This is a genomic window from Pseudomonas sp. (assembly GCF_030150285.1).
GTDB lineage: Bacteria > Pseudomonadota > Gammaproteobacteria > Pseudomonadales > Pseudomonadaceae > Aquipseudomonas.
The window spans coordinates 57,672-164,308 of record NZ_JASLGE010000043.1; the positions used below are offsets into that span (position 1 = coordinate 57,672).

The window sequence follows — 106,637 nt, forward strand, 5'->3', positions numbered from 1 at the left end:
AGAGGGCTTAAATACCGATATTGCCCAGTGTTTGTACAATATTGCGCAGCGTTCCGGCCAGGGCCGGGTGCTCCAGTTCAAAACGCTCAACGGCCAAATTGACGTTATCTGACAGGCTTTGGTCTTGAGTGGCGGTCTCGAGCTGAATCTTGGCTTCAATCTGCTGAGCGAGGTCATTCAGTTGGGCGCGCTCTTCGGCAGAGAGTGGCGGGTTCCTTTCGATGTGCTCGCGCAGAGAGTTGAGTTGTTCTTGCAGTTCGCGGGCGGACATAGCATGTATCCTTTATTGATAGGCTCTGGTTTGACCGTTGTGTTGAGCAAACGGTCTGTACGTTACGTGCAGATTAATCCACTCGCGGCTTGTATGCATGTTCTCTGTTAAACGCCGGGCTCTTCTGTGTGTCGCTGAGGGTTAAAAAAAACGGGCTTTCGACGCGTCTGCGCGGGGCTGTCGATGGTTATGCGGCGCGGTTGTGCGCTCAGGGCGTTTGTTTGGGCGCTATCTATGGTCCAATTGCCGTTATACTCACGCCCGGACTTGGCGCGTAGCGCCCACGTGTTAAGTATCTTCTAGGAGTTTTACTATGCGCTTGACTGAACGTCTCGCTCAATTATGTGTGTGTGTCGGTGTGGCAATGGTCCCGTTCGCTGCCAATGCCGCCACTGAAGATGATCCATGGGAAGGTTTTAACCGTGTGGTCTTCAAGTTCAACGACACCCTTGACACCTACGCGCTGAAGCCCTTGGCTCAGGGTTACCAGTACGTCACGCCGCAGTTTCTGGAAGATGGCATCCACAACATGTACCGAAATTTCGGTGACGTGCGCAACCTGGCCAACAACATCTTGCAGGCCAAACCCGAGGCTGCCGGTGTGGACACCGCCCGTTTGCTGATGAACACCATTATCGGCGTGGGTGGTTTCTTTGATGTGGGCACCAAAATGGGCTTGCAGCGCAGCAGCGAAGACTTCGGCCAGACCTTGGGTCGTTGGGGCGTTTCGAGTGGTCCCTATGTCGTGCTTCCGCTGCTGGGCCCCAGCACCGTACGTGACACGGTCGGCCTTTATCCGGATTCTTTCACCGAACCCTACCGTTACATCAATGATGTGTCATGGCGTAACAGCGTGACCGGCCTGGAAATCATCGATAAACGCGCCAGTTTACTGTCCGCTGAAAAGTTGATTACCGGTGACAAGTATATTTTCATTCGAAATGCGTACTTGCAAAGCCGTGAGTTCAAAGTCAAGGACGGCCAGGTCGAAGACGATTTTTAAAGCGTGCGACGTGACCGCATAAACGGCCTTCGGGCCGTTTTTATTGGGTACAAGGCGGGAAATACGGGAATCGGGTCGTGGCTAACCTCTCTTTTAGTTGCTGCGCGCATTGTTCTTATAACCCGCGGGCATTTAACGCAATGACCCTTTAAAACCGCCATCGACCTGAGCTTGAAACCCCCCGCGGATGGGAGTACCGTCTGCGCCTTACACGGGCACCTTTATACAAATGACCCCAATGGTCGGTTTGAATCAGGGATGTTCACAAGCCAATTCAGTCGTTGGGTCCGAGCTGTTCGGATTCAAACGCCAACCCCATTCTGGCGCCGTTTGCCCTCATGCAAAAAACCAGTGCCACGCTGCTGATCATTGACGACGACGAAGTAGTACGCGCCAGTCTGGCGGCCTACTTGGAAGACAGCGGTTTCAGCGTCCTGCAAGCCGGTAACGGCGTGCAGGGTCTTCAGGTCTTCGAGCAAGCGCAGCCAGACTTAGTGATCTGCGACCTGCGTATGCCACACATGAGTGGCCTGGAGTTGATCCGCGAGCTTTCACTGCGATCGCCGCAAACGCCCGTGATCGTGATTTCCGGTGCTGGCGTGATGAGCGACGTGGTTGAGGCGCTGCGTCTGGGGGCTGCCGACTACCTGATCAAACCGTTGGAAGACCTCGCGGTTCTTGAACATTCTGTTCATCGCGGGTTGGACCGTTCAAGGCTGTTGCTTGAAAACCAGCGCTATCGTGACACGTTGGAGTCGACCAACCGTGAGCTGGAGGCCAGCCTGCACTTGCTGCAGGAAGACCAGAATGCGGGCCGGCAGGTTCAAATGAACATGCTTCCGGTCAGCCCCTGGTCCATTGCTGACTTTGACTTTGCCCACCAGATTATTCCGTCCTTGTACCTGTCCGGTGATTTTGTGGACTACTTCAGGGTCGACGAGCGGCGCGTTGCGTTCTACCTCGCCGATGTTTCCGGCCATGGTGCTTCGTCAGCGTTTGTCACGGTGCTGCTCAAGTTCATGACCACGCGCTTGCTGTTTGAGTCCAAGCGTAATGGCACCCTGCCAGAGTTCAAACCGTCCGAAGTGCTTGGTCACATCAACCGGGGCCTGATCAACTGCAAGCTCGGCAAGCATGTGACCATGGTGGGCGGTGTGATCGATGAGGAAACCGGCCTGCTGACCTACAGCATTGGTGGCCATTTACCGCTGCCGGTGTTGTATACGCCCGATAGCGTGGGCTACCTGGAAGGGCGCGGGTTGCCCGTTGGTTTGTTCAACGAAGCCACGTATGAGGACCATGTTCTGAAATTGCCGGAGACTTTCAGTTTGACGCTCATGTCTGATGGCGTTTTGGACCTTTTGACTGAACAGACACTCAAAGAGAAAGAAGCTGCCTTACCGCAACGGGTAAAAGCAGCAGGTGGCAGCCTGGATGGTCTGCGTCAGGTTTTTGGATTGGCTACGCTCGGGGAGATGCCGGATGATATCGCCCTGTTGGTGTTGAGCAGGAATCTTAAATGAGTACCGGTAGAATTCAGTTCGCCGAACAGGATGGCACGTTCATTCTGAAGTTTGTGGGTGAAGTGCGTCTGACGTTATGTTCGGCCCTGGATGCGACAATCGAAAGGATCTTCACGGCGCTGAATTTCACCGCCATCGTGATCGACCTGACCGAAACCCGCAGTATTGACAGCACCACGCTGGGTTTGCTGGCCAAATTGTCGATTCTGTCGCGGCAAAAAGTCGGCCTGTTGCCGACGGTTGTCACAACCCATGAAGACATCACCCGCCTGCTGCAATCGATGGGTTTTGACCAGGTCTTCAACATCATCGGCAAGCCCATTCCTCGCCCTGAATGCCTGACCGACCTGCCGTCTCAGGACCTCTCTGAAGAGGTGGTGCGGGTCAAGGTGCTGGAGGCGCACAAAATTCTGATGGGGCTTAATGACTCCAATCGTGAAGCGTTCCATGACCTGGTGAATGCGCTAGAGCGCCATTGACCGGCACCTGCGTGAAAAAGGGGCCGTCCTGTGAAGGAACGGCCCCTTGTCATCAATGCGCCGCTTAACGGCCTTCCAGCAACGCGCCCGCCTGGTCCAGCAGCGCCAAGGGATCCTTGGCTTTGTGAATATCCACTGACAGCAACTGGCGGAAGCGCCTGGCACCGGGAAACCCCTGGCCCAGGCCCAAGATATGCCGCGTGATGTGATGCATGGCCCCACCCGCCGCGATATGCGCTGCGATATAAGGCCGTAATTGGGCCAACGCTTGCGCCCGCGAGATCACCGGCTCATTGCTACCAAACAGCTGCTGATCGACCTGCGCCAGCAGGTACGGGTTGTGGTAAGCCTCGCGACCCAGCATGACCCCGTCAAAGCACTGCAAATGTGCCTGGCACGCCTCCAGTGTTTTAATCCCGCCATTGAGAATAATCTCCAACGCTGGAAAGTCTGCTTTCAACTGAGCGGCAACGTCATAGCGCAGCGGCGGAATATCGCGGTTTTCCTTGGGTGACAGTCCCTCAAGAATGGCAATGCGGGCATGCACGGTAAAACTTTCGCAACCGGCATCACGCACCGTGCCGACAAAATCGCACAGCTCTTCATAGCTATCGCGGCCATTGATGCCAATACGGTGCTTCACCGTGACTGGAATAGACACCGCATCACGCATCGCCTTCACACAATCGGCCACCAGCGCCGGATGCGCCATCAGACAGGCACCGATCATATTATTCTGCACCCGATCACTGGGGCAGCCGACATTAAGATTTACCTCGTCATACCCTGCGGCTTGCGCCATTCGCGCACAGGCTGCCAGATCCGCCGGCACACTCCCGCCCAACTGCAACGCCAACGGATGCTCAGCCTCATCGTGTTGCAGAAAACGTTGCGCGTCACCGTTCAACAGAGCGCCCGTCGTCACCATCTCGGTGTAGAGCAAGGCATGCCGGGACAACAGGCGCAGAAAAAAACGGCAATGACGATCAGTCCAATCCATCATGGGTGCAACAGAAAACCTCCTAACTACCGGATCTACTGGATGGGCTAGGTTTTCTGTGGGTTCTGTGTGCATTTGGGTAACTCTCATTCACTACCGTTTACCACCTTTTTTGCTTATTTTTGATATGGTGTTGCTGAAAATCAGCAAAATCATTCAGGCGTTCAGCAAAAAATGGGCTCTATAACCGTTCGCAAGCGCAAGGACGGGTCTGTCGCTTACAACGCGCAGGTCCGGATCATGCAAAAAGGCGTCACAGTTTATCAGGAAAGCCAGACGTTCGACCGTAAGGCGTCTGCGCTCGCCTGGGTCAAGCGTGTTGAGACAGAAATGGCTGCTCCTGGCGCAATAACCAAAGCCAATCGTTCAGGCGTCACGGTCAAGGAAATGATTGACCGGTACCTTCTTGAATACGAGAAGCTGAGGCCTCTGGGCAAGACAAAGCGAGCAACGCTGAAAGCGATCGGCGAAACGTGGCTTGGCAAACTAGAGGACAAAGAGATAACCAGCCAAAAGCTGGTTGAGTACGCGAACGGTCGAATGAAGGACGATGGAATTCAGGCTCAGACTGTCGGCAATGACCTGGCTCACTTTGGGGCTGTCCTTTCAGTCGCGCGCCCCGCGTGGGGGTATGACATTGACCCGATGGCCATGCCGGACGCTCGCAAAGTTTTGCGCAAGATGGGGGCGGTCACTCGTAGCAAGGAAAGGAACCGTCGACCTACATTGGAAGAGCTAGACAAGCTGTTTGAGTATTTCAGCGAAATGCGCGACAGGCGCAAGCAAGAGATAGACATGGTGCGCGTGACAGCGTTTGCTCTTTTCTCTACGCGCCGCCAGGAAGAGATAACCCGCATCAAATGGGCCGACATTGATGAGGTCCGCAAGATGGTCCTTATTACGGATATGAAAAACCCTGGCCAGAAGTACGGAAACAACATTTGGTGCCTTGTACCTGATGAGGCTTGGCAAATCATGAAATCAATGCCCAAGGTCGCAGAAGATGTTTTTCCGTACAACTCGCGCTCAGTATCCGCAGCATTCACACGCGCTTGCCGCTTTCTTGAAATCGAAGACCTGCACTTTCACGACCTACGTCATGATGGTGTTAGTCGTCTATTTGAAGTGGGTTGGGATATCCCTAAAGTGGCCTCTGTATCTGGGCACCGGGATTGGAACTCAATGCGTCGATACACGCATTTAAAAGGGGATGGCGACCCGTACAAAGACTGGCCTTGGCTGGAGAGGATAATCACGGGCCCCATTATCGACGCCCAGAAGCGAATCAAGAGACGCGACGAAAGCTAGAGCCTCGCATTAGCTTGTCGTGCTCTGTGCGAGCGCGAGAATGTTGTGCATCTATATAGGCCGCCAGGTCTTTGAGGTGAACGCCTCGCGCTGACTTTTGGCTGCGCTCCATCGGAACGAGCGGCAGGTCGATTTGGCCGGCCGCCACTTTCATCTTCATTTTTTCAGGCGTCAGATGACTGAAGTAGTCGGCACACACCCGCTCAAGCGGGATGATAGCTTGGCCGCCGTACTGTGCCAGTAGCAGAAATTCAGTATTCATTGATATGTCTCCATGCCGCCGCGCTGGGCGGCAGAGGGTGGATTGCGGATTGGGAGGGCTATGCTGATCGGCTACGGCTTTCTTTCTCGCGCTCGATATCGATCTGCGCATACAGCGCGTCGACCTTTTCACTTTTCTTTTGGAGGCCTTGCGATCGCTTGATGTGGGCCGACATTGCCGCGTCGTACGGCTCAATCAGTTCCAAAAGTCGCAGTTTCTCTTTGGCGTCGGTCGACTCGTTGAATCTGACGGCTAAACGGTCGCGCTCCTTGAAGTCGTATCCGTCGAGCGCTCTATTCTCCTTTTCCATTGCTTCGAGGACGTCCGCTGACTGCCTTTCCCAGCGCAGATACAACAGCTCGCTTCGCTTTGGCATTGAGAAGAAATGTCGCTGCCTGATCCAGGCCACCAACTCTTCCTTGGTCATTTCATCGAAGATGTCTTTTTTCACGGCTTGTTTGCTCATGCACGCGCACCTCGCCCGCCGGTTACCGGCAGGCTGATTGAGTTGTAAAGTTTGGGTTTACAGCTGATTAATTGAGATCCGCGGGAATGCTTACGAGACTGCCGAGTTGCACGGCGATGATGGCGCGCAGGACTGCGTCCTCCCGCGTTTCACCGGGCATTCGCTCGCACGGGTCACGATCCTCGCGCGCATTGGCCAGCCACTTGTAACTCCACCCAGGCTCGACCCAGACGTTGTACTTGGCGATCAGCCTGTCGACCGTGGCTGGGTCGATCTGGCGGGCGAAGGGGAGTTGCATCTGGCCGGGCAAAGGCGGGGGAGTACCTTCGATTGAGTCAATGGCCCATAGCAGGGCGGCCCCGGCCAGGTCTTCGGTCTTTACTTTGGTCGTTTTGGTCATGGCGCTACCGCTTCATGAACGTTATCCAGTGTGTTTTCTCGCGCTTACCGGACTTGTGACCGAAGAGAGGGGCCTGATCGGTGAGAGTCAATATCTCGCTGACCTTCACCTGGGTTTCATTCCATTTGAAGATCAGCACGCCATCGGTGACCAACACGCGAAAGCACTCGGCAAAACCTTTGCTCAAGTCGTCCCGTCAGTCATTCGTTAGGACTCCGTACTTGGCCCGCAGCCAGCTATCACGACCGGCGCGGGTCAAGTGGGGTGGATCGAACACCACCAACTTGAAAGCGCCGTCCTCGAAAGGCAGGTTGCGGAAATCCATGATGACATTGGGCTCAACGTTCAAAACCCGGCCATCACAGAGCACATGTTGCTCATCGCGAATGTCGCCGAACAAGGTGCGCTGGTCGCCCTTATCGAACCAGAACATGCGGCTGCCGCAGCAGGGGTCGAGGATTTTGGCTGCGGCGGTCATGGCGTCACCCGCTTGAAGCTAACGCACCATACCCAGGGGTTGGCGTCCCAGTCGCCGCCGACAGAGCTCCACAGCCCTGCAAATGACTCGATCGGGCTGTCTGAGTAATACTTGCCGTCTTCGACGTGATACCCGCCGTCCGAATGCTTTTTGATGCCCTCGGCCAGAGCCTGCTCTTCGGTGATGTCCTGCAACCGTTCGACGCGCACGTCGGTGACCTCCAGCAGGATGCGGCTGGCCCAGCGGGGCATGTGGATACTGGGTCGCCAACGGATCAGTTCTTCTTCACCCTCAAAATCAGGAATGCCGTCGGCACGGTAGTGGATTTCACAATCTGCGCGCTCGCCCTCCGGCACGCTGGATTCGCGGTAATCATTGATGAAGCAAGTCTCGCGCACCCACAGCCGGTCGCCGGGCTTGCCGTAGGGGCAGCAGCCGTTGACGAAATGCTTGGTCACAGGCTTGCCGCAAAGGTCCTGCCCGTAGTTGGAGCTGCCTACGCAGAAATTGCCGCTGGCATCGATATGCGGCTGAACCTTGATTGCTCGCCGCGTAACTGTCTTCCGGCCTTCCAGGATGGCGCGAACCATGTCGCCGTTAAACAGAGCGGGGCGCTCTTTGGTGTTGCTCATGATGCCACCTCTCCAGCAGATAATAATGCGATTGAGAGTTCGGCGGCCAAGCCAGTGGGCCACCAGTAACGCGCTCGCTGGTAATCTGGGTATGACTCTTCGCAAAGCACCAATCCCTTGCGCTGTAACGCCTTAAAGGCGCTCAGTACAGCGCTGGGGTTAATGTTCAGGCGACCTCCAACTTGATAGGTGAGCCCGCCTAAGCCGAAGACGCATGCCTGATCGCCTCTTGCGAGCTTCTCGCAATCATTCTGATGTAGGTAGGGAGTTACGCCCCGGTAGCGGTATGCGTTTTCACGACCGATCTTGCGTAGCTCGTCGAGGATGTTTTGCTGCTTGTCCGTAAGTTTCATGGTGTCACCACTCGTCGAGCCCACCAGCAGACCGGGCCGTCGTCAGCGTCGTGAATGGCCAAGCAGAACCAGCCTTCGCCATCAGGCAGATCCGGCTCCCAGTAGCTACAGTCCGGGTCGCCGGCTTCAAAATAACGATCAGCAACTGCTTGGTCCGCGTATTCGATGCTGACCATGGCCACTTCTAGCGCCTGCTCGGCAACCCAGGTTTTCACCTTGTCTCCGTCGCCCTCGTCGAAGTCGGGCATATCGGGGTGAGCGAACATGCCGTATTCGTCGCGCACGACAGGGGCCGGCTGGATCAATTTGATTTCTTCAGGCATGACTCATCCTTGGCCGCTATAGCGGCTGGCTTTGAATTGGGAGAGGGCGGGGTTATTGCGGGGTGTTGAGTTGCTTCAGATGTGCGAGCGCGGTGAATGCGCCCCAGGCGTCTTCGCGGCTTTGGAACTGCATGTTGATTCGGTACTTGCCGCCGCCCGACTCAAGAGTATTGAACCCTTTGGCGAAGGCTTTTGCGGCCTCAATGGCTACCGGCGCGGGCTGCTCGGCGTAGAGCGGTACGGCGTAATAGCGATAGTCTGACCCGATGGCCTCAATCGCTTTCTTTTCCTCGGTAAAGCGCTGCAAGGTATCGCTGCCTGTGTACATTATTTTCCACGCCACCGCCTCACCCCGTGGCTTTGTCTCTGCGCTGGTGTAGAGGTCGGCGTCGATACGCTCCCACAACTCAATCGCATCGGTGCCGTGGAAGCTGTTTTTCTTTACCCATCCTGACGCCTCACGCAACAACGCATCCCGCTCGGCCAGTTGGGCGCGCAGGTCAATAGCGTTCTGCGCGTAGGCTGCTTTGTCGGCATTGGCGCTTGCAAGGTCTGCTCGCAACCGCTCAACCTCGCCAGCATCTGCGTGGGCGTAGAGTTCGGTTCCGACCGGCAGCCATTCACTGAGAGTGTCTCCGCAACCTTCAGGGCAGCTGTGATGCGTTGTAGTTGCATCACACACAAACGCCACCGGCCCAACCTCGCCTTGGGGCTGGGCGGCGAACAGGGGGCCAAGTCTGCGCACGGCTTCTGCGTATGCGTTCCAGCCTTGGTTGTAGCTGCGATGATTGGAAAGCGACGGGCCGTTGCCGTCCTTCAACTCAGGCAGCTTCACCGGTACACCGTCAATCGTTTGTTTGTTGGTCATGGATAGCACTCTCGGCAGCGCATAATTGTTGGATGTTTCGGGTAGCGATCCCTTGAATTCGGCCTTGGTCGGCTCTTCTGCCCGAAGAGCGTGTGCCCGCATTTCAGCGTGTAGGCCCATGGATAATTGAGGCGAAAGTTTTGGGTGATGCTGACAACCGTTGTCATTCGGTACTTGCTCACGACCCTTCCTCCGGCTTGAGCAATTCAGCCACGCACTTGTCGCGGTCAGCTTTGTCGCTGCAGCCGTTTGGACAGTTCTGTCCGTCTGTGTAGCCCCACTCATAGGCTTCGCCCAGCTTCTGCTCTGCGTCGGTCAGGCGCTGTTGAAGGGCGTCACGCTCTTGGCGAAACTTTCGGCGCGTGTATTTCACGCCATCCAGCTCTTCCCGCAAAGCAGCCTCGCGCCGCTCAGCCTCATTTGCACGTAGGGTCTCGGAAGCCTCGCGGGCCAGTGCGGCGTCGCAGTCTTCAGCAAGAACTACGGTCGGCTGGAATACAGCCTTCGTCTCGCCTTCGATGCCAGGGATAAAGCCTTTCAGCTTCCAGCGCCTTACTTCACTCATGACTTCTCCCGTGCGCGCCGCTCAGCCGCTTCGGCCTGGCGCTTCTTGCTGCATTTAGTGTGATCGCCGTGGGCGCGTGATCTGTTGCATTGGTCGCACACGGTTTGAAGATCCAGCGGGCGCATGGGCGCGCCGCGTAACCGGACGGTTCGGCGTAGGGCGGTCATGCTGCCTCCTGCTGGATATCCGGCTTTCGGATTAGTCCAAGGCGGACGCCTTCATCGCGAACAATCAATATGTCGCCGCCATAGCCCCAAGGGTTCTCGAAGCCGTTATCCATGGTTGGCTGGAAATATCCGTAGCGCATCGTCTTCCCGCTGAGCACGAACGCACCGATAGAACCGGCCAGGCTCTTGAGGGTGCCGCCGTGTGAGAAACCATCCCAGCGACCTTCTTTTACAACGTTGATGCGAGCACCGGTGTAGTCGTCAAACAGCCAGACGATGTTGCGGCGAGCGTTGAGGGTTAGGTACGCATCGTGCCCCGCGCCCGTGTTACGAAAAAAGCGACGGCCGCAATTAGCAATAACCCTGATGAATTCGTTCGCAGCGATGATCCGGTCGAGGCGCAGTTGTCCGATTGTTTTGTTTTCTGTAGGCATGGGGAGTCCTTGCCGGGCCATGCCCGGGCGGTAGTGAGATCGTGGAAAAAACCCAAGAGGAAATGGATCCGGCGGCGGTGGCTCAATGTCTCAAACCAAACAGAGGCATTACCAAATGAAGCGATTTATTACAGACCTGATGTACCAAGTCCTGATTGACCTATTGAGCCGGTTGCTGATTCGTCTTCCCGAGTGGATCGAGGCGGTGCCGCTGTCTTGATTTATGCTGCTTTCACCTGACGTTCAGTCACCCGCCACGGATCGTTGGCTCTGGCCAGCGCTGCCATTGGCGGCGGGCTGACGCTGTTGCCGCACATATGCACCTGCTGGGTTTTGGTGAAGGGCTTCCCGTCTGCGCCGTGGCTGATGATGTAGTCAGCCGGGAAGCCTTGAGCTTTGTACAGCTCAGCCGGTTGAAGCATCCGCAGGCAGATATCGACGATCACATACGGCGTGCCTTTGATGGTCACGGTGACCAGTGCCAGGCGATCGCTGGTGGTGATGGTTGCGGCAGGCGCTGCGATATCGCCCGCGTCACTGGTGCCGTAGTAGCTGATCAGGAATGCAGCGACCCGCAGCGCGCCGGCTTCAATCTCTGGCGAAAGCTGCAGTTCAACCAGCGAGCTTTTGCCGCCACCGCCCGCCGTGATGGTTGGCGCTGGTTCGTCCACGGGCTGCCCAACACTGGCACCAAACTGGCGCTCGAGGAATGCCGTCATTAAGCCGTGGTGTGTTCCGCCAGCGCTGATAGTGTGCAGCGGGTCGTTCAGGTCCCGGGCATCGCAGTTGCCACGCAAGTGCACCAGGTTGGCGGTGACCAGCTGCTGCTGGCTGCCGGTGTTGGTGACAGTGGTCATGGGATCTTCGATACTTTTGGCGGCGGTCGTGTTGAAGCCGCCATTCATCTGAGCCATGAACACAGTGGAAACCCCCATTGCATGCGCTGCACCGGCTGGACGCTTGTAGTTGCCTCCGCTGGTGATGGTAGGCAAGGGCTCATCCAGTGCTTTGCCTTCGTCTGCAAACCTGAATTTGACCAGGTGCGCCGCAGCTATTGAGTGCCCACCACTTGCAGTGATCGTTGCCAGCGGATCCCCAGCGAATCTGCTCCCGTCGCCCCAGCGTTGAGCGCCGCCCGGCTTGCCTTCGCCGTGAGCAGCGGCAACCATTATCGGACTGATCAGCGTTAATTCCCCGCGGTTGGCGCAAGTGATTGTCGGGAGCGGAGCGCCTGGGTCATTTACTCGGTCGCTGCCATGATGCGTAGCCGGCGCAAAGACCGGGCTGGTCATTGCAAACGACCCGCCGCGCGGCCATGAGGTGATGGTTCGCAGCGGCTCGTCGGCTGACTGCACGGTTTCCCCGGACCAGTTAGCGATCGGCACAATGAATGGGGCGGTGTTGTTTATGACGAACTTCATCATGCCCTTGGCGATTCGGCGCAGCGTTGCTTCAGCCAGCGACTTTGGGCGGTCGAAAATGCTTTTGCTCGGCTCCGTCCAGTCGATGCACTCGGCGGCGGTGCGCCACTTCTGCTGACCCTTACCGGGATTCTTGGCGTGAGTTGGCTCAGGCCACACGATCGGCTGGCCATCGCAGCGGGCAATCATAAACAGACGTTCCCGGCTGGTCGGTGCCCCGAAGTCGCAAGCCTTGATCACCTTCCATTCCACGACGTAACCCATGCCTTCCAGCAGGGCTACGAATCTGCGCCAAGTGCTGCCGCGTCGTTTGGGGTCGGGTACCAGAAATTGGTTGTCGACCGGAACCCGTTCGCCGGGATCGGCCACCCGATTGACCGTCTTGCCCTTGCTGGTTGGGTGCGGAACCTGGTCCAGCGTCATCACACGGCCAGTGGCCTTGTCACGCTTGGCGACCAGACGGCCCCATTGCAGGATCTGCTTCACGTTTTCCAGACTAATCACCCGAGGCCGCTTCATGCCCGCCCACTTGAGGCCGATCCATGACAGGTTGCGGATCTCACGCTTGCGCGGCTGGCCACCGGCTGCCTGGCTGTGATGCGTGCAGTCCGGCGACATATGGAACCAACCCACAGCCCGGCCAGCGCATTCAGTGTCAGGATCACCCTCGAACACGTCGGTGGTGAAGTGCTTTGCGTGCGGGTGGTTGATCGTGTGCATGCTGATGGCAGCGGGGCTGTGGTTTTTGGCGACTGAAACCGCACGACCAAGGCCCATTTCCAGCCCGGTACCCGCGCCGCCACCGCCGCAGAAGAAATCCACGACAATCTCATCGTCTTGCGGGTTAAAGCCAAGGCCGTATTGGGTTTTGAAATCGAAGGGGTATTTTTTCTGGTGTGCGGACATAAGTAGACCTCGCCGGACGACGTGATTTTTGATGGGGGGGTTTGTGTAAGCGAAGGAGGATGCTAGGCAGATTGGGGGCGGGTATCGGGCTGCCATTCACAGAATCCAACCCGTTGCGCTTTCGTCTTTGGGTTGATGATTGGCTTGTTGTCTGCATTAGTCATTACGCGCTTTGCTCTGATGCGCAGGTCTCGGCATTGGATGGTCTTTCGAGCCAGCTCAATAAACTGTTCGGCGTATTGCGGAGCATCGAATAGCGGCGAGAGCTGTCGGACCGCAGCCCCCCCCCATAATCACATCGGCCTTCTTCTCGACCAGTTCCAACCATTCAGTGAGCGGTATTGGCTCCACACCACCTGGAGCTTTCACGTTCTTGCGGGTGCCTTTGGTGCGCTTCTTGGCCTCGGCCAGCGCAACGTCGCGGGTCATTCCAAACACTGCAAATGTGCTCATTGCATCACCCCGTTAGGTGGAAGCCCGCTTGAGCTGGTCAGTGAGCTGCGTTGGTAGCCCGCGCACCGTCAGCGTTCCGGCTTCCTGGTCGAACTCAATCTTGGAACCCAGCAGGTGCGCCTCAAAGCTGATCGAAAGCCCCTCAGCGCGCCCAGTGAATCGGCGGAACTGGTTCAGCGTGCGCTTATCCGCTGGAATCTCCGGCGACAGGCCGTAGTCCTTGTTGCGGATGAAGTCATAGAAGGCTTTTGGGCGGTCTTCGTCGATCAGTTCAGACAGTTCGTCGAGGGTGATTGGTTCGCCGAGCTTGGCCTGGGCCATTGAGTAGCTGACCAGCGTGCTTGTCTTCTCGCGGGCGCTGTCTTCGTGCAAATCCTCTGCCGCCACAAAGTCGCTGAATGCCTTGAGCAGCGTTCGTGTTTCGCCCGGGCCGTCTACGCCTTCCTGGCAGCCGGCGAAGTCGCGGAAGTACTCCGAGGACTTCTTGCCGGTTTTACCTTTGATGTAGGACACGTACTGCCGTGAGCTTGGGTTGTTGCGCCATTCCGAGATGTTGATCCGGGCAGCCAGGGTGATGCTGCCGAAGTCCACATGCTTGGAGGTCGTGACGGTCAGGTCTTCGTTAACCGTGATGCTCTCACTGTGCTGGAGCAGGGCGATAATCAGGTAATCGGTCATGCCTTGCTGGTAGTGGGCGAACAAGACGTGGCCACCAACAGAGAGGTTGGATTCCTCCATCAGCTTTGTCAGGTGCTCGACGGCAGTGCGGCTGAATTCGATGAAATCGCCACCCTCGACATAGGCCCGCAGCCAACCACTGAATGGGTAGGCACCTGATTCAGCGTGAAACAAGCCCCAGGCCTTGCCAGTCTTGGCGTTGTAGGCTTCGTTGAAGTCGTTCATCAGGTTTTCAGTGGCCTGCGATTCAACCAGTTCCGCGCTGCTGACGTGCAGAACAGCAGGGGAGCCGTCGGGCTTCTTGTCGATCTGGTGGATGATGCTGTGGCGAATAGGCATGGGTTTACCTCGGGTAAGCGCCGCCCTCCGTGACCGGATTGGGCATGGTGGCAATTTGGTTTTGCATGGTGTTTGATACGCGACTTACTTCGTTGTGCTGGTGTAAATATGAAAGAAGATTTGATCGTTCCAGCTATCGTTACTTTGTCCGTGAGCCTGATTGCTGGGATAGTTTCGCTAGTCGTTTCAATCCTGGCGAAGGATCAGAAGACTTCTGAGTTCAGGCAGGCGTGGATTGATGGACTTCGAAATGATGTGTCGCAACTCGTTGCGCACTTAGGTCTAATCAAGACCATGGCAAAAAATGTAAGGGAGAAGCCACCGTCAGAAATCGATGATTACTTGATCACCAGGCAAGAGCAGTTCCTGGAGATGGGGATGCTAGTATCTCGAATTCGATTGCGTCTTAACCCAGACGAACATGTGAATCTGCTGGGCAGCCTTAGGAGTCTAGAAAAAGTCCCTGCAGATGAAGTGGATGCACGCTCAGAGCGAATAGCGATATATGCTCAGGAGATTCTCAAAGATGAGTGGGAGCGCGTGAAGCTTGGTGAGCCGTCATTCGTTTGGCTAAAGCGGATATCAACGGCGGGGGTTTGCTTTGTTCTGGCAATTGGGCTTGGGGCCGGTGCAGCTGAACTCGCCAAAAACTTCAAGGCTTTTGGGTTTTGATGCCACTTCATCAGGTCAGCCAATACCTGTCGGGTGCCAACCGTGGCATGCATGTGCAACTCGTCTTCTCCGCTGCTTTCTCTGACCGTTCCTGTACTGATTTGGCCATGGCCTACCTATTCAATTCCACTGGCTGGCAGGTCCAGCCAGGTTTGGCGTTTGCGTTGTTGGATGCGGGCTATGCGGCGCATGAGTCGACCTTTACCTGATTCCATGCGCCGATCGAGGCAAGCAACGCGGAAAGATGAGCTTCAGAGATAGGCACAACACCAGGTACAGCGAGCCAGCCGATGCCAACCAGATGGTTTGGATTGCAGTCGCTTTTCACCTCGTTGTAGAGGTGCTCAATGACATCCGAGAGTTTGTCGACGAAGTGAATGCCGACCGGTCTAGCATCGATCGCCTTGATGTATTGCGCCCCATCCTGACGAACACAGATTCCAGCGATGTGGATCGTCCAGCGATGCGGGATATCGCAGAGTGCGTCGGCAACTTTCTTCGACAAGATCTGCTTTCCGCTTTTCCAGTGGACCATGATCTGTAGGCCGCTGGGGTCGATGTTGATGACTGAGGCGTGATTCGTGCCGAGCAGAGCGCGCATGCTCCGCTCGAGCTGGACTTTCCTGTTGCAGGGTTTTCGCTTGCTCATAATGCGTCCGCCATTTTGCGAAGCGTGCGGCGCTCGGACAGCGTTGGCGACTTGCGGCGGCGCTTCAGGATGGTGTCTGGATCGATTTTGTTTGAGCGGGGTGATGGGAGAGGGTTGCGCGGCGGGCTTTTGAGTTGGGCGATTTGCCCGCCCGCCGCAAGGTAGTGGGCTACCTGGTCTGATAATGCCTCGGCGCTCTGCCGCTGCTGTTCAACCAGATTGAGGTGGTTGCTGATCATGACTCACCGTTAGCGTGTTAGCGCTTTGCGCACAAATGGATCGAGGTCTGCTTGATTGAGCAGCCAGCGCTTGTAGTCGCTCGGCAGATCAGCAATTGCCATGCCCTTGTGTTTGCCAAAGCCAATGTGTGTTGGGATTCGAGCGTCCTCAGACAGCAACCAAAGCTCTTCCCATCCAGCAACTGGGCGGCCCAGTCTTTCCGATAGAGCCTCAACAATCTTCATCAGCAGGCGATGGCAGTTTTTGACGTCATCGAGTGCGGCATGTGCGTTGCGGAGCAGGGTGGGTGCCTCACTTCGGTAGTGCAGGTAAATCATGGCCGATTGGGTATGCGAGTCCGCAGAAGGCCAGAGCTTACGGCTCAGAGCTTGGGTGCAGATGCGCTTAATGTCAGGCTGGCCAATAACGTTCCAGTCGTAGTCGACGTTATGCCCGATCAGAAAAGCAGTATCTGTCGGAAGAGCGAAGGTGTCGTGAGACGGGCAGTCAACAAGCTCTTCGTCCAGAATGTGGCTTGTAGCCAAAGCTCCCAGTTCAATTGGTTTGGACGGTTTGTAGCGAGCCAAGAACTGGTCGATGATGGACAGCCCAGCCATTGAATCAAGTTTCAGCCATGCAGCCTCAACCAACTGGGGATCATTTAAGCCTGTAGTTTCGCTATCGAAGATATATGCGGTCATGCTGATTGCCTTTGTGATGAAAGTACGTTTTTGCGTTTGTCTTTGGCGACTACAACCTGTTGGATGAGGTCGTCGAATCCGAATGCGACTGCTTTTGCTGCACTGAAGGCGGATTGAAGAGAGGCAATATCTTTGGATGCCGCGATATCAGCCAGAGCATCTACCAGTAATTCTTTGGCTCGTTCCTCAGGGCTAACTCCTGAGTTCAGCCATCCAAGTAAGCGTCGCCCAGTCTCTTCAGTTATCAGTTCCGGCTCTTCAAAGAGTTTTGTCCGATCTTTGCTTGCCATTGCGGCGTGCCCGTCATGAGTCAGGTCCAGCACAACAGTAAATTCATAATCTGTGCCGTCGCGCTGTTCAGATTTCATCCCAAGCTTGAGGATCTTTTTACCTTCGCCTTGCACCGTTTCCGTTTTGCTACGCATGGTGCAGATGATATGGAGGGAACTGGTGAGGATTTTGTCCGTCAGCCGACGATGCCGCGGCGTCGTTTCGTTCCAGGCTGCCCAGGTGTTGCCCTTGAACTTCTGATGAGCAAGCTTTTCGTTTGCCTCAAGACAGCCGCCTGACCCTGTCCACTCATGCGAGTAACTATCGATAATGAGCACGCTGTAACCGGCCTGCTCGGCGGCGGTGATGGCATCAATGTAGCGTTCTGGCGAATAGGGCGCGTGTAGCTCCATTGCATCGAAGTCAGTCAGGTCTGCATAGAGCGAGGCGCTGCCGTTTTCGGTGTCAATAACCGCGATACGCCCGCCAAGGCCTGTGGCCAGAAGAAGGGCAGAGTAGGTTTTGCCTGATCCAGATGGCCCAGCAAGTGCCAGCCGTAGCTTGGCCTGCTTGCGTTCGGCTTTCTTGAACATTTGAGGTTCCTCAGCTTGGTTGGTTATCCCACTGCCGCTGGATGCGGCGGGCTTCGTCTTCGTATTCTTTGCGTGCCTCGCCGGCGAAACGATCTGGAGAGAACTCGCCGATCGTTGCCCAGTCGACCTGGGCGGCCATTGCCGGGCTCATACAGCTCTCCTGATACTCAAACCCATCAACTGTGCTGATTCAGCCATTGTCTGCGGCTGAATCACTCCGAGATTGCTGGCTACCCGCTTGAGCACTACCAGGTCGTCCAGCGTTATGGATTTGTCGATGTAGTCAGCCAGCGTGACCAGCTTCGACTTGCTTTCGGTTAGGGCTAGACCTAGGTGAACAAGACCGAGAGGGCGCACGTCGCGACCCACGGCCGCGCTTACCGCATTGAGCAACTGCTCCAGCTTTTTTTTGGCGTGGCTTGATTCGACTTGCGCGCGTTTTCGGTGATCGACTTCCGTTGCAAGCTGGGCTTCCAGCGCCAGTACCAGCTCGGCTGAACCGGCCAGACGGCTGATTCGCTCCCGCTCGGCTTGCTGTTTGGCAGCCATCAACTCCTGGCGCTCAACCTCAGCGGTTGGGGCGGCGTATGCGCTGAGTCGCATCTCTGCGACGGAAAGGGAAGATTCATTTTCTTGAGGCATAGATCCTCCGACGCGGCGTGTAGCGCCGCGGTATGCGTTGTAAAGGGCTGCTATGCAGCAGTCGCTTGTGATGCGTTGTGATTGGCGTAGATGCTGTCAATTCGGGCGTGAAAGGCCCGATGTTCGTCTTCATCAATCACACGAAGCATGAATGCGAGCGTGATAGACGAGGTAGCGGCTGCGCTGGCGTTAGGCCTTCCTACCGCGCGAGCCAGTTCATCCAGCTCGGTATTGATCCAACTGACCGCTGTGTCGTGGTCTCGCTGTTGGAGACTCACTTGGATTGCTCCAGTTCTAGACGTTGCGCTAGGGCGCAGGCTTCGTTGTGGTTGCGACGAAAGCCCATGACCTTGCCGGTCTGGTTGTCCACCACATGGAAGAAGTCACGACCCGCAGGCTTCACGATCACCCTGAAAACGACTACCGGTTCTAACCGACCCGTCAGGCGGCAGAACTCTGCTGGTGAAAGTCGGGAGCGCTGGTGCAGGCCGTCAACGATGGTGCGGCGTACTTGAATGCTCTGGTGCATGATCGCCTCCAGGGTGGCGGGTTATTTGGCTTGCTGTTCCTGTTTCGCCTGCCTGGCCCTGATGGCGCAGTCGGCGTGCTGGGTTCGCCAGTCACCGGCGTGGCGCTCAAAGTGGCCTTGGCCAGCTTCAACCCGAAGGTTGCAGCGGTAGCAGGTGCCGGGGCGTTTGTTGCGCATGGTGGGTTACTCGGCGGGCGGGGTGGGCTTGATGATGTCTTCGCCACCAAGCGCCCAGCCTAATGACCAGCATCGATTGCAAGGCTCTTCACGCATGTTGCAGCCACACTGAGAAGCCTCTTCCTCAGTCCAGCCATGCTCTTTTTCGACTTCTTCAACTGTGCTCATGGCGACCTCCAGTGTTTGGGGTTAGGCGGAACGAGCGACGAGCATGGCGTCGGCTTCGATGTAGCGCATGCGAGCCCGGTATTCAGCCCAGAACGCAGAGTTTCCCAATGGATCAGCTGCAAAGTCGGGCATATCGCGACCAACAATCGCTACGGCGTAACAGACGCCTACTTCGTCGTGATCAATGGAGGCGTGTGCAGCGAAGTAGTCACGCAGGCTCATGCCAGACAAATCACGCTTCGTTTCGGCGACTGTCTTCGGCTCAAAAACCATGTGGTCGTAGTCAGCGACCGGGAAGGCCGGCCCTCCGTCTTTATCGCTCATGACTCTCTCCATTCGTTTGTTCGCCTGCATTACGTCAACACTCATTCCTCCCGCTGGTTGCCGATGGGCGCAGGGGTGAGTGTTGACGTAATAGAAGTGGGGAGGGGGCAGGCGTCCGGCGCTTCCCGGAATGCGTCGAGTCTGGCCAGCTATGCCCTCGGACTCGCCTGCGGTACATCGCCTTTGCTTTGGTTGGGTCTACCAGTTACCTGGCTGATGCGCGGTCACATCGTCGACCCTGCTTTCCGCTGCCTGTCAGGGTGATGGGCGCAGCCTTCAGGCTTGCTACGCCACGCAGGTGGATCGTTGATCTACTTCATGGCCGTATCTCCTGTTGTTCGCTCACTGGGGAGGCAGTGGCCACCTGTTGAATGGGTGATGCAGATGCCCGGTGCTGATCTCCGGGTTTCGATTGTCCTGACCTTGTTCAGAGCCTGAGCCGTGATCGCCACGCTCCTGTCCGGCTGAAAGCAATGCCGGTATGGGTGCCAGTCAGTTATTGCCCATCAGCCTGGGCCTGCATCTGCATCGGGGTGAGAACTGCATGACGTTTGTCAGCCTTTGCTATCGCGCTGGCTGGCGGTACTCAGTTCTCACTCCGATACAGCCTGCACTCAGGCGCATCAGTGAAAAGCCCGTCACGCGGCGAAAAGGTCTTGTTGAAGTGGCTGCGGGTAACAGCGTTGGAGCCCTGCACGAATGGCAGACTCAAGAAGATCGGCGTCCCGTTCCAGCTCAGGAACGCCACCAGCAACAGTAGCCACAGCACTGCGAAGCTCGGCCACCTCACGTTGAAGCGCTGGGATCACAAGTGCACGCATATTCCCAATAGTGCGAAGGTCAAGGTTGCATTCCCGGCAAAGCCGGATGTAATCGAGTATGTAAATTGGCATCTTGAGGCTCCGGAGCCCGCTCAGCGAACAAGCCTCAATCAGGCCGCGCCTTTCACTGCCGCTGATTGAATACGCTGGAGGTTGCGCAGGTAGTAAAGGCCGGCCTCAATTTCAGGCTCTGTTAGATCGCGGCCCAGTTCGCTGCGGCGGATACCGATCGAGAAAATCACGTTGCCGTGGGAAGGGCCCATCCCGTAGCTGCACTCAATGAGTTGGCCGTGCCAGTGGGCGTATTGCTTGGTTCCGAAGTACGCCTTCTTTAGGCCGGTTGCGCCGGTTGCCAAGTCGTCGATTGCTTTCTGAAGCGCGAGACCGCGGTCATCGCCGGCCTTGTCGTAGCTGCCGCGAACTTCAATCACTGACTCGGCCAGTTTCAGTACTTCAATATCAATGCCGTCAGCGGATGCGGCGATCAGTCTTTTAGTTTCGGTCAATTCAGTTTTCAAGCTGCCCAGGGTCTGTTTGTGGCGGGCCATTTCGGCCTCAATCAGCGCATTCAAGCTGATGCGCTCCCTTTCCAAACCTGCAATTTGCATGTTCCGCACCTCTGTCTGGTTGTCATCCCAAAACCCGCTCAGCGAACGGGCTTCAGTGATGCTTTCCAATCAAGCAGCGTTATCAGTCACACGCTCTGCCTGAATGCGCTGGTAGATCTCTTCCCGGTGCACCGCGACAGTTTCCGGGGCGACAACGCCAAGCTTCACTTGCTGGCCGCTAACGCTCAGCACCTGCACGCTGATGTCGTCGTTGATGCGGATGATTTCGCCTACGCGGCGGGTGAGTATCAACATGGTCCTTCTCCTTGTTGGGTGGTTTCCCGTCAGGCCCTCTTGAGAAGGCCTGCCAGTGAAACGTCATTCAGGAACCCTGATTGGCTGTTGGTCGATGATCGTTATCGAGCCTCGGTCTGTGACTGCTATCCGAGCCGTCAGGCCAGGGTTGAAATCTGCGAGGCGAGGGTGCGCTTTGAAGTCGACGACTTTCCCCGATCGATCGCCAAGCCCGAGATAAATCACGTCGCCTATCTCTATTTCACTTCCGCGCTTTGTTGGCATTTGCACTTCTCCCGGCTGTTTTCCCAATGCAGCCTGTCGCCAAGCTGCATCAGTGAAAAATTCGGTAAATCCTTATCTCCAGCCGCGGGCCTTTCGGCTTGTTCTCCCGCTGGATAACTGTTCTTGGCGATTTACGCTGCACGCCCGGGTCAGTTGCCAACCCTCTGAACTGTTTAGGCCGGTTCATCGCTGCCTTTGAAGCTGGGCCGGTAGTTATCCGGCAGGAGGTGTCGCTAAAGAGCGGTGGGCTCTCGCCCCGTCGCGGCGTGTTGTTGCTGCGACGGACTTAAATATGTACTAAAGGTTCACAATAATCAAGAACCAAAAGTACATATTTTTTCGCTGGTACAAAAAAAGCCCGCTCGGGGCGGGCTTCGATCTGAATCGTGTGTTTTGGCTGGGTCAACCCTTGTAGGAGAGCTCGCCAAAAATGGAATGGTTAACCCGGATATGCTTTAGCGTCTCGACAGCCTCTGCCTTTTCTTCGTAGGGTCCGATAACCACTACCGCTCCATCGGGATTGTCGCAGGGCAACCCTTCGTCGCTGACAATTTTATGGGTTGCATCGAATTCCATGCCTGGCCGGCAAGGGATGCGGATCGTCCAGCCAGTAGCTGGAATAGCACGAACTGTAGGCTCAACATCTGCGCCGCAATGCTTGCACTTAACCGCTGCAAGCTTGATGGTCTCAGCGCAGAGAGGGCAGGGGCGCGTGTCTTTAGCAGCGGTTACTGAGGCGGGTGAGGCTGTCGCTCTGCCGCCAAAAATCAGCATCAACAGGCCGGCCAACGCAATCATCCCGCCCACAATCGCATGCAATTGGCGGTCGGCCATGAGTCCGAGATTGTTCACCTTTCCCAGGCCAGTTGAGACTGACACGTCCATGCTCAGCGCAAACACGAGCCAGCAGATGCCAGCTATCAGGATAAACGTACCGAAGCGTTTCATTGGATCCCTCCCTAAATTAGGGCTGAACTTTACCATTCATGGCGTACAGCCACCATTAGCGGGGAGGGGGCTAGGCGGGAGAGGCAAGGGCTTCAGTTTCGGTCCAGAGCATTTAGCCTTGCTAGGCCCTGCTTGATATAGCCAGCGTTCTCACCGATGGTCTCAAGTGAGCCGCGTACATTTTCATCCGTTTGTGTACCGCCTTGGTCTGCGACCCAAAGAGATAGCTCCATGATGGCTGCTTCAAGGGCAAGTTGGTTCTCGTAGATCCGTTCAAGGATATCTGGGAGGGAGTAGGGCGTAGGCATTGGGCTGACTCCAGAGGCAATGCTTACAGCGTAGCAGGAGGCCAGATACAAGAAGCCCGGCGCTGGGCCGGGCTTATATCAAGACTTGTAGAGCCAGTCTCTTTGCTCCGCCATAGTTCTGAGTAATTTTGATTTGCGCTTGATATCGTTTTTTTCATTGCCATCAAAATCAATTATGGCGTGCTCTATGAACGGCTCTGGATCTGGAAGCGCTTGCAGCTCTAGCGATCCGCATTCTGCCACGGTTACAGATACTACGCCCACAGACCTCAGTCCGAGCGACTCAACGAAGTGACAGTGTGCGCTTGGAGGGTCAATTTGGTCTCCGTCATAGCAAGAGAGTTTTTTGTCATCTTTTGGCGTCGGGCTAAAGGCCTGAGAAGTTATCTTTCCGTCTTGAATGAAGCTTGGATTTATTTGGCGCAGAAGATGCGTGCTTCCCTTCATTAAATCTCTCCCTTTGCGGCCTTGGAAATAATTTCAACGAGACGCTGCACGTTGGCCTGGTCATCCAAGGAAAGTACTTCAGATAGCTCTTGCAGGGTTTCAGTATTGAGCCCGTGAAGGTCGCCTGTACGATCAAAAAAATCTATTTCGAGACTGATATCCTGATTGCCTGTTCTCCATTCAAGCTGAACGCCGCCATCTTCAGTTGGATAAATGTAAGGTGTTGGCAGTGCCGCCGGGTAGCTCTCAGCAAAGAAGCTTTCTAACCAATCGAACTCGGCGGTGCTAGGCACAAGCCCACGACCTTCCAGCCAACCGACCTTTAAAAGTCTTAGCTCGTCTATTCTGGCTAGTGGGTCATTGGTTTCGATAATGGCCGCATCCTCAATAACATCAAAGGAGTGTAGCCTTTCATAGCGATCAAATCGACCAACTCCGGACACTGAAACCTTGACGCCTGCGCGGTATCCGCGGGTAGCCTCGAGTATGGTGTCCAAGTGAATGGCATCAACTTTTGCGGGGATTTTTCTTCCGCCAGGCATCTGAAGTTCAAAACTCATTTTGCTTTGGTCAAGCTCTGAAACTAAGCCTCGGACAGTTATTTCGTCCGTAAGCACCTCGTTTTGAGATGCAAGCAGCAAGCGCCTCCTTGTTAGTTTGGTCAGGCGTGCCGGGCGCTCTAGCCCTGGAAAGAATTCAAGTACTTCTCCTTCCCTGAGCCCTCTGCCAAATCTGTCAAAATAGCCAAGTAAGTTTGTTGGAAGATACTTAGTAATCGATTCGTTATGTTCAGCGGCATCTATTGCGTTACCTATAGCTTGGACTGCTTGAAAAAAATAGTCCTCGTTGGCTGCAGGGAACAGCCCTGCTGAAGGGTCAATGTACTCAATCGCTATCGCTGGCTTAGCGCTTCCTTCATTTACCCCAGACAGTGCAATTGACAAAGGGTCTGTGAAACCTTTAGGCGCTCTAATACGACCGTTGCTTTCAACGAACTTCCATTTGGCAACGGCTATCACGAACTCTTCAAGGACCGCTATGTCCTTGAGAATCTCCAATGGGATTGTATGATCTTCAAACCTTGCACCAAGGAGTCGAGGTTCCATTAATGGCTTTTTCATGAGTCGTCCTTGCCTCCCATTGATTGTTTTGGCTAATATAATTTTTAACCGTATGCAGCAACACCTACTCCGCTTTTCTTCGCATAATCCTTCCCGCCTTCACCTCATCCGCATAACCCGCCCAGCTCACTCCCGCTTCCAAACCGAAGCATCCCGCAGCACCATAGGAACCAAAGACCGATCGCAGGCATCCGCAGCGGCCAGCAACTGCTGAGCTTCCGCATGGTTACTGCCTTGACTCATCTGCCAGGCTTTCACGCGCATTCGCTGTGCATGGTCATGCAGCTTTGTGGCTGCTCTCGCAACGGCTTCGTCGGATGATGGCTTTTGCACGGTAGGGCTCCTACAAATTCTCAGTGAAGAGTCACAACCCGACGGCTTTCGCCAATCCGGATTCTGTCCAGCGCTCTGTTCAAAGCATCCAGTGCATCAAGCAGGGCTTTCGCCTCCGCTTCTCTACCATCACCCCACAGGCGTTCAGCCATTTTGTTGAGTGCCTGAATGGACCGCTCTATATCAGCAGCGGTTGCAGGTTTTTCAGCTTGCTTCTTCGGTGTTGTCAAAACTTCAGCCCAGCTCGAAGGTAAAGTTTATCTGGCGAAGAGGTTCCCCCGGGTAGTCGGCGGGCCAGGTCACAAGTCCCCGCCGCGCCAAATAACCCGGCCTAACAAACGGTGTTCGTTGATTTCTTCTTCGGACAACTCTTTATCTGGGTATCGCGTCTTGTCCGGGTTGTCGCTACAGACGACCCAATCCCCGTATTCGGTCTGTATCAGGCGCTTGACGATATCTCCATCCACGGTACCCATAACGAAGATCTGGCCGTCGACAGGCTCTATGCACGACTCATCCACCAGCAATACGTCGCGATCACTGATCGTTGGCAACATGCTTTCGCCGTGGGCATAGATAACCTTGAGATTTTTTGCCTTAGCGCCTTTTGCGCGCAGCCATTCAGTTTTGAATGCCAGGGTATTGCGCAGGGCGAAGTGCTGGTTTTCGTAGCCCGAGCCAGCAGCGGCGCGCGCATCGTATTGGTCGATGAGTGTGTATTTTTCCTCAACATCTTCTACTGGCCCCTTGAGGGCTGCCAGCGTCTGGGGTTGAGATTCGCATTCAGACTTCAGGGATTGCGGGTGCTCGATGACAGCGTTGTCAGGGCCGGGGCCAGAGCCGTGCTGCAACCACTCAACCTTTACGCCGAGAGCGGTTGCCAGTGCCAGCATCTTGGCCGCGCCAGGAATCGACTCTCCATTCAGCCATTTGCTAGCGGCTTTTGGGGTGACCTTGGCTATTTCTGCAAGACGAGCGCCAGCACCCCACTGGGGTATCTCTTTTGCCGCAAGGGCTTTTTTTAGGCGCGCCACAAAAGCTGCCCTTAAATCTTCTATTTGAACCATAGGTTCAATATGGCATGAGCTTGCATGTACTTTCAGTTCCGACTTAATATGTACCGACAGTTCATATTTGAGGCCGGAGGGCCAAGCGATGAGCGCTCTCAAGAAATCAATCACCGAGGTGGGAGGGGTCGCAAAGGCTTCTGCAATCTGCGGTGTAAGCCAGCGAGCTATCTACAAGTGGCTCGCCGCCGAGTCCTTGCCTCGTACCGAGTACTCGGGAGAAACCCGTTACGCCCATTCGTTAGCAGATGCTTCCGGCGGTCAGTTTACAGCTGAGTGGCTGCTTTCAGAGGCGGTTCCGGGGCAGGCGTTAAAGCTTGCCGGTTAATTGGTGATCGGTCCGCCACTTCATTAAGCAAATGATCGCCTCCGCACCTGCGGGGTGCCACGTAAAGAATTTCGAGGTGTTACATGCAGGAGTTGATGAAGGCGATCTATGACGTGGTGGACGACCACGGGGCAGGGCGCATCGCTGAAGGTGCTGACTTCACAAGTCGCACGCTGGTTTCGCAGAAGGCCAACCCTCACTACGAAACTCACCGCATGAACGTGGAAGAGCTGCACCGGATCATGAAGTTCACCCAGGACTTCAGACCGCTGAAGGCGTGGGCTGAGGCGTTTGGCTTTGATCTGGTGCCGAAGGACAAGCCCGAAGGCATAGACCTCAATACTGCGCTTCTGCGGCTGCATACCGACTTGGCCGATGTGACGCGCCTGGCGTTCGACGCCCAGGCCGACGGGCATGTCTGCTCGCGCGAAAAGTCAGAACTGCTCAAAGAGGCTGAAGAGGTAATCGTCAGCCTGGAAGTTTTCAAGCAATCCGTGAAGGCGGCTTGAGTTTCAGAAAGTTCTAACCGGCAAGCAGAGAGGAAAGATCATGCTCGAAACAAATATTCGTCAAATCGCAATTCAAGCCATTGCAGCGCGTGCGTCCGGCTCTCCGGTCGAGGCTGCCGGCCAAATCTTGGCGGGGATTGCAGCTCTTGATTCGCCCGGCAAGCCATTCGTTATCTGGCCAACCAATCTTCCCCTTGCAGAGCAAATCAAGGCACTGGAATCAGAGCTTGAGCGAATCCGCCATATCACTCAGTCCATGGCGGATTACTGGGCTACGCGTGGTCTGCATCCTCAGGCGGATTCAAGCGCACTCCACGAACATCAAGATACCCAAAGTTCTGCTGAAGCTTCTGGTGTGCGAACTGTGGAAGTCGCATCTCAACCAATTCCTGATGGAGCAAAAGAAGAAGCTGCTCTTCGCTCAGAGCAAAAGCCTGATCAGGGAGCCAATGATGCTTCTCAATGAGGTAGAGCTGGGCTGGGATAAAACCCTCAAAACCCTGCCAGTGAGTGGCGTGCTTTTGCCGGTATTTCTCGCAAAAGCAGAAGAGCAAGTAGGCGGGAAATGCCTTGTAAACAGCTGCCCTGTAATCCTGATCGCCGATTGCACTTCCTTCTGGAACCGCTTTGCGAACTATCTCGTCAAGGCGATCTTGCCATTCGATCCCGTAGTTAACTCTCTCCTTTGTGTAGCTCATATGTCCGGCCTCCCGGGCCTTTTCGTGTGGAAGCAAAAAGCTATCACGGATGTGCCGGACACCCAATTCACCCGCAACACCAAATCGCGGGCACAAAAAAACCACCGGGCAAGGGTGGTTTCTCGTGCAGCACTTACAGCTAAATCCTGGAGCTGATTATGCACAGTTCAGTAAACACCGGCAATAGCCCCAACAATCCCGCGCCACGTTTTTCGCAATCTGAAAACGTGGCGCGGACTATGTCATCCCGAGAAATCGCGAAAGTCACGGGGAAGCGTCACGACAACGTAAAGCGAACCATCGAAGACTTGGCCGCAAGCGGTCTGGTTCACCCTCAATCTGAGGACGAATGGTCAAGGGATAAGCTGGGTCGCCCCCGAGCCACCCGCATCTACAACATTGGCGAGCGAGACAGCTACGTCATTGTCGCCCAGCTATCACCGGAGTTCACATCAAGACTGGTTGATCGTTGGCAGGAGCTTGAACGCGCCGTCGTTCAGCAGGCAACGCTAACCACCAATAATTCAAAGGTTGTCGGTGAACTGGCAATCCTGGAGTGCTTCGACCGCCTACTGAAGCCTGCCCCCTCCAGCAAAATGATGATGCTGGCCCAGATTGCCGCCAACAACGGACTGGATGCCAAGTTTCTCCCTGGCTACGCCATTGACGCCGCTCCTGACGCTACAGGCGGCAGTTCGATGCCTACCAAGGCCGTGACCGCGCTTCTCAAAGATCACGGCATCTGCATCAGTCCCGCAGCCTTTAACCGTGCGCTGTCCGAAGCGGGTTTTCTCGCGATGCTTCACCGCAAGAGCTCCCGACAGGAAATGGTCCCGTTCTGGTCCGTGACTGATAAAGGGATGACCTACGGAAAGAACATCACAAGCCCTCAATGCCCCCGCGAAACGCAGCCGCACTGGTACGTAGATCGCTTCCTTGAATTGGCCGACCTGATTGGCAAAGGAGTCAAGTAATGGCCCGCGCACGTAATATCAAACCCGGCCTTTTCAGCAACGAGCTTCTTGTTGAGCTGCCTGCTTTCGACCGTCTGGCCTTCATTGGTCTGTGGTGCCTGGCTGACCGGGAAGGTCGTCTTGAGGATCGCGTAAAGCGAATCAAGATCGAGTTGTTCCCGTGTGATGACTATGACGTAGAAGCTGGCTTGGCGCGCCTTGCCGCCGCCGGGTTCATTTCACGCTACCAGGTGGCCGGCTTTTCGGTTATTGAGATCACCAACTTCCAGAAACACCAGAGCCCCCACGGAACCGAAAAAGACAGCACGCTCCCTGACGCTAACGGTTACCTCACCGTTTACGCACGCAAAGGGAACGTTGTTATCGCAGGCTCTCAACGTAAGGTTCTTGTGGGTGAACAGACTTTTAACGTTAAAGAACCGTTAGAGCCCGTTAACCTACCGTTAGATAACGCCCTGATTCCTGATTGTGGATTCCTGATTCCTGATTCACCGAATCAAGATCAACACCACTCTCTCTCTGCGGGCGAAGAAAACTCGCAGCCCGAGCCTGAGCCCGAAAAAGAGCCGGAGCCTGTCTACCCAAAAGCCCCGGTCGAAATGACCCTGGACTGGATGCCTGACGCCAACCTCCTGAAAATCTACTGTGTGCACTTCGGCGTGTCGCCCGATCTGTTCACCAAGGAGGCCGTAGCCCCGTTCACTGCCCACCATGAAACCACCGGTCTGCTGCAGGTTCAGTCCAAGTGGGTATCCCTGCTGGTGAAGTGGGTCAAGGACGACAAGAACCGGGCGAGCAACGTCCGTCCATTCGTGAAACGTGCACCCCAGTCCCGTCACACCGGCTTTGCCGAGCGCGACTACACCGACGGTCTGATTCAGCGGGAGGACGGCACCTATGCGCTCTGAAAGGGTTGTTTCGATTTCCGATGGCGTGCTGCCGATCCGCACTCAGCCCGCCGAATGCGAGAAGCACGGCAAATTCGACCAAAAGGTAACGGTGATTCTGAATCGCGAACTCAAGGGCGGTTGCCCCGAGTGCCTGCGCATCGATGCTGCTGAGCGCGAAACGAGAGCTCAGGCCGCTGCCGCGTACGAATTGCGCCTGTCCCTGGCCCGCAAGCTTGGAGACGCGCTGATCCCGCTGCGCTTCCAAGGTAGCACCCTGGACAACTTCCGCGTCGAGCATGGCGAACAGAGCCACGCACTGAAGTTCTGCCGCCACTACGTCGCCGAGTTTGACCGGATGTACGAAACCGGGCGCTGCATGGTGCTGATTGGCAAGCCTGGTACTGGCAAAACCCACTTGGGCGCAGCCATCGCCAACGCGCTGCTGCACACCACCGCCCGCACAGCCGTGTACCGCACCGTCGGTGCAGTTCTGCAGGCCATCAAGGCTACATTCGACCGCAAAAGCGAGCGATCCGAGTCGGACATTCTGTCCAGCCTGGTCAATCCCGATCTGCTGGTTCTGGATGAAATCGGCGTGAGCAAAGAAAACCCGAGCGATTTCGAGCTAACCACTCTGTTCGCGATCATCAACGGTCGCTACGAGCAGAGACGCCCCACGGTTGTGATTACCAACCTGTCTGCCGGGCAGTTGCCTGCCGCAATGGGCGAGCGCTGCGTGGATCGTTTGCGTGAGGGTGGCTTGATCGTTGTTCCGTTCAACTGGGAGTCGCAGCGCGGCAAGGAAGGATTTTGATGAAGGAAGCCATTTTGATTTTTGCGATAAGCGCAGGCGTGCTTTTCACCGCCAATGGAATCGCTACGGCATCCAGATACCTGACGTTGGTTTGCGTGAAGGTTGCCGCGCAAAGCACCTCTCTCGATCGTGCGCTGGAGCAATGCAAATGACCGACAAGGTACGTGAAGAATTTGAGGCCGCTTTCGTGCAGCGCCAAGTTGATCTGTTCGGCGAAGGGTACCGGGATTCAGCTATCCACTTGCTCAAGCGCAAAGGTGATTTTGATAAGCCGCCTGCCCATTATGAGCTGCAGCGCCGTGTACAGGGCTTGTATGACTTGCACTGGGTTGAAATGACCTATTGGGCTTGGCAGGCCTCTCGCGCTGCCGTGGCGGTAGATCTTCCGCAGATCGTTGGCTATGAAGCCGGGTTCGATTCGATTCGCCACAACGAGTTTGCAAGCCAGTCCAGCGATTTTTTTGATGCGGATGAGATTTTTGCGCTCAGCCGCAGAATTGAGGTTATCGAAGCCATTGAAGCCGCGGGCCTGAAGGTGAAGCTATGACCGACAAAACCGAATTGAAGCGGCTGGCCGATGCTGCAAACGCAGTAATGGGCGACGTGCGTGTTGATGTGGCGATCGCCAGTGAGAGCGGACCAAATCAGGCTGAAATTGATGCGGTTACTTCGTTTTTTCAGGTTGCCACGCCCGCCGCAGTCCTGGCCCTGTTCGCCGAGAACGAGCGCTTTCTCAAGCTTCTTGAGCGAATGGTAGAGCAATACGTTCCGCTGACCGAGTTGGAGGGAGTTCCCGGCTGGAGTCGAGTGGTTGAGCTAGTTGAGGTCGTTGCGCAGCGCGACCAGCTCAAGACTGAAGTTGAGCGCCTCAAGACTGAGAATCAATCAGAAGTTGGTGCATGCCTGCTGAGTGTTGCTGAAAACAAGAAGCTCAAGGCCGAGAACGAGGCGCTGCACGACGATATTGAGCAGAACCAGTACGACGCCAACGCATGGCGCAATAGTGAAGAGTCAGTGTGGATCGAGGTCTTTAACAGCGAAGGCGACGATCCATTCATCAGTGCCATCACCGGCCAGATCACCATCGAGCAGTTGACTTTAATCCAGGCTGAGATCCTTGAGTATCGGGAAGACTATTTCGAGAAGGGTTCGGGACTTTACGTTTTCAAGTGCCGCCACTGCCAGGCGCATCACGACAACGTAGGCATGACTGAGCCGGCTCATTGGGAGACTGACTTTGAGTCGTACAGTCCTTTCCCGTGGGAAGAAGAGGTCGCCGCCACGACCAAGGAGCAGAGCCATGACTGACGTTATCGCAAAAACACGTCATTTCTGGTCCTCCGGCCCGAGCCGCGTCCGTGAGGTATGCCGCCTGGCGTACCTCTTTGCCACCGAGCTGGCCGTGGCTGGTGCAATTGAGATCATCGTCCGCCCGGTCAAGTCCCGGCGTACCCTGGAGCAGAACGCCAAGCTGTGGGCAATGCTGGCCGACATTTCCCGCCAGGTGGAATGGCCGGTCAACGGAGTAATGCAGATGCTCGACAGCGAGGACTGGAAAGCTCTCATGACTGCAGCCGCCTGCCAAGAGGTGCGCATGGCTTCTGGCATCAACGGCGGGGTTGTGATGCTGGGCGTCAGCACCAAGCGCATGACCGTGGCTGAGCTGGGCGACGTGATTGAGTGCATGTATGTGTTCGGTGCCGAGCGTGGTGTCTGGTGGAGCGAGCCGAAAGGGCGGATGCCTGAGCAGTGGGAGGCGGCATGAGCCTATTTGACGCCTTCACCGATGAAGACCTGCTTGAAGAGCTTGTGCGCAGGCGCAACGCAGCCAAGCGCGACTATCAGCCCGCCAAGTTCTGCGAGGACTGCATGCGCTTCCGCACCTGGGGTGGCGCGGGCGATCCACCCAAAACCTACAACCCTTGCGGCAAGAAACATCGCATGGAGTTTCACGCCCCGGCCTCCTATGGCCAACTGAATGACTTCGGTTACTACCGGGCCATCTGCACGGATCGACAGGAGTGCCAGCAATGACACTCAAGCGCACGCCGTTACGGCGTAAAAACCCGCTCAAGCCACGATCCGAACGCAAGAAGCGCTGCCCATCGTGCCGAGTTCTGTTCGTTCCTCAGCGTCAATCTCAAGCCGTTTGCGGTGAGATTGAGTGCGCCATCGCTCATGGACAGTCTGAGAAGGGGAAGGCAGCCGCTCGCAAGGCTCTGGCAGATGTTGGGCGCAAAGAAATCAAGGTCCGCAAGGAAAAGCTGAAGAGCAGGGCGGATCACCTGCGCGAGGCTCAAGCCGCGGTGAACGAATACGTGCGCCTGCGTGATGCAGACCTTCCGTGCATCAGTTGCGATTCCACTCCGAGCGATAGCGACCTCATAACCGGCAGCCGCTGGGATGCTGGGCATTATCGATCCGTCGGCTCCAGCCCGGAGTTGCGCTTTGAGCCGTTGAACATCCACCGGCAATGCGTGAAGTGCAACCGCAACCTCTCCGGCAATGCTGTTGAGTACCGCATTCGCCTGGTGCTGCGCATCGGGGCTGCGAAGCTGGCTTGGTTGGAGGGCCCGCACCCTGCGCGCAAGTACACCATCGAAGATATCAAGGCCATCAAGGCCGAGTACCGGGCAAAAACAAGAGAGCTGAAGAAGGGGATCGCAGCATGAAGCTGATCAGCGCAAGACAGGTTTGGACCGAGGCTCAGCACGAATCTAACGCCTCAATCAGCGCTGTAGCCATCGACAGGGCAGAAGCGGCACCACTGAAGACTCGCGGCCGGATCGGCAGGCGTGAGGCTCAGTTCCCGGCGCTGGGTGGCGAGAGGGGGGAAGAGGCTGCACGTTTCTCGGTGCCAGGGCAGCGAATCAGCATAAGTGAGACGCGCCGCACGTCTGCTGGTCGATCCACCGCGCGCGCCGCACACCTGGCCATGATCGGCAAGGTGCTTCGGGCGATCGATACGCTCCCGTTTCAGGTGCAGCAGTTCGGGCACTACCTGTACCACCCGGCCATGAACATGAAGCACCTGTTGAATGCTGTGCTGCTGATCACCGCCAAGGCCGCGCTGCCAGACCTCTCATCAGCAAAGCGCGTGAAGGCGCAGTACCTTGTGACCCTGGCCCTGCAATCGTACAAGGGTGAGGTAGCAGGATCGCTTGAGTGGGGGCCCGCTCGAGTTGCCGCCGAGATGATGAGCTTCTTCGGCGCTTCAGTAGACCAAAACAACTGGAACCGCGACTGGCGAGATCTGTGGGTTTCCCTGAGAAAGGTAATTGAGGAAGTGGATATTCAGGCCCAGCAACCAATATGGCAGGTTATTCAATCGGAAAAAGATCAAGAGGCGGCATAATTATATTGACTTGAATGAATAATCTAGGTACTTTTCCCATAGTGCACAAGTAACGCGAAACGCACACAGAAACCTAAACCCGGCCAAGCGTCGGGTTTTTTGTGCGCGAAAGAAAACCCACCCAGAAGGAATGCCGAATGATCATGAAGCGAATCACCGCTTACCTGGGCCTGGCGCTTGCCGCCTGCCTATCCTGTTTCTCCCTGTCGGCATTGGCCGAGCCTCTGGCTGATACTTACCGCACGGCCTACCACACGGCCTACGTCATTGCTGAGCCGCAGGGTGTCGCCTTGCAGCGCCTGGAGCTGACCCTGGCCATGTGGCGAACGGGCAGCCAGTCCGGTGACGAAAGTTTGAAGGCCAACCTGCGCGCATCCAGCAACCACTTCGTTCAGACCTCGGCCAGGCCTCTGCCCGAGAGTGACAGCCTGACGCCCTGCTGAATGCCTGGAAGCAAACGGGCCCGTACACGCTACGGGCTTTTTTGTACCTCCGAGGAAAGCCGCTACCCAAGTGGATGCTTTCCCGGATGTACCCATTTACAAGGGCTCGACATAGATCAGGCCCTTCCTGTTTTCAGCTCCACCACACCCATTGCTCCGAGCTGGGAGTGCTGCTGGGGCTGAATCAAATCAAGTCATGCCCCACGGAGTCGAGCGCATGGAGTTCTTTCACCGCTTGCTCGACAAACTCGACTGGGCAATAGCTGGGCTTCTCGGTTCTGTAGCTGCCGCATGGTGGCACCGGGATGACCTGATCAACCGCAAGGCTTGGGCGGTATTCATCTTTTCGGGTGCCGTGTGCGCTCATTACCTGACTGGCCTTGTCAGTGCGTACTTCGGTATCGATGAGCCCCGCAGCGTGGCCGGTGTTGGCTTCCTGCTGGGCACCTTCGGCGGGTCGCTAATTGCTGCGATCACCCGGGCAATCAAAGCCGCTGATCTGTGGGCGCTCATCCGCCAACGGTTCGGGGGAGGTGGTCCATGATTCTCGAACACATCAACGCCTATTCCGCAGGTGTCATTGCGGTGTGGGCCACCTGGTGCATCTTGAGCGGAAAAGTTCGCGACGGCGTGCTGGGCAAGATCATCTATGCGGTGATTGCCTTGAGTGGCTACGCGATCTTGGCTCGCAGCGAGCAAATGTTCTTCTCGCCTACGATTGCCGGGACCACGTTGTATGTCTCGCTCGCGCTGGCGGGTGCGCGGCACTGGTTCATGGTCACGTACTGGCCGCAAACCAAGGCATGGCTATGCCAGAAGCTGAACTGCGAACACTGCCTGCGCTGCGATAAGACGCCAGGGTCATTTGAGCGGCGCAAGTAATCCGCGCCACGTTTTCGAATGCGCCAAATCGTGGGGTGAAATTTGCCAACTATCGTAGCTGGTTCTGGGGTAGCTGGGAATTCAGTCGGTTGCAAAGCGCTTGGGCTTCAGCCTCGGTATCGAACTCGCCAAGGTAGTGGCCAGTTCGAGTGTCGACAACCTTGTGACATTTTGCTTGGAGCGGAAGTGGCTCTACAGGTTGGCCTGCTCGCTTACCCTGCACTACAGCTCTGACTCGTGGCCTCTGCTGAACGATGAATACAATATCCATGGCGGTTGGTAACTCTTAATGGGTGAACTGGTTAAGGGTTGAACATAGATGCTGCTGTGGTAAATGCAAAGGATGTCCCTTTGGTGAGAGCTTCAGATGCAAGAGTCCGGAGTGAGTCGCTTGCCGAGCTTTTCACAGCTTCTGATAAACCTTTGCCGAGAGTTTTGCCTCCGAGGCTTGGTGGTAGGCCCTTCAAACACTCAATTGCTTTTGCTGTAAGGCATGCCTGCATGAATACGTCATCGTCAAGCGACTGATTGCGGACAGTCGAGTATAGGTAGCCAGCATGTACCAACCAATTCACGGTTGAGGAAAAAAACTCACATCGTGAATCGGCTAAGTCGCGATAATTCTCACTATTCGGATCCCCCGGTAAAAGCTCATCCAGAAGCATCTCCACGCTGAGGTCCGTTGGGACGGGAAAGGTTTCGTAGAGCTCCGCAAAAATTTTCCCTACTACCGCGTTGAAACGATCAATGCTTTCCATGCGCTTTTCCTGAGTACATAGGTGGAAAAATGATCAGACCTATGCCGCCACCTGAGCTGGCAATGCTGCCACTCCCGCGTATATGTCCCGCAGAAGATGTATGGGTTTGGGTCACGGAAGAAATCCTATCCGACACCGGCAGCATTCACAACGAAGACCACGCCCATCTACTGGATGCAGATATCCGGATTATGTGGGCATCGTCGAGCTTCGAGAAGCAGGGTAGGACAGTACTTGGCCAGGCCGAGCAAGTAGCCTTCCGTGCCGGCGGTTGGCAGAAAGCCCGGATGGAGCAGCAGATGCGTGATTGGTTCGGCGACGTGCCGGCTTTCATCATCACCTTGGCTGCGGATTACTGCGCTCAGTGCAGCGACCTTGAGTTCTGCGCGCTCCTTGAACACGAGCTTTATCACCTGGCTCACGCGACCGACAAGTACGGTCAGCCTGCATTCACCCAAGACGGTGCACCGAAGATCAAGCTGCAGGGCCACGACGTCGAAGAGTTCGTCGGTGTCGTCCGTCGCTACGGTGCAAGCCCTGACGTTCAAGCGTTGGTGGATGCTGCAAACAGTCCTGCTGAGGTGGGGAAATTGAACATTGCGAGGGCCTGCGGAACCTGTCTGCTCAGATCGGCCTGAATTTTGACAGGCTCTAGACGGATGAGAATTTATGGCAGCCCTGAAAAATGAGGTGAAGAGCTTCATCGTTCAGGCGCTGGCGTGCTTTGACACCCCGTCTCAGGTGGTGGAGGCCGTCAAGAACGAATATGGGGTTGTGGCGAGTCGCCAGCAGGTGGAGACGCACGATCCAACCAAGGCTGCCGGGAAGGGGCTGGCAGTGAAGTGGGTAACCCTGTTCCACGACACCCGCAAGCGTTTCCGCGAAGAGACGGCAGAGATTCCGATTGCGAACCGCGCCTATCGACTGCGCACGCTTGGACGGATGGCTGTAAAAGCTGAGACGTCAAAGAACATGGCGCTGACCGCTCAACTCCTGGAGCAGGCCGCCAAAGAAGTGGGCGACCTTTACGTGAATCGCCGAGTCGAGCCGGACAGGTCTCTCGACGACGAAATCAAGCGCCTGAACATTCAAAAGCTTCAGCGCGAATTGGAAGACCCGAACAAGGGCTTACCAGAGCCCAAGCAAGTCATCATCGGGGTGGAAGATGCAAGCGACCCTGAAGCTGAACAAGCCGCAGTTTGAATTCATCAAGCACCCGAAGAAGTTTTCTGCGTTTGTGGGCGGTTACCGTAGCGGCAAGACCTTTGTGGGTTGTGTTCGCATGTGCATCAACGCGCTGGAGCACCCAGGCATCCCGCAGGGCTACTTTGCACCGACCTACCCGCAGATCACTGACATCTTCTACGACACCATGCCGGGTGTTGCTGAGGCCTTCGGGTTGTTCGCTGACGTTGTTCCCAGCAAGCGGCGTGTGTATTTGCGCGACAACCGGGGCCGCTGCCTGTCGACAATCGTCTGCAAGAGCATGGAGCACCCGCACCGGATCGTGGGCTTTAACATCGCTCACGCCCTGGTCGATGAGATCGACTGTATGTCGATCAAGAAGGCAGACAGCGCCTGGAAGAAGATCATTGCGCGGATGTCGACTGTTTGGCCTGGGCGCGACCAGAACACCATTGACGTCACAACGACGCCCGAGGGGTTTAACTGGGTTTACCGCAAGTTTGTCAGGGAGCTGGCAGAAGACCCTGAGCAGCGCCCGCTGTATGGGATTGTGCATGCCAGTACGCGGCAGAACGCCAAGAACCTGCCAAAGGACTACATCGCATCCCTGCGCAAGTCGTACCCGGCCAACCTTGTAGACGCTTACATCGATGGGCTTTTCGTCAACCTGACCTCGGGCAACGTTTACCCCAACTTCAATCGGCAGCTCAACCACACAAGCGAGACGATTCGCCCGGCTGAGGCGCTGCACATTGGCATGGACTTCAACATCAACCGGATGGCGGCCTGCGTATTCGTTTTGCGGGGCGGTCAGGCGCTGATGCTGGATGAGATCACAAAGCTTTTTGATACCCCGGCAATGGTTTCGGCAATCAAGGCCCGCTACCCCGGGCGCAACATCACGATCTATCCCGACGCCAGCGGCAAGAACCGCAAAAGCGTCAATGGGTCAGAGTCTGATCACGCGCTGCTGAGCCAGGCTGGCTTTAACGTGCAGGTGAACCCATCCAACCCGTTTGTTCGCGATCGCGTACTGGCCGTTAACGCTCAGTTCCTCAACGGGGAAGGGGAGCGCCGTCTACTGGTCAACACCGACAAGTGCCCTCATACCACGCAAGTGCTCGAGCAGCAGGCCTACAACGAGCAGGGCGATCCCGCCAAAGACGGAACGGAAGATCCAGCAGACGCCTTTGGTTACTTCGTCGTGCAGCGCTTCCCGATCACACACAACATCGCAACCGTCCAACCTTTGAGAATCTAGCCATGAGCAATGATCCATTCGCCGTATCCGACGCGGTGTCAGCGATGCGTGCCGAGTGGGCCATCACTGAGCCCTTGATGGGCGGCACGCTGGCCATGCGCAAGGCTGGCAAAGCGCTGCTGCCAAGGCATCCAGCCGAAGAAGACGATGCCTACGTCACGCGCCTGGGTGTCGCCACGCTGTTCCCGGCCTACTCCGAGACCGTGACATCGATGACGGATCGGGTGTTTGCAGAGCCCATTCAGGTGGGTGATGACGTGCCGCCCGAGCTGGAAGCGTTTGCATCGGACATCGACCGCCAAGGCAACGACCTGAGCGCCTGGGGCGTTAACTGGTTCCGGATGGGGCTCTCTTACGGGTTATCTCATGCCCTGGTCGAGTACCCCAAGGCTGAAGGTGTACGCACCAAGGCTGAAGAGGATGCAGCAGGCCTTCGCCCTTACGTTGTCATGATTCACCCCATGCAGATTCTCGGCTGGCGTGATGACGGCACCAAGCTGACGCAGGTTCGCTACCTTGAGGTGGTGACCGAGGATGATGGTGAGTTTGGTATCAAGACGATTGAACAGGTTCGCGTCCTTGAGCCGGGTACCTGGAAGATTTACCGCAAGGCCAAGGGGGGGCACGCCTTACACGATGAGGGCGTCACGAGCCTGGGTGTTATCCCGCTGGTGACGTTCTACACCAAGCGAGTGGGCCTGATGCGGGCGAAGCCTTTCATGATGGAACTGGCCCACCTCAACATCAAGCACTGGCAAAGCCAGAGCGACCAGGACAACATCCTGCATGTCGCCCGGGTGCCGATGCTGGCGATTATCGGGCCTGCCCAGAAGCATGACGAGAATGGCAGAGAGCTTCCGTTCAATTTGGTTGTGGGTTCCGGGGCGGCAACCATACTGCCCCTGAACGCCGACATGAAGTTCGTCGAGCATGGCGGTAAGGCTATCGAAGCGGGCCGCCAGTCCCTGCAAGACTTGATCGACGAAATGCGTATGGCCGGTGCCAAGTTGCTGCGCAAGGATCAGTCCGGCACGAAGACGGCCACCCAGGCGCAGGAAGATGCGAGCCAAGAGACCAGCCCGCTGATGCGAATGGCTCACCACTTCGCGGACTGTGTCGCCCAGGTGCTTCAACTCATGGCGGCGTATCGCGCCTTGCCGGAAGGTGGCCATGTCGAGATCAAAGGCAACTTCGATATCGACTACGCGCCTGAAACCAGCATTCCAAGCCTCATCAACATGGCCAATTCGGACTTGCTGAGCCATGAAACGCTGTTCTCTGAAATGCAGCGCCGGGGCGTGATCAGCGATGAGTTCGACTGGGCTGATGAAAGGGCGCGGATCGAGGAGCAGGGGCCAGCACTGGGGAAGCTCTAAATGGCAACGGTTAACGAACAGCTACAGTCGGCATCAATCGGCCATGCGGTCGACCTGCAGCACCTCAGCAACGCCAAAGTTCGCAAGATGATCTCGCTGCTGAACAGCGTTGACGGCGATCTGCGCAAACTGCTGATTGAAGCCATTCTGAGGGCTGGCACCAACACTTACACTGCGCAGCGCATGAACACCGTGCTGGCGTCGGTGCTGGAGCTGAACAAGGCGATCTACGCTTCAATCGGCGAAACCATGGTTGAAGTGGTCGGCGAGTTGGCAGCCTACGAAATCGGCTACCAGAAGGCGCTATTCACCGCGATCATTCCTCAGGAGGCGCTGGTAACGGTCTCTGTGAACACCGCCAACCTTGCTCAGGTGCGCCAGATTGCTTTGGCCCGACCCTTTCAAGGAAAGTTGCTCAGGGAGTGGATGAGCGACCTCGAGAAGGACCGCGCAGCCCGGATCAGGAACGGCATCAGAATCGGCATGACCGAAGGCCAGACGACCGAGCAGATCGTCCGGCGGGTGATGGGCGTCAAAGAGGAAGGCTACGCGGACGGCCTACTCAATCGCAGCCGCAAGGATGTTGAGGCTGTTGTCAGGACGGCTATCAGCCACACGGCGCAGGGTGCGAGGGAAGCGCACTACAAAGCCAACAATGACCTGATATCTGAAGTGGCATGGCTCAGCACCCTGGATAACAAAACCTCTGAAGAGTGCAGGTTGCGCGATCGCCTGATCTACACCAACGACACTCACCAGCCGGTGGGGCACCAGGTGCCGTGGCTCAGTGGCCCGGGCCGCATTCACTTTTGCTGTCGTAGCACGTCAACCCCGATCATCAAGGGCTGGGAAGAGCTGCGATTGTCCAAGGGGTTGCCCGAGAGCACTCGGGCAAGCATGGACGGCCAGGTGCCGAGGTCAACGTCATACGGCGAATGGCTGGAAGGGCAGAGCGCAGCAAGGCAGGACGAGATACTCGGGCCTAACCGGGCCAAGTTGTTGCGCGATGGCGGACTGAAGCCGGGCGACTTCTACAACGACAAAGGGAAGTTCCTGACGCTCAAAGAGTTGCGCGAAAGGGATGCTGCAGCGTTCGTCAAAGCTGGGCTATGATGGCCACATGACAGACAAACCGAAATTCCACGTTATCGACGGAACGCCCGCGCCTGACACCGAAAAGGAAAAGGCGATGAAGCGTCTGCGCGCTATGCCGCGCCCGCCATCAATGATCCGCTGCCACAGGTGCGGTGGGGCTGAAGTGTTTCAGACCAAAATCGGCATGATGTACAAGGACGGTAAGGCTGTCGGCGGCACCAAGCAGCTGCTGTGTGCCCTTTGCTTCATGCAGGGCGAGCGGGTTGTACTGACCTGACCCCACCAGAGACACCGAAGCCCGCCAAGCGCGGGCTTTTTCATACCCAAAATTCAGGCCTCGGCATTCGCTGGGGCTTTTTTATGCCCGCGGTTCGGATGAACGGGGCGCAGAACGGCGGATGCCGAAAATGCTGGCCGGATGGCCTAGGAGCACACCTTGAAACTGAAGTTAGACGAAAACGGTCACGTTGTTGTCCAGGATGGTAAGCCGGTTTATGTGATGGACGATGGCCGTGAGGTGCCACACGATGCCGCCGCGACCGTGGCCACCATTGGCCGCCTGAACGGAGAAGCCAAGGCGCACCGCGAAGCCAAGGAGGCTGCCGAGGACAAGCTCAAGTCCTTCGATGGGATCGAAGACGGCGCGGCAGCACTTGCGGCCCTGGCTACCGTCAAGAACATCAAAGAGGGCGACCTGATCACTGCCGGCAAGGTCCAGGAGATCAAGGACGCCGCCGCAAAGTCGGCCCGCGAATCGGTTGAGGCTGCAACCCGCACCGCCGCCGAAGAAAAGCGCGTTTTGACGGAGCAGAACGGCCAGCTGACGCAAAGCTTGAACAACTACCTCATCGGTAACAGCTTCGCGAGCTCCAAGTTCATCGCCGACAAGCTCGCTATCCCGGCCGACATTGCTCAGAAATTTTTCGGTGATCGGCTGAAGGTCGAAAACGGCAAGCTTGTGCCCATGGATGGCAACGGCAATCCCCTGTTTTCGGCTGTGCGCCACGGCGAGCACGCTGATTTCGAGGAGGCAATCGAGGTGTATGTCAGCCAGTACCCGAACAAGGACAAGATCCTGAAAAGCTCGGGCGGCACCGGTGGCGGTTCGGGCGATAGCAACAATGGCAACACCAATCACCAGAAAGGTGATTTGGGTGGCAGCCGCCAAGAGCGGGCCAGCGCCATTGCCAGCCGCTTCCCTGAGCTGAATGGCGCGGGCTAACCCCGCTAATTGATACATGGCAGGCCTCTCGGTCTGCCTTCCTGCTGGCATCTCGGATGAGATTCGGCGCAAGAGGCGGACGCCTCAACCCACTTAAACCTCGCTCATCCGAGCAAAACCCAGAAGGGATAGAACATGTCACTTTCGCAAATGCAGGTCTTCAACAAATACATCATGCCGGCGACCATTGAGACGCTGGCGCAGATGGTGGACAAATTCAACGCGGCCAGTGCTGGCTCGATCCGACTCACCACTGAAGGCTTTGATGGCGATTTCTTGCAGGAGTCTTTCTTCGCTGCCATTCACTCGGCTCAGCGTCGTGTTGATCGTTACTCCAGCAACGGCACCGTAGCTCCGACCGACCTCACCCAGTTGAAGCACTCTAGTGTGAAAGTCGCGGGCGGATTCGGTCCGATTCGCTTTGAGCCGTCGCAATTGACTTGGTTGAATAAGCCGACCGCCGAAGGTATTGAGGTTGCTTCCCGCAACTTTGCAGAGGCTCTTATGGCTGACCAGTTGAACACGGCCATCGCTGTGCTGGTTGCCGCAATCGGTAACAACGCCGCCGTGGTCAACGATGTGTCGGGCACCGCAGGTATCAGCTACGTGGCGATCAACGAAGCCCACGGCAAGTTCGGTGACCACAGCGGCAACCTGGTGGCGCAGGTCATGAACGGCGTGACCTTCCACAAGCTGATTGGTGCCAACTTGATCAACGCGAACCAACTGTTCCAGGCTCAGAGCGTGCGTGTGGTCGACATTCTCGGCAAGGCAGTGGTTGTCACTGACGCACCGGCCTTGACGGCTGCTGCGACAACCAACCCAGCAGGCCCGGCGAAGCTCAAGGTGCTGTCTCTGACCGAGGGCGCAGCCAGCGTGTTTGATGGTTCTGACCTGATCAGCAACATTCAGACCTCCAACGGCAATGAGCGCATCGTAACCACGCTGCAAGTGGACTACTCGTTCGGCGCGGGCATCAAGGGCTACACCTGGGATGAGGTCAACGGCGGCAAGTCGCCGAGTGACGCGGCGCTGGCCACCGGTACCAACTGGATCAAGAACGCCACGTCGAACAAGCACACCGCCGGCGTTCTGACTATCGGTGACGCCTCCAAGTAACCCCAGATACTGAGTCGAGCCAGGCGCTCGGCTCGGTGAGGATGATGCATGAACAGCAATATTTGGTATCTCCCAGGCCCGTTCTACCAGTACCAGGAAGATGTGAAGGCTTTGGCCGCCGAGGCTGGCCTGCGCATCATTGATGCAAACGTGACAACGTGCCGTGACGATGCGGCCGAAGACGTGCCTGACGTGACGCTCAAGCAGGCCCCAATTCAAGCCGCGCTTGTGGTTGATGACTCATTGAGCGTTGAGCTCGACTCTCTGCGCGGCGAGTTGCAGGCGCTGGGCGTGATTGTTGAATCGTTCGCAGGCCATGACCTTTGCCGTCCCGAGGGCGAGATTGGCCAGCTCGCTGAGCGCCTGTTCCAGGTGCTGGAGTTGACAGCCCAAGGCGTTCAGCTTTTGACCCAGCAGCGCGACGACGAAGCTCAGAAGGCGGTCGACTTGCAAGCGAAGGTTGACGAACTGTTGGTGAAGCTGGCCAGTGCCGACTCTGAGAAAAAGGAGCCGAAGGACGCGGCGGAAATTGCCGAGCTCAAGGCCAAGCTTGACGCTGCCCAAGTCACCTACCGCGCCAACGCCTCGAAAGAGTCGCTGCAAAAGCAGGTTGACGAGCTGCCGAAGGCGTAACACCAGGGCCACGGCCTCACTCATGCAAAGGTGACGAAATGATCCAGCTAAATGCGAAGCGAATCGGTCAGGTTGCAGTCGTCACCGGGCCGGGCTTTGAGTTCAAAAAGGTAGGCGATCGTTCCGCTTTTAAACAGAGCGGAAAGATCCCATCCATTCGTGCAGCCAGGGTTTTCTGCAAGCTGTTCACTGCATGAACATCGGGCGCATTTGCGCCCACTCATTCAAGCGGAGGCCCAATGGCAGCCTACATCACCGTGGCGAACGTAGACGCCACCCTTGGGCCGGACTGGACGACCGAGGACAAAAAGTCTCGGGCGGTGCTGATGGCAAACACCTGGCTCGATGAGCGCGTCCGGCCAAATATCAGGCCGGTTCCCGCACCCGTCATCCAGGCCGGGGCCGAAGTTGCCCGAGAGGCGGCGCAAGGGAATCTCTACGCGGCGCAAGGGCGGGAGGTCACGACAACCTCTGTCAAAGCGGGCTCTGTTGCGACAACCAAGTCGTTCACGGAAGGCTCGAAGGCAATCACCGCAGGCGAATCGTTCGCGCTTTCCCTGATCAGGCCTTGGGCCTCAAGCGGTCAAATCAAGATGGTGAGGGGCTGACATGGGGATGCGTGAAGAATTACAGGCTGACCTGGCCGAGGCCTTCGACACTGACCTGGCTGATGCAGTGCATTCGTTCACGGGCGGCGTAACGCTGCCCAGCGAACAGTGGGACCCGGTCACCGAAACCGGCGGCGAACCGGTGGTTATCAGCTACACCGGTCGCGGAATCCTCGACTCTTTCAAGGTCGAGCTGATCGATGGCGTGAACATCAAGGCCACTGACCAGAAGCTGATTGCCCTGACCAACGAAACCACCGGTATTCCGCAGGTTGGGCACAAGATCACCACCAAGAACTTGCTGACTGGCCGGCAGACAACCTATGACGTGCTGAAGCCTGATGTTGATCCGGTGGGTGCCCATTACGAGATTCACTTGCGGGAGGTCTAATGGCTAACAGCGGCTGGAGCACACCACCCACGGCATTCGTTGAGCAGATCAATCAGGAAATGGAAACCAAGGTCAGAACGATTGCCCTGGCCCTGTTGACCGAAGTAATCGAGCGCTCGCCGGTTGGCAACCCCGATCTGTGGAAGGCCAACATCGATTACCGGGCAAAAAACGTCGCGCTGGCCGATGCTTACGACGCCAACGTCGACGCTCGCAACGCCGAGAACACTGGCAAGAAAAAATTCAAAAAGCTGACCAAGGCTGAACGGACGCAGAACTACTTCGTAAAAGACCTGGCCGCTGGCAAGGGATATGTGGGCGGACGGTTTCGGGGCAGCCACATTGTCAGCATTGGCACTGAAGACTTCACCGTAACGGAAGAGATCGACCCGAGCGGGTCCGCGACCATGAGTAAAGGGCAGGCTGCACTCGCCGATATTAAGCCCTACACCCAAGTGTTCATTCAGACGAACCTTCCATACGCCGAGCGCCTGGAGAACGGACACTCCACTCAGGCCCCGAACGGCCTGTATGAATTGGCGTTTATCAGCGTATCCGAGGTTTACCGATGACCTACGAGCAGATTCGTGCGTTGTTTGTCGGCCGTATGGCGGCGTTTGCTGGCATCAAGCAGAAGCTAATCTTCTACCCGAACGCGCCATATCCTGCGGAATACACGGACGAATCTGGCATTTTCAAGCCTCCTGCAACCGGCCTGTGGTGCCGCTTCAATGTGCAGCACGGCACGGCCTTCATGGCAGGCATGGCCGACAAGCCCTACACCCGCAAGCCGGGACGGGTCAGTATCCAGTGCTTCACTCGGGCGAGAACCGGTATCAAGGCACTGACAGAGCTGGCTGACCAGCTTGAAACGCACTTCGGCTACTGGTCGTCCGGGGATCTTGAATGCATGGAAGCGTCTCAGGTCGACGCTGGCGAGTTTGAAGGCTTCTACCAGATCAACGTGAATATCCGGTTCCGCGCCGGCTGACACTTGCGCTACCGCTCCCACCACTCAAGCCCTGGCATTTGCCGGGGCTTTCTGTTTCTGGTCGCAGATAGGAGGCATCCGAAAGCGCTTTCCCTGGGGCGTTTCTGCGGCCGATTTATTCCGGGCATTGTAGGGGATGACTATGGACAAGCTGATTTTTGACGGCATCGAGTTGAAGGTTGTGGATCATGGCGGACAGCCGTGCCTGACTCTGGCTGAAGTCGCGATCGCGCTGTATGGAAAAGGGGGTGATGAAACTGCGACCCCCTTTGATTCTCGCGTCAGAGACCTGTATCGGCGTCACGCCGATGAGTTCACACCAACGATGACGGCTCTCGTCAAGATGCAAACCCGTGGCGGCGAGCAAGAGGTCCGCGTCTTCAGTCTGCGAGGCGCTCACCTGCTGGGCATGTTTGCTCGAACTGAAAGGGCCAAGCGGTTTCGGCGTCAGGTGCTGGACATCCTGGATAACGAAGTCGGAGCTGCGCGAACGCTGACAGCCGAGTTTCACCAGACTCTGCTGGAGTACAGCGGAAAGAAAGCGGTTGCCAGTCTGTGTGGGCGTGGCTTGCGCCAGTGGCAGACCCAGAAACAGCCACTGGAAGCCCGAATCGAGTCGCTCTCTGAAAAAATACAGCCGTCACTCTTGCTCAATTAGAGAGCGTTGGCACCCATCCCACCCGCCCTGTGCGGGTTTTTTATTACCTACACAAAGGTGGAAAGAATGAGCTCCGGCGCAAGAATCGTCAGTCACATCATTCCCGAAGTGACCCCAGGCATCACCCCAACAACCGGCAAGTGGCTCACGTTGCGCCTGACAGGTAACACGCTGACCCCGACCGTAAACACCGCAGCGAGTGACGAGATCACGGACTCGCGTCTCAGTCAGGGCTCGGTGGTCACCAGCGCGGAAATTAAAGGCGACCTTGCGGCCGAGCTGTCGTACGGCTCGTTCGACCAGCTGCTGGAAGCCGCCTTTTACGGGCAGTGGACCAACAACGTGCTGGCGGTTGGCGATGTTCGCCACACCTTCAGTATCGCCAAGGGCTACACCGATGTGGGCGTATATGCCTTATTCAAGGGCGCGCACGTCAGCACCTTCGCCCTTGATATCCCGTCTGACGGCAAGATCACCACGACCTTCAACATGGCGTGCCTGGACTACGACGATAGCGACACGCCAATCGTTGTCGCATCGGAAGGGCCGACCACCACGCCATTCCTGAGCAACAAGAACATCGGCACCATTCTGGTAGATGGCAAATCGCTGGAAGGCACGGCTTGTGTTTCGGCCATGACCATCAATCTGGATAACAGCCTGCAAGCCCAGAGCTGCATCGGTTCCAATCGCCTGGGTCCGGGTGCGCAGATCGCCACCGAAGCCGCGATTACCGGCACGGTCGTGCTGGCCTGGTCTAAGCACGCATGGGAAATCTGGAAGAACACTTTCACGCGCCTTCCAGTTGCCATTCAGTTTCCAATCACGGACAGCCTGGGCAACAAGTACATCTTCAACTTCCCGGCGGTAGAGGTTGACGGCGAATTGCCGAGCGCCGGCAAGCGTGAACTGGTTGAGGTGACGCTCAATTACACGGTGGCCAAGATCAGCCCGACCATCACGCGCGTTCAGTTTGTGGCCGTGGCCAGTGTGGCTGTAGCGCCTGCAACCGCATCTGTCGCAGTGGGCGCAACCCGCCAACTGACTGGTTCGGCGCTGCCCGCAACGGCTGGCCAGAACGTCACCTGGTCCAGCGCTACACCTGGTGTTGCGACCGTGAACGCGGCTGGGCTGGTGACCGGCGTGTCTGCCGGTACCGCCGTCATCACCGCGAAAAGCGTCTCCGACCCAACCAAGACCGCGACGGCAACCATCACCGTCTCGGTTTAAACAGTTCAACCCTTTGGCCTCTCCGGTGATAACGCCCGCCGGAGAGGTCTTTTTTATTGGCGTGGCGTTGAGGAATTGATATGGCTCTCAAACTTAAGAAAAAAGAAGCTCTGCGTGGCGACTCTAAATGGCTGGATTTTGATCAGGACACCAAAGTGTTGCTGTCCGGCACCAACAACACTGAATACCGAATTGCGATGGAGCGATATGCACGGCGTGTTCAGCGCAATGATGCTCAGTTTGGTGAGGGCGAAGTCGGGATTGTCGATGGCGAACTGACTGACCTGCAAAATCACACCATGCTGCTTGCTCACTTTGTCCTCAAGGACTGGAAAGGCGTCCAGGATGAAAACGGCAATGAGCTGAAGTATTCAACGGAGGCAGCCGCCCAGTTGCTGGAGTTCAACCCGGACTTCCTTCTGTTTGTGTTGCGCAAGGGCAAAGAGCTGGCCGCTGAAGGTGAGCAGGAGCTGGCCGAGACAGTGGGAAAGCCATCGACCGATTTAGATGGCAGCGAGACTGGTCAGGTAGTGAAAAGCGGAGCCTGATCTATGCCCAGCTAAAGCTTGATGTTCCCGGTGAGCCTCCGGCCGACCTGATCACCAGGTACTTGCTGAGCACCTTTCACAATGTCTGCAGGGGGCGGCGGTTCGTGGCGACAATGGCTGGAGTCGTTCCGCTGCCTTTGTCGGCCAGAGAGATTTCCGACTGGCTGGAGGCTCATCCGCCGCCGCTGCCGAGACATCACGTCGATGAAGTGATGTTCGCTCTGGATGCCATATGCCTGGCTGAAGAGGGGGAGGATTGATTAATCGCTTCGGTTGAGAGGGCGTTGACAGTGGCAATGCCCTCCTTCCGGCTTCTCGTTATGCCTTGGGTTTTAGCTTGCGCGGTTTTGGGCCGGTGTTTGGCTGAGATTCAGCCTTCTCATCCTCAAGGATACGCAGGGCGCGCACCATAGCAGCTATCAGCTTGTCCTCTTGAAGCTGAGGAAGGTCATCATGCTTAACGAGCAAGCGTTCTTTCTGTATGCCTGTGGTGAATCTCGGAGCTTCTTGTTCGTCGCCACCTTCGGACGGCTCTTCGGCCAAAGGCAAGCCAAGCTTATGGCGGACTACCTCACGCTTTGAAAATGAAGCCTCTAGGCGAGAGATGAGCTCTGCATTCACAGAGCGGCGATTCTCGTCGGCAGAAGCCTTCAGCAGCTCGTAAAGGCTGTAAGGGATGCGGAACTGCGATCTATAAATATCTTCCATGTCACTATCTTGTCACTTGTAAATATTGATTGTATAGTGACTGCGTGTCACTAAGGATGAATTTATGAGAGACCTATCAAGAACTCAGATTCGCTTTCCATGCGAGCTGATGGAATGGCTAAAGCAGCAAGCGCGTGAGCAAAATCGATCAATGAACTCGCAGCTAGTAGAAATTGTTGAACAAGCGAGAGTGAAGGCGAAAAGTGAGCGGGCATAAAAAAACCTCAGCGCCGGCCAGCGATGAGGTTTTGGGTAACGAGATCAACTTCGAGGAAGAAATCGTCATGAACGAGAATAACACAGTGGTCGATATGCGCAAATTCGTGGGTGCCCGCAACGGCGAGGTGTTCACCTCAACCCAGCAGGTCGCGGAGGCATTTGAAAAGCTTCACAATCACGTCATCGCCAAGGTAAGAGCGCTTGACTGCTCTGCTCAATTTTTAACCGACAACTTTTCGTCGGTTCAATTTGAGCATCGGGGCAACACTTATGAAGCCTTTGAAATGACCAAGGACGGCTTCATGTTCCTGGTTATGAGTTTCACTGGTAAGAAAGCCGCAGCCATCAAGGAAGGCTACATTTCTGCCTTCAACTGGATGGCTGAGCAACTTGGTCTTTCCGGCAAGGCGCTTGTAACAAAGGTGGTCGTGGAATCGCTCGGGGCGGAAGGGGCTCTCATTATCAGCAATGTTATGCGCTGCCGTGTAGCCAAGCTTCCAGAGGAGCACAAACGCAGTGCAGTGATGAAGCTGGCTTCTGCTCTGCATGCTCGCTTTGGCGTTCCGCGCATTGAGTTGATTCCTGGTGATCAGTTGGAGGTAGCCGCTAACTTCGTCGCCTCCTATGGGATTGAGGGCGAATATATCCAGGCTGAAAGGTCTGGTGACCTGAATATGTCTCTTGAAAATTGGGTTGAGCTTTGCCCCATAACAAGAGCAGCCCAGGCTTATCAGCCAGCAGGTCGAATGATCCTCAATGGAAAGCTGGTAGCGGACTCCGACACCGTGAAGCCTTTGCAGCGGTTGATAACCAAGTTAAAGCAGCAAGGGGTGGACGTATCAGCCTATGACGCTCACTACCATTTCCTGCTTGAGTATCTCCGTGAGAACCGGCGTTTCTTGGCTGACGCCAGCAAGCTGATGGAGCGGGCGTCAGAGAATCAGTTCGCTTTCCGGCTGGGGGTTGTGGCATGACTGATTTTACTGATGATGACCAGGAGTTGCGCGACATGGTGATGAGTCAAGACGGTCGCCCGATAACGACCTCACTTAAAGTTGCTCAAAAATTTGGAAAGGCCCACGGCAAGGTCCTTCGGGCAATCCGCGATCTTTCCTGTTCCAAAGAATTCAATCGGGCCAATTTTGGATCGATTGAATATCTCGACTCAAAAGGTCGGTCCCAATCCGCATACCAAATGACCAAAGACGGGTGGATGTTTTTGGTTATGGGGTTCTCTGGCGAGAAGGCGGCATCCACAAAAGAAAAGTTCATTCGCGCTTTCAATTGGATGGCCGAGGAACTGAGAAACAAAAACATGTCGTTTGAGCATCGTAGAAACAGCTTGATGCTGGAGTACCAGCAAGAAAAGGGTATGGCCAGCTTTGCAGGGAGGACGATGCGCCGCTGGCAGCTCAAGAAGGCAGGTCTTGAAGGAAAGATCCTTGCAATCCAGCACGACGGCCAGCACGCGCTTCAGTTGGTCTGATCCCTCACCAATCCAAAGAACCCCGCCCATGCGGGGCTTTGGTGCTTCCTTGGGATGATGGTAGATTGCTAGCATTTTTAATTGGAAGGAATCCTTATGCGCCAAAAAATCACAAAACTGCTTATGGCCTTTTTTGTGGCTGCCTCCTTGGCTGGCTGTGCATCTGGCCCAACACCGCAGGACATAGCGAGTGCCGACTACGGTACATCCGTGGACAAAGAGTCTGCCGACGCGCAACTGAAGTCCTATTTTGAAGGGCACCTGAAAGACCCTTATTCTGCACAGTATGAGTTTGGCATCCCGGAAAAGGGTTACATGATCAGCAGTTCCTTCGAGGGACGCCAGCTGTACGCAGGCTACATCGTGACTGCAAGAGTTAATGCAAAGAACAGCTACGGCGGCTATGTAGGCATGCAGACTTATCAGTTTCTCTTTCAGAATGGGAAGCTAGTCAGGGGCAACCTGCTTTCTCCTAGCGGCTTAGCCAATCGCCTTTTTTGATCGTAAGAATAAATAATTAAGTATTAAGACCCGCTTCGGCGGGTTTTTTTACGCCCGGAGAAAAGCATGGCTGAGCAAAAATCCCGCCTGGTGCTTGAAATTGACAGTCGTGATGCCGAGCAAAAAGCAACTGACATTAATAAGGCCCTTGAAGCTCTTGAGGCGCTCGGCCTTCCCACCCAAAGAGCGATGGCCAAGACGGCATCGGGGATTGATGGTGTTGGGAAAAGCTCGACAAAGACTACGGGAGCTATTGATGAGCTTTCGGAGTCGTCGGACAAGGTTGCGGAATCAAGCCTAAAGGTGGGAGAGACGGCCGCTGAAGCGTCGACGCGCTTGCTGGCGATGGCAAAAAGATCGCTTGAGACAAGCGATTACGTGAAGTCGCTTTCTGTCAGCACTACGCAGGCTGGTAATTCTTTCGATTATGCAGCCGAAAAGGCCGAGAGGCTTTCAGATCTAGCGCGCCGCATGCGGGCCGAATCTGACGCCAACGTAAAAACCAATACCACCCTTGCAGGCGGCTCAAGGAAGGCTGCAGTAGCTACTGATGAGCAGGCTCAGGCGCTTGAAAAACTGCTTGGGCAGATCGACCCTGTGACCCGCAAGCTGACCGAAATTGATCGGCTTGAGAAAGAGCTTGCGAAAAACAAGAAGTTTCTCGATGCCGACACATTTGCCGACTATCAATCAAAGATCGCTGCAGCGCGCAAAGCTATCGGGGGTATTGGCGACGACCTGAAGAGCTTCGGCCTGACTACAAAGGGCTCGCAGCGTGATGCTGCGCAGCTTCTCAATGCGCTGAAGTCAGGCGACTGGCAAGGTGCCGCCCGGAATTTTCAGCAGATCAGCGTTTCCTCTGGCGGAGCCTCCCAGGCCTTAAGGTCTCTCGGCGGGTCCGCACTTGGGGTTGTGAACCCGTTCACTGTTGCAGGGGCTGCGGCGGCTCTATTGGCCCTGGCTTACAAGCAGGGAAGCGATGAGGCCTCAGCATTCACATTGTCATTGGCGACGACTGGCAATACGGCGGGGACGACTACCGCGCAGTTGGCAACAATGGCGAAACAAATTTCGAATACGGGCGGGACCACGGGCAAGGCTGCATCGGTCCTTGCTCAACTGGCCGCATCGGTGCGAATTCCCATTTCGTCATTCGAGGCCCTTACTCGCGCAGCCATGGACTATGAGTCGGCGACCGGGCAGGCGGCCGAGGAAACCGCGAAGAACTTTGAAAAGATCGCCAAGGACCCGACCGCAGAGATTCTCAGGCTAAACGAGTCGATGAATTTCCTCACGGCGTCGACCTACGAGCAAATCAAAGCCTTGCAGGATCACGGGGATGCGCAGGGGGCGGCCGCCATTGCAAGTGACGCATACGAGGAAGGCTTGTCGCGAACATCAAAAATCGTGCGCGAAAACCTCGGGTATCTCGAGTCGAGCTGGAATGCCGTCGCTAGCGCAGCCAAAGGCGCCTGGGACGCAGCTCTCAACATCGGCCGCGAGAAGACCGTCGATGACAAGTTAAAGGCTTTGCGAGAGCAGCTTGACGCTATTGCAGAGGCAGAAGCCCTAAGAGACAAGCGTGACCCGCGAGGACGCCCGGCTGACCCACTTTCAAATCTGACCCCAAATGACGATTTCCGAAAGCAGGCTCTGCAGGCTCAAGAAACTCAACTCCTTATCCAGAAAGCCGAGGATGAGCGCCGCGCCTCGGCCAAGGGGTTTGCCCAGCAAATGCAGCGGCAGTCGCTGGATGATCAGTTGACGCTTGATAAGATCAGGGACGACTCAGCATCAAATCAGAAAAAACGTGACAAAAAGATTGAGGAATATCAAGCAGTTGTAGCGCGTCGCGAACTTGAGGCAAAGAAAAAGAACGACAAATCTTTGCTTATTTCTGCTGAGCAGCAGGAAAAAGATATTGCAGCCATCAAGGAGAAGTACAAAGACCCCAAGACCCCGAAGACCAAGGCTTACCGCGAGGACGCGGGTCAGAGGATGTTGGACCAGGCCCGGCAACAGTTTGCAGTCCTTCAAGAGCAATCAAAGGTAATCGCGGATCAAACGACAGGGACTGTGACTTTAGGTGCCGAAGCCAAAAAGCTCATAGCGCTTGAGACTACGCTGGCCGAGCTTAAGAAAAAGGGCACACTGACTGTCGCGCAGAAGCAAATTCTGGCAATGGGAGAGCTGAACGTTGCGCAGCAGAAGCTCAACGCTGGGCTTGAAAAGCAGAATCAGCTTTCAGCGGTACAGTTGGAAAATGCTGCGCGACTAAAGGCTTATCAGGATGGTCTTAACGCCGAGCTGAATCTGGCTCAGGAAGGCCTGAACAATAAGAACGCCGGAACCGGTCTAGGAGACAGGGCAAAAGCGCGCCTTCAGGAAGACCTGAAAATCCAGCAGGATTATCAGAAGCGCATCAATAAACTGACCAATGATTACAACAACAGCACGGATAAGTCGGTAGGCCGCAAGCAGCTCTATGATGACGAAGTGGCTTCTGCTAAAGCCGCGCTCGACAAGCGGCTCGCCATGCAAAAAGAAAGTTACGCCAAGGGGGAAGAGTTGCGGGCCAACTGGCTCGCGGGAACCTCAGATGCGTGGCAAAACTATGTCGATATGGCTTTCAACTACAACCAGCAAGCCCAGGATGCAACTTCGCAGGTTCTGGGCAATACGACATCTTCGATTTCAGATCAGATTCAGGGGCTTCTGAAGGGCACGACCAACTTGGGCAACGCCTTTTTAAGCCTAGGCGAAACGATGGGCAGCTCGATCCTTCAGGCTCTATCTGAAATCACTGCAAAGTGGGTTGTTACGCAGGCCCTGAAAATGGCCGGCATCGAGGCAGAGACAGGTGCGGTCGTCGCGTCAGAAGGAATAAAGACGACTGCAAAGGTAACAGGTGATGCTGTCGCAACAGGTTCGTCGCTGGCATCCATTGCAACCATATTGAGCGCAAACGTCGCAGCAGCGGCCACTACCGTTACGTCATGGCTTCCTGCGGCTCTCGTCGCGTCTATCGGGTCATTTGGTGCTGCAGCCGTTGTTGGGGGTGGCGCTCTTGTGGCTGCCTACGCGTTGCTCAAAGGCTTCTCCGACGGCGGCTACACCGGCCCCGGCGGCGTCAACGAAGTCGCCGGTACGGTGCACAAGGGTGAGGTCGTCTGGAGCCAAAAAGACATCAGCCGTCACGGTGGTGTCGCGATGGTGGAATCACTGCGCAAGGGCAACGTATCGCCTATCGGCGCTGCTCGAGCTGCTTCAGCCCAGCCACCTGCAGCACCTGGCGCGGCTGTGACTCCCAACATGAATGTCCAGATATTCAATAACAGCAATAGCCAGGTGAGTACCAAGCGGGATCAAAGGGGTCAGCTGCAGGTGCTTATCAACGCCGTCCGAGAGGATTTTCTGGCAGGGGTGGCTTCTGGTGATTCGGATTGGGCGCGGGGCATTGAAGGCACCTACCACGGTATGCGGAGGGAGAGATGAGCCTGATTGAACGCGTGTACGCCTCCGGCGGTGACGTGATCATCGACACGTTGGAGTTAACGTGCCCGGTCTGGACGGAACCGGTGCTGATTTGCGGCGGGTTTGAGGACCAAACCTGCGGCATTGAGGATGGGCGCACTTTGCAGTTCATCGCTGCCGGCATTGATGTGTCGCTGCCGAAGAAGAGCAACAGCGTGAGTCAGACGATTAACTTCGCCATCGATAACGTGCTGGGGGAGGCTCAGCACAAGATGGACCAGGCCAAGGCGGCGGGTGCGTCGATCATGCAAACCTACCGCCGTTATCTGGCCAGTGATCTGTCGCTGCCGGCTGAACCGCCGATTCGAATGAAGGCTTTTGGTGCCGGGGTCGAGGGCCCGACCGTACAAATCACGGCGGGTTACAGCGATCTGATCAATCGGGCATTTCCCCGCGACAGGCTGAACACGCTGAATGCGCCCTGCCTGAAGTACCTGTAATCAATCCAATGAATCGAGGTGTTTATGGTTGACGTCATCGTCAGGACTGAGGGTGGAGTGTCACTCCGATCTGTCACGGCACAACAAAACGGGTGCTCTTTGGTGCTGCTGGCAGAGCGATCAGATCTCGCCGAAAGCTCGACTGAAATGAGCCCCATTGAATTGCGGCAGGTGCTGGCGAGTGTTCTCGGTGAAGGCGCTTGCACGGCCGCTCTGGATAAAGTCCTGCTGGAAAACGCAAGGCTCCTGGAGCTGGAAGGCAGCATTCTGAAAAAAGCTGAAATGCTCCGGAATAATTTCTGGGATGCCTCTGATGATGTTGGGGCCGCCGGGGCAATCCACGGGGGGATAACAAGCCTCTGGATGGATATGGAGGCGCTTGCAGCGCAGAGAGACCAACTCCAAGAGAAGTTGGTCGCCGGATGATCGTGTTATTGAGCTCGCTTGATCTCAGTAATTCGCTGTTTGCCTAGTGGGGACAGGGCATCGGTGGCGGTGGCGCGAATTCGAAATCTTCCAGAAACCATCTCGGTAACAGTGAAGTTAATCAGCTTCTGCTTGGACAGTATCAAGGCTGCCTGGTCGTTTATTGCGCCAAGCAACTCTCCAAAATCAATCTCCTCGTTGCCGTATTTATCAAAAAGCGAGAGCGTGTTATCGAGCTGTTGCTGTGTGACAGCGTTAACCATTTCTGATCTCCCAGATCATTAGAGCGCCGAAGTTGGCGCAACCCCAGTCCTTGGGCTTGCAGGCAAAGGGCTGAGGTAGTCCTCGTGCGTAAAGGCACAAAGCTACTACGCACCCACGCTCTGGCGTTACTGAGTTTTTAGCCAGTTTCGAGATATTCCCATGCTCACCAAATACTTACTCGCGCCCTACGTGGACGGCGGGCGGGGCCCGGCTGCGTTCGATTGCTGGGGGCTCTGCATTGCTGTTCGTCATGAACTGCTGGGCCTGCCGCTGCTGCCCAGGCTGGACGGGGTAGACCGCCACAACCCCAGGGCCTGCATCAAAGCTTATCGGGCTCTCTCGGGGGGGATGGAGGTTTGCGAGCCGGAGCCAGGCGCGATTGCGGCCGTGCTGCGAGGCCGGTACTGCCCTCATGTCGGCGTTGTGATTGCCATCGGCGACCGCCTGGCCGTGCTGGAAACCAACCCCGGATCCGGGCCGCGCTGGCTGTACCTGCGCCAGTTTGAAGCCAATTACTTAAAGGTCGTTTATTACCGTGATCAGCCTATTCCCGAATAAGTTAGACGGCGCTGCCCTTGAGGTGCACAAGACTAACCGGCGTATGACACTGGACGCCTGGCTGAGAAGTATTTCGCCGAGCTACGAGCCACGCGAAGTGCCGCCGATCAGCATCACCGTCAATGGCGAGATCATCGAACCGCATCGTTGGGCGGACGTTGAGTTTGCGCCTGCCGATGAGGTTGAGGTGCGCGTAGAGCCCAAAGGCCTGGTAGTCGCTATCGCTGCGGTGATTTCTGCCGTCCTGATTGCTGTGGTGATGTCGCGCAACATGGCGGCCGTGCCAGGTATGGCGACGATGGGGCAGGGCAAGGGGCTGAACGAGGTGTCGGCCAAAGGCAACAAGGTCAAGCTCGGCGATATCATTCGTGAGATTGCAGGCTGCCAGCGGGTTTATCCCAGCTACCTGACACCCTCGGTGCGCCGCTTTGTTGACCGCCGGGCGCAGTGGGTTGAAATGCTGCTCTATGTCGGCAAGGGCAAATACCAGATCCCGCTGAACAAGGTGAAAGTGGGCGAGACGCCGCTGATCAGCCTCGGCGCAGACGCGCAGATCGCCATCTACAACCCGGGCGACGACCTGTCAGGCGAATCGGCTGCCCAGTGGTGGCACAGCGCATCAGAGGTGGGTTCCAGTGCCAACGGCTCCGCTGGCCTGAAACTGACTGTCGCCACAACCCTGACGCGGTTCGTCACGGCGTCGGTGCTGCAGTTCAACGACAAAACCATTTCGATTCCACCCGGTGCGGGCTCATTTCCGGAGGATTGGACCAGCAGCCTGATTGTCAACGTGCTCTCGCCTTATCCCTATACCGTGATTGATGGCGGTGCCGGGCGGGACATCATCACCGGCGATCTGGCGATGCTCGCGCCGTACCCGGGCATGCCAATTGATGTGGATGGCGCAAACGCCGGCAGTTACGTGGTGCACGCTTACACGCCGTACACCCCGGCCATTCCGCCGAGCGCGGGCACAGCATCCACCCTGACCGGCAGTGCAGCACCGGTGCGGTTTGACTTCGACGTCACACCGCTGACATTCACGATCAGCCTAGGCCCGACGCCGTTTACGATCACGCTGGACAGTGCCACGAACGACCTGGACGGCCTGGTGGCGACCTTCAATACCGCGAAAGACACCGCACCCTTTGTCGGCAGCGCCACTTCTGGCCGACTGCGCATCACGGAGACTGGGCCGTTTACCGGGCTGGCCCTGACGTCGTCGGGCGCTTCTGCCGTGCTTGGCTTCAACCCGGCCAGAGTGACCGGTACCGCAGCCAGCAACGGCGCGCCCGAACAGCGTGCCGAAATGACCCTGAATTACGACAGCGGCCAGCCAGTCAACGGATTGGCTGCCGGGGAGGGCCTGGCAACAATCGGGCCTCGAGGCCTGCGTTATCGAGTGGTTGCGGCCGGTGTGGGTACGCTTTCCGTGGAGCGCCTGACCGCCAGTGGCAACACCGACGCAACCTGGCCAGGCTTCAGTCAGCAGGAAACGATTCATGGCCGTATCAGCCTGGACTCTTCAAACCTTGAGGGCGGATACCGGGGCTCGTTTGCCGCGTGCCCTGAAGGCGAGCTGGTCACTGAGCTGGAGTGGGACGTCTTTTATTCAGGCGGCCTGATCGGCATCGGCAAGACGGGTTACGAGTACTCAATCTGGTCGAGCCATGTGTTCGAGTACCGGGACATGGCCAAGGCCGGTGCCTGGACCGTGCGACCCCAGACCGTTATCGGCAACTCGCTGGATGCCCAGGGTTTCACTTATCGTGAGGTTTTGCCGTATCCGATGCGCCCCGAGTGCCGTATCAGGCGGATCGCCACCGGCGGCGGCGTCAACTCGTCTGAGTGGCATGACGAAGTGATGTGGTACGGCCTGCGCGGCAAAATGATGAATGCGCCGACCCGTTACGAAGACATGACCGTCATTGCCGTGCGCGTGCGTAACGGCGATCGCCTTTCAGCTCAATCGGAAAGCCTGATCAGCCTTGAACCCACGCGAGTACTGCCGGTGCGTTCCGGCGGTAAGTGTGTCGGGGAAGCGCCCACGCGGGATATCGTGCCGTGGTTCCTGTACATCGCCAGATCGGCCGGGTACACCGATGCAGATATGGACATGGCCGAACTAGACCGCCTGAACGATGTGTATCGTGCTCGCGGCGACACCTTCGACATGACCATCGACGATGCCAACACGGCCAAAAATGCGATGAATGATGTGCTGGCCGCCGGGTTTTCCGAACTGACCATCAATCGCGGCCTGCTGACGCCAGTTCGTGACGAGCCGCGTATCCAGTTCGAGCACATGTACACGCCTCAAAACATCACCAAAGGGCTCAAGCGGCAACTGGTGTTTCCATCGAGCGACGACTTTGACGGTGTGGATGTTGAGTACTTCAGCTCGACCACCTGGGCGTGGGAAACCGTCGAATGCCGCTGGCCGGGCGATGAGGGCAACAAGGTCGAAAAGATCAAGGTGCCGGGCGTCTCCGACAAAACCCGCGCCTGGCGCATTGGCATGCGTCGACGTGGCCACCAGAAATACCGCAGTGACACGTACCGCTGGGGTACGGAGTACGACGCCCTCAACTCCAGCTACCTGAGCTACACGGCGGTTGCCGATGATACGCCGGGGTATGGCCAAAGCTCGCTTCTTGTGAGTGCAGTGGACACACCCCAAGGCATCATCCTTGAAAGCTCAGAAGAGTTTGACTGGTCTGCTGACGGGTCGCATGTCATTGCGCTTCGTCGCCTGGATGGCTCGCTGTCGGGCCCATGGCCAGCCACTTACATCGATGAAAACCGCGTCAGCGTGCAGGAACTGGACTTCGTCCCTGAGTTTGTTTGGGGGATCGAGCCGCCGCACCTGCTGTTTGGTCCGGTCCATCGGTGGACTTTCCCCACACTGGTCACTGTCGTGAGCCCGTCTGGCTCAGGCGATGTCACCGTAGAAGGCATGCCCTACGACGACCGCGTTTATCGCTACGACAACAGTGCACCCGCGTGACCCCTTCAGCGGCACAAAGAGGCAGTAAATGATTGCATACCCCGAGAATCTGCCCACGCCGCAACGCGACGGTTACGGCTTTCAGGCAGTCAGCCCGATGGCCAGTTCCGAGCTTCAAAGTGGGCGCACCCGGCAGCGGCGTAGATTCACCTCAGTGCCAACCGTCGCGACGGTTACCTGGTTGTTCAGCGCGAGTGAGGCGGCATTCTTTGAAGGCTGGTTTGAATACATCCTGCTGTCCGGGTCGCTGCCGTTTAATTGCCCGCTACGAAGCCCGCTGGGCTTTGAGAGCTACACAGCGAACTTCGTCGACATCTACAACGGCCCCTTTTTGGTTGGCGTCGATTACTGGCGGGTCGAAGCGAAACTCCGGCTGATCAAACGCCCGCTGCTGGACAAGGAATGGGTGGTAGGTGCACCGGATTACATCCTCAATGCAGACATCTTCGATAGGGCCATGAACCAGAAGTGGCCCGGACAGCCCGAATAACCCCGCATACACCTTCCGGCAACTCTCCGGAGTAACCAACACGCATGACCTGCCCACTGCCTTGATTGCAGTGCCGAAGGCGTGCCTGCGAGAAAACCACATGGCCAACAACACCGGCAACCCAATCGGCTCCACGTCTGCAAAAGACTTGAGCGATAACGCTGAGAATCTCGATCGCCTGTCACTCAGCGACGAGTACGAATACCTAGACCGTCTTGGGCGTCCGCGTAAAACACTGAAGTGGATTGAGGATGCAGCGTTGGCGATTCCTGCTATTGAGGCGGCGCAGCGTTCTGAGCAGCAGGCTGAGCGAGCGTTTTCTGCGAAGACTGAGGCTGAGTCCGCAAGGGATGCTGCTCAGCTTTCGGGCGGGGTTTATCCCGATGTTGCTACCGGATTGGCAAGCATGGCTGATGGCAAGTATTTCAGTGTTCCTTCTCCTGAGAGCAGTGAGTACCTGATTCTGTTTCAGAAGGTCTCCAATGCGGCAGTAGAGGTTAAGCGCTATCCGAGCGCCGCCGTGCTCAACATTGCCCGTCGTGGTAACTATGTACTATCCGGCCGCGCTACAAAGGTGGAAAAAATTGCAGGGACCTCTGACTACCTGGTGAGTTGGGGGCGGCTCTATATCTTCACGGGTACCGGTAAGGCACAAGCCTACGTGCAAGCCGTTACCGATTTGACGGTGCCCAATGGCAAATGTGCTTATGTCGATTTGGCTGCGGAGTTGGTGGGGGGTGAGTATGTTGTAAAGGTCTCTGAACTCCCGTTAGCGACCACTGCTAATCCGCCGGGCTCCTACATCGACGATAGCAAGATCATTCTCTTTACCTGTTTGAGCGGCATTGTGGGGGGCAAGCTTTACCCGCAATACCAAACGGTGGCCGACGGTGCTGTGGCCAGAGGGGCGTTGACCACGCCAATGCAGAACATTGTGGATCGAGCGGGCTGGCATGTAGTCGGTAAGGCCACGCAGATCCAGCGACGCGTGAGTACCCCGAGCACTTACGGGATTAGTTTCCCTGAGTTGATGATCACGGGAGGCGCGACTTTTGGTTCCAAGAAGGTCGCACCGGTTACCGATCGTGGTATCCCTGTGGGCGAAGCTATCTATGTCGATCTCGACGGGGTGCCGAACGCGAGCGGCCAGTTGGTTGCAGAGGTGACCAATGGCGGTTTCGCTGCCGGTATGGCCACTGCGGGCGCGTTTGTATCCGATCGTAAGATTTACTTGTTCATCAACGGCGCGTCGGGGCTGGCGGGCCCGTTGGCTCAGCAGCCCATTTCCACAGGCTTCATTGATGATGTGCTGAAAAACCGTACCACGCGATCTGCCTATACAGTCGTAGGTGACCTGAGCGCCTTCGCCATGAGCGGCACGTCCAGCGTACTGTCCTTCAATGACCTGCGTGTGTCGCAGGGCGCGGGTACGAGCGCGTTGGTGGTGGCGGGAATGGCGGACGTGTCGGTTCCTACCGGGCGGGCGCTGTTCGTCGACCTGAACTCGGCCCCCGTGGACGGAAAGCTAGTGGCCCAGGTCACAACGGGCGGTTATACGTCTGCATCAGGCAATCTGAGTGCTGGATCATTTATCGACGACGCAAAAATCTACCTGTTCGTCAATGACCCGTTGGGGCATGCGGGTGTGCTGGCAGGGCGAAAGCCGCTCAGCGTGGAGGTGTACCTGGGTGATGTGTGGCTCAAGCAGACTCCGTGCAACATCGTGTTTGACCCCGCGACCCGCACCCTGAGCTGGGACAATTCCCTGATCCTGCCAACGCCGGGAGGGCAAGGCCGGATCAATCTGGCCGCAGGCTCGTTCACCTTTACAGCGGATACCTTCAACGTCGCCTACCTAGACCTGGGGGTGTCCACCAGTACTGGCGACACCCCGGCCAGCGCGGTAAAAGGGGGGCGATACTATGGATCCACCAACGCCGACCGATTCCGGGGCACGCCCCGCCAGGTGCCGATGTTCTATTGGAACGGGGGCAGTGACTATGGCTCGTTAGGTGGCTTTCCAAGCGCCTCTGCGCCAGGTGCGGCGGTGGTTTCGACGCTGGCGAATGATGATGTGGTGGTGAAGGTAGGGGTCAACACGCTTAGCGCTTTCGTGAAGGGAGCTAAATCCGGCTCGAAAAAGTACTTGGAGCAAACCATCGGCTATGAAAACAAGCCGTTCGACCCAACGGGCGCAGATGCTTTTGGCAACTCGGACCTTTGGCGGCTGAAACATGGCTATGAGTGCGATTTGCTGGCGGAGGCCATTAGCTTTCCCCGGACCCGGGCGGGCCGGGCGATAGTCAGTGGTGGCGAGATGGCGGGGGCGTGGCTGGAGGAAGGAGCCCCGGATTACATCGGTGGCTACCATGGCGACGAGATCAAAACTCATGCCGCGCTGTTTCTGGACGGTGTGCAGATCCCGTTCAATACGGTTGCCACCTATGTTGGCAAGAAGCTGCAGCTTGTTCAGTATTCAAAGCTGTTCAAGTGCAATACCCAGACGGAGGTGGCCACCCACTCTAAGCGCGTGACCATTAGCCATGCCGAAGGCGGCATGCGGATCGAGCTGTCGCAGCAAGTGGTGTGGTCTCAGGCCTTGGTACTCAAGGCCGCGATGATGACCATGCTACCGATCAAACGATTGTTGGCCGACACAAGCGGGGATGTCATTACCAACACCGCCATGCGAGCGCCTTATGCCTCGACCGAGGATGTGTCCGCAACCGGGTTTGCTCAGGTGACTACCTTGGGTTCGTTGCCCGATGCCCAGCTCTGGGGGCCTACCGGTATCTCGGCCAGCGTTCAGATTTTGAAACACCCAGGCTTGCCGAGCTGCGGGTTCTACATCTCCAGTGCGGTCAACTACAACAAGTTTTACTACAGCGTGGCCGGCAGCACGGTTAGCACTATGGGAGGCACAACACATATCACGCAGCCGGGTGAGGCGTGGGATGTGGAGAGCGTTATCAGGATTACCACCACACTCTGAAGAGGCCTTCGCGCCTGGAGAAGCCTATGCCCATTACATCGCAGCAACTGCTGCAGATCCTCCCGAACGCCGGCCAAGTTGCCGGCGTTTTTGTGCCTGTCTTAAACACCGCAATGAACCGATATCAGATCGTGGGCCAGAAGCGCATGGCGGCCTTCATTGCCCAGGTTGGCCACGAGTCCGGTCACCTGACGCGCCTGGTGGAGAACCTGAACTACAGCGCTGACGGGCTGGCCAACACCTGGCCCAATCGCTACGCCGAGCCAGACGGCAAGGGCGGCTACGTCAAGGTTATGGTCAAGGGCAGGCCGCGCAACAAACCCAACGCCTTGGGCCTGAGCCTTGCGGGCAAGTCTGAACAGATCGCGAACAACGTCTACGCCGGGCGCATGGGCAACACCGCGCCGGGCGATGGCTGGAAGTATCGCGGTCGCGGCCTGATCCAGCTCACCGGCAAGACCAACTACCAGCTGTGCGGCGAAGCGCTGGGCCTGGACCTGCACGCACAGCCTGAGTTGCTGGAGAAACCGCAGCACGCCTGCATGGCCGCTGCGTGGTTCTGGGGCAGTAACGGGTTGAACTCGCTGGCCGACAAGGGCGACATTGAAACCATCACCCGGCGCATCAATGGCGGGCTGACGGGGTTGGCCGATCGCCAGACGCTGTACGCCCGGGCGCTGAAGGTGTTGGCGTGAGCCCGGCCCGTTGGCTGGGCCTTGCGCTGCTGCTGGCCATTGCGTGCATTGCCACATGGAAAGTGGACGCCTGGCGTTACGGCAAGCAACTGGCTGACGTGCGCAAGGAATTCGCCGACTACAAAACCGGCATAGCCACTGCTGCAACAAAAGCCAGCGAGGAAGCCCGCGTGCTCGAGCAGCAACGCCAACGTGACATTGAAAAGGTACGAACCGATGCTGCTGACCAGAAACAGAAAGATGATGCTCTTGTTGATTTGCAGCGCGCTGACGGTGACCGGATGCGCGAGCAAGTCGGACAATTACTTGCCGACAAAGGAATCCTCAATACCCGCCTTACCGAGCGAGGCAAGACAATCGAAGACCTTGTCGATCTGCTCGCCGAGTTGCGATCAGAAGCTGATGGATATGCGGGAGAGTTGGCGGCAGCGCTTACAGCAAGTCGTCGGGCCGGATTTGCCTGTGAGGCCAGCTATGACGCCGTAGCTGGGCGATTTTGAAGATGGGTTAGGTAATAGGAAAAGCCCCAACTGCTGTCAGTCGGGGCCTAAATCTACGTTAATCCTTGATGTAGATTTTGAATGGCTTGCCAACCGCGCGCTGGATCAGACCATTTTTCAGTCGGCGGCTCCAGCGGAGGATGAACGTGCCTCGTTCGTCGGTATAGACCATGTCTATCTCCTATTACATGTTGGCCACTACTTGCTCGGTATGGACAGACATGTTGATCGGGGCTAGCATGTACACCTGCTTAGGAATGTATCTGCTTGCTGATCACATCTGTGGAAAGTGAGTGGAGGACTTTCCTGGTAGGTTTAGGCCTACCACCTTTCTGGCTGGTTGCGGTAGGACGCGACCAGCCAGAAATTTCTAAATTTCTTTTATTACGCGCACTTCTTTTCTGCCTTCCAAACGTTGCCTCCCTCCTTAAAGAAAAACTCAGTATCTTTTTTCTCCAAGTGGTTGATTTTTTCTAGCAGCTCTCCAACGATGCTCGCCTCGTTCTGGCTTTCTAGATAGAGATTTCTCAAGACCATATCAGCCGTTTTTTGTATCGGGTTTTCGCCTGACTCCCACTTTTTAACAGCTTCTTCTGAGTACCCAATAACGCCGGCCAAGGATTTTCTGGTCAGTTTTATCTCGTTTCTCAGAAAGCGAAATTCATCGCCTGTCAAAAGGGTGTCCTTTTCCACTAACGATAAGGCTATTGCCTTGTGGAGGCCTTTGACGTTTTCGATGTGAAAAATCGGCTTGCCATCACTGGAGATGCCTTCTGTGTAGCCGTTTCCAAGCCACACGTTAGACAGACCACAAGCTACATAATGGAACTGGTCCATTTCATTTCACCTCAATTGATGCAGACAAGACCTCTAGCCAGGAGTCATCCCGGGTAAGGGCAAAATAAATACTTACAAGGCCTTCGTGGGAGTGGAAGGATATTGTGCCGCGAGCTTCGTCATCATCGATCTCCAGCCCGCTACGTTGAACCTCTCCACCAGACAAACAATCCCATATCTGCGGCATGGAAAGAACTCTTGCGCTCGCAAGGTCATTTACGTCTTGGGAATAAGCAACTTTCTCCAAGTCTTCTGCTACAGAATTTACACGCCTCGTCAAATTCTTCGGATGGTCTTCGAATTTTGCAATAATCACACTTCTGCTATGCATAAGAGCTCATCCGCTTTTTTCTAAGTATAGGTATATGATACCTGTTACACAATAGGGCTTGACGTGTTTTTATCTGACGCGGCAGATGGATTTTTCTGACATCTATGTGTGCGCGCTTTTTGGAGTCTGGCTCATTTAGTGATTCCTCCCCAGGCGCAAGAGGCCGAGGTTCCGCCCGGCAGCGGCAGGATTGCAGAAAGCTGATTCGCTCGAGTTGAAGGTGAGGGCGCTGCTTGCGGAGCGCCGTCAGCGGATCGGCTACGAGCGGGAGTTGGTTACAGCGGTTAGTGCTTGTCAGTAAGAGAATGATCGCTAAGGCGCTTGGCAGAGGTCATACATGATCTACATTAAAGCCTTGCCACCCAATTCAAGCGCTCAAGAGAGGCTCTATGGCTTGGCTTATACGGGTATCAGTGCCACAAGGAACTCGCTATCTCTTGGGTACCGCTTTCGATATCGAGCCACTTTTTTCTCCGGATCAAGGTTGTACCAAGGATCCATCCACCCACTGGGCGTCTTAAGAAGATAGTGCTCGTCTTTGTAACGAGATTTTCCTCCGATACAAACAATTGTCCCGTCGGAAAGTGGCACTTTAGAGTCCCAATCGGCAATTACTTTTACCCCTTCAGCCTGGAGAGCGAGTGCAATGTCGTGGAGCTCAAGGCCGTATGGCTTGGCATTGACTGATCGGCCTTTAATATTTTCAACGAGCTTCTTTGCCTCTTGATAGGTAATGCCTAAAAGTGAGGCTACACAGGCTGCTCCGCAGCCCCACTCATCTTCTTGTGACACCAGATCGTATTGCTTCACAAATTTGTCCTTAATTGGTGATTGGTTTTGTGGGGAGGCACTGCGCTATCTGACTGGCTAGATGATAGGTCTTTTGTTCTGATTTGCACGAACGGGTGTTTTTTCAGGTGAGGATGTTTCGGCAGGACGCCGGGGAGGGGACGATAAAGCGTGCGTGACTTTTGCGTGACTCTCTCAAGCAGCTACAGGTATCTATGGCTATTCGATTGCAGCGAGCGCCAGAGATAACAGCCGTATTCAAAGGGTTTGCCATGCTTCTGCGAGCATGGGGTGCTGGTGTGCGAGGTAGACTTGCAGCGAGGTGGTTGCCAAATCACTTTTTCTTCCGTTGATGATTGGCTCCTATTGGCAAAAAGCTGACGTTTGAGTGCGCTTAGATAATCTAGGAAATTTCAGATCGTCTTCCTATCTCAGGGGAGCCCGAGACGGGCGTGCAATTGATCGATCGCCGTCCCATGACTTTTGACGCCAAGCCACGTTATGGACACAAAAAACGAACAATTTCGCAAGCTCTATTTATAATTTATCTAGCTATGTTAATGTAGGTATCTAGCTAGATAAATATATCGAGGAGAGCCGTCATGGACAATTCGTACATTGACCCGAATACCGTCTTGAGCCCACGCGGAAGTGTACAAAACCTGGAGGTGTTGTATGACGGTGGTGCGGGGTCTTTTTCCCTTGCGAGGATGGAGTGGGATGGTCGGGACGCTCACGGCTTTCGCTGGAATGGATACACCGATAGAAAAACCGGCAAAGTAAACAAAGGGAGCCCCATCTCCACAGGCCATCCAATCTGGATGATTCTCCCGACAGAGATGGTTCAAGCAATGGACTTTGAGGCGATCATCAACCGCAAAACGCTGAACCAGAGGGTCGTAAGCGAAATCAAAGCCTTGGTCGAGACTAAGAAAACCCAAGATCCAGAAGGGTTCTCCCTGACCTATGAAGCGGATGCGAATGGCGTAGATTACAACGTCATTGAAGAGATCAAAGAGGCGCTGATGAACGACAAGATCAACATAATCAGCGTCAAAGAAAAAGGAAGCACAACACTTTTCAACGTTGCATATTCCTGAAAATTAAAGAAAGAGCGTCTGTCTGGCCGCCTGTGGTCACTGTTACTGGCCACGAAGCGGCGGAAGAAATGATCGAGACGATATGAGCTTTAATAAGCATGATAATCATGCCGCGTCGAGAAAAAGAGCACAGCTTCCTTACCCTAAGTAGCCAGTAAAAATGCCATATTACGATCCGCGGATAGTGCCGGCTCATGGCGGCCCTGCCGCAAATGTCTATCTAGTAAACGAAGCTCCAGGGCCAAGTGAAGCTGAAGCTCTGATACCGTTGTTTGGTCAGCAGGGGGCAAACCTTTACCATTCTTTGCGCAAGGCTAGGATATCTTGGGCATTAGCAGAGATGGAATTTTGTTGGCCAATTAAGTCGCTCGATAACGCGAATCTAAGCCATCTGAAGCGTAATTGCAGCAAGAGAGGCTTCTTAGACCTGCGCTCTGAACATATAAAATGCACAAATGCATTTCCTCAATGGCCAAAAACTGACGAGCATTCAACGGATTTCGTCGATCCAAATAAAGTTGATGTACTTTCCCCCAGTAATTTGAAAAGGTTGAAGGGCGAAATACCTAAACGTCATACTGTGCTGCTGGTGTGTGGTGAGTTTGCTTATTTAGCATGTTCAGGAAAAAAAATTGTCGAACCGTCCACGAGGGAGCGAACTGCCCTAACCGCCGACGAACTGAAATGCATCAACGAGAGGCTAGGCTCTAGTTTCATGTGTGGCTGGTACATGGGACACACTAGGAGATGGGGGCTTAATGTTGAAAAGACGTCTGCCGTTCTTAAGCAAGTGGCGGGTGCAGTTCATTGGGCGATTGAGCGAGCTGACTAAACACCCCCTCGAGCTGAATGTGCGCAAAAACTTTGCTGCAGGCCGCGGTCTTTCGTTACGCAGGGTACGAGCGGCAGCTGATTACTGCAGTTGGTGCGTATAGTTAGAGGTGTCTTTATTCGGCAGAACGCGGGAGGAAGGCTAAAAACCTCAGTGACTTTTCGAGTGACATCGTTACTCGTCATCCAGCAGCGGTGGGCGTTGTTGCAGCGAGCGCCGGTTGCTGGAGTCCCGTATTTACTGGCGCTGAGTAAGTCCGGCTTGAATGGGGTGCCAGGCGGTAGTTTGAGGTCGGCAGGAAATCAGGGAGGGGAAAACCAGTTGCCCGTTCTGCCTGTGATTGGACGGACTGAGTGACAGCCTCTTTGCTGAATTTGCTTAGAATCCTGATGGCTGCTGAAGTTTTGCTTAAGCAATGCGATGGTTTGATCTAACTATTTGAAATATATAGGGTTTTAAGGTTGATCGACACGATCCATCATGGGGGCCACGCTGAAGCGCCGGGACAGCTCGTGGCCAGTGTTTACGCGGGATGTAGCTGTTTTTTCTAGCATTTTGCTCTACGTGTTTAAGGCGTGTATTAGGGGTGTTTCAGGGCGTTTTTGGGGCTCGGTGGTACGATGTACCACTCAAAAACTGTCGCGTACCACTCTCGATAGGGCGACCATCAGGGCAAGAAAACTGGCAGATGGGACGGTGAGCTATACGGCTCAAATCCGCATCAAGCGCGACGGAGTGCAAGTCTACCAAGAGAGCCAGACTTTCGCCCGTAAACAGGCCACCCAAGTGTGGGCGCGTAAGCGCGAGACGCTGTTGGATGAGCCCGGCGCGATCGAACAGGCCGCCGCAAGAAATGGAGTGGGATATGCCGCGTGTGGCGAGTGTCTCCGGGCACCTGTGCGGTAAGGGCGTCCGCTATTTTTTGGGGGGGGAATGGTACGAAAAGATATTGAAAGCGCCCGTTCAACTGGGCGCTCTGAGAGGGTCGATACGGCAAACCCATAATGGTCAGCCGAAGATTTCGTCAAGGCCAAGCCAGCTAGCGATGTGTTGGCGGGGTTGTTCGGCAACGCCCAGGTAAAGGAAATGCTCAAACCGAAGCGCGGACGGCCAAAGTCGGCGACCACCAAAGAGCACGTCAATGTTCGCCTTGATTCGGACGTACTGGCTCAATTCAAGGCATCTGGTCCTGGTTGGCAAACCCGGATGAACGCAGCCTTGGCTGACTGGCTCAAAACACATACACCTGATGAACTGAAGGCCTAAGCCCGGGAAAAGGACGCACCAGTGCCTCCGATCTGCCTACGTTGTCGCACTACTGAGCCGCCCATGAGGCGGCTTTTTGTTATCCACCAGAAAGAAGGTGGACACTTTCACAACATGCTGGTAGAGATTCCCTTGCTAAGCGCCCCGTATTTAAGCCTCAATAGACATTCTCGTAAGGAAGCCCGACATAGTTTTCCGCCAGACTTTTTCTGCCGGCTTCTGATGAGACGAAGTAGTCCAATTCTGTCTGCTGTATTCGCTGACTAAAATCGTCCATGCCTGGTAATTTATGGAGCATAGACGTCATCCACCAAGAAAAACGCTCTGCTTTCCAGACGCGTTTGAGGCAGATTTGAGAGTAGCACTCGATGAGGTCTGTGCGGTCTTCTTTATAAACTTTTAGAAGAATTCGGTAGAGTGTACTAACATCACTGGCCGCTAAATTTAATCCTTTCGCGCCAGTGGGGGGAACGATATGTGCAGCATCTCCCAACAAGAACAGTCTGCCATACTGCATGGGTTCAACGACAAAGCTTCGGAGGGGCGCAATACTTTTCTCAATCGACGGGCCAGTTTGCAAGCGCGCTGCCACCTCTTCGGGCAGGCGACTTTTAAGCTCTGCCCAGAATCGCTCATCAGGCCAGTCTTCAACCTTTTCATTGGCATCCACTTGCACATAATAACGTGTCCGGCTGGGCGAGCGCATGCTGCATAGAGCGAACCCACGTTCGTGTCGGGCATAGATGAGTTCTTCATCCACTGGCGGAGTATCCGCCAGTACGCCTAGCCAGCCAAATGGATAAATGCGCTCATAAATCTTTAACTTTTCTGCGGGTATCGACTGGCGAGATATACCGTGGAACCCATCACAGCCGGCGATATAGTCACAGTCAATTCTTACCGTCTCTCCATTCTTTATAAAAGTGATATAGGGGTTGTCAGTGTCCATGTCGTGCGGCGTGACTGCATCAGCATCGTAAATAGTTATTCCGTCTGTTTGACTGCGGGCATCCATAAGGTCACGCGTAACTTCAGTTTGTCCATAGACCATGACCGTTTTCCCGCCGGTCAGTGACTTGAGATTGATGTGCTCACTACGACCATCGAACGCGATTTTAAAGCCGTCGTGAACTAACCCTTCCTTCTCCAGGCGATCGCTCACTCCCGCCTCACGCAGTAAATCCACGGTGCCTTGCTCCAACACTCCGGCGCGTATGCGGGACAGGATGTATTCGGGGTTCTTGCGTTCAATAATGATGTTATCGATGCCCGCTCGCTGGAGTAGATGACCGAGAAGAAGGCCGGATGGCCCTGAGCCGATAATTGCGACTTGAGTTTTCATTGTGATTTTCCGTCGTCAGCTCCCTGGAACCGTGTGGGGTATGGGAGTGTGATTGTTTTTATCTCCTGTATTTTCAGTGACAAAGTCGCGGATAAGAAGGTAATATCCATTCGATTACTTGGACTTTTGAATGATTTGCTGTGGCGATCCCAATGGTGAAAAAATCTGATGCCGGAGTACCGGCGTTCAAGCTGTATGGTGAGACGGCGTCCTGGCCCACCCCGGATTTAATGCATTGTGAGTCCATACCAGAGCGCAGCAAACTTCACGATTGGGAAATCAAGGCGCATCGACATGTCGATTTGATGCAGTTGCTCTATGTACAGAGAGGTCATGCCGTACTTAAAGTTGAGGAGACTATTGTCCACGTCGATCGGCCTATGCTGCAGGTAGTCCCCGCGATGAACATTCATACCTTTAAGTTTTCCCAAGACATTCAGGGGCATATCCTGACATTTGCGCAACCGTTGTTGCAGGAATTGTCCTCGGCACTTGAGGGTGCCTATCTGTATAAAAACGGCTGTTACGACGTGGGGGAGGATGCTGCGCACCTCGATATGCTGTTCAACTCAATCAGTATCGAATATCGGCAAAAACGCCCGGGCCGGCAACTGACATTGCACTCATTAATCAGTTTGCTGATGGTTTGGATTCTCCGTAAAAATTCCGAAGAAGCGCAGAGTTGCCTAAATACGACTGAGCGCAGCCTGATACATCTCCAGGGTTTTGTGTCCATGCTTGAACATCGCTACCAGGAGCATTGGTCCATCTCGCGATATGCTTCGGCGCTGGGAATAAGTGCTAACCATTTAAATGCCTTGTGTCGGCGCCTAGGCGGGCAGTCGGCCTTACAGATGATCAACGAAAGACTTTCGCTCGAAGCGAAACGGTGCCTCATATACACTGAAATGACTATAAATCAAATTTCTGACAGTCTTGGTTTTTCTGATCCCGCTTATTTCTCTCGATTTTTCAAACGCTCTTGCGGTGTTTCACCAAAAGCATTTCGCTCCGCGCGGTGAACAGATTCGTTTGATATTGATGACACGGATAGCAGACGTCATGACGCCGGCAATCCGCCCTGAAAAGAGTACGCATCAGATAGGCCAGCCCTTTCAGGTCATCAGTATTACGAAGTGCTATACAAACACTTTATGGGGCTGTTTGTTAAAAGCAAATCAGCAGAAAGCTCCACTCCATCACTTAAGCCTCCAACGGACTTTTTGCACCCGCACGCGGCAGGGTGAATAAGTTATCTTGCCGGGCTGTCAATCTGCTCGATCACGCAGGGACGTCAATGCTGAGCGTATACGTATCACAAGGTCAGCCACTTACGTGCGACCCATCGGAGCCGGTGGTGCCGTGGTGGAGCTTTACCAAAACTGTCCTGGCCGCTACCGCCTTGGCTTTGGTGCGCGATGGGCGGGTCGGTTTGGACGCTTCGGTGGGTGATCAGCCCTTCACATTGCGCCAATTGCTTCGACATGAGGCAGGGCTCGCCGATTACGGTGAGCTTGCCGATTATCACGCTGCGGTGGCTAACCATGAGGCCGCATGGTCAGCAGACGAAATGATGCAGCGTCTTGAGGGGGCCCGGCTTCGTTATGCCCCCGGCACCGGATGGCGCTATTCGAATGTGGGTTACTTGCTCATCGGCAGGCTTATTGAGCAGGTGACTGATTTGTCGCTTGCAGAGGCCGTGAATCGATACGCATTGACGCCTTTGGGCCTCGAGCATGTTCGCTTCGCCAAAACGCCCGCGGATTTGCGCGATACCCACCTTGGCAACCCATCCCATTATGACCCTGGCTGGGTTTATCACGGCTTGCTGATCGGCCCCCTCTCGCAGGCAGTGCTTTTTCTCGACCGGCTTTTCGCGGGGCATCTACTGGCTCCAGGCGTGCTCCAGGACATGCAATCAGCCAAAGCATTGGGTGGCCCGATTCCAGGCCGTCCATGGGTATCACCGGGTTACGGCCTGGGGGTGATGCGGGGCTCGATTGAAGGTGGCTTTACCCTCTGCGGCCACTCAGGTGGCGGGCCTGGTAGCGTGATTGCCGTTTACCGCCTCTGCGCCGGCGACGCATCGGCCTGTTGCGCTGTTTTTGACGCGGGTACCCGCGAGGGGGCCGTCGAATCCCTCGTTGTCGGGCGACTAACAGCCGCTTTGCACTAGTCGGATAAGGTCGCCAGAGCCGCGCAATCGACAACGGGACGAGATCATGCGCGCGGCTTGACAGCGATCTGGCCGGTGCCTAGGATGCGCATTTTTCAACCTACCTATCGGTAGGTAGGTGATTGGTTTTCCACTGGAGAATGTGTGTATGGGTCGTTTAGACACGGTGCCAGTCAAACTGGCAATTAGCCTCGGGATGATTGGTGCGCTGGGTCCGTCTGCTGTTGATATGTATCTGGCAAGCCTTCCGGAGATTGCCCGAGAGTTTTCTGCAAGTTTCACCCGTGTTCAGCTCACGCTGACCTTTTTCCTGTTGGCCATGGGCGCGGGCCAGTTGATCTTCGGGCCGATTGTGGATGCCTATGGCAGACGCCGCCCACTCTTGGCAGGGCTGGTGATCTTCACCCTGTGTTCGTTAGGGGCGGCCTGGGCACCGACCTTGCAAGCGCTTATTGCGTTCCGTTTTGTTCAAGGGTTGGGCAGTGCACTCACGCTTGTGGTGATTATGAGTATGGTGCGGGACGTCAGTCAGGGGGTTACGGCAACGAAGCTGTTCGCGTTGCTGATGACCATTGAAGGAGTCGCGCCGATTCTGGCCCCTGCCTTGGGCGGCGTGATCGATACACATTACGGCTGGCGCGCCGTCATGCTGGTGCTGGCGGGCCTTGGTCTGATCGTGACCTGCAATAGCTTTCTGAGCCTGCCCGAAACCCTCGCGCCGGCAAACCGTGAACCCCTGCGGTTTGGTTCTGCCTGGCAGAGTTACCTGGCCATTCTTCGCGACGGGAAATTCTTGCGGCCTACTCTGGCGGTAGCGGCGGTGTTTTTCTTTCTGTTTGCCTACATTGGCGGTGCCACCTTTATCTATCAGGAAACCTACGGCCTCGACGCCAGCGCCTTCGGCCTGCTGTTTGGCCTCACCGGCATTGCCGTGCTGGTCGGGGCTACGGCGGCGGGCAAGTGGGTTGAACGATTCGGCTTGGCTACCCTTTCTCGGGCCGGTGTCGCCTGCATGGCCATGGGGGCGGCCGTCACGCTGCTGGCGGTGGTGGCGTCACTGGGCTTGGTGGGCGTGGCGTCAGGTGTGGCCCTTTCTTTGTTCGGCCTGGGTATTGCTGAATCGACGCTGATGTCATTGGTGATGTCTTCGCAAAAACGCGCACTGGGCTCCACCGCCGCGTTGCTCGGTGCGATACAACTGTCGGTATCATCATCGGCCACCCCTATTTCCGCGTTGGTGTTGGCTTACGGCCCGTTTGGCTGGGCAATGTTATTGATGATCAGCGCGTTGCTGGTCTGCCTGCTGACCCACATCAGCTTGCGTGACCGCTCCGATGAAATTATTGAGACAGCAGGGCATAACTAAGTGAAAACGATGACCACACATGAGCTTTCTTCCAGTGCCGAACGCATCGCTGACATTGCGATGCGCCAATTCGCCGACAATGGGTATGACGCCGCTTCGCTGAACGATATCGCCACCGAGGCCGGTATTCGCAAGGCATCTTTATATGCGCACTTTTCCAGTAAGGACGCGCTGTACTCCGTTGTTCTCGGGCTCGCGCTGCGGGCCGAACATACGTACGTGGAGGCTGATTTTACCCGGGCCAAACGGGTCAGTGCGGTACCCGGTGAACGCTATCTGGTCAACTTGCACCCTCGCTTTGTCGAAGCGGCGTCGTTGCGTTTCCTGTTACGTGCTGCCTTTTACCCACCGGCAACCGTAAGGCCAGCCGTCACGGCAGGGTTCAATGAATACTTGAACACGTTACGCGCTCATTTTCTCAGCACCCTTGAGCAGGCTTACCCGCATAGCCTGTCGGAGGCATTGGCGCTTACGGCTGAAACGTATATGGCCTTTATCGACAGCCTTCATGTTGACCTTATTTATGGGCATCAGGACAACTACCTGCGTCGGCTCGACGCGGTGTTGCGGGTGCTCAACAACACGTACGCAACCACGATGAGGCCGCGCGTCGATGAGTGAGGTGGCCGTCGGATTCGTGATAACGGGAACACTCATCGTGTTCGGGATCATCTACCACTGCGTTGATTGGCGAAGCCGTCAGCAGGGTGAACTCGAACTGAAGACTCACTGTCAGGGCAAAGAACGTGCATCAACCAAACAGCTTGATTGAAGATTTGCAGGCGCGTGGTTTTATCCATCAAGCCACTGAACTGTCGGGGCTGGCCAGCCATTTGGACCAGACCCCACGGACTATTTACCTGGGGTTTGACGCGACCGCCGACAGTTTGCACGTGGGGCACCTGCAGGGCTTGATGCTGATGCGTCGGTTGCAGCAAGCCGGGCATCGTCCCATTCTGTTGATCGGTGGGGCCACCACCCGTATTGGTGACCCCAGCTTTCGGGATGAAAGTCGTCCGATCCTCACGCAGGCCCAAATTGATACCAACATCGCCAGCATCACGCGTACGTTTGCACGCTACCTCACCCTTGGCGAGAACCACGGCGTGGTCGTGGATAACGCCGCCTGGCTGGATGATATTGGCTACCTTGAGTTTCTGAATGACGTAGGCCGTTACTTTTCCATCAACCGGTTACTGACATTTGACGCCGTGCGGCAGCGGTTGGACCGCGAGAATTCGTTGTCTTTTCTGGAGTTCAGCTACACGTTGCTGCAAGCCCATGACTTCACTGAACTGGCCAAGCGTTTTGACTGCACCGTTCAACTGGGCGGCGCTGATCAGTGGGCCAATATCATTAACGGCGTAGAACTGGGTCGTCGCCGTGACGGGCGCGAACTCTTTGGCCTGACCATGCCGTTGCTGGCGACCGCCGACGGCAAGAAAATGGGCAAGAGCTTGAGCGGTGCCGTTTGGTTGGATGGCAACCGATTGTCGCCGTTTGATTTTTGGCAGTTCTGGCGTAATTGCGATGATCGCGACGTGCGTCGGTTTCTCGCGCTGTTTACTGAGCTGCCGCTGGACGAAATTGATCGATTGTCGAGCGTCGAAGGGGCAGCGCTCAACGCGGCCAAAACAGTTCTGGCCAACCATGTCACCGCATTGGCTCATGGTGACGAGGCCGCCGCGCTGGCCTGTTCCGCGGCTCAGGCCGTATTTGGCGAGGGCGGGCACGTCAATGACTTGCCTGTGTTTCCCCTGGAAAGAGCGCAACTGGTACAAGGCCTGACGGTGGCATGCGCGCTGGTCGGCAGTGGTCTACAACCGTCGCTGGGCGCTGTGCGGCGCTTGGCCAAAGGGGGCGGTTTAAAACTTGACGGAACCACCCTGCACTCAGGGGACGAACTGTTGGACCCCGCGCAGTCCCAGTGGCTGGTCAGCCTTGGAAAAAAGCGCCATCTACGCTTTGAAGCCCCAGGCTGATAACGATCCGCGAGGGTCGATGGGGCGGCACCGGCGTTGATGTGGCCGACGAGGCTCACCGGTGGTGTCAGCCCTGTCGGTCAGGCGGGTTCTGACAGGCTGCGACGCTTGGGTAAGGGCGGCACACCCGCATCATTTTATGTTTGGGTTCAAAGCCGTGATCGAGCATGCAGCGTTGCGCTTTGGCGGTGTCGCCAATGCTGGCGACAGCCTGGTTCGACCCGAGCGGTTTTGGATAGCCGCAGGCGTACATCACCGGCAGCGCCTCGCGGTTATTGGCCACTTGGAACGAGAAGTGAAGGGGCGCGCCTGCCTTTCGCCAAGTGACTTGCATGTCTTCATACCGGCCAGAATCGGGATTGATCGGGTAGAAGCCTTCATCGGCCTCAAAGGGCAATGCTTCGAGTTCGGCCACCGTCAGCGGTCGTCCCAGGCGTTCTTCGACGCAGGCCGGTACGTGCTTCATGACCTGGCAAAATTCGAAGCCGTCTTTGCGCGTAAAGCCCAAGCGTTGCATGCACTGAAATTGCAGTACCCGTTCGTTGGTCGGGTAATGGTTCATGGAGTACCCAACCGGTTCGCCGCAGTCGGCCATCGCCGTTTTAACCGCCTCAACTGACGTGGACGTGCGTTGCCACTGGGTGAATTCGGCTGAGGGCGGGCAACCGGTGAGCAAAAACAATGATCCGATCAGAGCGGGGAAGGTCATGAACTGACGTTTGCGCAACATGGCGATCCTTAAGGGCGGGCGGGGTACTTTATAAGGTAAACCGCTTGGCTGACGGGTGTGAGTTGCCCACTCGCAAGAGCACGCCGATCACATCGCGGGGCTCATGGGTCAACCGGCAGGTGATGGGTAGCCAGCACTGCCAGCGGGCCTTTTATGACAGCAGGACAATTTATGACAGCAGAACAAGGGTGGCCGTTTCGAGCAGCACGGGGCGCACCAGAATCTTGTAGCTGTCGGCATCGAAAGCTTGCCCCGTCAGTCGTGGGGCTTGTCTGGCGTCGGCCTCGCAGGTGTAGCTGCCAATATAGCGCCAGCTGTCCACGACGTGATACGCCTCCAGCTCGGCATGCCGTTCGTACAAGGCGATTGCGCCCGGGTACGGCCAGTGATGCACGGCCCAGCCCTCCAGTGCGCTGAGCAGCCGTGCGGTGTGTGCCTCATGGCTTTCTGCGCCTTTGCAGGCTCCGGCACATTTGCCAATTTGAGCCCTGAAACAGCCCCGTCCCGCCGATTTATCAAGGCCCAGCAGGGCATGACAAAGGCGGTGTTCATCGGCAATCAGCATCAGCGCTTCAGTGGCCATGCGCCGGTTACGGAACAGGCCGTAGAGCTGAAGGCCTTCACCCATAGCGGTGGTGTCGATGATCTCCAGCACACCGTCGCGCAGGTGCAGCGAGCACAGCCGTTGCTGGCGCCGCAGTCGCTTGTTCTTCAAGGGTTGCAGTTCTTTGATTAACCGGGACTCAAGCAGCAGGGCACCGATTTCCCCGGCGGTTTGTTGATACTCAATGCGGTGGGCCTGGCGCAGCAGCCTGGCTTCTTCGGGTGCGCGCAGGTGGGCCAGCAGGCGGCTGCGAATATCGATGCTTTTGCCGATGTAGAGCGGGATCGAGTCGCCTTCTGCGAAAAAGAAATACACCCCCGGCGCGCGCGGGGCGGCCTCGACCTGAGCGCGCAGGTGCGCCGGGTATTCATACAGCAGCTCGGGACGAGCAGTGGGAGCGGGCATGCGGCGAACCTTATGGCTGAATCGGCAGGTCACGAAGTTGTGCGCCTGCCATTTTACGGCCAGGCACTGCAGTTGACACCACAGCGCCTGACAGGGTTCCAGGCCGTTCAGCGTACCGGGACGAGGGCTATGCCAGGCCATGGCCCCCGTGTTTCGAGCCGAGGCGCGTCACGCGCAGGGCGGTAAAAAAGCCCAGCAACGACGCGCATGCAAACACGCCAAACAACCAGCCTGCCGCGTTGGCAGTCCCGGTGATGCCTGCGGGGTCCGTCAGGCCGGCAATGTTCGCCACCATGCCGGCCAGCGCCGCCCCCAACGCAGTGGCAAACAACTGCACGGTGGTAATGGACGCCGCGGCCAGTTCTTGCTCGCCCGCTGAGGCGACCCGAAGCACACGCGTCAGCAAATGCGGCCAGGCCAGCCCCACCCCCAAGCCGATGGCCACCAGGGCCACGCAAAGGGGGGCAATCGCCCACCCGCCGCCGTCGCTTTGGGCGGGCATTAACACCGCCAGCGCCACCATGCCGCCCACCCCAAGGACCGGGCCGGCAAGTATCGCAAGGTTGATGGCTTTACCGCGCGCCCCGGCGCTGGCGATTGACCCTAATGTCCAGCCGGCTGCCATGAGCGCGGCCAGGTAACCGGCGGCAAGCGGCGATTGCTGGTGCAGAACCTGAAGGAACAACGGCACGAAAATTTCGCTGCTGGTCACGGTGATCGCCAGCAGTGACAGGGTCGCATACAGCGCGCCCAGGGCGGTCGTCATGCGCAATGCGCCTTCAGGCAGCAGCCTGTGGCGGGCGCGGTTTTCAGTGGTAATCAGCAACGCCGTGAGCACGGCAGCCCCCACAAGCCCCCCGATACCCCATGACAGGCTGGTGGACACGCTGGCGGCCGAGATGACCAGCACCGCAGCGATCAGCAGCGCAAGTTGAGTGACTGGCAGCGGCGAGCGTTCATTCTTGCCCGCGTGGCTTTTGGGCAACACGACCACCGCCAACAAGACAAAGAGCGCCGCCACGGGGATCAGTGACCAGAACGCCGCTCGCCACAGACCCAGTTGCGCAAAGATGCCTCCCACAGCAGGCCCGATCAGCGTCGCCACCCCCCACATACCGGAGATCAAGGCCATTGCACGTGGCCATAGGGCTTCGCTGAAGACCAGGCGGATCATGGCATACGACAGCGCGAACAGAAAACCGCCCCCCAGCCCCTGAACAATACGCCCGGCCAGCATCACCGGCATTGAAGGGGCAAAGGCGCACAGGCACGTGCCCAGCGCAAACAGCAGCGTCGCCAACACGTAGGCACCCCTGGGGCCCGCACGCATCAGCAGCCTCGACGACAGCGCCGAGCCGAGGATGGAAGCGGTGACAAACAGCGTGGTGTTCCAGGCGTAATAGTCGATGCCGCCGATGTCCCTGACGACCGAGGGCAGAATGGTCGTGGCGATATAGACATTGATCGCATGGAGCACGACGCCGCCGGCCAGGGCGAGCGAGCGCACTCCGTTGCGGCCAGACAGCAGGGCGGCCCAGCCCGGTGGTGTGTCGGTGTGCAAAGAGGGGTCAGAAGGCGTGTGGCACTTATCCATGTTGGCTCCGGTTGTGGTGTTCACCCGCAGCCGCGAGTGAAGGCTTGCAAAGGCTAGCCGACCCACCTTATAAGACCTCATGTATAGCTGAGGTCAAGAGCGAGTAAAGCCCCATGATTGATGTGCGCGTGCCACTGTCGGTGGGTGAGTTAGCCCGCCGAGGCGGTATCACCATTGCCACCGTCCACTTTTACGATGCCAAAGGCCTTATTCATGGGCAGCGCAGCGCTGGCAATCAGCGTCGTTATGCCCGGGACACGCTGCGGCGTATCGCAATTATCAAGATCGCCAAACGTGCGGGTATCCCGTTGGCTGCCATCAAGGCGGCACTGGACGCGCTGCCGTCCGGGCGGCCTCTGACGGCAAAAGACTGGGCCCGTCTCTCAACACACTGGAGGGACCTGCTGAGCGAGCGGATTCACCACCTCAGCCAGCTTCGTGATGAACTCGACGGGTGCATCGGCTGCGGTTGCCTGTCCCTGGAGGATTGCCCGCTACGCAACCCGGGTGACCAGTTAAGTGGGCTTGGAGCCGGTGCGGTCCTGCTCGAAAAAGACAGTGCACCCGCAGGGTGAATGGCGATGAGGCACTCTGCTTTCAGATCAGCAGCGCGGATTGCGCCTCAGGTACCTGACCGCTCACGCCCGGGCGTTTGCCCTGGGCCTTACCTTAACGGCCGGCTTTTAATGTTTCCAACATCGCCTGCGCGGCCAGGGCGTGGACTGTGCGGGTGGGGTGCCATTCATCCCAATAATAATGCGTGTCTGGCTGCTCACACACGGGCATGACCTGCGGGTAGGTGGCTTGGCAGGGGGTGTCCAGGTCCTTCAGCCCGGCAGCAGCGGGTGCCGCGCGAAGCGCGTTGCTAAAGGCCAGGTGGTCAAAGTAACTCAGGTTGACGTGATGTTTGTTCGCCAGAGTCTTTAGCATACCGGGCAATTTTTCTTCGAGCGCCTGTTGGTATTCGCTGGCGTTGCCGATCTGATTGCCCTGTACCACCGCCGGTACATGGCTCAAATCGGTAGTCCCCACGACCATCATGTGCCTGGCACCTGCGGCAATCAGCGTTTCCACGGCCTGTTGGATGTTTGCCACACTGTTCTGGCTGAGTACGGCAATCGGTTCGGGGTGCGAGAAGTCGGCCCATTCAAAAAAGTCGTTGGCCGAGATGAAAATGAAGTAGAGCGCATTCGGATCTGCCTTGTGTGTGCTGGCGGCATTCAGGTGATCTGCAATCTGGCCCGACACGCCGGTGTCGCGTGCGGGCGACATCCAGGCGTAGTAGTTGCCGTTACCGCTTTTGGCACCGCCTATGGCGTAGTCGGTCAACGGGGTGTTCAAAGCATCGGCCAGGCTTTCGACAGCGGTGGGGCCATTGCTCCAGCGTCCTTTCCAATACAACGGGCCAGGCAGTACCTGCGCCTCTTTGACTTTCTGTGTGGCCAGTGACTGCGTAAAAACCTGCCCCGCGCCATTGTCTGAGTAGCTGTCGCCAAACGCATACAGGTGGTCGTAGCCGAGGGCGGCAAATGGGGTGGATGCGGTCAGTGTCAACAGTGCGGCCAAGCAAGCGCGTCGAGTCATTGAATGTCTCCCGGGTGTTCGCTTAGCGTACCGAAGGCGAGGTTTTCACCTTGCTACCGTTGCGACGTGTGTTTAGCCGGGCGCGCAACAATTGTCCTGTTCGCGACAACACGGCGGCCGGAGGCTGACCGTCGGGCCGCTGCCCGGCCTAAGCTTAAAGTGGAGCGTGTTCACTCCACGCGGCAATGTGAGTGGAGTGAGTGCGATCCATTTCATATGGAAATGGCACATTGCTATCGGTACGATTTGTCCATCGCAATCGGAACGATCGCCATGCAAAACAGACAATCAGAGGCACCGGCCAAGCGCCTGGGGCGACACTTCAGTGAGAACCTGAGCGCAGTGCTGGCCGTCGCCGGCAAGCAGCGCGACAACGGTGCGCCGGGTCCGATGACGGCCACCTGGCTGCAGCAGCAGACGGGCGTTGCCCGCAGCACGCTGCGGGCGCTCAAGTCACAGACCGGCGATGCCGTGGCCAACCCTGACCTCGACACGCTCGACCGCATTGCCCAGGCGCTGGGCGTGCCGCCGGCCTTTCTGCTGATGCGCCCACAAGACTGGGTGATGCTAGGCAATGCCCTGGACGATATCCCGGAGTACCTGGCGGGCGCTACGAAACTGCAGCGTGAGGGGCAGCTTGACAGCCGAAGCCCGATAGAACGGGTGCTGCGCGAATGCAAGATACACCCCGATGCTCGTCCGTCGGGCGTCGGGGCCTCTGCTGAAGTCAGGGTGGCCAATGCGCGGGACGAATGGCGTCGGCGCAGTTGCCTGAAACTCAATGCCTTGATGCTTCGTCAGGTGCGCCGGGCGAAATCGCGGGTGGCGCTGGCCGCCATCGCCGGTGCCTGGGTTGGCCGTAGCACCCCCCATGATCCGATTGATGAACACTCACCCCAGCCTCTCCAAGAAGGAAGCGAACTATGTCAATGATTCACGATGACAGCCTGGCAGACGTGCTGATGGGCGCGAGCGCCGACGATGTGCGCTTGCTGATTGACGTCATTACCGACAGCGGCAAGGGCCGGGTGTCGTTGTCCGCATCGGTGTGCAGCACCCTGAGTGCGGCGAAGGAGGGCGAGGTCAGCGAATTTGTGCGTGCGTTGGTGGCCGAGGAACTCTCGCGCTTTGGTGGCAACTCGCTGATGAACATGCTGCGCGGCGGCAGCGGCGTGCCGTACAAGGAAATGCTCACGGATGTGGCCAGCCATGTGGGTGTACCCAAGTGCGCCACGGCCAGTTGCGCGGACCTGGAAATGGCGATCATTGCCAAAGTCGTCGAACAGTCGCTTGAGCGCATGAGCGAGGAAGACAAGGCCACCTTTTTCGAGTCAGTGGGCGGGAGTTATCGGTCGGGCATGGGGACGGTTGCCCTTGCCGCGTTGGTCAGCACCCTGAGCCTGTCGGCGTTGACGTCCTATCGGCTCGCGGCTCTGGTGGCGAGCGCCACGATGAGCAATCTGGTGGGCCGGGGCATTGTGGTCGCGGGCGGCTCCACACTGGCCAGAGGTCTGGGCGTGCTCGCCGGGCCGCTGGGGTGGGCCATCACCGGTATCTGGACCGCTTTCGACCTGGCCAGCCCGGCTTATCGGGTGACCGTTCCGTGTGTTATCCAGATCGGCTATATGCGCCAGAAAATGCTGCTCAAACCCACGTGTTCCCAGTGCGGTCAACTGATTGGCACCGACAGTAAATTCTGTGGCCACTGCGGCACTCGGGTAATCGACTGCTAAGCGCCACGTTCCTTTTTTGTCTTCGGAGTTTTGACGAATGAACCCAACGATTTCACCGCTGGAATTTCTGTTGACCAATGCGCTGTGCCTGGCAGCAGGCGCTGTGGCTGTGGTGGTGTTGCAGGTAGCTGGCCGGGCTGTCTACCACGCGGGCAAGCGCAACGCAGACAACGCTTCGCAGCCGTCACCCCAAGGGCCAATGACCCCCAGCAAACACTAAGGGACTGATTATGTACAGCAACCCCCATGCCGCCCGGCTGGTGAGCCTGCAGATGCAGCTCGATCAAACCTACCTGGATATTCACCGTCGCAAAATTGATCACGAATGGTTCGTTGAATTTGCAGCCGAACCCGCCCACAGCGAGCTGTCTGAGGTCAAGCGGCAGGTGTTGACCGCAGGGCAACGTCTGGATGAACTCAAGGCCGCCATTGACTTGAACCAGGAACGCCTGACGCAATGCCAGCGCGCTGCGAGCGGCTGGTTGTCCAGGCTGTGGCGGTCTGCCGAGCAAAGCGTGGCACAGCGCCAACTGCCCGAGCTGGAAACGCGCCTGAACATGCTCGATCAATCGGCCAAAAAAGCCCAGGCCACCTTGACCTGGTACACGCAGGAAGAGCAGCGCCTGAATGCGGATTTGCAGCGTTACCGTGCGTTTGACCCGCTCGAAGCCCAAGCGTTGATGACCCAATTGAGCGAAGCGTTGCCGGGGCTGCACAGCGGCCTTGAAGCCACGTCCCAGGCCAGCGAGCAATGGGATGCCCGCGCGGGCGGCCTGTTGCGCCAATGGCATGCGGCGCAGTACCAGCTGGATGAGCTGGCCGGTGACATGGCGGAGGCTGAACGCTTCCAGTACAGCCTTTCCAATGCGGTAACGGCCAGGGACCGAGCCCTGGTCCACCAGCGTTGTCAGGCGCGTTTCGGCACGGGCAACCCCGGCAGCATTCTGAGCGACCTCGACAAGGAAAAGCGCAAGCGCCAGCGAGACCTGGATAAGCTCGAAGGGCGCCTGCACGATGTCGTGGGCTTGATGGCGCATCAGATTGAAACGCTGATTATCGACGGCAATAACTTGTGTTATGCACCCTCGGAAAACGCCCGAAACCGTTTTATCGGCCTGATGGCGTTAAAGGCACTGGTTCCCCACCTGAGCAGTACGTACAAAGTGACGCTGATGTTTGACCCGGGCATTCGCGGGCAACTGGGGCTGGACGATGCCGCATTGCGGGCGGCCTTCCCGCAAGCCACTGTGGTGGTCATGCACAGCAACGCCAAGGCAGACGACGGCGTCTTGGCCGCGGCTGAATTCGACCCCCATGCTTATGTCATCAGCAACGACAAGTTTGCCGATTACCCCGAGCACCCGGCCGTGCGCGAAGGCAAGTTGCTGACCCACCTCATTCACCCGCAATCGGTGCAGATCCAGCAGTTGCAGATCAATGTGCCGTTCAGCGCCTGAACCGCAGGCCCGGGCTCACTTCTTCTGTGTCGGGGTACTCGCGCGGCGAGCCTCGGCTATCAACACCCACTGCCGGCACTGAGTTTGCCAACCGCTTTTGGCCCTGCGGTAAACCCAAAAACCCGACACGTCTTGACTGACCTGTCGGGTTTTGGGGTTTTGCGCCGCAGGCCGCAAGCGTTGCGTATCACCGTGTATAGAGCCCCTCGCCAGATACAGCGCACTACGTTTCTCCACGTTCAGGACACAGACGCGATACACGGCTGCGTTCAACTGTGCGCACTCCGAAAGGCCGGGGGAAACGGGCAAGGCTTTTGATCGACGCCCGATGCTCACCGGCAGGGAGTACTCAACCCTTGTTCAGTAAGTCGGGAGATCAAGATGAATAACAAAAACGCTTTAATGGCGGCGACGCTCGCGCTGTCACTCAGTGGCCTGGCTGTCGGTGCCCATGCGAGCGACCGCGGCCCTACCGAGAAATGCTACGGGGTCGCCCTCGCAGGCCAGAACGACTGCGCAGCGGGTGCTGGTACCTCCTGCGCCGGCACCTCGAAAGTGGATTATCAGGGCAACGCCTGGGTGCTCGTCGACAAGGGCACCTGCACCCAGATCCAGACGCCCAAAGGCCATGGCACCTTGCAGGCTCAGCCTTGAGTGACGCCGGGTGCCCGGCAGTATTGAAGCGTGCGCTGCCCGACGCTTTGCTGCTGCTGACTGCCCGTCTGGGCATTGCCTCGGTGTTCTTTCTGTCGGCGCGGACCAAGGTGGAAGGGCTTTTGACACTTAAGCCCTCGACCTTCGTGTTGTTTCGCAGCGAGTACGCGTTGCCGCTGATCAACCCTGAATGGGCAGCCTACCTGGCCACTTACGCTGAGCACGTGTGTGCGCTGCTGCTGGTGCTGGGTTTGCTCACCCGCCCGGCGGCGCTTGCGCTGCTGGTCATGACTGCGGTTATCGAGATTTTTGTCTATCCCGATGCCTGGTCGACGCACTTGAGTTGGGCCGGGCTGTTACTGCCCTTGTTGGTTTATGGCGGGGGGCATTGGTCATTGGACCACCTTGTGCGCCGCCGGTACCTGCCCGTGCGCTAAGCCTGTCTGCACCTTTTTAACCCATTGGAGATACACCATGAACACCACCTTGAAAGCCCGTTTTAGCTCCGCCACGGTCGCTGCTTTGATGGCATTGGCTTCTGCCTCGTTTGCCGGGTCTGCCACGGCGGGCGAGAAAGAACAGCCGGCCCATTGCTACGGCATCAACACCTGCAAAGGCACCAGCCAGTGCGCCACCGCCAAGAACACCTGCAAGGGCATGAACAGTTGCAAGGGCGAAGGCAGGGTGGTCAAAGCCCCGTCCGAATGCTTGAGCGCAGGTGGCACCCTGACTGAAGCCAAGTAGTCGTCTGGCCGGCCCGGTCATGGGGGGGGGCGGGCCGGCCCTTTTTTCTCTGCAGCCCCGGAGGCCTTGCAATGTCTGTCTCTGATTCCACCTTTTCAGGCTACGGTCTGGGCTTGCGCAAAGCGCACTACCGGGACTTTCTGGAGACGCGCGTGCCGGTCGACTTCGTTGAAGTGATCTCTGAAAATTTCATGGTCGAAGGCGGCCAGCCGCGCCATATCCTGCGGCAAATCCGCGAGCGCTACCCCGTTGCCCTGCATGGCGTGTCCCTGTCCATCGGCTCGGCTGACGGCCTGGACCCGGATTACCTGCGTCGTCTTAAATCGCTGGTCGATGAGGTTGAACCCGTGTTGGTCTCTGACCACATGAGTTGGTCGCGTTTCGAGGGCTTTAGTGCTCACGATCTGTTGCCTGTGCCCTACACCGAAGACGCGTTGAACACCGTCTGCGACAATATCGACCGTGCGCAGAATGTGCTCGGGCGGGCGATGTTGTTTGAAAACCCGTCGAGTTATCTGGCGGTTGATGGCGCGTCGATGACCGAATGGGCGTTTATCAGCGCCATGGCCCAACGCACCGGCTGCCACCTGCTGCTCGACGTGAACAACGTCTATGTCAGCGCCCGCAATCAGGGTTTCGATGCGCTGGCGTTTCTGCACGGGATACCCGCAGAGCGCGTGCGCCAGATTCACCTCGCCGGTCACAGCCAAGGGGAGCCGTTGCTCATTGATACCCACGACAGCCCGGTGTGTGCAGACGTGTGGGCGTTGTACGCCAAAGCCCTGTCATTGCTCGGCCCGGTCGCGAGCATGATCGAGCGCGATGACGATATTCCACCGCTGGCGGATTTGCTGGCTGAGCTGTCCAAGGCCCGCCGTATCGGCGCGGCTGACACACGGGCCCGTGCGAGGGTAGCGTCATGAACCTGGCTCAATGGCAGCGCGACTTCAGCACCTGGCTGAAAACGGCGTCGGACACCAGCGCCAGCCGCTTGACGGGCGGGTCCATGGCCGGGCTCAACGTCTATCAGAACAATTACCGTGCCCAGTTGGTGGGCTGTCTGGAGCAGGCGTATCCACGTGTGCGGGTGTGGCTCGGTGCCACGTTGTTCCATAACGCGGTCATTACCCATATCCATACGCATCCTCCCCAGGCCTGGACACTCGACGCTTACCCCCGTGATTTTGGCGACACGCTGGTGGCACTGTTTCCAGACAACCCCGACCTGCATGAGCTGGCCTGGATTGAAAACGCCTTGTCCCTGGCCTTTGTCGCCGCGGATGCTGCGCCGTTGTCGCTGCACGCGTTGTCCGCCGTAGACTGGGACACCGCGCGCCTGCGCTTGACGCCCTCATTGATGACCCGCGAGCTCACCACCAATGCCAGCGGCATCTGGTCGGCCCTGTGGGAGGAAACCCCCGTTCCGGTCAGCGCCCTGTTGCCGGAACCCGGCGGGCTGATCGTTTGGCGCCGGCAGTTCACTTCGCGCCTCAAGCAGGTCGATGCTCTGGAACTCGACGCCCTGGTGTACCTGCAGGCTCACGGCTGCTTTGCTTCGCTGTGCGACAGGCTGGTAGCGCGGCTGGGTGAAGAACCGGGCATCGCCAGGGCGGGCGAGCTGCTTGCAGGCTGGCTCGCCAGCGAATTGATCACGGGTGTCGAGGCGGGTTGACGGGGGCAGACCTGGCCCTCGTCATGGCGCACAGCGCCTCAAGGCCCCTTTGTATTGCACTGTATCCCACGGCCCTTTCGACACGTTCTGATGTGATAGTGGTGGTTTTCGACACAGGCCAGATACCTCAAGGGCTTCAAATAGGTTCCAACAGAGGCCACGAGCGTCGCCTCGCACAGGGTGAACCCACCCTGATGGAACCCTTGGAGAACTGACCATGAACGTTAAATGCCTGTCTATCGCTTGCGTGTTTGCAGCCCTGAGCAGTGTGGTGATCTCGGCACAGGCCGACACGTCGCCGCCGTTGGCTGGCCGTGCGGATATTCAGAAAGTGCTGTCAATGACCCAGGATGCATCGCCTACCTGCGGCATCGTCAACGCGCAGATGACGTACCTCAATGCCCAAGGCCAGACACAGACCCTTCATTATCGTCGCTTTGCCGACAGCTGCGACACGACCAACTGACAGGCAGCGGACCAAAAAACGCGGCGTGTATCACGCCGCTTTGCCGTACCTGATGGCCGGTCAGGTCGCCCCTTTCAACGCACGGTGAAGGCAGGGATACTGAGCGTCTTTTTTTGAAGCCTGCCAGGGATTGCGCCATGCAAAAAACAATCAGACTCGCCACTGCGGCCGACATCGCGGCCATTTTTGATATCCGCACCAGTGTGGTTGAAAACCACCTCTCCCTCGAGCAACTGACGGCCATGGGTATCACTCCCGAGGCCATCCACGAAGCGATGACGCGCTACCCCTGCCTCTGGGTCGCAGAGGTCGATGGCGTGCCGGCCGGGTTTTCGATGGCTGACGTTGAAGAGGGCTGCGTATTTGCCGCTTTCGTGCGGCCTCAATTCGAGGGGCTCGGAATCGGCCGCCGGTTGATGGCGCAAGCCGAGGCTTTGTTGTTTCAGCACCACTCAACCCTTTGGCTGGAAACCGCTGACGGCAGCCGCGCCAGTGGCTTCTACCGCGCCCTGGGCTGGCAGGCGGTGGCGAGCGTGGGGCAGGGTGATAGTCGCTTTGAGAAAACCCGGCCGGCGTGAGCCCGCCGGTCACCGCCAGGCACGCAACCTTGGCCCCTGAACGGCAAACAGCCTGCACCACCGGTGGCGCAGGCTAAAGGGAATGCGTGAACTCAACGGGACGGGGTGGCTGCCAGTGTGGCCTGAACGGCCGGGCGGCTTGTGGCGCGCGGGGTGTGCTCGGCGGAGTCGGCGGTGGCCAGGTTAAGGTCATCGCGGGCTCGCTCATCGGCGTCGGCTTGTTCCGCGGTCGACAGTTGCGAGGCGTTGTGCCCGATGCGTTTGAGCAGCAACAGCATGCACACCAGTGAGACCAGCGCATAACACGCCGACGCAATCGCCACACCGATGATGCTGCCGGTCGAGTTAAGCAGCCCTTGCGCCAATACCGGCGTGGCACCGCCCACCAACAGCGAACACAGTTGATAGGAAATCGACAGGCCGCTGTAGCGCACTTTGGTCGGGAAGGCGCGGGCGAGAATCCCACCCACCGCCCCGTAAAACATCGAGTGCGGAATGGTTGCCAGGCACATGCCGAGCACCGCGATCCAATAGATTTTGGTTTCTACCGCAAAGAACATCGCGGGCATCAAAATCAGCTCCGGGATGATCATGAACGCCACGGCCTTGCGCATGTCGATCTTCGAGACCAGCACCGCGCCGAACGGCTGGGTAATAAACTGCACGACCAGGGAAATAATGATCACGCTCAGAAAGGTACTTTGCGCGTAGCCCAGCTCCTTGGTGGCCCATGACAGGGCAAAGGTGCTCTTGAAGTACGTGACATGAATGATCGGCAATACACCCGCGCCCAGCAGCACGATCTGCCAGTGGTTGCGCAGCACTTCCATGATCGGCAGCTTGACGGTTTTCTTCTGCTTCATCAGGCGCTGCATGTCGTCCGACTCTTCCAGCCGCAGGCGAATCACCATACCAATGATCACCAACACCGCCGACAGCAGAAACGGAATACGCCAGCCCCACAGCATAAAGTCCGAGACGGGCAGGGCGCTCAGGGCAAAGAACACCAGCGTAGCCAGCAAGTTACCGGCCGGCGAGCCTTGCTGGGCAAATGCGGCATACAGAATGCCTTTGCCCTTGGGCGCGTTTTCACTGGCGATCAAAATGGCCCCGCCCCATTCACCGCCCACGGCAATGCCCTGAATGACCCGCAACAGCACCAGCGCAATCGGTGCCCACACGCCAATTTGGGCATAGGCGGGCAGCAGGCCGATGCACGTGGTGGCGATGCCCATCATGATCAGCGTGATCACCAGCGTGGTTTTGCGGCCGATTTTGTCGCCCAGGTGGCCGAAGATGATCCCGCCCACCGGCCGCGCGATAAACCCGGCCCACAGCGTCAGAAACGACAACAACGTGGCCGTGCCGGGTGCCAGGTCGGCGGGGAAGAACACTTTGCCGAACACCAGGGCGGCGGCAATGCCGTAGGCATAAAAGTCGTACCACTCAATGGTGGTCCCGATAAAAGACGCCACTCCCGCCTTGCGGGCTCTTTTGTGGGCGGCAACGTGCTGCGCGGCATTCATGGTCAATTCCTGCTCGTTATTATTGTAAATAGCCCCGACGTTCTGGCGCAGGGCTGTTGTTATTCGGCTTGGCCAACGTCCGATGAGAAGGAGCCTATACGGGCAGAAATTAAAAAAATAATGATTAAAACTTATTGTTTGATACGTGTTTTCGTATGGTCGCGCCCAGCAGCCGACCCCTCTGGGCCCTTACACAACCGCTGTTTGGCGGGCCTGGAACAGCGCCAGAAAACTCTGTGCGGCGGCGGAGGCGGGCTGCACCGCCAGCCGAATCGCGTGGATCTCGGAAGGCTCGCCGCCGCCATTGATGTCGCAGTAGTGCACGCCTTCTTTGGCAATCAGCGACAGGGTCTGGGGCACCAGCGCGATGCCCATTTCGTACGCCACCATCGCCACTACGGTTTGCCACAGCCGCGTCTCATGGCGAATGCGCGGGCTGAACCCGGCCGCCACACAGCGCGCCACAATGCGGTCGTGGTAGTGCGGCGACACGTTGCGTGGAAACAGAATGAAGTCATCTTGCGCCAACTCGGCCAGGTCGACCCGGGCCTGGCCGGCCAGCCGGTGGGAGGCGGGCAGGCAGCAGACAAAAGGCTCACTGAGCACGCGCTCACAGAGAATGCTCTCGGGGAATTTGCTCCAGTGCACAAAACCGATATCGATCTGCCCGCGCTGCAAGGCCTGAGCCTGTTCGGCGCTGTTCATCTCCATCAGCACGATCTCGGTGTCGGGGTGCGCCGCCTCGAATGTCTTGACCGCCTGTGGCAACCCGCGATGCAAGATGGAATTGACGAACCCGACACTCAACCGCCCGGCAAACCCTTGCGCCGAGCGCAACGTCAGGTGCCTGGCCTGCTCGGCCCGCAGCAGCAGGTAACGGGCCTCGTTGAGCAGCACCTGACCGGCGTTGGTCAGGCTCACGGACTTGTTGTTGCGGTTCAGCAACTGGATGTCCAACTGACTTTCGAGCTTCTTGATGTCGAAGCTCAAGGCCGGTTGCGAGATGAATAAGCGTGCCGCCGCCCGGCCAAAATGCAGCTCTTCCGCGACAGCGACAAAGTAACGAAGTTGCTTGAGATCCATACCGTTCCGCCTGGCTCAACGATAATTTTTACTTATCGTAGTTGATTTACTTTGTATTAGATAGTTATCGAAGGCCCCCCTACTCTTGGCCCACAAGAATCAGGAGAGTCACCATGAATGCCCTTTCAGACCGCGCCCACGACCCCCTCAATATCCCCGACAGCCGGGGCCTGAACCTGTTTGAATGCGATGCTGGCCTGGCCGCCTTGCTCAAGGTTTACCTGCCCGGTGACCTGTATGCGCGGTGGCTGCCGGCCTGGCAGCAACTCGGTGCCAGGGCCGGTGGCGAGCTGGACGTGCTGGCGCTGTCGGCGGACAAAAACCCGCCGACCCTGCTGCCGCGCACCCGCCGTGGTGAAGACATTCAAAGCATTCGCAAACACCCTGATTTCGTCGAGCTGGAGCGGGTGGCCTACGCTGAACTCGGCCTGGCTGCCATGAGCCACCGCGACGACGGCACCTTACCGCTGCTCAAGTACGCCTTGACCTTTCTGTTTGTCCAGGCCGAGTTCGGCCTGTGCTGCCCGGTGAGCATGACCGACTCGCTGACCCGTACCCTGCGCAAATTTGGCTCCCCGGAACTGGTGGCGCGCTACGTGCCGTCGTTGGTGTCGCAAGACTTCGACACGCTGTTCCAGGGGGCCATGTTCATGACCGAGCAAGCGGCGGGCTCGGACGTTTCGCGCACCCAAACCCGGGCGCGGTTGACCGACGGCGAATGGCAATTGTTTGGCGAAAAATGGTTCTGTTCCAACCCGGATGCCGACCTGGCCATGGTGCTGGCTCGCCCCGAAGACGCACCGCCTGGCATGCCGGGTGTCAGCCTGTTCCTGCTGCCCAAGCTGCGCCCCGACGGCTCGCGTAACGCCTACCGCATCCAGCGCCTGAAAGACAAACTCGGCACGCGTTCGATGGCCAGCGGCGAGATCACCCTGGAAGGGGCCACGGCCTACCTGATTGGTGATGTCGGTCGCGGGTTCCAGCAAATGGCCGATATGGTCAACATGTCGCGCCTGTCCAATGGCGTGCGGGCAGCCGGGCTGATGCGCCGGGCCGTCAACGAAGCGTTGTACATCGCGCGCAACCGCCTTGCCTTTGGCCGTCACTTGATCGAGATGCCGCTGATGCAGCGTCAATTGCTCAAGATGATGCTGCCCACTGAGCAGGCGCGTTCGATGTTTATGCACATTGCCACGCTGCTGCCCAAGGCCGACGGCGGTGACGAAGCGGCGCGCAAATGCGTGCGCCTGCTGACGCCACTGATCAAGTTCCGCGCCTGCCGCGATGCCCGTCGGGTCACCGGCGATGCCATGGAAGTGCGCGGCGGGCTGGGCTATATCGAAGAATGGAGCGACGCCCGCTTGGTGCGCGACGCCCACCTGGGTTCGATCTGGGAAGGCACCAGCAATATTGTGGCGCTGGACATTGGCCGCGCCATCACCCGCGAACAGGCCCTTGAGCCGTTGCATCAGCACCTCATCCACCTGCTGGCCGAAGCCGACTTGCCTGCCGCCAACCACCGCTTGTTCGCCTCTGTGCTGCAACGCACGGTCGAGCGCGTGGCCGAAGTGGCCCTTGAGCGCCAGGACGAACAGGTGCGGCAGGCCGGCAGTGCGCTTTATCACATGACCTCGGCGGTATTTATGGCCTGGGAGGCCAGCCGCCAACCGGACGATGCCCGCCGCCTGGCGCTGGCGCATCTGGTGCTGCAACACAAATTACTGCCCCGCGATCCGCTCACCCCCGAACCCGCGATTGAGGCCGCCTTGCTGGCCCGCCTGGCCAATGAAACGCCGCTCTCGTCCGCCGAGGCCCTGCGCCTGTTGCCGGTTTAAACGGCCGCCCCTTTTATCGAATCGAGTGACCTTATGAACCTGTGCAAAGGGGCCCTTGAAGGGCTCAAAGTGATTGACCTCAGCCGCGTGCTGGGCGGGCCTTACTGTTCCCAGGCGCTGGCCGACCACGGTGCCGAGGTGATCAAGCTCGAACCCCTGAGCGGTGATGAAACCCGTGGCTGGGGCCCGCCCTTCGAAGGGGCGGACGCCTCCTATTATCGCGGGGTCAACCGCAACAAACAGGGAATCGCGGTCGACCTCTCGCGGCCTGAAGGCATTGAGCTGCTGCTGAGCTTGCTGGAAGGCGCGGACGTACTGATCGAGAACTTCAAGCCCGGCACCCTCAAGCGCTGGGGCATCGACTACGCCGAGGTGCTCAGCCAGCGTTTTCCGGGGCTGATTCACTGCGCCATATCCGGCTTTGGCGGTGACGGCCCGCTGGGTGGCCTGCCAGGTTACGACGCTGTGATCCAGGCGATGGCCGGGCTAATGAGCGTCAACGGCGAGGCCGACGGCGAAGCGCTGCGCATCGGCTTGCCGATTGTTGACATGGTCACGGGGCTCAACGCGCTGGCCGGCGTACTGCTGGCTCTTAATGAACGGCATCGCAGCGGCTTGGGCCAGTCGCTGGACATCACCCTGTACGACTGCGGCGTGTCGCTGTTGCACCCACACGTCCCCAACTACCTGGCGGCTGGCAAAACCCCGGGCCGTACCGGCAATGCCCATCCCAACATCGCCCCTTATGACAGTTATTGCACCGGCACCGAGCCGATCTTCCTGGCCGTGGGCAACGATCGTCAGTTCGCCAAGCTGTGCGAGCAATTGGGTGCGAGCGACCTGTTACACGACCCGCGTTTCGTCAATAACGGCGCACGCTCGGGCAACCGCAAGGCGCTGAAACAGGTGCTGGAACAGCACATGGCAACCCATGATGGCGCGGTATTGGCACCCCAACTGATCCGCGTCGGCGTGCCGTGCGGGGCTATCGCAACGGTCGACACCGTCGTCGCCCATCCCCACACCGCGCACCGTGGCCTGTTGGTCGATATCGGTGACTACCGGGGCATCGGCTCGCCGGTGAAGCTGTCACGTACCCCGGCGACCTACCGCACCGCGCCGCCGACCCTGGGGCAGGACACCCGTGCGGTGCTTGAAGGCCTGGGCCTGCACGCCGAGGTGATTGAGCAACTGTATGCGGCCGGTGTCGTTCGTGGTTAACGCCATTCCCCCTGATGCCTATTGGCAGGAGAGCCCATGAGCCTTGAGCCTGATTGTTCTGAACCGTTGGTAGTGTTGACGCAGCCCGCATCGGGTGTGGCGTTGCTGCGGATCAACCGCCCGGCGGCGCGTAACGCGCTGAACATGGCCGTGCGTGAAACCCTGGCTGACTACGTTCGGCGCCTGGATGACAGCCCTGACGTTCGCGTGATTGTCCTCACCGGCAGTGACACGGTGTTTGCCGCGGGTGCAGACCTGAGTGAACTCGTGGATGCCAGCGCCCTGCAACTTTACGCGCGGCATGCCGAGCGTCATTGGCAGGCCCTTTCAGCCTGCCGTAAACCGCTGATCGCGGCCGTCAACGGTTTCGCCCTGGGCGGTGGCTGCGAGCTGGCCATGCAGTGCGACCTGATTATTGCTGGTGAATCGGCGCGCTTTGCTCAGCCGGAAATCCGCGTCGGGATCATGCCGGGCGCGGGCGGCACCCAGCGTTTGCTGCGGGCGGTGGGCAAGTTTCAGGCCTTTCGCCTGCTGCTCACCGGCTGCCAGGTGAGCGCCGATGAAGCACTGCGCATGGGGCTGGTCAGCGAAGTGGTGGCCGACGCCGACACCCTGACCACCGCGCTGGCCATGGCCAGCACCATCGCGGCCATGCCACCGATGGCCGTGGCGCAAATCAAGGAAGTCGTGCTCGCCGGCCAGGACCTGCCGCTCGAACAGGCCCTGACCCTGGAGCGCAAGGCGTTCCAGTTGCTCTTTGGTTCTCACGACCAAAAGGAAGGCATGCAGGCCTTTTTGCAGAAACGTAAACCGGAGTACCTGGGCCGATGAACCGTCATTCTTTTCAATGCATCGGCATCGTGGGCACTGGCGCGATGGGGCAGGGCATCGCCCAGATGATGGCCTGTGCCGGGCTGAGCGTGCGCCTGTTCGATGCCCGGCCGGGGGCGGCGAGCACCGCCTGCGAACACCTGGCGGCGCGGTTTGGCCGCTTGCAGGAAAAAGGCCGGCTGACGCCACAGGCCGCCGCCGCGGCGTTGGCTCAGGTGCAGGTGGTTGATGGCCTGGCCGCCCTGGCGGGCTGCCAACTGGTGATCGAAGCCATCGTTGAAGACCTCGACGCCAAGCAGGGCCTGTTTCGGCAACTGGATGAGCAGTTGCCGGAAACCACCGTGCTGGCGAGCAACACCTCCTCGCTGTCGATCACTGCCCTCGCCTCGGTGTGTCAGCACCCCGGGCGTGTGGCCGGGCTGCATTTCTTTAATCCGGTGCCGTTGATGCGGCTGGTCGAGGTGATCGGCGGGCTCGCGACGCAGCCGCAGGTCATCGACGACCTGCACGCGTTGGTGCACCAGATCGGGCATTACCCCGCCGTGTCCAAGGACTCGCCGGGCTTTATCGTCAACCATGCGGGCCGGGCATTTGGCACCGAGGCCCTGCGCATGCTCAGCGAAGGCGTGGCTACGCCGGGGCAGATCGATGCGGTGCTGCGTGACGGCGTGGGGTTTCCCATGGGGCCGTTTGAGTTGCTGGACCTGATTGGCCTGGACGTCAGCCTGCCGGTGATGGAGTCGGTGTATCAGCAGTTTTATCAGGAACCGCGTTATAAGCCGCACCCGCTGCTGCGCCTGATGCACGCCGGTGGCCGTCTGGGGCGAAAAAGCGGGCAGGGCTTCTATGCCTACGCGGGCAAGCAGGGCGCACCCCGGCACGTGCAGCCCGTGCCGCACTGCCCGGTGCGGCCGCCGGTGTGGGTGGCGGGCGACGACGAACTGGGCACCTCCCGCGTGCTGGCCCTGCTTGAACAGTTGGGTGCACAAATCGAACGCACCGCACACCCCTCGGCCCACGCGTTGTGTGTGCTGGCTCCGCTGGGCGATGACGCCACTGAGTCGGCCTTGCGCCACGGTGCCGACCCTGCCCGCACCGTCGCCATCGACACCCTGTTGGGGCTCGATCGCCTGCGCTGCCTGATGCTCACGCCCGCCACCCGCGCCGACATGCAGCAGGCTGCCCACGCGCTATTCAGTGGCGATGGCGGCACGGTGGTGATGATGCGCGACAGTTGCGGCTTTATTGCCCAGCGCACCTTGGCCTCTGTCATCAACCTGGCCTGCGATATTGCTCAACAAGGCATTGCTTCGGTGGCGGATATCGACATGGCCGTGACGCTGGGCCTGGGCTACCCGCACGGGCCGTTGGCCTGGGGCGATCAACTGGGCGCGGCGCGCGTGCTGCACATTCTGGAGCGCATCCACGCGCTGACCGGCGACCCGCGTTACCGCCCCAGTGCCTGGCTGCGTCGGCGTGCGCGGCTGGGCCTGGCGTTGAACCAGCCCGAAAACACGGTACCGGCCTGAACGGCTCCCCGCTTATCTATTGGAAGTGTTGTCATGCTTGATGCTTATATCTACAGCGGTTTGCGCACCCCCTTTGGTCGCCATGCCGGGAGTTTGTCCGGGGTTCGCCCGGACGACCTGATCGGCGCGTTGCTGGCGCGCGTGATGGACACCTCGGGCTTGCCGGCCCTGGCCCTGGAAGAGGTGATCGTGGGCTGCACCAATCAGGCCGGAGAAGACAGCCGCAACGTTGCCCGCAACGCGTTGCTCAGTGCCGGCCTGCCCCTGCACGTGGCGGGGCAAACGGTGAACCGCCTGTGCGGCAGCGGCCTGTCGGCGGTGATCGACGCGGCCCGTGCCATCACCTGCGGCGAAGGCCAGTTGTACCTGGCCGGTGGGGTAGAAAGCATGTCCCGGGCACCGCTGGTGATCGCCAAAGCCCAGAGCCCGTTTAGCCGCACCCAGGAAATGGCCGACAGCACGATGGGTGCACGCTTCAGCAACCCGACGCTGGTGCAGCGCTATGGCAACGACAGCATGCCCGAAACCGGCGACAACGTAGCCCGGCAGTACGGCATCAGCCGCGAAGACGCCGACCGTTTTGCGGCGGCGTCTCAGGCGCGTTATGCCACGGCGCTGGCTAACGGCGTGTTGGACGGTGAAATCCTGGCTGTCGATGTCCCCACCGGGCGCAAGGGCCAGACCCACACGGTGGCCCATGACGAACACCCGCGCCCCCAGTCCGACCTGGCGGCCTTGTCGCGTTTGCAGCCGTTGTTTGCCGAAGGCGTGGTCACGGCAGGCAACGCCTCGGGCATCAACGACGGTGCTGCCGTCCTGTTGCTGGGCAGCCGCGCCATGGGCACACAACATGGCGTCGTGCCGATGGCGCGTGTGTTGTCCTCGGCGGTGGTCGGGGTTGAGCCGCGCCTTATGGGCATTGGCCCGCACCGGGCCATTGAGGTGGCCTTGGCGCGTGCCGGGATCAGCCTGGCGGATGTTGACCTGATCGAGATCAACGAGGCGTTCGCTTCTCAGGTGCTGTCGTGCCTCAAAGCGCTGGGCGTGAGCTTCGACGACCCGCGCGTCAACCCCCACGGCGGAGCCATCGCCATCGGCCACCCGCTGGGGGCCTCGGGCGCGCGTCTGGTACTGAGCGCGTGTCGCACCCTGCAACGGCACCGCCTGCGCTACGCCGTGGTCAGCCTCTGTGTGGGGGTTGGCCAAGGCGTGGCGGTCGTCATCGAACGTGTTTGAACGGGGCACCGCGGCGCCTGGTCTCGCGACGACTGTGTCGGAGTGCCGCATCACGCCGGACGTAGCCTCGCGCTGCTCGTCAACGACTACAGGGTTTGCGTAAACCGGGGGCGCGGTGGCTCAGCCTTTGAAGTAGATCTGCGCCGCGTTGCCCCCCAACCCTTCAGCCCCGACGTAGAAGTCGGTGACGCGTTTGTCGTAGACGATGGGGCTGACCTGGGTCGAGATGCCGAGGTCGGGCAGGTCTTCGATGATGGTTTTCTGGAACTCGGCAAACAGGTCGTAGCGCTTCTGTACGTCGGTTTCGATCGCGGCCGTTTCCAGCAAGGCATCGACTTTCGGGTTGCTGTAGTGCGAGCCGTTGGAGAAGGGCACGCCCGGCTGGAAGTTTTTCGACCAGTACAGGCGCTGCACGCCCACGGTGGGGTCGAACAGGTTGCTCATGCCGTTCAGGGTGAAGTCGAAATCGCGGTCGGTGTAGACGCGTTTGACGTAGGTGGCGAAGTCCTGCGAGCGCAGGGTGACGTGGATACCAATCTTCGCCAGTGCCTGTTTAAGGTAGTCGGCCGTGCGGCGGTAGGTTTCCGGGCCCGGCAGTGGGTCGAGGGTCAGTGTGAACCGTACGCCCTTGGCGTCACGGGGTAAGCCGGCGTCGTCGAGCAGTTGGTTGGCTTTGGCCACGTCGAAGGCATGGCGCGGCAGGTCCTGGGCGTAGAAGTTTTTCATCGCCGGGCTGATCGGCCCGTACAGCGGTTGGCCGTAGCCCAGGAAGATGGTCTTGCGGATAAAGTCGAGGTTGATGGCGTGGGCAATGGCCTGGCGTACCGGGTGCTGCTTGAGGATCGGGTGGTCCAGGTTGAATTCCACTCGGGTGATGCTGTTGATGTAAGGGTCGTCGCGGTTCTCGATGCGCAGGCGCGGGTTGGTTTTGATGCGTTCAATGTCGCTCAGGGGGACCCCACCGGTTGAGAGGTCAAGTTCGCCCGCTTCAAGGGCCGCCACCGTGGCCGCCGAGTCGGCAATAAAGCGCACGATGATGCGGTCCAGGTACGGTTTGGGCGCGTCCCAGTAATGCGGGTTGCGCTCCAGTATCACATGGCTGCCACGTACCCATTCCTTGAACACAAAGGGCCCGGTGCCCATCGGCGCGGTGGCGTTGGGGTGGGTTTCGGGGCGGGCGTCTTGGTACACGTGCCGGGCCACGATGGGCGACTCGCAGGCCGCCAGTGCCGTCAGCAGGTAGGGCGCGGGTTTGCTCAGCGTGAGTTGCACCTGCAACGGGTTGACCGCGCGAATGTCCGACACGTTGGCAAAGGTCGCCCGGCCACGGGGGTTGGCGGTTTTCAGGGTGTTCAGGGAGAACACCACATCGTCGGCGGTGAAGGGCTGGCCGTCGTGCCACTTCACGCCTTCGCGCAGGTTGAAGGTGTAGGTCAAACCGTCGTCGCTCACGGCCCAGGCGGTGGCCAGTTGCGGTAGGGGCTTGAGGTCCAGGTCGTAGGTCAGCAAGCCTTCGGTGACTTTGCCAGTGATGTACACCGCCGCCCCCGCCGTGTGCGTGAGGTTGACCAGAATCGGCGGTTCGATGGCAATGTGCATGTTCAGCGTGCCGCCGCGCACGGGTGTGTCAGCGGCGTAGGAAAATGTGGGCGTCAGTTGCAGCAGGGCGGCGGTGGCGCTGGTATAGGCCAGTAGCTGGCGGCGGGTCAGGGGCATGATGGCATCCGGTGCGGGCGGGCCCGTTTAACGGGCCCGGCTTAGTCAGTTAAAGGGGGTACGGCCTTCCACCGGATGACCCGGGTCGGTAAAGCCCAAGGTCGAGGTGTGGCCCGGGCTCACGAGTTGGTCGACGAAGGCTTCGTCGGCGGCGCTGATCTTCACTTGCAACGCACGCTGGTAGTCGTCCCACTGCGCTTCGGTGCGGGGCCCGGCGATGGCCGAGGTGACCTGGCGGTTGTTCAGCACCCAGGCCAAGGCAAAATCCGCCGGGGTGATGTCGCGACCGCTCAGGTGTTCCTGAATGCGTTGTGCCACGGCCAAGGATTCCGGCCGCCATTCGGTTTCCAGCACGCGTTTGTCACTGCGGCCCACGCGCGAATCCGCGGCCGGTTGTACGTCGGGGCGGTATTTGCCGGTGAGCACGCCACGGGCCAGCGGGCTGTACGTGACCACGCCCAGGCCAAAATGATTGGCCGCCGGGATCTGCTCAGCCTCGGCGGTGCGGTTGACGATGTTGTACAGCGGCTGGCTGGCCACCGGGCGGTCGATGCCCAGTTCGTCGGCCAGTTGCACCACCTCGGCAATGCGCCAGCCACGGAAGTTCGACACGCCAAAGTGGCGCAGTTTGCCTTGCTTGATCAGGTCGGCAATGGCGCGTACGCCTTCCCCCAGCGGAGCGTCGAAGGTGGCGTGGTGGAAGTACAGAATGTCGATGTAGTCGGTGCCCAGGCGGCCCGGGAGTAGCCAAATTTGGTGGCCAGTACCCAATGGTCGCGCTGGTGAGCAATGGCGCGGCCCACCACGGTTTCAGATTGGCCGTCGTGGTACACATCGGCGGTGTCGATAAAGTTGACGCCCTGTTCGTAAGCCTTGGCGATGATGCGCCGCGCCGTGGCCTCATCGGTGGGGCCGCCAAACATCATGCTGCCCAGTGTCAGCGGTGAAACCTTGAGGGCGCTGCGGCCCAGGTAGCGGTAATCCATACATATCACTCCAGCGTTAACGTCGGCCTTGGGCCTGTGTGGGGTTGAAGGCGTCGGTCAGGCCGTCGCCGATCAGGTTGAAGGCCAATACGGTGAAAAAAATCGCCAGGCCAGGAATGGCGGTCAAGTACCATGCCGTGCGGATCTGTTCGCGGCCGCTGCCGATCAGGCTGCCCCAGCTCACCTGGTTGGGGTCGCCCAGGCCCATAAAGGACAGCGCCGACTCCATCAACACCGCCGATGCCACCATGATCGACGCGGTGACAATCAGTGTTGGCAGAATATTGGGCAGCACTTCGCGCACGATAATGCGCAGGTGTGAGTAACCGACGCTGCGGGCCGCGAGGATGTATTCGCGCTCTCGGATCGAGCGCACTTCGGCGCGCACCAGCCGGGCCACGGTGGGCCACGAAATGATCGCGATGGCGAAGATCAGCGTGGGCACCGACGGTTGCGCAATCGCCACCAGCGCCACCAGCAGTACAAAGCTGGGCATGGTCTGGAAAATTTCGATCAGCCGTTGCAAGGCATAGTCGATGCGCCCACCGAAGTAGCCGGCCAGCGCGCCGATGCTCAGGCCCAGCAACACGCCGAACAGGCTGGCCAGCACCCCCACCTGCAACGACACGCGCCCGCCGTGCACAATGCCCGCCATCAGGTCGCGGCCCAGGGCGTCGGTGCCCAGCGGGTACTGCCAGTCCTGGCCGGGCCACAGCAGCGGCTCGGCCTCCATGGCCAGCGGGTCACCGGGGTAGAGCAGGGGCGCGATCAGCGCGAGGGTGGCAACGGCCAGCAAAAACAGTAGCCCGGCCATGGCCGTCGGGTTGCGTTTGAAACGCTGCAAGGCCGCATGGCGTGGCGTGCTCATCGGTGGCTCCTGATACGCGGGTCAAGCCAGCTTTGCAGCAGGTCCACCAGTACATTGGTGACAATCACCAGCAGCGAGGACACCAGCAAAATACCCAGCAGCACGTTGTAGTCGCGCGCCATGACCGCGTCATAGGCCAAACGGCCCAGGCCCGGCAGGCTGAACACGGTTTCGATCACCACCGCCCCGCCCAGCATGCCGCCCAGGTGCAGGCCGGCCATGGTGGTGATGGGCAGCAGCGCGTTGCGCAGCACATGTTTAAAGGTGATGACCCACGGCGACAGGCCCTTGGCTGTGGCGGTGCGCACGTAGTCCTGGGCACCGGCTTCGAGCATCGAGGCGCGCGTCAGGCGGGCGTAGATGGCGATATAGATCAGCGCCAGTGAGCAGGCCGGCAGTGCCATATAACGCAAGGTGTCGAGCAGGGCGGGCCAGCCCTTGAGGTCGGCACCGATGGTGCCCGCGCCGCCGGTGGGCAACCAGCCGAGCTTGACCGAGAACACCACGATCAGCATCAGGCCGATCCAGAACCCGGGCACTGAATAAAAGAATTGTGAGCACACCGACAGCACGCGGTCCGGCCAGCGGCCTTGCCAGTGCGCCATCAGCATGCCCAAGGCGATGCCCACCGCCAGTGAAACCACCAGCGCCAGCAGCATCAGCGTCAGGGTGGTGCCCAGGCGCTGTGAAATCAGGGACTCCACCGTTGCGCCGTAGCGTGGCGAATGGCCGAGGTTAAAGTGCGCCAGGTTGCTCAAGTACTGCCACAACTGAACCAGCATCGGCTGGTCCAGGCCAAATTGACTGCGCAAGGCCGCCAGGCTTTCCTGGGTGGCCGAACCGGATTCCCCGGCCATCACATCGGCCGCATCACCGGGAGCCAATTGCAGTAAGAGAAAGTTGATTAACAAAATACCGAGCATGGTCGGCAGGGTATGCAAAAGCGCACGCCAAATGGCGTGACTGAACGTCAGCAGGATTTTCATGGGTTAATTCCATCAAGTGCGCTGCTATATAACGGGTTGCTTATAACCATTGTCAATAAATTAAAAAGTTCTATGGTTATACAATTTCACGTATCTAAGCATAGATAAAAACGATATACGCGCGCCGATAGCCAATGATTGACGGGGTCTAAGTGGACTATTACTGTCGGCCTCCAGTCATACCCGCAATACGTGAAAAGTTAAACTCAACACAAAAAGTTATAAGGTCTGCCAATAACGGGCAGGGCACTTTAATTGGCTCGTTAGATGAGGCAAGTGTGACGCTTAATCAAACTCAAGAAGTTCGCTCAATCCCGCCTGTGCCCTCAACGGTCGACGGGTTAACCGGGTTGTTGGCGCGTATTCCGGCGCTGGTCAATGAGATCGCCCAAGGGGCTTCTCGGCGTGACCTGGAGCGCGAATTACCGTTCGCCGCCTTTGCCCTGATTCGCCAGGCCGGGCTCGGTGCGCTGCGCATTCCCCAGGCATTGGGCGGGCCGGGGGGCAGTGTCAGTGACTACATCGAGGTGATCGCGGCTCTGGCCAGTGCCGACCCGAATGTGGCCCATGCCTTGCGTTCGCATTTCAACTTTACAGAAGCGGTCGTCCATAGCCCGGACAGCGCCGAAAAACGCGATTACGTGGCTAAAATCCTGAATGGCCAGTTGTTTGCCGGGGCGCACACCGAAGTCGGCGCGCCGCTGGGCACCCTGGCGACGCGCCTGACCCGCGACGGTGAAGGCTACCGCCTGAACGGCAAAAAATGGTACGCCACCGGCTCGGCCTACGCCGATTATCTGTCCTTCTCGGCCATCGACGACCAAGGCCAACTGATTTCCGTGCTGCTGCCCGCTGACCGGGAAGGGATCCAGGTGCTGGACGACTGGGACGGCATGGGCCAGCGCCTGACGGCCAGCGGCGGGGTGCTGCTGGACAATGTGCAGGTGTTTGCCGATGAACTGAAAAGCCGTGGCCACAACGCCGACGTGGGCCGCCATTGCTCGACGTTGCGCCAGTTGCACCTGGCCGCGTGCGCGGGCGGGGTGGTGCGTAATATTCATCAAGATGCCCTCGGTTATGTGCGCAAACAGGCCCGCGCGGCCATGCACAGCCCGGCGGCTGTGGCCCGCGACGACCACTTTGTGCAGCAAGTGGTGGGCGAAATTGCGGCGAACACCTATGCGGTGGATGCGTTGATTGCCCACACCGCCCGTATTCTGGAGCGCAGTTCCCAGGCGTTACTGGCCAATGACCCGGTGCTGGACCAACAGTTAATTGAAGCGTCGGTCAGTAATGCCCAACTGCAAGTCGTGGTTGCCAAACTGGCCCTGCGTTCGGCCGAGGTCATGTTTGAAGTCGGGGGCGGCTCTGCCACTTCGCGCACTTACAACTTTGACCGCCACTGGCGAAATATTCGCACGGTGTTAAACCATAACCCGTTATTGCATAAAGCTCGTGTGGTGGGTGACTTTTATATTAATGAAACCACCACGCACTTGCGCGAAGGTCTGGTTTTTTAACAGGCCATAAACACCTTTCTTGTCATACCCCGCAGTCAATAGCGCACGCCCCCACCAGGTACCGCCTCTTATAACCCTTGTTACATGGCCAGGAATGTCCACCACGCCAGCAATGAATTGATTTTTTGCAGGTAGTTCATGACGGTTCAATTAAATACCCCGCGCACGGCCCTTGGTTTAAGTGTATCCATCGGCATTATCACGCTGTGCACAGGTGCCGTGGCATTCGCGGATCAAACCGCTGCGCCCCAGGCGAAACCAGACCAGGCGCTGGAAACCGTGGTGGTCACCGGCTCGCGGGCCGAGTCGCGCACCGTGGCACAAAGCCTGGTGCCCATTGATGTGATCAGCGCCGACGACCTGGCGCGCTCCGGCAAACAGAACCTGCGTGATGCCTTGGCAGCGCAAGTGCCGTCTTACACCAATGACGCGGGTTTTTCCGGTGCCACCGGTATCGCGGTTAAATCGGCCACCTTGCGCGGCCTGGGCGGTAACGCCGTGTTGGTGCTGGTCAACGGCAAGCGTCGGCACAACACCGCGCAGATCTTTCACCAGTCGGCGTCAACGTCCAATGGCCAGTCGCCGGTGGACCTTGACCTGATCCCGGTGAGCGCCGTCGACCATATTGAAGTGCTGCGTGACGGCGCGGCGGCGCAGTACGGTTCCGATGCCATTGCGGGGGTGATCAATATCATCCTCAAAAGCAACAACACCGGCGGCCAGGCCACCGCGCTCTACGGCCAGTACGGCCAGCGCGTCGGCCACAAGGGCAATTATGGCGCTACCGGCGAAACCCTGTTCAACCAGGGGTTCGAGCTGCCCAATGACGGTTTTTTCAACCTCAGCGGTGATATCAAGCTTCAGGAAACCAGCAACGTCGCGGGGGCCGTACCCGACCGCACCAAAATGTACGCAGGCAATGACCCTCGTGAATACAGCGAAAGCCGGTACCGCCAGATCATGGGCCAGCCCCGTGCACAAACCTACAGCTTTGCCTACAACGCCGAACTGCCGCTCAACGATGCGCTTGATTTCTACTCGTTCAGCACCTTCAGCCACCGCGATTCAACCGGCTTTGGCACCTACCGCACGGCCAACTCGGCGCAGAACATCCCCGAGATCTACCCCGACGGTTTCCTGCCCAAATTCCGCCCCGTAGAGAATGACTACCAAAGCGTCTTCGGCCTTAAAGGCAACGACGTACTGGGTTGGGACTGGGACCTGTCCACCAGCTATGGCCGCAACGCGGTGAGTTACCACAACGATGACTCATTGAACGCGTCTTTCGGGCCCGCCAGCCCCACCGACATCGACAACGGCGAAGCCATTGTCAGCCAATGGACCAACAACCTGGACCTGACCCGCTCGTTCGACACCGGCCTGTTTGAAAGCCCGTTGCGCGTGGCCACCGGCCTGGAATACCGGGTCGACCGCTATCAGATCCGCAAGGGTGAATTCGCCTCGTATGCCGACGGCGGCTATGTGTACCCGGTGGGTTCGCCCAATGCCGGCAAACGCCCGAGCTCCGGTTCGGCTGGCTGGGGCGGTTTCAGCCCCGAGGCGGCGGGCAGTTGGGACCGCAGTAACATCGCCGGTTACGTCGACTTCACCCAGAAGCTGACCTCGGACTGGGAGTTGAGCGCGGCGGGCCGTTTCGAGCATTACAGCGACGTGGGAGACACCGCCAGCGGCAAGCTCGCGACCCGCTACCAACTGACCCCGACCCTTGCCGTACGCGCCGCCGTCAACAATGGCTTTCGGGCCCCGTCGCTGCAACAGCAGCACTTCTCGTCGAGCACGTCAGCCTGGAGCGCCAACCCGGTGACCGGCGTGCTCAGCCAGAACATCACCACCTATGCGCCCCCTGGCTCGGCGGCGGCTGTCGCCTTGGGTTCCAAGGCGCTCAAACCTGAGAAGTCACGTAACTACAGCATCGGTGTGGTCTCGACGCCGGCCAAAAACCTGGACGTCACGGTCGACCTGTACCAGATCGATATTCAGGACCGCATCCTCCAGACCAGCGCCCTGAGCGGCGTCAACGACCCGAATATTGCCGCGCTGTTGGCCAACGCCGGGTTGAGCACGCAGCAGAGCGTGGCTTACTACGGCAACCTGGCCGACACCCGCACCCGTGGCATCGACCTGGTGGCCGACTACCGCGCCGACTACGGCTCCCATGGGCGCGGCAAGTGGACGCTGACCAGCACCCAGAGCCTGCAGGACATTCGCAAAATCCACGAACCGGAGTCGCTGGCCAGCACCGGCGTGGAGGTCTTGGGCCGCGACAAACGCGGCAACCTCACCAGCGCGTTCCCGAAAAACAAAACCTCGCTGTCCCACACCTGGTTCATCGACGACTTTGAAATAGCGATCAAGGAAACCCGCTATTCCGCCGTCACCGGCCAGAGCTACTACAACCCCAACCGTGACGAAAAGGTCAAACCGGCGTTTCTCACCGACCTGGACGTGGCCTACAACCTCAGCGACCAACTCAAGGTGTCGGTGGGCGGGCAGAACATCTTCAACAAACGCCCTGAGCAGCTCAGCGATCAAGCCAAGCTCTACTACTTCATGCCTGTCGATAACCCGGCGTACAGCTGGTTCTCACCCTACGGCGTGGACGGTGGCTACTACTACGCGCGCCTCGACTATTTCTGGTAACCGCGGGGGTGCGCCGGCCTCGTCGTCGTTGCACCCCGGCCTTTGATTCGCCTCAACAAGGACATCGACATGGCTCACTCTCACGCCCATGACACCTTTCAGCGTGCAGCTTTCCCGACGCCGCTGGACTTCCCCGACAGCCCCTTGAGCAAAGCCTTCCAGCAGCCGCTGCTGCTGGGGGTGTTTTTGAACATGCAAGACATTCGCCTCAGCAACCACCCGACGTCCAACACCTGGACGTTCGACTACAACACCCGCATCGTGCAACAGGCCGAAGCGCTGGGTTTTGAGATTGCGTTCAGCCGCACCCAATGGCTGCCCAAAGGCGGCTACGACGGCGAAGCCTCGCTGGACTCGTTTATCGCCCTGGGCGCGATGGCGGCCGTGACCCGCAGCATTCTGCTGGTGTCCACCATCCACGTGCTGTACGGCCCGTTGCACCCGCTGCACATCGCCAAGTACGCGGCCACCCTGGACCACATCGCCAAGGGCCGTTGGGGCATCAACATCGTCACCGGCCACCGGCCCATCGAGCATGAAATGTTCGGTCGCCCGCAGATCGAACATGACGAGCGCTACCAGTTGGCGGGCGAACTGTTCGACGTACTCAACACCTTGTGGAGCAGCACCGAAAACTTCAGCTACGAAGGCCGCCACGGCTGGAAAATCAAGGACGGCTACATCACCCCCAAACCGCTGTTTGGCCGCCCGGTGCTGGTCACGGCGACCGGCTCCGAGGCGGGCATCGACTTTGCGGCCAGCCAGTCCGACCTGGTGTTTATCACCAACGCCTCCGGTGCCGGTATTCGCGAAACCCTCGAAGACATTCCCGCCCACGTCCAGCGCATCAAAGCCCGTGCCCGCCAGTTTGGCCGCGAAGTACGCACCCTGATCAACCCGATCATTGTCAGCCGCGACACCGAACAGGAAACCCGCGACTACCTCGAAGCCATCGTCGGCAACAAAGTGGCGGGCTCATTCGGCAACCCCAGCGCCTACGCCAGCGATGCCCATGCCTGGCGTGGCCGCGCAGAGGGTTCGCGCAACACCGGGCTGGGCCTGGGCGGCAATATCGAAATCATCGGCACCCCGGAGCAAGTGGTCGAGCAACTGGTGGCACTCAAGGCCGCCGGCATCGACGGCGTGCAACTGAACTTCCACGAC

130 protein-coding genes and 4 pseudogenes (1 of these 134 only partly in view) are annotated in these 106,637 nt (G+C 57.8%); 84 read left to right on the forward strand and 50 right to left on the reverse strand.

Annotated features, from left to right (window positions below; all coding sequences use genetic code 11):
• Positions 1–7: 7 nt before the first annotated feature.
• On the reverse strand, positions 8–271 hold the full coding sequence (locus tag Q1W15_RS10110) for a DUF4404 family protein (protein ID WP_300727234.1): 264 nt from the start codon (positions 269–271) through the stop codon (positions 8–10).
• A 313-nt stretch (positions 272–584) separates the two neighbouring features.
• Here Q1W15_RS10110 and Q1W15_RS10115 point away from each other — a divergent pair, with 313 nt between their 5' ends.
• The 3 genes from Q1W15_RS10115 (at position 585) to rssC (ending at position 3,276) form a co-directional block, all read left to right on the forward strand.
• A complete protein-coding gene (locus tag Q1W15_RS10115) occupies positions 585–1,274 on the forward strand; it encodes a VacJ family lipoprotein (protein ID WP_300727237.1) in 690 nt (229 codons plus the stop codon).
• Between the two features lie 338 nt (positions 1,275–1,612).
• The gene (rssB, locus tag Q1W15_RS10120; RefSeq protein WP_300727240.1) at positions 1,613–2,797 is read left to right on the forward strand and encodes a two-component system response regulator RssB; all 1,185 of its coding nucleotides are present in this window, start codon (positions 1,613–1,615) and stop codon (positions 2,795–2,797) included.
• Positions 2,794–3,276, forward strand: a complete 483-nt coding sequence (rssC, locus tag Q1W15_RS10125) for an anti-sigma factor antagonist RssC (protein WP_300727243.1) — start codon at positions 2,794–2,796, stop codon at positions 3,274–3,276. The genes rssB and rssC overlap by 4 nt, the downstream gene beginning before the upstream one ends.
• Positions 3,277–3,340: 64 nt before the next feature.
• On the opposite strand, the gene dusA is transcribed toward rssC, so the two are convergent.
• A complete protein-coding gene (dusA, locus tag Q1W15_RS10130) occupies positions 3,341–4,351 on the reverse strand; it encodes a tRNA dihydrouridine(20/20a) synthase DusA (RefSeq protein WP_300727246.1) in 1,011 nt (336 codons plus the stop codon).
• A gap of 99 nt (positions 4,352–4,450) precedes the next feature.
• Here dusA and Q1W15_RS10135 point away from each other — a divergent pair, with 99 nt between their 5' ends.
• Positions 4,451–5,584, forward strand: a complete 1,134-nt coding sequence (locus Q1W15_RS10135; protein WP_300727249.1) for a site-specific integrase — start codon at positions 4,451–4,453, stop codon at positions 5,582–5,584.
• On the opposite strand, the gene Q1W15_RS10140 is transcribed toward Q1W15_RS10135, so the two are convergent.
• From Q1W15_RS10140 to yejK, 14 genes and pseudogenes are all read right to left on the reverse strand, one after another.
• Entirely contained in the window at positions 5,562–5,846 is a 285-nt protein-coding gene (locus tag Q1W15_RS10140; RefSeq protein ID WP_048370299.1) for a pyocin activator PrtN family protein, read from the reverse strand. The genes Q1W15_RS10135 and Q1W15_RS10140 overlap by 23 nt on opposite strands.
• Before the next feature lie 58 nt (positions 5,847–5,904).
• Positions 5,905–6,312 carry a hypothetical protein gene (locus Q1W15_RS10145; protein ID WP_300727260.1) on the reverse strand — a complete coding sequence of 136 codons (408 nt, stop codon included), beginning with the start codon at positions 6,310–6,312 and terminating at the stop codon, positions 5,905–5,907.
• 67 nt (positions 6,313–6,379) lie between these two features.
• Entirely contained in the window at positions 6,380–6,712 is a 333-nt protein-coding gene (locus Q1W15_RS10150; RefSeq protein ID WP_300727263.1) for a hypothetical protein, read from the reverse strand.
• 4 nt (positions 6,713–6,716) lie between these two features.
• Positions 6,717–7,190, reverse strand: a pseudogene (locus Q1W15_RS10155) (class I SAM-dependent methyltransferase).
• The gene (locus tag Q1W15_RS10160) at positions 7,187–7,822 is read right to left on the reverse strand and encodes a hypothetical protein (RefSeq protein WP_300727266.1); all 636 of its coding nucleotides are present in this window, start codon (positions 7,820–7,822) and stop codon (positions 7,187–7,189) included. Before Q1W15_RS10160 ends, Q1W15_RS10155 begins: the two are co-directional and overlap by 4 nt.
• Positions 7,819–8,175: a hypothetical protein gene (locus Q1W15_RS10165; protein WP_300727269.1), complete on the reverse strand. Its 357-nt coding sequence runs from the start codon at positions 8,173–8,175 to the stop codon at positions 7,819–7,821. Before Q1W15_RS10165 ends, Q1W15_RS10160 begins: the two co-directional genes overlap by 4 nt.
• Complete coding sequence (locus Q1W15_RS10170; protein ID WP_300727272.1) at positions 8,172–8,498, reverse strand: hypothetical protein; 327 nt, start codon at positions 8,496–8,498, stop codon at positions 8,172–8,174. Before Q1W15_RS10170 ends, Q1W15_RS10165 begins: the two co-directional genes overlap by 4 nt.
• 52 nt (positions 8,499–8,550) lie before the next feature.
• Positions 8,551–9,366: a hypothetical protein gene (locus tag Q1W15_RS10175; RefSeq protein WP_300727275.1), complete on the reverse strand. Its 816-nt coding sequence runs from the start codon at positions 9,364–9,366 to the stop codon at positions 8,551–8,553.
• A 178-nt stretch (positions 9,367–9,544) separates the two neighbouring features.
• Positions 9,545–9,931 (reverse strand): hypothetical protein, encoded by a 387-nt coding sequence (locus Q1W15_RS10180; protein ID WP_300727278.1) that lies wholly within the window; start codon positions 9,929–9,931, stop codon positions 9,545–9,547.
• Positions 9,928–10,098 (reverse strand): hypothetical protein, encoded by a 171-nt coding sequence (locus Q1W15_RS10185; protein ID WP_300727281.1) that lies wholly within the window; start codon positions 10,096–10,098, stop codon positions 9,928–9,930. The genes Q1W15_RS10180 and Q1W15_RS10185 overlap by 4 nt, the downstream gene beginning before the upstream one ends.
• Positions 10,095–10,532 carry a hypothetical protein gene (locus tag Q1W15_RS10190; RefSeq protein WP_300727283.1) on the reverse strand — a complete coding sequence of 146 codons (438 nt, stop codon included), beginning with the start codon at positions 10,530–10,532 and terminating at the stop codon, positions 10,095–10,097. Before Q1W15_RS10190 ends, Q1W15_RS10185 begins: the two co-directional genes overlap by 4 nt.
• A 221-nt stretch (positions 10,533–10,753) precedes the next feature.
• On the reverse strand, positions 10,754–12,859 hold the full coding sequence (locus Q1W15_RS10195) for a DNA cytosine methyltransferase (RefSeq protein WP_300727286.1): 2,106 nt from the start codon (positions 12,857–12,859) through the stop codon (positions 10,754–10,756).
• Positions 12,860–13,078: 219 nt separating this feature from the next.
• Positions 13,079–13,312, reverse strand: coding sequence for a hypothetical protein (locus Q1W15_RS10200; protein ID WP_300727289.1), 234 nt, complete (start codon positions 13,310–13,312; stop codon positions 13,079–13,081).
• 12 nt (positions 13,313–13,324) lie between these two features.
• The gene (gene yejK, locus Q1W15_RS10205; RefSeq protein WP_300727292.1) at positions 13,325–14,329 is read right to left on the reverse strand and encodes a nucleoid-associated protein YejK; all 1,005 of its coding nucleotides are present in this window, start codon (positions 14,327–14,329) and stop codon (positions 13,325–13,327) included.
• A gap of 108 nt (positions 14,330–14,437) precedes the next feature.
• Here yejK and Q1W15_RS10210 point away from each other — a divergent pair, with 108 nt between their 5' ends.
• Both Q1W15_RS10210 and Q1W15_RS10215 read left to right on the forward strand, forming a co-directional pair.
• Positions 14,438–15,001, forward strand: a complete 564-nt coding sequence (locus tag Q1W15_RS10210; RefSeq protein ID WP_300727295.1) for a hypothetical protein — start codon at positions 14,438–14,440, stop codon at positions 14,999–15,001.
• Positions 15,001–15,210 (forward strand): hypothetical protein, encoded by a 210-nt coding sequence (locus Q1W15_RS10215; protein WP_300727298.1) that lies wholly within the window; start codon positions 15,001–15,003, stop codon positions 15,208–15,210. The genes Q1W15_RS10210 and Q1W15_RS10215 overlap by 1 nt, the downstream gene beginning before the upstream one ends.
• Here the strand turns inward: Q1W15_RS10215 and Q1W15_RS10220 are convergent.
• From Q1W15_RS10220 to Q1W15_RS10250, 7 genes are all read right to left on the reverse strand, one after another.
• Positions 15,180–15,602 carry a hypothetical protein gene (locus Q1W15_RS10220; protein WP_300727301.1) on the reverse strand — a complete coding sequence of 141 codons (423 nt, stop codon included), beginning with the start codon at positions 15,600–15,602 and terminating at the stop codon, positions 15,180–15,182. The two genes, Q1W15_RS10215 and Q1W15_RS10220, sit on opposite strands and share 31 nt — an antisense overlap.
• Before the next feature lie 44 nt (positions 15,603–15,646).
• Positions 15,647–15,889, reverse strand: a complete 243-nt coding sequence (locus Q1W15_RS10225; RefSeq protein WP_300727304.1) for a hypothetical protein — start codon at positions 15,887–15,889, stop codon at positions 15,647–15,649.
• A gap of 9 nt (positions 15,890–15,898) precedes the next feature.
• Positions 15,899–16,570, reverse strand: coding sequence for a 3'-5' exonuclease (locus tag Q1W15_RS10230; protein ID WP_300727307.1), 672 nt, complete (start codon positions 16,568–16,570; stop codon positions 15,899–15,901).
• Entirely contained in the window at positions 16,567–17,433 is an 867-nt protein-coding gene (locus Q1W15_RS10235) for an ATP-binding protein (RefSeq protein WP_300727310.1), read from the reverse strand. Before Q1W15_RS10235 ends, Q1W15_RS10230 begins: the two co-directional genes overlap by 4 nt.
• A gap of 10 nt (positions 17,434–17,443) precedes the next feature.
• Positions 17,444–17,584 carry a hypothetical protein gene (locus Q1W15_RS10240; protein ID WP_300727313.1) on the reverse strand — a complete coding sequence of 47 codons (141 nt, stop codon included), beginning with the start codon at positions 17,582–17,584 and terminating at the stop codon, positions 17,444–17,446.
• On the reverse strand, positions 17,581–18,075 hold the full coding sequence (locus Q1W15_RS10245; RefSeq protein ID WP_300727316.1) for a hypothetical protein: 495 nt from the start codon (positions 18,073–18,075) through the stop codon (positions 17,581–17,583). Before Q1W15_RS10245 ends, Q1W15_RS10240 begins: the two co-directional genes overlap by 4 nt.
• A 274-nt stretch (positions 18,076–18,349) precedes the next feature.
• Positions 18,350–18,604, reverse strand: a complete 255-nt coding sequence (locus Q1W15_RS10250; protein WP_300727319.1) for a hypothetical protein — start codon at positions 18,602–18,604, stop codon at positions 18,350–18,352.
• Here Q1W15_RS10250 and Q1W15_RS10255 point away from each other — a divergent pair.
• Complete coding sequence (locus Q1W15_RS10255; protein WP_300727322.1) at positions 18,599–18,844, forward strand: hypothetical protein; 246 nt, start codon at positions 18,599–18,601, stop codon at positions 18,842–18,844. The two genes, Q1W15_RS10250 and Q1W15_RS10255, sit on opposite strands and share 6 nt — an antisense overlap.
• Before the next feature lie 126 nt (positions 18,845–18,970).
• Here the strand turns inward: Q1W15_RS10255 and Q1W15_RS10260 are convergent, their stop codons facing one another.
• The 10 genes from Q1W15_RS10260 to Q1W15_RS10305 form a co-directional block, all read right to left on the reverse strand.
• Positions 18,971–19,273 (reverse strand): hypothetical protein, encoded by a 303-nt coding sequence (locus Q1W15_RS10260; RefSeq protein WP_300727325.1) that lies wholly within the window; start codon positions 19,271–19,273, stop codon positions 18,971–18,973.
• 931 nt (positions 19,274–20,204) lie between these two features.
• Positions 20,205–20,666, reverse strand: coding sequence for a hypothetical protein (locus Q1W15_RS10265; RefSeq protein WP_300727328.1), 462 nt, complete (start codon positions 20,664–20,666; stop codon positions 20,205–20,207).
• 105 nt (positions 20,667–20,771) lie between these two features.
• Positions 20,772–20,957 carry a carbon storage regulator CsrA gene (csrA, locus tag Q1W15_RS10270; RefSeq protein ID WP_153372870.1) on the reverse strand — a complete coding sequence of 62 codons (186 nt, stop codon included), beginning with the start codon at positions 20,955–20,957 and terminating at the stop codon, positions 20,772–20,774.
• Positions 20,958–21,623: 666 nt separating this feature from the next.
• Positions 21,624–22,169 carry a hypothetical protein gene (locus Q1W15_RS10275; protein WP_300727338.1) on the reverse strand — a complete coding sequence of 182 codons (546 nt, stop codon included), beginning with the start codon at positions 22,167–22,169 and terminating at the stop codon, positions 21,624–21,626.
• Positions 22,170–22,261: 92 nt separating this feature from the next.
• Complete coding sequence (locus Q1W15_RS10280) at positions 22,262–22,477, reverse strand: hypothetical protein (RefSeq protein WP_300727341.1); 216 nt, start codon at positions 22,475–22,477, stop codon at positions 22,262–22,264.
• Positions 22,478–22,555: 78 nt separating this feature from the next.
• Entirely contained in the window at positions 22,556–22,924 is a 369-nt protein-coding gene (locus Q1W15_RS10285) for a hypothetical protein (RefSeq protein WP_300727344.1), read from the reverse strand.
• The gene (locus tag Q1W15_RS10290) at positions 22,924–24,045 is read right to left on the reverse strand and encodes a hypothetical protein (protein ID WP_300727347.1); all 1,122 of its coding nucleotides are present in this window, start codon (positions 24,043–24,045) and stop codon (positions 22,924–22,926) included. The genes Q1W15_RS10285 and Q1W15_RS10290 overlap by 1 nt, the downstream gene beginning before the upstream one ends.
• Positions 24,046–24,171: 126 nt before the next feature.
• A complete protein-coding gene (locus Q1W15_RS10295; RefSeq protein WP_300727350.1) occupies positions 24,172–24,378 on the reverse strand; it encodes a hypothetical protein in 207 nt (68 codons plus the stop codon).
• Between the two features lie 20 nt (positions 24,379–24,398).
• Positions 24,399–24,608 (reverse strand): hypothetical protein, encoded by a 210-nt coding sequence (locus Q1W15_RS10300; RefSeq protein ID WP_300727353.1) that lies wholly within the window; start codon positions 24,606–24,608, stop codon positions 24,399–24,401.
• 69 nt (positions 24,609–24,677) lie between these two features.
• Positions 24,678–25,445, reverse strand: a complete 768-nt coding sequence (locus Q1W15_RS10305) for a LexA family transcriptional regulator (protein ID WP_300727746.1) — start codon at positions 25,443–25,445, stop codon at positions 24,678–24,680.
• Between the two features lie 88 nt (positions 25,446–25,533).
• Between Q1W15_RS10305 and Q1W15_RS10310 the strand changes: the two genes are divergently transcribed.
• From Q1W15_RS10310 to Q1W15_RS10390, 17 genes are all read left to right on the forward strand, one after another.
• Positions 25,534–25,773, forward strand: a complete 240-nt coding sequence (locus tag Q1W15_RS10310) for a hypothetical protein (RefSeq protein WP_300727356.1) — start codon at positions 25,534–25,536, stop codon at positions 25,771–25,773.
• A gap of 83 nt (positions 25,774–25,856) precedes the next feature.
• Positions 25,857–26,282 carry a phage regulatory CII family protein gene (locus Q1W15_RS10315; RefSeq protein ID WP_300727359.1) on the forward strand — a complete coding sequence of 142 codons (426 nt, stop codon included), beginning with the start codon at positions 25,857–25,859 and terminating at the stop codon, positions 26,280–26,282.
• A gap of 40 nt (positions 26,283–26,322) precedes the next feature.
• Entirely contained in the window at positions 26,323–26,748 is a 426-nt protein-coding gene (locus tag Q1W15_RS10320) for a hypothetical protein (protein ID WP_300727362.1), read from the forward strand.
• A complete protein-coding gene (locus Q1W15_RS10325) occupies positions 26,735–27,136 on the forward strand; it encodes a hypothetical protein (protein ID WP_300727365.1) in 402 nt (133 codons plus the stop codon). Before Q1W15_RS10320 ends, Q1W15_RS10325 begins: the two co-directional genes overlap by 14 nt.
• A 2-nt stretch (positions 27,137–27,138) precedes the next feature.
• Positions 27,139–27,954: a Rha family transcriptional regulator gene (locus tag Q1W15_RS10330; RefSeq protein WP_300727368.1), complete on the forward strand. Its 816-nt coding sequence runs from the start codon at positions 27,139–27,141 to the stop codon at positions 27,952–27,954.
• Positions 27,954–28,862 carry a DnaT-like ssDNA-binding domain-containing protein gene (locus Q1W15_RS10335; protein ID WP_300727371.1) on the forward strand — a complete coding sequence of 303 codons (909 nt, stop codon included), beginning with the start codon at positions 27,954–27,956 and terminating at the stop codon, positions 28,860–28,862. The genes Q1W15_RS10330 and Q1W15_RS10335 overlap by 1 nt, the downstream gene beginning before the upstream one ends.
• Complete coding sequence (locus tag Q1W15_RS10340) at positions 28,852–29,658, forward strand: ATP-binding protein (RefSeq protein ID WP_300727374.1); 807 nt, start codon at positions 28,852–28,854, stop codon at positions 29,656–29,658. The genes Q1W15_RS10335 and Q1W15_RS10340 overlap by 11 nt, the downstream gene beginning before the upstream one ends.
• Positions 29,658–29,810, forward strand: coding sequence for a hypothetical protein (locus tag Q1W15_RS10345; protein WP_300727377.1), 153 nt, complete (start codon positions 29,658–29,660; stop codon positions 29,808–29,810). Before Q1W15_RS10340 ends, Q1W15_RS10345 begins: the two co-directional genes overlap by 1 nt.
• Positions 29,801–30,205, forward strand: coding sequence for a hypothetical protein (locus Q1W15_RS10350; RefSeq protein WP_300727380.1), 405 nt, complete (start codon positions 29,801–29,803; stop codon positions 30,203–30,205). The genes Q1W15_RS10345 and Q1W15_RS10350 overlap by 10 nt, the downstream gene beginning before the upstream one ends.
• A complete protein-coding gene (locus Q1W15_RS10355) occupies positions 30,202–30,966 on the forward strand; it encodes a hypothetical protein (RefSeq protein ID WP_300727383.1) in 765 nt (254 codons plus the stop codon). Before Q1W15_RS10350 ends, Q1W15_RS10355 begins: the two co-directional genes overlap by 4 nt.
• Entirely contained in the window at positions 30,959–31,423 is a 465-nt protein-coding gene (locus Q1W15_RS10360; RefSeq protein ID WP_300727386.1) for a recombination protein NinB, read from the forward strand. The genes Q1W15_RS10355 and Q1W15_RS10360 overlap by 8 nt, the downstream gene beginning before the upstream one ends.
• Entirely contained in the window at positions 31,420–31,692 is a 273-nt protein-coding gene (locus Q1W15_RS10365; RefSeq protein WP_300727389.1) for a hypothetical protein, read from the forward strand. Before Q1W15_RS10360 ends, Q1W15_RS10365 begins: the two co-directional genes overlap by 4 nt.
• Positions 31,689–32,330, forward strand: a complete 642-nt coding sequence (locus Q1W15_RS10370) for a recombination protein NinG (protein WP_300727392.1) — start codon at positions 31,689–31,691, stop codon at positions 32,328–32,330. Before Q1W15_RS10365 ends, Q1W15_RS10370 begins: the two co-directional genes overlap by 4 nt.
• Complete coding sequence (locus Q1W15_RS10375; RefSeq protein WP_300727395.1) at positions 32,327–33,013, forward strand: hypothetical protein; 687 nt, start codon at positions 32,327–32,329, stop codon at positions 33,011–33,013. Before Q1W15_RS10370 ends, Q1W15_RS10375 begins: the two co-directional genes overlap by 4 nt.
• A 137-nt stretch (positions 33,014–33,150) precedes the next feature.
• A complete protein-coding gene (locus Q1W15_RS10380) occupies positions 33,151–33,456 on the forward strand; it encodes a hypothetical protein (protein ID WP_300727398.1) in 306 nt (101 codons plus the stop codon).
• 217 nt (positions 33,457–33,673) lie between these two features.
• Positions 33,674–34,000: an MFS transporter gene (locus Q1W15_RS10385; RefSeq protein WP_203307129.1), complete on the forward strand. Its 327-nt coding sequence runs from the start codon at positions 33,674–33,676 to the stop codon at positions 33,998–34,000.
• Entirely contained in the window at positions 33,997–34,338 is a 342-nt protein-coding gene (locus Q1W15_RS10390) for a hypothetical protein (RefSeq protein ID WP_300727407.1), read from the forward strand. Before Q1W15_RS10385 ends, Q1W15_RS10390 begins: the two co-directional genes overlap by 4 nt.
• Before the next feature lie 302 nt (positions 34,339–34,640).
• On the opposite strand, the gene Q1W15_RS10395 is transcribed toward Q1W15_RS10390, so the two are convergent.
• Positions 34,641–35,096, reverse strand: coding sequence for a hypothetical protein (locus tag Q1W15_RS10395; RefSeq protein ID WP_300727410.1), 456 nt, complete (start codon positions 35,094–35,096; stop codon positions 34,641–34,643).
• A 29-nt stretch (positions 35,097–35,125) separates the two neighbouring features.
• Between Q1W15_RS10395 and Q1W15_RS10400 the strand changes: the two genes are divergently transcribed.
• The 18 genes from Q1W15_RS10400 to Q1W15_RS10485 all read left to right on the forward strand — a co-directional run bounded on the left by Q1W15_RS10400 (position 35,126) and on the right by Q1W15_RS10485 (position 47,673).
• On the forward strand, positions 35,126–35,734 hold the full coding sequence (locus Q1W15_RS10400) for a putative metallopeptidase (protein ID WP_300727413.1): 609 nt from the start codon (positions 35,126–35,128) through the stop codon (positions 35,732–35,734).
• Between the two features lie 31 nt (positions 35,735–35,765).
• Entirely contained in the window at positions 35,766–36,299 is a 534-nt protein-coding gene (locus Q1W15_RS10405) for a DUF2280 domain-containing protein (RefSeq protein WP_300727416.1), read from the forward strand.
• Positions 36,262–37,542, forward strand: coding sequence for a terminase family protein (locus tag Q1W15_RS10410; RefSeq protein ID WP_300727419.1), 1,281 nt, complete (start codon positions 36,262–36,264; stop codon positions 37,540–37,542). Before Q1W15_RS10405 ends, Q1W15_RS10410 begins: the two co-directional genes overlap by 38 nt.
• Positions 37,543–37,544: 2 nt before the next feature.
• On the forward strand, positions 37,545–38,918 hold the full coding sequence (locus tag Q1W15_RS10415; protein WP_300727421.1) for a DUF4055 domain-containing protein: 1,374 nt from the start codon (positions 37,545–37,547) through the stop codon (positions 38,916–38,918).
• Positions 38,919–40,031 (forward strand): hypothetical protein, encoded by a 1,113-nt coding sequence (locus Q1W15_RS10420; RefSeq protein WP_300727424.1) that lies wholly within the window; start codon positions 38,919–38,921, stop codon positions 40,029–40,031.
• Positions 40,000–40,290, forward strand: a complete 291-nt coding sequence (locus Q1W15_RS10425; protein WP_300727427.1) for a hypothetical protein — start codon at positions 40,000–40,002, stop codon at positions 40,288–40,290. Before Q1W15_RS10420 ends, Q1W15_RS10425 begins: the two co-directional genes overlap by 32 nt.
• Before the next feature lie 222 nt (positions 40,291–40,512).
• Positions 40,513–41,235, forward strand: a complete 723-nt coding sequence (locus Q1W15_RS10430) for a DUF6651 domain-containing protein (protein ID WP_300727430.1) — start codon at positions 40,513–40,515, stop codon at positions 41,233–41,235.
• A gap of 135 nt (positions 41,236–41,370) precedes the next feature.
• Positions 41,371–42,354, forward strand: coding sequence for a major capsid protein (locus tag Q1W15_RS10435; RefSeq protein ID WP_300727433.1), 984 nt, complete (start codon positions 41,371–41,373; stop codon positions 42,352–42,354).
• A gap of 48 nt (positions 42,355–42,402) precedes the next feature.
• Positions 42,403–42,987 (forward strand): hypothetical protein, encoded by a 585-nt coding sequence (locus Q1W15_RS10440; protein WP_300727436.1) that lies wholly within the window; start codon positions 42,403–42,405, stop codon positions 42,985–42,987.
• Between the two features lie 38 nt (positions 42,988–43,025).
• Complete coding sequence (locus Q1W15_RS10445) at positions 43,026–43,184, forward strand: hypothetical protein (protein WP_300727439.1); 159 nt, start codon at positions 43,026–43,028, stop codon at positions 43,182–43,184.
• Between the two features lie 42 nt (positions 43,185–43,226).
• Entirely contained in the window at positions 43,227–43,595 is a 369-nt protein-coding gene (locus tag Q1W15_RS10450) for a hypothetical protein (protein ID WP_300727442.1), read from the forward strand.
• Between the two features lies 1 nt (position 43,596).
• Positions 43,597–43,986, forward strand: a complete 390-nt coding sequence (locus Q1W15_RS10455; protein WP_300727445.1) for a hypothetical protein — start codon at positions 43,597–43,599, stop codon at positions 43,984–43,986.
• Positions 43,986–44,558, forward strand: a complete 573-nt coding sequence (locus Q1W15_RS10460; protein ID WP_300727447.1) for an HK97 gp10 family phage protein — start codon at positions 43,986–43,988, stop codon at positions 44,556–44,558. The genes Q1W15_RS10455 and Q1W15_RS10460 overlap by 1 nt, the downstream gene beginning before the upstream one ends.
• Positions 44,555–44,977: a phage tail terminator-like protein gene (locus Q1W15_RS10465; RefSeq protein ID WP_300727450.1), complete on the forward strand. Its 423-nt coding sequence runs from the start codon at positions 44,555–44,557 to the stop codon at positions 44,975–44,977. The genes Q1W15_RS10460 and Q1W15_RS10465 overlap by 4 nt, the downstream gene beginning before the upstream one ends.
• A gap of 142 nt (positions 44,978–45,119) precedes the next feature.
• Complete coding sequence (locus Q1W15_RS10470; RefSeq protein ID WP_300727453.1) at positions 45,120–45,635, forward strand: hypothetical protein; 516 nt, start codon at positions 45,120–45,122, stop codon at positions 45,633–45,635.
• Positions 45,636–45,701: 66 nt separating this feature from the next.
• Entirely contained in the window at positions 45,702–46,865 is a 1,164-nt protein-coding gene (locus tag Q1W15_RS10475; protein ID WP_300727457.1) for a phage tail tube protein, read from the forward strand.
• Positions 46,866–46,945: 80 nt separating this feature from the next.
• Complete coding sequence (locus Q1W15_RS10480; RefSeq protein ID WP_300727460.1) at positions 46,946–47,413, forward strand: hypothetical protein; 468 nt, start codon at positions 46,946–46,948, stop codon at positions 47,411–47,413.
• A gap of 113 nt (positions 47,414–47,526) precedes the next feature.
• A complete protein-coding gene (locus Q1W15_RS10485; protein WP_367280634.1) occupies positions 47,527–47,673 on the forward strand; it encodes a hypothetical protein in 147 nt (48 codons plus the stop codon).
• 58 nt (positions 47,674–47,731) lie between these two features.
• On the opposite strand, the gene Q1W15_RS10490 is transcribed toward Q1W15_RS10485, so the two are convergent.
• A complete protein-coding gene (locus Q1W15_RS10490) occupies positions 47,732–48,121 on the reverse strand; it encodes an Arc family DNA-binding protein (protein WP_300727463.1) in 390 nt (129 codons plus the stop codon).
• Positions 48,122–48,185: 64 nt separating this feature from the next.
• Between Q1W15_RS10490 and Q1W15_RS24550 the strand changes: the two genes are divergently transcribed.
• The 7 genes from Q1W15_RS24550 to Q1W15_RS10520 all read left to right on the forward strand — a co-directional run bounded on the left by Q1W15_RS24550 (position 48,186) and on the right by Q1W15_RS10520 (position 54,727).
• On the forward strand, positions 48,186–48,338 hold the full coding sequence (locus tag Q1W15_RS24550; protein WP_367280635.1) for an Arc family DNA-binding protein: 153 nt from the start codon (positions 48,186–48,188) through the stop codon (positions 48,336–48,338).
• The gene (locus Q1W15_RS10495) at positions 48,325–49,314 is read left to right on the forward strand and encodes a Rha family transcriptional regulator (protein WP_300727465.1); all 990 of its coding nucleotides are present in this window, start codon (positions 48,325–48,327) and stop codon (positions 49,312–49,314) included. The genes Q1W15_RS24550 and Q1W15_RS10495 overlap by 14 nt, the downstream gene beginning before the upstream one ends.
• A complete protein-coding gene (locus Q1W15_RS10500; protein WP_300727468.1) occupies positions 49,311–49,826 on the forward strand; it encodes a Rha family transcriptional regulator in 516 nt (171 codons plus the stop codon). Before Q1W15_RS10495 ends, Q1W15_RS10500 begins: the two co-directional genes overlap by 4 nt.
• A gap of 96 nt (positions 49,827–49,922) precedes the next feature.
• Complete coding sequence (locus Q1W15_RS10505; RefSeq protein ID WP_300727471.1) at positions 49,923–50,327, forward strand: hypothetical protein; 405 nt, start codon at positions 49,923–49,925, stop codon at positions 50,325–50,327.
• A gap of 66 nt (positions 50,328–50,393) precedes the next feature.
• Positions 50,394–53,822: a phage tail length tape measure family protein gene (locus tag Q1W15_RS10510; protein ID WP_300727474.1), complete on the forward strand. Its 3,429-nt coding sequence runs from the start codon at positions 50,394–50,396 to the stop codon at positions 53,820–53,822.
• Positions 53,819–54,301, forward strand: a complete 483-nt coding sequence (locus Q1W15_RS10515) for a DUF1833 family protein (protein WP_300727477.1) — start codon at positions 53,819–53,821, stop codon at positions 54,299–54,301. The genes Q1W15_RS10510 and Q1W15_RS10515 overlap by 4 nt, the downstream gene beginning before the upstream one ends.
• A gap of 24 nt (positions 54,302–54,325) precedes the next feature.
• Entirely contained in the window at positions 54,326–54,727 is a 402-nt protein-coding gene (locus tag Q1W15_RS10520) for a hypothetical protein (RefSeq protein ID WP_300727480.1), read from the forward strand.
• 5 nt (positions 54,728–54,732) lie between these two features.
• Here the strand turns inward: Q1W15_RS10520 and Q1W15_RS10525 are convergent, their stop codons facing one another.
• On the reverse strand, positions 54,733–54,990 hold the full coding sequence (locus Q1W15_RS10525; protein ID WP_300727483.1) for a hypothetical protein: 258 nt from the start codon (positions 54,988–54,990) through the stop codon (positions 54,733–54,735).
• Between the two features lie 160 nt (positions 54,991–55,150).
• Between Q1W15_RS10525 and Q1W15_RS10530 the strand changes: the two genes are divergently transcribed.
• The 6 genes from Q1W15_RS10530 (at position 55,151) to Q1W15_RS10555 (ending at position 63,233) form a co-directional block, all read left to right on the forward strand.
• Positions 55,151–55,549 (forward strand): hypothetical protein, encoded by a 399-nt coding sequence (locus tag Q1W15_RS10530; protein ID WP_300727489.1) that lies wholly within the window; start codon positions 55,151–55,153, stop codon positions 55,547–55,549.
• Positions 55,527–58,556, forward strand: coding sequence for a host specificity factor TipJ family phage tail protein (locus tag Q1W15_RS10535; protein WP_300727492.1), 3,030 nt, complete (start codon positions 55,527–55,529; stop codon positions 58,554–58,556). Before Q1W15_RS10530 ends, Q1W15_RS10535 begins: the two co-directional genes overlap by 23 nt.
• 28 nt (positions 58,557–58,584) lie before the next feature.
• On the forward strand, positions 58,585–59,046 hold the full coding sequence (locus tag Q1W15_RS10540; RefSeq protein ID WP_300727495.1) for a hypothetical protein: 462 nt from the start codon (positions 58,585–58,587) through the stop codon (positions 59,044–59,046).
• A 100-nt stretch (positions 59,047–59,146) separates the two neighbouring features.
• Complete coding sequence (locus Q1W15_RS10545) at positions 59,147–62,038, forward strand: hypothetical protein (RefSeq protein WP_300727498.1); 2,892 nt, start codon at positions 59,147–59,149, stop codon at positions 62,036–62,038.
• Between the two features lie 26 nt (positions 62,039–62,064).
• Positions 62,065–62,733, forward strand: coding sequence for a glycoside hydrolase family 19 protein (locus Q1W15_RS10550; RefSeq protein WP_300727501.1), 669 nt, complete (start codon positions 62,065–62,067; stop codon positions 62,731–62,733).
• Positions 62,730–63,233 (forward strand): DUF2514 family protein, encoded by a 504-nt coding sequence (locus Q1W15_RS10555; protein ID WP_300727504.1) that lies wholly within the window; start codon positions 62,730–62,732, stop codon positions 63,231–63,233. Before Q1W15_RS10550 ends, Q1W15_RS10555 begins: the two co-directional genes overlap by 4 nt.
• Positions 63,234–63,617: 384 nt before the next feature.
• Here the strand turns inward: Q1W15_RS10555 and Q1W15_RS10560 are convergent, their stop codons facing one another.
• The 3 genes from Q1W15_RS10560 to Q1W15_RS10570 form a co-directional block, all read right to left on the reverse strand.
• Positions 63,618–64,070 (reverse strand): hypothetical protein, encoded by a 453-nt coding sequence (locus Q1W15_RS10560; RefSeq protein WP_300727507.1) that lies wholly within the window; start codon positions 64,068–64,070, stop codon positions 63,618–63,620.
• Position 64,071: 1 nt separating this feature from the next.
• Positions 64,072–64,401, reverse strand: coding sequence for a hypothetical protein (locus Q1W15_RS10565; RefSeq protein ID WP_300727511.1), 330 nt, complete (start codon positions 64,399–64,401; stop codon positions 64,072–64,074).
• Positions 64,402–64,800: 399 nt separating this feature from the next.
• Positions 64,801–65,211: a hypothetical protein gene (locus Q1W15_RS10570; RefSeq protein WP_300727514.1), complete on the reverse strand. Its 411-nt coding sequence runs from the start codon at positions 65,209–65,211 to the stop codon at positions 64,801–64,803.
• 581 nt (positions 65,212–65,792) lie between these two features.
• On the opposite strand from Q1W15_RS10570, the gene Q1W15_RS10575 reads away from it, so the two are divergent.
• The 4 genes and pseudogenes from Q1W15_RS10575 (at position 65,793) to Q1W15_RS10590 (ending at position 68,388) form a co-directional block, all read left to right on the forward strand.
• Positions 65,793–66,290: a hypothetical protein gene (locus Q1W15_RS10575; RefSeq protein WP_300727517.1), complete on the forward strand. Its 498-nt coding sequence runs from the start codon at positions 65,793–65,795 to the stop codon at positions 66,288–66,290.
• 160 nt (positions 66,291–66,450) lie between these two features.
• Positions 66,451–67,122, forward strand: a complete 672-nt coding sequence (locus Q1W15_RS10580) for a hypothetical protein (protein WP_300727520.1) — start codon at positions 66,451–66,453, stop codon at positions 67,120–67,122.
• Between the two features lie 696 nt (positions 67,123–67,818).
• Positions 67,819–67,983 (forward strand): annotated as a pseudogene (locus tag Q1W15_RS10585) (site-specific integrase); the annotation flags it as partial.
• A 186-nt stretch (positions 67,984–68,169) separates the two neighbouring features.
• Positions 68,170–68,388 (forward strand): BrnA antitoxin family protein, encoded by a 219-nt coding sequence (locus Q1W15_RS10590; protein ID WP_300727522.1) that lies wholly within the window; start codon positions 68,170–68,172, stop codon positions 68,386–68,388.
• Between the two features lie 157 nt (positions 68,389–68,545).
• Here the strand turns inward: Q1W15_RS10590 and pobA are convergent, their stop codons facing one another.
• On the reverse strand, positions 68,546–69,730 hold the full coding sequence (gene pobA, locus Q1W15_RS10595) for a 4-hydroxybenzoate 3-monooxygenase (protein ID WP_300727525.1): 1,185 nt from the start codon (positions 69,728–69,730) through the stop codon (positions 68,546–68,548).
• Between the two features lie 152 nt (positions 69,731–69,882).
• Here pobA and Q1W15_RS10600 point away from each other — a divergent pair, with 152 nt between their 5' ends.
• The 5 genes from Q1W15_RS10600 to tyrS all read left to right on the forward strand — a co-directional run bounded on the left by Q1W15_RS10600 (position 69,883) and on the right by tyrS (position 75,254).
• Positions 69,883–70,752 (forward strand): helix-turn-helix domain-containing protein, encoded by an 870-nt coding sequence (locus Q1W15_RS10600; protein WP_300727528.1) that lies wholly within the window; start codon positions 69,883–69,885, stop codon positions 70,750–70,752.
• Between the two features lie 275 nt (positions 70,753–71,027).
• A complete protein-coding gene (locus Q1W15_RS10605) occupies positions 71,028–71,906 on the forward strand; it encodes a serine hydrolase (protein ID WP_300727531.1) in 879 nt (292 codons plus the stop codon).
• Positions 71,907–72,054: 148 nt separating this feature from the next.
• Positions 72,055–73,272: a multidrug effflux MFS transporter gene (locus tag Q1W15_RS10610; protein WP_300727534.1), complete on the forward strand. Its 1,218-nt coding sequence runs from the start codon at positions 72,055–72,057 to the stop codon at positions 73,270–73,272.
• 9 nt (positions 73,273–73,281) lie between these two features.
• Positions 73,282–73,893: a TetR/AcrR family transcriptional regulator gene (locus Q1W15_RS10615; protein WP_300727537.1), complete on the forward strand. Its 612-nt coding sequence runs from the start codon at positions 73,282–73,284 to the stop codon at positions 73,891–73,893.
• A 125-nt stretch (positions 73,894–74,018) separates the two neighbouring features.
• The gene (tyrS, locus tag Q1W15_RS10620; RefSeq protein ID WP_300727540.1) at positions 74,019–75,254 is read left to right on the forward strand and encodes a tyrosine--tRNA ligase; all 1,236 of its coding nucleotides are present in this window, start codon (positions 74,019–74,021) and stop codon (positions 75,252–75,254) included.
• A gap of 67 nt (positions 75,255–75,321) precedes the next feature.
• On the opposite strand, the gene Q1W15_RS10625 is transcribed toward tyrS, so the two are convergent.
• From Q1W15_RS10625 to Q1W15_RS10635, 3 genes are all read right to left on the reverse strand, one after another.
• Positions 75,322–75,984, reverse strand: a complete 663-nt coding sequence (locus Q1W15_RS10625; RefSeq protein WP_300727543.1) for a hypothetical protein — start codon at positions 75,982–75,984, stop codon at positions 75,322–75,324.
• 169 nt (positions 75,985–76,153) lie between these two features.
• On the reverse strand, positions 76,154–76,993 hold the full coding sequence (locus Q1W15_RS10630; protein ID WP_300727546.1) for an endonuclease: 840 nt from the start codon (positions 76,991–76,993) through the stop codon (positions 76,154–76,156).
• A 127-nt stretch (positions 76,994–77,120) separates the two neighbouring features.
• Positions 77,121–78,587 carry an MFS transporter gene (locus Q1W15_RS10635; protein ID WP_300727549.1) on the reverse strand — a complete coding sequence of 489 codons (1,467 nt, stop codon included), beginning with the start codon at positions 78,585–78,587 and terminating at the stop codon, positions 77,121–77,123.
• A 113-nt stretch (positions 78,588–78,700) separates the two neighbouring features.
• Between Q1W15_RS10635 and soxR the strand changes: the two genes are divergently transcribed.
• Positions 78,701–79,162, forward strand: coding sequence for a redox-sensitive transcriptional activator SoxR (gene soxR / locus Q1W15_RS10640; RefSeq protein ID WP_300727552.1), 462 nt, complete (start codon positions 78,701–78,703; stop codon positions 79,160–79,162).
• 94 nt (positions 79,163–79,256) lie between these two features.
• On the opposite strand, the gene Q1W15_RS10645 is transcribed toward soxR, so the two are convergent.
• Positions 79,257–80,171 carry an SGNH/GDSL hydrolase family protein gene (locus tag Q1W15_RS10645; protein ID WP_300727555.1) on the reverse strand — a complete coding sequence of 305 codons (915 nt, stop codon included), beginning with the start codon at positions 80,169–80,171 and terminating at the stop codon, positions 79,257–79,259.
• Between the two features lie 273 nt (positions 80,172–80,444).
• Here Q1W15_RS10645 and Q1W15_RS10650 point away from each other — a divergent pair, with 273 nt between their 5' ends.
• The 11 genes from Q1W15_RS10650 (at position 80,445) to Q1W15_RS10700 (ending at position 87,475) form a co-directional block, all read left to right on the forward strand.
• Positions 80,445–81,104, forward strand: coding sequence for a helix-turn-helix transcriptional regulator (locus Q1W15_RS10650; protein ID WP_300727558.1), 660 nt, complete (start codon positions 80,445–80,447; stop codon positions 81,102–81,104).
• Complete coding sequence (locus Q1W15_RS10655; RefSeq protein WP_300727561.1) at positions 81,095–81,904, forward strand: zinc-ribbon domain-containing protein; 810 nt, start codon at positions 81,095–81,097, stop codon at positions 81,902–81,904. The genes Q1W15_RS10650 and Q1W15_RS10655 overlap by 10 nt, the downstream gene beginning before the upstream one ends.
• 37 nt (positions 81,905–81,941) lie before the next feature.
• Positions 81,942–82,124, forward strand: coding sequence for a hypothetical protein (locus Q1W15_RS10660; RefSeq protein ID WP_300727563.1), 183 nt, complete (start codon positions 81,942–81,944; stop codon positions 82,122–82,124).
• A gap of 10 nt (positions 82,125–82,134) precedes the next feature.
• Positions 82,135–83,361: a hypothetical protein gene (locus tag Q1W15_RS10665; RefSeq protein WP_300727566.1), complete on the forward strand. Its 1,227-nt coding sequence runs from the start codon at positions 82,135–82,137 to the stop codon at positions 83,359–83,361.
• A 381-nt stretch (positions 83,362–83,742) separates the two neighbouring features.
• The gene (locus Q1W15_RS10670; protein ID WP_300727569.1) at positions 83,743–84,015 is read left to right on the forward strand and encodes a DUF2282 domain-containing protein; all 273 of its coding nucleotides are present in this window, start codon (positions 83,743–83,745) and stop codon (positions 84,013–84,015) included.
• Positions 84,012–84,452, forward strand: a complete 441-nt coding sequence (locus Q1W15_RS10675) for a DoxX family protein (protein WP_300727572.1) — start codon at positions 84,012–84,014, stop codon at positions 84,450–84,452. Before Q1W15_RS10670 ends, Q1W15_RS10675 begins: the two co-directional genes overlap by 4 nt.
• Positions 84,453–84,489: 37 nt before the next feature.
• Positions 84,490–84,759 carry a hypothetical protein gene (locus Q1W15_RS10680; protein ID WP_300727575.1) on the forward strand — a complete coding sequence of 90 codons (270 nt, stop codon included), beginning with the start codon at positions 84,490–84,492 and terminating at the stop codon, positions 84,757–84,759.
• Between the two features lie 71 nt (positions 84,760–84,830).
• Entirely contained in the window at positions 84,831–85,682 is an 852-nt protein-coding gene (locus tag Q1W15_RS10685; protein WP_300727578.1) for a DUF692 domain-containing protein, read from the forward strand.
• The gene (locus Q1W15_RS10690) at positions 85,679–86,431 is read left to right on the forward strand and encodes a DNA-binding domain-containing protein (RefSeq protein ID WP_300727581.1); all 753 of its coding nucleotides are present in this window, start codon (positions 85,679–85,681) and stop codon (positions 86,429–86,431) included. Before Q1W15_RS10685 ends, Q1W15_RS10690 begins: the two co-directional genes overlap by 4 nt.
• Before the next feature lie 217 nt (positions 86,432–86,648).
• Complete coding sequence (locus Q1W15_RS10695) at positions 86,649–86,897, forward strand: DUF2790 domain-containing protein (protein ID WP_300727584.1); 249 nt, start codon at positions 86,649–86,651, stop codon at positions 86,895–86,897.
• A gap of 137 nt (positions 86,898–87,034) precedes the next feature.
• A complete protein-coding gene (locus Q1W15_RS10700; protein ID WP_300727587.1) occupies positions 87,035–87,475 on the forward strand; it encodes a GNAT family N-acetyltransferase in 441 nt (146 codons plus the stop codon).
• Between the two features lie 209 nt (positions 87,476–87,684).
• Here Q1W15_RS10700 and Q1W15_RS10705 read toward each other — a convergent pair.
• Positions 87,685–89,001 (reverse strand): annotated as a pseudogene (locus tag Q1W15_RS10705) (MFS transporter); the annotation flags it as partial.
• A gap of 189 nt (positions 89,002–89,190) precedes the next feature.
• On the reverse strand, positions 89,191–90,084 hold the full coding sequence (locus tag Q1W15_RS10710) for a LysR family transcriptional regulator (protein ID WP_300727590.1): 894 nt from the start codon (positions 90,082–90,084) through the stop codon (positions 89,191–89,193).
• 113 nt (positions 90,085–90,197) lie between these two features.
• Between Q1W15_RS10710 and Q1W15_RS10715 the strand changes: the two genes are divergently transcribed.
• Genes Q1W15_RS10715 through Q1W15_RS10735 form a run of 5 tightly spaced genes read left to right on the forward strand, consistent with a single transcriptional unit; the run spans position 90,198 to position 96,736 of the window.
• Positions 90,198–91,919, forward strand: coding sequence for an acyl-CoA dehydrogenase family protein (locus Q1W15_RS10715; protein WP_300727593.1), 1,722 nt, complete (start codon positions 90,198–90,200; stop codon positions 91,917–91,919).
• Positions 91,920–91,952: 33 nt separating this feature from the next.
• On the forward strand, positions 91,953–93,140 hold the full coding sequence (locus Q1W15_RS10720; RefSeq protein ID WP_300727596.1) for a CaiB/BaiF CoA-transferase family protein: 1,188 nt from the start codon (positions 91,953–91,955) through the stop codon (positions 93,138–93,140).
• A 36-nt stretch (positions 93,141–93,176) separates the two neighbouring features.
• Positions 93,177–93,971, forward strand: a complete 795-nt coding sequence (locus tag Q1W15_RS10725; protein WP_300727599.1) for an enoyl-CoA hydratase — start codon at positions 93,177–93,179, stop codon at positions 93,969–93,971.
• Positions 93,968–95,500: a 3-hydroxyacyl-CoA dehydrogenase gene (locus Q1W15_RS10730; RefSeq protein ID WP_300727603.1), complete on the forward strand. Its 1,533-nt coding sequence runs from the start codon at positions 93,968–93,970 to the stop codon at positions 95,498–95,500. Before Q1W15_RS10725 ends, Q1W15_RS10730 begins: the two co-directional genes overlap by 4 nt.
• 33 nt (positions 95,501–95,533) lie before the next feature.
• On the forward strand, positions 95,534–96,736 hold the full coding sequence (locus Q1W15_RS10735; protein ID WP_300727605.1) for a 3-oxoadipyl-CoA thiolase: 1,203 nt from the start codon (positions 95,534–95,536) through the stop codon (positions 96,734–96,736).
• A gap of 120 nt (positions 96,737–96,856) precedes the next feature.
• On the opposite strand, the gene Q1W15_RS10740 is transcribed toward Q1W15_RS10735, so the two are convergent.
• From Q1W15_RS10740 to Q1W15_RS10755, 4 genes and pseudogenes are all read right to left on the reverse strand, one after another.
• Positions 96,857–98,452 (reverse strand): ABC transporter substrate-binding protein, encoded by a 1,596-nt coding sequence (locus Q1W15_RS10740; protein ID WP_300727608.1) that lies wholly within the window; start codon positions 98,450–98,452, stop codon positions 96,857–96,859.
• Positions 98,453–98,497: 45 nt separating this feature from the next.
• Positions 98,498–99,438 (reverse strand): annotated as a pseudogene (locus Q1W15_RS10745) (aldo/keto reductase).
• 16 nt (positions 99,439–99,454) lie between these two features.
• The gene (locus tag Q1W15_RS10750) at positions 99,455–100,306 is read right to left on the reverse strand and encodes an ABC transporter permease (protein WP_300727611.1); all 852 of its coding nucleotides are present in this window, start codon (positions 100,304–100,306) and stop codon (positions 99,455–99,457) included.
• Positions 100,303–101,292, reverse strand: a complete 990-nt coding sequence (locus tag Q1W15_RS10755; RefSeq protein ID WP_300727614.1) for an ABC transporter permease — start codon at positions 101,290–101,292, stop codon at positions 100,303–100,305. The genes Q1W15_RS10750 and Q1W15_RS10755 overlap by 4 nt, the downstream gene beginning before the upstream one ends.
• A gap of 278 nt (positions 101,293–101,570) precedes the next feature.
• Between Q1W15_RS10755 and Q1W15_RS10760 the strand changes: the two genes are divergently transcribed.
• From Q1W15_RS10760 to Q1W15_RS10770, 3 genes are all read left to right on the forward strand, one after another.
• Positions 101,571–102,812, forward strand: coding sequence for an acyl-CoA dehydrogenase family protein (locus tag Q1W15_RS10760; protein ID WP_300727617.1), 1,242 nt, complete (start codon positions 101,571–101,573; stop codon positions 102,810–102,812).
• 138 nt (positions 102,813–102,950) lie between these two features.
• Positions 102,951–105,473, forward strand: a complete 2,523-nt coding sequence (locus tag Q1W15_RS10765; RefSeq protein WP_300727620.1) for a TonB-dependent receptor — start codon at positions 102,951–102,953, stop codon at positions 105,471–105,473.
• A gap of 69 nt (positions 105,474–105,542) precedes the next feature.
• Positions 105,543–106,637: the 5' portion of an LLM class flavin-dependent oxidoreductase gene (locus Q1W15_RS10770; RefSeq protein ID WP_300727623.1), read on the forward strand. Its footprint extends 72 nt past the window's final position; only the first 1,095 of its 1,167 coding nucleotides appear in the window; its start codon is at positions 105,543–105,545; its stop codon lies off the right edge, out of view.

What these genes read in the sequence shown, in the direction of transcription:
- Q1W15_RS10395 (WP_300727410.1), bottom strand. Translation starts at nt 35,096, where the DNA reads ATGGAAAGCATTGATCGTTTCAACGCGGTAGTAGGGAAAATTTTTGCG.
- Q1W15_RS10485 (WP_367280634.1), top strand. Translation starts at nt 47,527, where the DNA reads ATGGCTGGAGTCGTTCCGCTGCCTTTGTCGGCCAGAGAGATTTCCGAC.
- Q1W15_RS10420 (WP_300727424.1), top strand. Translation starts at nt 38,919, where the DNA reads ATGGCAACGGTTAACGAACAGCTACAGTCGGCATCAATCGGCCATGCG.
- Q1W15_RS10135 (WP_300727249.1), top strand. Translation starts at nt 4,451, where the DNA reads ATGGGCTCTATAACCGTTCGCAAGCGCAAGGACGGGTCTGTCGCTTAC.
- Q1W15_RS10735 (WP_300727605.1), top strand. Translation starts at nt 95,534, where the DNA reads ATGCTTGATGCTTATATCTACAGCGGTTTGCGCACCCCCTTTGGTCGC.
- Q1W15_RS10275 (WP_300727338.1), bottom strand. Translation starts at nt 22,169, where the DNA reads ATGAAACGCTTCGGTACGTTTATCCTGATAGCTGGCATCTGCTGGCTC.
- Q1W15_RS10280 (WP_300727341.1), bottom strand. Translation starts at nt 22,477, where the DNA reads ATGCCTACGCCCTACTCCCTCCCAGATATCCTTGAACGGATCTACGAG.
- Q1W15_RS10460 (WP_300727447.1), top strand. Translation starts at nt 43,986, where the DNA reads ATGGCTAACAGCGGCTGGAGCACACCACCCACGGCATTCGTTGAGCAG.
- Q1W15_RS10480 (WP_300727460.1), top strand. Translation starts at nt 46,946, where the DNA reads ATGGCTCTCAAACTTAAGAAAAAAGAAGCTCTGCGTGGCGACTCTAAA.
- pobA (WP_300727525.1), bottom strand. Translation starts at nt 69,730, where the DNA reads ATGAAAACTCAAGTCGCAATTATCGGCTCAGGGCCATCCGGCCTTCTT.
- Q1W15_RS10185 (WP_300727281.1), bottom strand. Translation starts at nt 10,098, where the DNA reads ATGACCGCCCTACGCCGAACCGTCCGGTTACGCGGCGCGCCCATGCGC.
- Q1W15_RS10550 (WP_300727501.1), top strand. Translation starts at nt 62,065, where the DNA reads ATGCCCATTACATCGCAGCAACTGCTGCAGATCCTCCCGAACGCCGGC.
- Q1W15_RS10710 (WP_300727590.1), bottom strand. Translation starts at nt 90,084, where the DNA reads ATGGATCTCAAGCAACTTCGTTACTTTGTCGCTGTCGCGGAAGAGCTG.
- Q1W15_RS10360 (WP_300727386.1), top strand. Translation starts at nt 30,959, where the DNA reads ATGACTGACGTTATCGCAAAAACACGTCATTTCTGGTCCTCCGGCCCG.
- Q1W15_RS10340 (WP_300727374.1), top strand. Translation starts at nt 28,852, where the DNA reads ATGCGCTCTGAAAGGGTTGTTTCGATTTCCGATGGCGTGCTGCCGATC.
- Q1W15_RS10755 (WP_300727614.1), bottom strand. Translation starts at nt 101,292, where the DNA reads ATGAAAATCCTGCTGACGTTCAGTCACGCCATTTGGCGTGCGCTTTTG.
- Q1W15_RS10715 (WP_300727593.1), top strand. Translation starts at nt 90,198, where the DNA reads ATGAATGCCCTTTCAGACCGCGCCCACGACCCCCTCAATATCCCCGAC.
- Q1W15_RS10230 (WP_300727307.1), bottom strand. Translation starts at nt 16,570, where the DNA reads ATGACCGCATATATCTTCGATAGCGAAACTACAGGCTTAAATGATCCC.
- Q1W15_RS10345 (WP_300727377.1), top strand. Translation starts at nt 29,658, where the DNA reads ATGAAGGAAGCCATTTTGATTTTTGCGATAAGCGCAGGCGTGCTTTTC.
- Q1W15_RS10180 (WP_300727278.1), bottom strand. Translation starts at nt 9,931, where the DNA reads ATGAGTGAAGTAAGGCGCTGGAAGCTGAAAGGCTTTATCCCTGGCATC.
- rssB (WP_300727240.1), top strand. Translation starts at nt 1,613, where the DNA reads ATGCAAAAAACCAGTGCCACGCTGCTGATCATTGACGACGACGAAGTA.
- Q1W15_RS10505 (WP_300727471.1), top strand. Translation starts at nt 49,923, where the DNA reads ATGCGCCAAAAAATCACAAAACTGCTTATGGCCTTTTTTGTGGCTGCC.
- Q1W15_RS10245 (WP_300727316.1), bottom strand. Translation starts at nt 18,075, where the DNA reads ATGCCTCAAGAAAATGAATCTTCCCTTTCCGTCGCAGAGATGCGACTC.
- Q1W15_RS10380 (WP_300727398.1), top strand. Translation starts at nt 33,151, where the DNA reads ATGATCATGAAGCGAATCACCGCTTACCTGGGCCTGGCGCTTGCCGCC.
- Q1W15_RS10240 (WP_300727313.1), bottom strand. Translation starts at nt 17,584, where the DNA reads ATGAGCCCGGCAATGGCCGCCCAGGTCGACTGGGCAACGATCGGCGAG.
- Q1W15_RS10335 (WP_300727371.1), top strand. Translation starts at nt 27,954, where the DNA reads ATGGCCCGCGCACGTAATATCAAACCCGGCCTTTTCAGCAACGAGCTT.
- Q1W15_RS10615 (WP_300727537.1), top strand. Translation starts at nt 73,282, where the DNA reads ATGACCACACATGAGCTTTCTTCCAGTGCCGAACGCATCGCTGACATT.
- Q1W15_RS10680 (WP_300727575.1), top strand. Translation starts at nt 84,490, where the DNA reads ATGAACACCACCTTGAAAGCCCGTTTTAGCTCCGCCACGGTCGCTGCT.
- Q1W15_RS10545 (WP_300727498.1), top strand. Translation starts at nt 59,147, where the DNA reads ATGGCCAACAACACCGGCAACCCAATCGGCTCCACGTCTGCAAAAGAC.
- Q1W15_RS10740 (WP_300727608.1), bottom strand. Translation starts at nt 98,452, where the DNA reads ATGCCCCTGACCCGCCGCCAGCTACTGGCCTATACCAGCGCCACCGCC.
- Q1W15_RS10515 (WP_300727477.1), top strand. Translation starts at nt 53,819, where the DNA reads ATGAGCCTGATTGAACGCGTGTACGCCTCCGGCGGTGACGTGATCATC.
- Q1W15_RS10160 (WP_300727266.1), bottom strand. Translation starts at nt 7,822, where the DNA reads ATGAGCAACACCAAAGAGCGCCCCGCTCTGTTTAACGGCGACATGGTT.
- Q1W15_RS10220 (WP_300727301.1), bottom strand. Translation starts at nt 15,602, where the DNA reads ATGCGCGCTCTGCTCGGCACGAATCACGCCTCAGTCATCAACATCGAC.
- Q1W15_RS10190 (WP_300727283.1), bottom strand. Translation starts at nt 10,532, where the DNA reads ATGCCTACAGAAAACAAAACAATCGGACAACTGCGCCTCGACCGGATC.
- Q1W15_RS10440 (WP_300727436.1), top strand. Translation starts at nt 42,403, where the DNA reads ATGAACAGCAATATTTGGTATCTCCCAGGCCCGTTCTACCAGTACCAG.
- Q1W15_RS10725 (WP_300727599.1), top strand. Translation starts at nt 93,177, where the DNA reads ATGAGCCTTGAGCCTGATTGTTCTGAACCGTTGGTAGTGTTGACGCAG.
- Q1W15_RS10500 (WP_300727468.1), top strand. Translation starts at nt 49,311, where the DNA reads ATGACTGATTTTACTGATGATGACCAGGAGTTGCGCGACATGGTGATG.
- Q1W15_RS10215 (WP_300727298.1), top strand. Translation starts at nt 15,001, where the DNA reads ATGCCACTTCATCAGGTCAGCCAATACCTGTCGGGTGCCAACCGTGGC.
- Q1W15_RS10520 (WP_300727480.1), top strand. Translation starts at nt 54,326, where the DNA reads ATGGTTGACGTCATCGTCAGGACTGAGGGTGGAGTGTCACTCCGATCT.
- Q1W15_RS10375 (WP_300727395.1), top strand. Translation starts at nt 32,327, where the DNA reads ATGAAGCTGATCAGCGCAAGACAGGTTTGGACCGAGGCTCAGCACGAA.
- Q1W15_RS10405 (WP_300727416.1), top strand. Translation starts at nt 35,766, where the DNA reads ATGGCAGCCCTGAAAAATGAGGTGAAGAGCTTCATCGTTCAGGCGCTG.
- Q1W15_RS10320 (WP_300727362.1), top strand. Translation starts at nt 26,323, where the DNA reads ATGCTCGAAACAAATATTCGTCAAATCGCAATTCAAGCCATTGCAGCG.
- Q1W15_RS10325 (WP_300727365.1), top strand. Translation starts at nt 26,735, where the DNA reads ATGCTTCTCAATGAGGTAGAGCTGGGCTGGGATAAAACCCTCAAAACC.
- Q1W15_RS10510 (WP_300727474.1), top strand. Translation starts at nt 50,394, where the DNA reads ATGGCTGAGCAAAAATCCCGCCTGGTGCTTGAAATTGACAGTCGTGAT.
- Q1W15_RS10660 (WP_300727563.1), top strand. Translation starts at nt 81,942, where the DNA reads ATGAACCCAACGATTTCACCGCTGGAATTTCTGTTGACCAATGCGCTG.
- Q1W15_RS10730 (WP_300727603.1), top strand. Translation starts at nt 93,968, where the DNA reads ATGAACCGTCATTCTTTTCAATGCATCGGCATCGTGGGCACTGGCGCG.
- Q1W15_RS10580 (WP_300727520.1), top strand. Translation starts at nt 66,451, where the DNA reads ATGCCATATTACGATCCGCGGATAGTGCCGGCTCATGGCGGCCCTGCC.
- Q1W15_RS10455 (WP_300727445.1), top strand. Translation starts at nt 43,597, where the DNA reads ATGGGGATGCGTGAAGAATTACAGGCTGACCTGGCCGAGGCCTTCGAC.
- Q1W15_RS10305 (WP_300727746.1), bottom strand. Translation starts at nt 25,445, where the DNA reads ATGGTTCAAATAGAAGATTTAAGGGCAGCTTTTGTGGCGCGCCTAAAA.
- Q1W15_RS10765 (WP_300727620.1), top strand. Translation starts at nt 102,951, where the DNA reads ATGACGGTTCAATTAAATACCCCGCGCACGGCCCTTGGTTTAAGTGTA.
- Q1W15_RS10605 (WP_300727531.1), top strand. Translation starts at nt 71,028, where the DNA reads ATGCTGAGCGTATACGTATCACAAGGTCAGCCACTTACGTGCGACCCA.
- Q1W15_RS10225 (WP_300727304.1), bottom strand. Translation starts at nt 15,889, where the DNA reads ATGATCAGCAACCACCTCAATCTGGTTGAACAGCAGCGGCAGAGCGCC.
- Q1W15_RS10140 (WP_048370299.1), bottom strand. Translation starts at nt 5,846, where the DNA reads ATGAATACTGAATTTCTGCTACTGGCACAGTACGGCGGCCAAGCTATC.
- Q1W15_RS10525 (WP_300727483.1), bottom strand. Translation starts at nt 54,990, where the DNA reads ATGGTTAACGCTGTCACACAGCAACAGCTCGATAACACGCTCTCGCTT.
- Q1W15_RS10475 (WP_300727457.1), top strand. Translation starts at nt 45,702, where the DNA reads ATGAGCTCCGGCGCAAGAATCGTCAGTCACATCATTCCCGAAGTGACC.
- Q1W15_RS10655 (WP_300727561.1), top strand. Translation starts at nt 81,095, where the DNA reads ATGTCAATGATTCACGATGACAGCCTGGCAGACGTGCTGATGGGCGCG.
- Q1W15_RS10410 (WP_300727419.1), top strand. Translation starts at nt 36,262, where the DNA reads ATGCAAGCGACCCTGAAGCTGAACAAGCCGCAGTTTGAATTCATCAAG.
- Q1W15_RS10540 (WP_300727495.1), top strand. Translation starts at nt 58,585, where the DNA reads ATGATTGCATACCCCGAGAATCTGCCCACGCCGCAACGCGACGGTTAC.
- Q1W15_RS10415 (WP_300727421.1), top strand. Translation starts at nt 37,545, where the DNA reads ATGAGCAATGATCCATTCGCCGTATCCGACGCGGTGTCAGCGATGCGT.
- Q1W15_RS10110 (WP_300727234.1), bottom strand. Translation starts at nt 271, where the DNA reads ATGTCCGCCCGCGAACTGCAAGAACAACTCAACTCTCTGCGCGAGCAC.
- Q1W15_RS10210 (WP_300727295.1), top strand. Translation starts at nt 14,438, where the DNA reads ATGAAAGAAGATTTGATCGTTCCAGCTATCGTTACTTTGTCCGTGAGC.
- Q1W15_RS10435 (WP_300727433.1), top strand. Translation starts at nt 41,371, where the DNA reads ATGTCACTTTCGCAAATGCAGGTCTTCAACAAATACATCATGCCGGCG.
- Q1W15_RS10720 (WP_300727596.1), top strand. Translation starts at nt 91,953, where the DNA reads ATGAACCTGTGCAAAGGGGCCCTTGAAGGGCTCAAAGTGATTGACCTC.
- Q1W15_RS10195 (WP_300727286.1), bottom strand. Translation starts at nt 12,859, where the DNA reads ATGTCCGCACACCAGAAAAAATACCCCTTCGATTTCAAAACCCAATAC.
- Q1W15_RS10575 (WP_300727517.1), top strand. Translation starts at nt 65,793, where the DNA reads ATGGACAATTCGTACATTGACCCGAATACCGTCTTGAGCCCACGCGGA.
- rssC (WP_300727243.1), top strand. Translation starts at nt 2,794, where the DNA reads ATGAGTACCGGTAGAATTCAGTTCGCCGAACAGGATGGCACGTTCATT.
- Q1W15_RS10630 (WP_300727546.1), bottom strand. Translation starts at nt 76,993, where the DNA reads ATGCCCGCTCCCACTGCTCGTCCCGAGCTGCTGTATGAATACCCGGCG.
- Q1W15_RS10350 (WP_300727380.1), top strand. Translation starts at nt 29,801, where the DNA reads ATGCAAATGACCGACAAGGTACGTGAAGAATTTGAGGCCGCTTTCGTG.
- csrA (WP_153372870.1), bottom strand. Translation starts at nt 20,957, where the DNA reads ATGTTGATACTCACCCGCCGCGTAGGCGAAATCATCCGCATCAACGAC.
- Q1W15_RS10490 (WP_300727463.1), bottom strand. Translation starts at nt 48,121, where the DNA reads ATGGAAGATATTTATAGATCGCAGTTCCGCATCCCTTACAGCCTTTAC.
- Q1W15_RS10250 (WP_300727319.1), bottom strand. Translation starts at nt 18,604, where the DNA reads ATGCACCAGAGCATTCAAGTACGCCGCACCATCGTTGACGGCCTGCAC.
- Q1W15_RS10425 (WP_300727427.1), top strand. Translation starts at nt 40,000, where the DNA reads ATGCTGCAGCGTTCGTCAAAGCTGGGCTATGATGGCCACATGACAGAC.
- Q1W15_RS10400 (WP_300727413.1), top strand. Translation starts at nt 35,126, where the DNA reads ATGATCAGACCTATGCCGCCACCTGAGCTGGCAATGCTGCCACTCCCG.
- Q1W15_RS10750 (WP_300727611.1), bottom strand. Translation starts at nt 100,306, where the DNA reads ATGAGCACGCCACGCCATGCGGCCTTGCAGCGTTTCAAACGCAACCCG.
- Q1W15_RS10145 (WP_300727260.1), bottom strand. Translation starts at nt 6,312, where the DNA reads ATGAGCAAACAAGCCGTGAAAAAAGACATCTTCGATGAAATGACCAAG.
- Q1W15_RS10170 (WP_300727272.1), bottom strand. Translation starts at nt 8,498, where the DNA reads ATGCCTGAAGAAATCAAATTGATCCAGCCGGCCCCTGTCGTGCGCGAC.
- Q1W15_RS10310 (WP_300727356.1), top strand. Translation starts at nt 25,534, where the DNA reads ATGAGCGCTCTCAAGAAATCAATCACCGAGGTGGGAGGGGTCGCAAAG.
- Q1W15_RS10385 (WP_203307129.1), top strand. Translation starts at nt 33,674, where the DNA reads ATGGAGTTCTTTCACCGCTTGCTCGACAAACTCGACTGGGCAATAGCT.
- Q1W15_RS10695 (WP_300727584.1), top strand. Translation starts at nt 86,649, where the DNA reads ATGAACGTTAAATGCCTGTCTATCGCTTGCGTGTTTGCAGCCCTGAGC.
- soxR (WP_300727552.1), top strand. Translation starts at nt 78,701, where the DNA reads ATGATTGATGTGCGCGTGCCACTGTCGGTGGGTGAGTTAGCCCGCCGA.
- Q1W15_RS10445 (WP_300727439.1), top strand. Translation starts at nt 43,026, where the DNA reads ATGATCCAGCTAAATGCGAAGCGAATCGGTCAGGTTGCAGTCGTCACC.
- Q1W15_RS10690 (WP_300727581.1), top strand. Translation starts at nt 85,679, where the DNA reads ATGAACCTGGCTCAATGGCAGCGCGACTTCAGCACCTGGCTGAAAACG.
- Q1W15_RS10355 (WP_300727383.1), top strand. Translation starts at nt 30,202, where the DNA reads ATGACCGACAAAACCGAATTGAAGCGGCTGGCCGATGCTGCAAACGCA.
- Q1W15_RS10635 (WP_300727549.1), bottom strand. Translation starts at nt 78,587, where the DNA reads ATGGATAAGTGCCACACGCCTTCTGACCCCTCTTTGCACACCGACACA.
- yejK (WP_300727292.1), bottom strand. Translation starts at nt 14,329, where the DNA reads ATGCCTATTCGCCACAGCATCATCCACCAGATCGACAAGAAGCCCGAC.
- Q1W15_RS10665 (WP_300727566.1), top strand. Translation starts at nt 82,135, where the DNA reads ATGTACAGCAACCCCCATGCCGCCCGGCTGGTGAGCCTGCAGATGCAG.
- Q1W15_RS10290 (WP_300727347.1), bottom strand. Translation starts at nt 24,045, where the DNA reads ATGAAAAAGCCATTAATGGAACCTCGACTCCTTGGTGCAAGGTTTGAA.
- Q1W15_RS10685 (WP_300727578.1), top strand. Translation starts at nt 84,831, where the DNA reads ATGTCTGTCTCTGATTCCACCTTTTCAGGCTACGGTCTGGGCTTGCGC.
- Q1W15_RS10365 (WP_300727389.1), top strand. Translation starts at nt 31,420, where the DNA reads ATGAGCCTATTTGACGCCTTCACCGATGAAGACCTGCTTGAAGAGCTT.
- Q1W15_RS10200 (WP_300727289.1), bottom strand. Translation starts at nt 13,312, where the DNA reads ATGAGCACATTTGCAGTGTTTGGAATGACCCGCGACGTTGCGCTGGCC.
- Q1W15_RS10430 (WP_300727430.1), top strand. Translation starts at nt 40,513, where the DNA reads ATGGACGATGGCCGTGAGGTGCCACACGATGCCGCCGCGACCGTGGCC.
- Q1W15_RS24550 (WP_367280635.1), top strand. Translation starts at nt 48,186, where the DNA reads ATGAGAGACCTATCAAGAACTCAGATTCGCTTTCCATGCGAGCTGATG.
- Q1W15_RS10285 (WP_300727344.1), bottom strand. Translation starts at nt 22,924, where the DNA reads ATGAAGGGAAGCACGCATCTTCTGCGCCAAATAAATCCAAGCTTCATT.
- Q1W15_RS10165 (WP_300727269.1), bottom strand. Translation starts at nt 8,175, where the DNA reads ATGAAACTTACGGACAAGCAGCAAAACATCCTCGACGAGCTACGCAAG.
- Q1W15_RS10370 (WP_300727392.1), top strand. Translation starts at nt 31,689, where the DNA reads ATGACACTCAAGCGCACGCCGTTACGGCGTAAAAACCCGCTCAAGCCA.
- dusA (WP_300727246.1), bottom strand. Translation starts at nt 4,351, where the DNA reads ATGCACACAGAACCCACAGAAAACCTAGCCCATCCAGTAGATCCGGTA.
- Q1W15_RS10315 (WP_300727359.1), top strand. Translation starts at nt 25,857, where the DNA reads ATGCAGGAGTTGATGAAGGCGATCTATGACGTGGTGGACGACCACGGG.
- Q1W15_RS10670 (WP_300727569.1), top strand. Translation starts at nt 83,743, where the DNA reads ATGAATAACAAAAACGCTTTAATGGCGGCGACGCTCGCGCTGTCACTC.
- Q1W15_RS10235 (WP_300727310.1), bottom strand. Translation starts at nt 17,433, where the DNA reads ATGTTCAAGAAAGCCGAACGCAAGCAGGCCAAGCTACGGCTGGCACTT.
- Q1W15_RS10450 (WP_300727442.1), top strand. Translation starts at nt 43,227, where the DNA reads ATGGCAGCCTACATCACCGTGGCGAACGTAGACGCCACCCTTGGGCCG.
- Q1W15_RS10175 (WP_300727275.1), bottom strand. Translation starts at nt 9,366, where the DNA reads ATGACCAACAAACAAACGATTGACGGTGTACCGGTGAAGCTGCCTGAG.
- Q1W15_RS10625 (WP_300727543.1), bottom strand. Translation starts at nt 75,984, where the DNA reads ATGTTGCGCAAACGTCAGTTCATGACCTTCCCCGCTCTGATCGGATCA.
- Q1W15_RS10560 (WP_300727507.1), bottom strand. Translation starts at nt 64,070, where the DNA reads ATGGACCAGTTCCATTATGTAGCTTGTGGTCTGTCTAACGTGTGGCTT.
- Q1W15_RS10610 (WP_300727534.1), top strand. Translation starts at nt 72,055, where the DNA reads ATGGGTCGTTTAGACACGGTGCCAGTCAAACTGGCAATTAGCCTCGGG.
- Q1W15_RS10645 (WP_300727555.1), bottom strand. Translation starts at nt 80,171, where the DNA reads ATGACTCGACGCGCTTGCTTGGCCGCACTGTTGACACTGACCGCATCC.
- Q1W15_RS10150 (WP_300727263.1), bottom strand. Translation starts at nt 6,712, where the DNA reads ATGACCAAAACGACCAAAGTAAAGACCGAAGACCTGGCCGGGGCCGCC.
- Q1W15_RS10465 (WP_300727450.1), top strand. Translation starts at nt 44,555, where the DNA reads ATGACCTACGAGCAGATTCGTGCGTTGTTTGTCGGCCGTATGGCGGCG.
- Q1W15_RS10530 (WP_300727489.1), top strand. Translation starts at nt 55,151, where the DNA reads ATGCTCACCAAATACTTACTCGCGCCCTACGTGGACGGCGGGCGGGGC.
- Q1W15_RS10330 (WP_300727368.1), top strand. Translation starts at nt 27,139, where the DNA reads ATGCACAGTTCAGTAAACACCGGCAATAGCCCCAACAATCCCGCGCCA.
- Q1W15_RS10390 (WP_300727407.1), top strand. Translation starts at nt 33,997, where the DNA reads ATGATTCTCGAACACATCAACGCCTATTCCGCAGGTGTCATTGCGGTG.
- Q1W15_RS10565 (WP_300727511.1), bottom strand. Translation starts at nt 64,401, where the DNA reads ATGCATAGCAGAAGTGTGATTATTGCAAAATTCGAAGACCATCCGAAG.
- Q1W15_RS10600 (WP_300727528.1), top strand. Translation starts at nt 69,883, where the DNA reads ATGGTGAAAAAATCTGATGCCGGAGTACCGGCGTTCAAGCTGTATGGT.
- Q1W15_RS10650 (WP_300727558.1), top strand. Translation starts at nt 80,445, where the DNA reads ATGCAAAACAGACAATCAGAGGCACCGGCCAAGCGCCTGGGGCGACAC.
- Q1W15_RS10115 (WP_300727237.1), top strand. Translation starts at nt 585, where the DNA reads ATGCGCTTGACTGAACGTCTCGCTCAATTATGTGTGTGTGTCGGTGTG.
- Q1W15_RS10260 (WP_300727325.1), bottom strand. Translation starts at nt 19,273, where the DNA reads ATGAGCGATAAAGACGGAGGGCCGGCCTTCCCGGTCGCTGACTACGAC.
- Q1W15_RS10700 (WP_300727587.1), top strand. Translation starts at nt 87,035, where the DNA reads ATGCAAAAAACAATCAGACTCGCCACTGCGGCCGACATCGCGGCCATT.
- Q1W15_RS10470 (WP_300727453.1), top strand. Translation starts at nt 45,120, where the DNA reads ATGGACAAGCTGATTTTTGACGGCATCGAGTTGAAGGTTGTGGATCAT.